89 protein-coding genes, 1 tRNA gene and 6 pseudogenes (2 of these 96 only partly in view) are annotated in these 115,343 nt (G+C 70.7%); 53 read left to right on the forward strand and 43 right to left on the reverse strand.

All coding sequences use genetic code 11. The features are described 5' to 3' along the window. Window positions 1–503: the 5' portion of a hypothetical protein gene (locus tag BN940_RS01530; protein WP_043679403.1), read on the reverse strand. The gene continues 40 nt to the left of window position 1, outside the view; only the first 503 of its 543 coding nucleotides appear in the window; the start codon lies at window positions 501–503; the stop codon falls past the left edge of the window. 37 nt (window positions 504–540) lie between these two features. On the opposite strand from BN940_RS01530, the gene rpoN reads away from it, so the two are divergent. The 3 genes from rpoN to BN940_RS01545 all read left to right on the forward strand — a co-directional run bounded on the left by rpoN (window position 541) and on the right by BN940_RS01545 (window position 4,869). Further along, complete coding sequence (rpoN, locus tag BN940_RS01535) at window positions 541–1,893, forward strand: RNA polymerase factor sigma-54 (protein ID WP_043679406.1); 1,353 nt, start codon at window positions 541–543, stop codon at window positions 1,891–1,893. Between the two features lie 62 nt (window positions 1,894–1,955). Beyond that, complete coding sequence (locus BN940_RS01540; RefSeq protein WP_052355515.1) at window positions 1,956–3,350, forward strand: DUF2868 domain-containing protein; 1,395 nt, start codon at window positions 1,956–1,958, stop codon at window positions 3,348–3,350. Next, window positions 3,343–4,869, forward strand: a complete 1,527-nt coding sequence (locus BN940_RS01545) for a GTPase/DUF3482 domain-containing protein (protein WP_043679409.1) — start codon at window positions 3,343–3,345, stop codon at window positions 4,867–4,869. Before BN940_RS01540 ends, BN940_RS01545 begins: the two co-directional genes overlap by 8 nt. Window positions 4,870–4,965: 96 nt before the next feature. On the opposite strand, the gene BN940_RS01550 is transcribed toward BN940_RS01545, so the two are convergent. Together BN940_RS01550 and BN940_RS01555 are read right to left on the reverse strand one after the other, a co-directional pair. Then, window positions 4,966–6,063, reverse strand: a complete 1,098-nt coding sequence (locus BN940_RS01550; protein ID WP_162177834.1) for a TPM domain-containing protein — start codon at window positions 6,061–6,063, stop codon at window positions 4,966–4,968. Between the two features lie 55 nt (window positions 6,064–6,118). Then, on the reverse strand, window positions 6,119–6,733 hold the full coding sequence (locus BN940_RS01555) for a LemA family protein (protein WP_043679412.1): 615 nt from the start codon (window positions 6,731–6,733) through the stop codon (window positions 6,119–6,121). Between the two features lie 310 nt (window positions 6,734–7,043). On the opposite strand from BN940_RS01555, the gene BN940_RS01560 reads away from it, so the two are divergent. The 4 genes from BN940_RS01560 (at window position 7,044) to BN940_RS01575 (ending at window position 11,598) form a co-directional block, all read left to right on the forward strand. Continuing rightward, on the forward strand, window positions 7,044–8,513 hold the full coding sequence (locus tag BN940_RS01560; RefSeq protein WP_043679415.1) for a DEAD/DEAH box helicase: 1,470 nt from the start codon (window positions 7,044–7,046) through the stop codon (window positions 8,511–8,513). Between the two features lie 46 nt (window positions 8,514–8,559). After that, window positions 8,560–9,192: a LysE family transporter gene (locus BN940_RS01565; protein WP_043679418.1), complete on the forward strand. Its 633-nt coding sequence runs from the start codon at window positions 8,560–8,562 to the stop codon at window positions 9,190–9,192. Between the two features lie 36 nt (window positions 9,193–9,228). After that, window positions 9,229–10,827: a peptide chain release factor 3 gene (locus BN940_RS01570; protein WP_043679421.1), complete on the forward strand. Its 1,599-nt coding sequence runs from the start codon at window positions 9,229–9,231 to the stop codon at window positions 10,825–10,827. A 141-nt stretch (window positions 10,828–10,968) separates the two neighbouring features. Beyond that, complete coding sequence (locus BN940_RS01575; protein WP_043679424.1) at window positions 10,969–11,598, forward strand: hypothetical protein; 630 nt, start codon at window positions 10,969–10,971, stop codon at window positions 11,596–11,598. A gap of 60 nt (window positions 11,599–11,658) precedes the next feature. On the opposite strand, the gene bfr is transcribed toward BN940_RS01575, so the two are convergent. After that, window positions 11,659–12,123, reverse strand: a complete 465-nt coding sequence (gene bfr / locus BN940_RS01580) for a bacterioferritin (RefSeq protein WP_043679427.1) — start codon at window positions 12,121–12,123, stop codon at window positions 11,659–11,661. A 126-nt stretch (window positions 12,124–12,249) separates the two neighbouring features. Next, window positions 12,250–12,501, reverse strand: a complete 252-nt coding sequence (locus BN940_RS01585) for a (2Fe-2S)-binding protein (protein WP_043679430.1) — start codon at window positions 12,499–12,501, stop codon at window positions 12,250–12,252. 192 nt (window positions 12,502–12,693) lie between these two features. Between BN940_RS01585 and cobN the strand changes: the two genes are divergently transcribed. The 3 genes from cobN (at window position 12,694) to BN940_RS01600 (ending at window position 17,765) form a co-directional block, all read left to right on the forward strand. Then, complete coding sequence (cobN, locus tag BN940_RS01590; protein ID WP_242404245.1) at window positions 12,694–16,707, forward strand: cobaltochelatase subunit CobN; 4,014 nt, start codon at window positions 12,694–12,696, stop codon at window positions 16,705–16,707. 117 nt (window positions 16,708–16,824) lie between these two features. After that, window positions 16,825–17,427 carry a MotA/TolQ/ExbB proton channel family protein gene (locus tag BN940_RS01595; protein WP_084330442.1) on the forward strand — a complete coding sequence of 201 codons (603 nt, stop codon included), beginning with the start codon at window positions 16,825–16,827 and terminating at the stop codon, window positions 17,425–17,427. Beyond that, a complete protein-coding gene (locus BN940_RS01600) occupies window positions 17,424–17,765 on the forward strand; it encodes a DUF2149 domain-containing protein (protein ID WP_043679433.1) in 342 nt (113 codons plus the stop codon). Before BN940_RS01595 ends, BN940_RS01600 begins: the two co-directional genes overlap by 4 nt. A gap of 78 nt (window positions 17,766–17,843) precedes the next feature. On the opposite strand, the gene BN940_RS01605 is transcribed toward BN940_RS01600, so the two are convergent. The 4 genes from BN940_RS01605 to BN940_RS01620 form a co-directional block, all read right to left on the reverse strand. Continuing rightward, complete coding sequence (locus BN940_RS01605) at window positions 17,844–18,257, reverse strand: DUF1850 domain-containing protein (protein WP_043679436.1); 414 nt, start codon at window positions 18,255–18,257, stop codon at window positions 17,844–17,846. Then, window positions 18,257–20,275: a TRAP transporter permease gene (locus BN940_RS01610; RefSeq protein WP_043679439.1), complete on the reverse strand. Its 2,019-nt coding sequence runs from the start codon at window positions 20,273–20,275 to the stop codon at window positions 18,257–18,259. Before BN940_RS01610 ends, BN940_RS01605 begins: the two co-directional genes overlap by 1 nt. 119 nt (window positions 20,276–20,394) lie before the next feature. After that, window positions 20,395–21,354: a TAXI family TRAP transporter solute-binding subunit gene (locus BN940_RS01615; RefSeq protein WP_043679442.1), complete on the reverse strand. Its 960-nt coding sequence runs from the start codon at window positions 21,352–21,354 to the stop codon at window positions 20,395–20,397. A 172-nt stretch (window positions 21,355–21,526) separates the two neighbouring features. Further along, complete coding sequence (locus BN940_RS01620; protein WP_043679445.1) at window positions 21,527–21,925, reverse strand: RidA family protein; 399 nt, start codon at window positions 21,923–21,925, stop codon at window positions 21,527–21,529. 112 nt (window positions 21,926–22,037) lie between these two features. On the opposite strand from BN940_RS01620, the gene BN940_RS01625 reads away from it, so the two are divergent. From BN940_RS01625 to thpR, 11 genes are all read left to right on the forward strand, one after another. Then, a complete protein-coding gene (locus BN940_RS01625) occupies window positions 22,038–23,621 on the forward strand; it encodes an ABC transporter substrate-binding protein (protein ID WP_043679448.1) in 1,584 nt (527 codons plus the stop codon). 10 nt (window positions 23,622–23,631) lie between these two features. Then, window positions 23,632–24,588, forward strand: a complete 957-nt coding sequence (locus tag BN940_RS01630) for an ABC transporter permease (protein WP_043679451.1) — start codon at window positions 23,632–23,634, stop codon at window positions 24,586–24,588. 95 nt (window positions 24,589–24,683) lie between these two features. Continuing rightward, window positions 24,684–25,496, forward strand: a complete 813-nt coding sequence (locus tag BN940_RS01635) for an ABC transporter permease (protein ID WP_043685459.1) — start codon at window positions 24,684–24,686, stop codon at window positions 25,494–25,496. Then, entirely contained in the window at window positions 25,493–26,569 is a 1,077-nt protein-coding gene (locus BN940_RS01640) for an ABC transporter ATP-binding protein (RefSeq protein WP_043679454.1), read from the forward strand. Before BN940_RS01635 ends, BN940_RS01640 begins: the two co-directional genes overlap by 4 nt. A gap of 53 nt (window positions 26,570–26,622) precedes the next feature. Beyond that, entirely contained in the window at window positions 26,623–27,612 is a 990-nt protein-coding gene (locus BN940_RS01645; protein WP_052355516.1) for an ABC transporter ATP-binding protein, read from the forward strand. A gap of 17 nt (window positions 27,613–27,629) precedes the next feature. Continuing rightward, window positions 27,630–28,919, forward strand: coding sequence for an amino acid deaminase (locus tag BN940_RS01650; RefSeq protein WP_242404246.1), 1,290 nt, complete (start codon window positions 27,630–27,632; stop codon window positions 28,917–28,919). A gap of 11 nt (window positions 28,920–28,930) precedes the next feature. Then, complete coding sequence (locus tag BN940_RS01655) at window positions 28,931–29,818, forward strand: MurR/RpiR family transcriptional regulator (protein WP_043679460.1); 888 nt, start codon at window positions 28,931–28,933, stop codon at window positions 29,816–29,818. A gap of 6 nt (window positions 29,819–29,824) precedes the next feature. Further along, on the forward strand, window positions 29,825–31,324 hold the full coding sequence (locus BN940_RS01660; RefSeq protein WP_043679463.1) for an N-acyl-D-amino-acid deacylase family protein: 1,500 nt from the start codon (window positions 29,825–29,827) through the stop codon (window positions 31,322–31,324). 90 nt (window positions 31,325–31,414) lie between these two features. Next, window positions 31,415–32,863 (forward strand): chloride channel protein, encoded by a 1,449-nt coding sequence (locus tag BN940_RS01665; RefSeq protein ID WP_198408284.1) that lies wholly within the window; start codon window positions 31,415–31,417, stop codon window positions 32,861–32,863. Continuing rightward, the gene (locus tag BN940_RS01670; RefSeq protein ID WP_148304860.1) at window positions 32,850–34,835 is read left to right on the forward strand and encodes a cation:proton antiporter; all 1,986 of its coding nucleotides are present in this window, start codon (window positions 32,850–32,852) and stop codon (window positions 34,833–34,835) included. Before BN940_RS01665 ends, BN940_RS01670 begins: the two co-directional genes overlap by 14 nt. Continuing rightward, complete coding sequence (gene thpR, locus BN940_RS01675) at window positions 34,832–35,449, forward strand: RNA 2',3'-cyclic phosphodiesterase (RefSeq protein ID WP_084330445.1); 618 nt, start codon at window positions 34,832–34,834, stop codon at window positions 35,447–35,449. The genes BN940_RS01670 and thpR overlap by 4 nt, the downstream gene beginning before the upstream one ends. Before the next feature lie 244 nt (window positions 35,450–35,693). Here thpR and BN940_RS18170 read toward each other — a convergent pair. From BN940_RS18170 to petA, 10 genes and pseudogenes are all read right to left on the reverse strand, one after another. Continuing rightward, window positions 35,694–35,927, reverse strand: a pseudogene (locus BN940_RS18170) (DUF1016 domain-containing protein); the annotation flags it as partial. Window positions 35,928–36,435: 508 nt separating this feature from the next. Beyond that, window positions 36,436–37,398, reverse strand: a pseudogene (locus BN940_RS01685) (PDDEXK nuclease domain-containing protein); the annotation flags it as partial. Further along, a pseudogene (locus tag BN940_RS18175) lies at window positions 37,395–38,033 on the reverse strand (tyrosine-type recombinase/integrase); the annotation flags it as partial. The pseudogenes BN940_RS18175 and BN940_RS01685, both read right to left, overlap by 4 nt. A gap of 175 nt (window positions 38,034–38,208) precedes the next feature. Then, on the reverse strand, window positions 38,209–39,261 hold the full coding sequence (locus BN940_RS01695) for a cytochrome-c peroxidase (RefSeq protein ID WP_043679469.1): 1,053 nt from the start codon (window positions 39,259–39,261) through the stop codon (window positions 38,209–38,211). A 157-nt stretch (window positions 39,262–39,418) separates the two neighbouring features. Further along, window positions 39,419–39,494 (reverse strand) — tRNA-Thr (locus BN940_RS01700). A gap of 43 nt (window positions 39,495–39,537) precedes the next feature. Beyond that, window positions 39,538–39,972: a ClpXP protease specificity-enhancing factor gene (locus BN940_RS01705; protein WP_043679472.1), complete on the reverse strand. Its 435-nt coding sequence runs from the start codon at window positions 39,970–39,972 to the stop codon at window positions 39,538–39,540. 2 nt (window positions 39,973–39,974) lie between these two features. Next, the gene (locus tag BN940_RS01710) at window positions 39,975–40,583 is read right to left on the reverse strand and encodes a glutathione S-transferase N-terminal domain-containing protein (protein WP_043679474.1); all 609 of its coding nucleotides are present in this window, start codon (window positions 40,581–40,583) and stop codon (window positions 39,975–39,977) included. A gap of 161 nt (window positions 40,584–40,744) precedes the next feature. Continuing rightward, entirely contained in the window at window positions 40,745–41,593 is an 849-nt protein-coding gene (locus BN940_RS01715) for a cytochrome c1 (RefSeq protein ID WP_043679477.1), read from the reverse strand. A 31-nt stretch (window positions 41,594–41,624) separates the two neighbouring features. Further along, the gene (locus BN940_RS01720) at window positions 41,625–43,010 is read right to left on the reverse strand and encodes a cytochrome b (RefSeq protein WP_043679480.1); all 1,386 of its coding nucleotides are present in this window, start codon (window positions 43,008–43,010) and stop codon (window positions 41,625–41,627) included. 48 nt (window positions 43,011–43,058) lie between these two features. Beyond that, on the reverse strand, window positions 43,059–43,703 hold the full coding sequence (petA, locus tag BN940_RS01725) for a ubiquinol-cytochrome c reductase iron-sulfur subunit (RefSeq protein WP_043679482.1): 645 nt from the start codon (window positions 43,701–43,703) through the stop codon (window positions 43,059–43,061). A 150-nt stretch (window positions 43,704–43,853) separates the two neighbouring features. Between petA and mscL the strand changes: the two genes are divergently transcribed. Next, complete coding sequence (gene mscL, locus BN940_RS01730; protein WP_043679485.1) at window positions 43,854–44,303, forward strand: large conductance mechanosensitive channel protein MscL; 450 nt, start codon at window positions 43,854–43,856, stop codon at window positions 44,301–44,303. Window positions 44,304–44,369: 66 nt separating this feature from the next. On the opposite strand, the gene BN940_RS01735 is transcribed toward mscL, so the two are convergent. Beyond that, a complete protein-coding gene (locus BN940_RS01735; RefSeq protein ID WP_043679496.1) occupies window positions 44,370–45,149 on the reverse strand; it encodes a Nif3-like dinuclear metal center hexameric protein in 780 nt (259 codons plus the stop codon). 158 nt (window positions 45,150–45,307) lie between these two features. Between BN940_RS01735 and BN940_RS01740 the strand changes: the two are divergent. Continuing rightward, window positions 45,308–46,473: pseudogene (locus BN940_RS01740) on the forward strand (trypsin-like peptidase domain-containing protein). A gap of 247 nt (window positions 46,474–46,720) precedes the next feature. Next, window positions 46,721–48,202 carry a GGDEF domain-containing protein gene (locus BN940_RS01745; protein WP_206778295.1) on the forward strand — a complete coding sequence of 494 codons (1,482 nt, stop codon included), beginning with the start codon at window positions 46,721–46,723 and terminating at the stop codon, window positions 48,200–48,202. A 28-nt stretch (window positions 48,203–48,230) separates the two neighbouring features. Here BN940_RS01745 and hemB read toward each other — a convergent pair whose 3' ends face one another. Together hemB and yihA are read right to left on the reverse strand one after the other, a co-directional pair. Continuing rightward, complete coding sequence (hemB, locus tag BN940_RS01750; RefSeq protein ID WP_043679502.1) at window positions 48,231–49,247, reverse strand: porphobilinogen synthase; 1,017 nt, start codon at window positions 49,245–49,247, stop codon at window positions 48,231–48,233. 70 nt (window positions 49,248–49,317) lie between these two features. Then, the gene (gene yihA, locus BN940_RS01755) at window positions 49,318–49,941 is read right to left on the reverse strand and encodes a ribosome biogenesis GTP-binding protein YihA/YsxC (protein WP_043679505.1); all 624 of its coding nucleotides are present in this window, start codon (window positions 49,939–49,941) and stop codon (window positions 49,318–49,320) included. 153 nt (window positions 49,942–50,094) lie between these two features. Here yihA and BN940_RS01760 point away from each other — a divergent pair, with 153 nt between their 5' ends. The 3 genes from BN940_RS01760 (at window position 50,095) to ccsB (ending at window position 54,486) form a co-directional block, all read left to right on the forward strand. After that, window positions 50,095–50,784 (forward strand): c-type cytochrome, encoded by a 690-nt coding sequence (locus tag BN940_RS01760; protein ID WP_043679508.1) that lies wholly within the window; start codon window positions 50,095–50,097, stop codon window positions 50,782–50,784. Between the two features lie 284 nt (window positions 50,785–51,068). Continuing rightward, complete coding sequence (locus BN940_RS01765) at window positions 51,069–53,135, forward strand: cytochrome c biogenesis protein ResB (RefSeq protein WP_043679511.1); 2,067 nt, start codon at window positions 51,069–51,071, stop codon at window positions 53,133–53,135. A gap of 40 nt (window positions 53,136–53,175) precedes the next feature. Next, window positions 53,176–54,486 carry a c-type cytochrome biogenesis protein CcsB gene (ccsB, locus tag BN940_RS01770; protein ID WP_409360352.1) on the forward strand — a complete coding sequence of 437 codons (1,311 nt, stop codon included), beginning with the start codon at window positions 53,176–53,178 and terminating at the stop codon, window positions 54,484–54,486. A 57-nt stretch (window positions 54,487–54,543) separates the two neighbouring features. On the opposite strand, the gene BN940_RS01775 is transcribed toward ccsB, so the two are convergent. From BN940_RS01775 to BN940_RS19595, 3 genes and pseudogenes are all read right to left on the reverse strand, one after another. Continuing rightward, a complete protein-coding gene (locus BN940_RS01775; protein ID WP_052355519.1) occupies window positions 54,544–57,471 on the reverse strand; it encodes a putative bifunctional diguanylate cyclase/phosphodiesterase in 2,928 nt (975 codons plus the stop codon). Between the two features lie 84 nt (window positions 57,472–57,555). Further along, window positions 57,556–59,079, reverse strand: coding sequence for a diaminopimelate decarboxylase (gene lysA, locus BN940_RS19590; protein ID WP_084330447.1), 1,524 nt, complete (start codon window positions 59,077–59,079; stop codon window positions 57,556–57,558). Window positions 59,080–59,163: 84 nt separating this feature from the next. Continuing rightward, a pseudogene (locus BN940_RS19595) lies at window positions 59,164–61,491 on the reverse strand (penicillin-binding protein 1A); the annotation flags it as partial. A 148-nt stretch (window positions 61,492–61,639) separates the two neighbouring features. Here BN940_RS19595 and BN940_RS01785 point away from each other — a divergent pair. The 4 genes from BN940_RS01785 (at window position 61,640) to BN940_RS01800 (ending at window position 66,095) form a co-directional block, all read left to right on the forward strand. Then, entirely contained in the window at window positions 61,640–62,248 is a 609-nt protein-coding gene (locus BN940_RS01785) for a shikimate kinase (RefSeq protein WP_052356014.1), read from the forward strand. Window positions 62,249–62,254: 6 nt separating this feature from the next. After that, window positions 62,255–63,352, forward strand: coding sequence for a 3-dehydroquinate synthase (gene aroB / locus BN940_RS01790; RefSeq protein WP_043679517.1), 1,098 nt, complete (start codon window positions 62,255–62,257; stop codon window positions 63,350–63,352). A gap of 28 nt (window positions 63,353–63,380) precedes the next feature. Beyond that, window positions 63,381–64,517 (forward strand): deoxyguanosinetriphosphate triphosphohydrolase, encoded by a 1,137-nt coding sequence (locus tag BN940_RS01795; RefSeq protein WP_043679520.1) that lies wholly within the window; start codon window positions 63,381–63,383, stop codon window positions 64,515–64,517. A 117-nt stretch (window positions 64,518–64,634) separates the two neighbouring features. Next, a complete protein-coding gene (locus tag BN940_RS01800) occupies window positions 64,635–66,095 on the forward strand; it encodes a CoA transferase (protein ID WP_043679523.1) in 1,461 nt (486 codons plus the stop codon). 67 nt (window positions 66,096–66,162) lie between these two features. Here the strand turns inward: BN940_RS01800 and BN940_RS01805 are convergent, their stop codons facing one another. From BN940_RS01805 to BN940_RS01825, 5 genes are all read right to left on the reverse strand, one after another. Then, window positions 66,163–67,716 (reverse strand): tripartite tricarboxylate transporter permease, encoded by a 1,554-nt coding sequence (locus tag BN940_RS01805; RefSeq protein WP_043679527.1) that lies wholly within the window; start codon window positions 67,714–67,716, stop codon window positions 66,163–66,165. Beyond that, on the reverse strand, window positions 67,713–68,150 hold the full coding sequence (locus tag BN940_RS01810; protein WP_043679529.1) for a tripartite tricarboxylate transporter TctB family protein: 438 nt from the start codon (window positions 68,148–68,150) through the stop codon (window positions 67,713–67,715). Before BN940_RS01810 ends, BN940_RS01805 begins: the two co-directional genes overlap by 4 nt. A gap of 102 nt (window positions 68,151–68,252) precedes the next feature. Continuing rightward, window positions 68,253–69,230 carry a Bug family tripartite tricarboxylate transporter substrate binding protein gene (locus BN940_RS01815; protein WP_043679532.1) on the reverse strand — a complete coding sequence of 326 codons (978 nt, stop codon included), beginning with the start codon at window positions 69,228–69,230 and terminating at the stop codon, window positions 68,253–68,255. Between the two features lie 89 nt (window positions 69,231–69,319). Continuing rightward, window positions 69,320–70,750: a sensor histidine kinase gene (locus BN940_RS01820; RefSeq protein WP_043679535.1), complete on the reverse strand. Its 1,431-nt coding sequence runs from the start codon at window positions 70,748–70,750 to the stop codon at window positions 69,320–69,322. After that, on the reverse strand, window positions 70,734–71,417 hold the full coding sequence (locus tag BN940_RS01825; protein WP_043685484.1) for a response regulator: 684 nt from the start codon (window positions 71,415–71,417) through the stop codon (window positions 70,734–70,736). Before BN940_RS01825 ends, BN940_RS01820 begins: the two co-directional genes overlap by 17 nt. A gap of 176 nt (window positions 71,418–71,593) precedes the next feature. Here BN940_RS01825 and BN940_RS17780 point away from each other — a divergent pair, with 176 nt between their 5' ends. Further along, entirely contained in the window at window positions 71,594–74,314 is a 2,721-nt protein-coding gene (locus BN940_RS17780; protein ID WP_052355522.1) for a diguanylate cyclase, read from the forward strand. A 60-nt stretch (window positions 74,315–74,374) separates the two neighbouring features. Here the strand turns inward: BN940_RS17780 and uvrA are convergent, their stop codons facing one another. Next, window positions 74,375–77,395 (reverse strand): excinuclease ABC subunit UvrA, encoded by a 3,021-nt coding sequence (gene uvrA, locus BN940_RS19600; protein ID WP_043679538.1) that lies wholly within the window; start codon window positions 77,393–77,395, stop codon window positions 74,375–74,377. A 77-nt stretch (window positions 77,396–77,472) separates the two neighbouring features. Here uvrA and BN940_RS01840 point away from each other — a divergent pair, with 77 nt between their 5' ends. The 4 genes from BN940_RS01840 to BN940_RS01855 all read left to right on the forward strand — a co-directional run bounded on the left by BN940_RS01840 (window position 77,473) and on the right by BN940_RS01855 (window position 81,641). Beyond that, the gene (locus BN940_RS01840; RefSeq protein ID WP_043685489.1) at window positions 77,473–78,669 is read left to right on the forward strand and encodes an MFS transporter; all 1,197 of its coding nucleotides are present in this window, start codon (window positions 77,473–77,475) and stop codon (window positions 78,667–78,669) included. Between the two features lie 227 nt (window positions 78,670–78,896). Then, a complete protein-coding gene (gene ssb / locus BN940_RS01845; protein ID WP_043679541.1) occupies window positions 78,897–79,382 on the forward strand; it encodes a single-stranded DNA-binding protein in 486 nt (161 codons plus the stop codon). Between the two features lie 39 nt (window positions 79,383–79,421). After that, window positions 79,422–80,333 (forward strand): patatin-like phospholipase family protein, encoded by a 912-nt coding sequence (locus BN940_RS01850; protein ID WP_043679544.1) that lies wholly within the window; start codon window positions 79,422–79,424, stop codon window positions 80,331–80,333. A gap of 186 nt (window positions 80,334–80,519) precedes the next feature. Continuing rightward, on the forward strand, window positions 80,520–81,641 hold the full coding sequence (locus BN940_RS01855) for a hypothetical protein (RefSeq protein WP_084330449.1): 1,122 nt from the start codon (window positions 80,520–80,522) through the stop codon (window positions 81,639–81,641). 120 nt (window positions 81,642–81,761) lie between these two features. On the opposite strand, the gene BN940_RS01860 is transcribed toward BN940_RS01855, so the two are convergent. Together BN940_RS01860 and BN940_RS01865 are read right to left on the reverse strand one after the other, a co-directional pair. Further along, complete coding sequence (locus BN940_RS01860) at window positions 81,762–82,349, reverse strand: cyanophycin metabolism-associated DUF1854 family protein (protein ID WP_084330450.1); 588 nt, start codon at window positions 82,347–82,349, stop codon at window positions 81,762–81,764. Continuing rightward, window positions 82,339–84,588 carry a cyanophycin metabolism-associated ABC transporter gene (locus BN940_RS01865; RefSeq protein ID WP_084330451.1) on the reverse strand — a complete coding sequence of 750 codons (2,250 nt, stop codon included), beginning with the start codon at window positions 84,586–84,588 and terminating at the stop codon, window positions 82,339–82,341. Before BN940_RS01865 ends, BN940_RS01860 begins: the two co-directional genes overlap by 11 nt. A gap of 345 nt (window positions 84,589–84,933) precedes the next feature. Here BN940_RS01865 and BN940_RS01870 point away from each other — a divergent pair. The 13 genes and pseudogenes from BN940_RS01870 to BN940_RS01930 form a co-directional block, all read left to right on the forward strand. Beyond that, a pseudogene (locus BN940_RS01870) lies at window positions 84,934–87,165 on the forward strand (cyanophycin synthetase); the annotation flags it as partial. Window positions 87,166–87,269: 104 nt separating this feature from the next. Beyond that, window positions 87,270–89,903 (forward strand): cyanophycin synthetase, encoded by a 2,634-nt coding sequence (cphA, locus tag BN940_RS01875; protein WP_084330452.1) that lies wholly within the window; start codon window positions 87,270–87,272, stop codon window positions 89,901–89,903. Window positions 89,904–90,012: 109 nt separating this feature from the next. Then, entirely contained in the window at window positions 90,013–90,834 is an 822-nt protein-coding gene (locus BN940_RS01880; protein WP_420864859.1) for a peptidoglycan DD-metalloendopeptidase family protein, read from the forward strand. A 177-nt stretch (window positions 90,835–91,011) separates the two neighbouring features. Continuing rightward, window positions 91,012–92,220 carry an aminotransferase-like domain-containing protein gene (locus BN940_RS01885; protein WP_043679547.1) on the forward strand — a complete coding sequence of 403 codons (1,209 nt, stop codon included), beginning with the start codon at window positions 91,012–91,014 and terminating at the stop codon, window positions 92,218–92,220. Continuing rightward, a complete protein-coding gene (ubiA, locus tag BN940_RS01890; protein ID WP_043679550.1) occupies window positions 92,217–93,170 on the forward strand; it encodes a 4-hydroxybenzoate octaprenyltransferase in 954 nt (317 codons plus the stop codon). Before BN940_RS01885 ends, ubiA begins: the two co-directional genes overlap by 4 nt. A gap of 91 nt (window positions 93,171–93,261) precedes the next feature. After that, complete coding sequence (locus tag BN940_RS01895) at window positions 93,262–94,875, forward strand: GMC family oxidoreductase (protein WP_043679553.1); 1,614 nt, start codon at window positions 93,262–93,264, stop codon at window positions 94,873–94,875. 33 nt (window positions 94,876–94,908) lie between these two features. Next, a complete protein-coding gene (locus tag BN940_RS01900; RefSeq protein WP_043679556.1) occupies window positions 94,909–96,186 on the forward strand; it encodes a putative Na+/H+ antiporter in 1,278 nt (425 codons plus the stop codon). 130 nt (window positions 96,187–96,316) lie between these two features. Then, on the forward strand, window positions 96,317–96,604 hold the full coding sequence (locus BN940_RS01905; protein WP_043679559.1) for an FmdB family zinc ribbon protein: 288 nt from the start codon (window positions 96,317–96,319) through the stop codon (window positions 96,602–96,604). A 12-nt stretch (window positions 96,605–96,616) separates the two neighbouring features. Then, window positions 96,617–97,267 carry a DUF502 domain-containing protein gene (locus BN940_RS01910; protein ID WP_043679561.1) on the forward strand — a complete coding sequence of 217 codons (651 nt, stop codon included), beginning with the start codon at window positions 96,617–96,619 and terminating at the stop codon, window positions 97,265–97,267. Window positions 97,268–97,298: 31 nt separating this feature from the next. Then, window positions 97,299–99,092, forward strand: a complete 1,794-nt coding sequence (gene aspS, locus BN940_RS01915) for an aspartate--tRNA ligase (RefSeq protein WP_043679564.1) — start codon at window positions 97,299–97,301, stop codon at window positions 99,090–99,092. 16 nt (window positions 99,093–99,108) lie between these two features. Next, the gene (locus BN940_RS01920) at window positions 99,109–99,960 is read left to right on the forward strand and encodes an endonuclease/exonuclease/phosphatase family protein (protein ID WP_043679569.1); all 852 of its coding nucleotides are present in this window, start codon (window positions 99,109–99,111) and stop codon (window positions 99,958–99,960) included. 181 nt (window positions 99,961–100,141) lie between these two features. Then, window positions 100,142–101,047, forward strand: coding sequence for an RNA polymerase sigma factor RpoH (gene rpoH / locus BN940_RS01925; protein ID WP_043679571.1), 906 nt, complete (start codon window positions 100,142–100,144; stop codon window positions 101,045–101,047). Between the two features lie 367 nt (window positions 101,048–101,414). Continuing rightward, window positions 101,415–104,015, forward strand: coding sequence for a cation:proton antiporter (locus BN940_RS01930; protein WP_043679575.1), 2,601 nt, complete (start codon window positions 101,415–101,417; stop codon window positions 104,013–104,015). A 2-nt stretch (window positions 104,016–104,017) separates the two neighbouring features. Here the strand turns inward: BN940_RS01930 and BN940_RS01935 are convergent, their stop codons facing one another. From BN940_RS01935 to BN940_RS01955, 5 genes are all read right to left on the reverse strand, one after another. Beyond that, entirely contained in the window at window positions 104,018–104,632 is a 615-nt protein-coding gene (locus BN940_RS01935) for an SCO family protein (RefSeq protein ID WP_043685509.1), read from the reverse strand. Window positions 104,633–104,715: 83 nt separating this feature from the next. Next, window positions 104,716–105,621, reverse strand: coding sequence for a heme o synthase (gene cyoE, locus BN940_RS01940; RefSeq protein ID WP_043679577.1), 906 nt, complete (start codon window positions 105,619–105,621; stop codon window positions 104,716–104,718). 45 nt (window positions 105,622–105,666) lie between these two features. Then, window positions 105,667–106,782, reverse strand: a complete 1,116-nt coding sequence (locus tag BN940_RS01945) for a COX15/CtaA family protein (RefSeq protein ID WP_084330453.1) — start codon at window positions 106,780–106,782, stop codon at window positions 105,667–105,669. Next, window positions 106,782–107,393, reverse strand: coding sequence for an SCO family protein (locus BN940_RS01950; protein ID WP_043679578.1), 612 nt, complete (start codon window positions 107,391–107,393; stop codon window positions 106,782–106,784). Before BN940_RS01950 ends, BN940_RS01945 begins: the two co-directional genes overlap by 1 nt. Next, complete coding sequence (locus tag BN940_RS01955) at window positions 107,390–108,169, reverse strand: SURF1 family protein (RefSeq protein WP_052355525.1); 780 nt, start codon at window positions 108,167–108,169, stop codon at window positions 107,390–107,392. The genes BN940_RS01950 and BN940_RS01955 overlap by 4 nt, the downstream gene beginning before the upstream one ends. A gap of 35 nt (window positions 108,170–108,204) precedes the next feature. On the opposite strand from BN940_RS01955, the gene BN940_RS01960 reads away from it, so the two are divergent. Next, entirely contained in the window at window positions 108,205–108,411 is a 207-nt protein-coding gene (locus BN940_RS01960) for a twin transmembrane helix small protein (RefSeq protein WP_043679581.1), read from the forward strand. Window positions 108,412–108,534: 123 nt separating this feature from the next. Here the strand turns inward: BN940_RS01960 and BN940_RS01965 are convergent, their stop codons facing one another. The 5 genes from BN940_RS01965 to coxB all read right to left on the reverse strand — a co-directional run bounded on the left by BN940_RS01965 (window position 108,535) and on the right by coxB (window position 112,608). Next, the gene (locus tag BN940_RS01965; protein ID WP_043679584.1) at window positions 108,535–109,410 is read right to left on the reverse strand and encodes a cytochrome c oxidase subunit 3; all 876 of its coding nucleotides are present in this window, start codon (window positions 109,408–109,410) and stop codon (window positions 108,535–108,537) included. A 28-nt stretch (window positions 109,411–109,438) separates the two neighbouring features. Beyond that, complete coding sequence (locus BN940_RS01970) at window positions 109,439–109,633, reverse strand: DUF2970 domain-containing protein (RefSeq protein WP_043679586.1); 195 nt, start codon at window positions 109,631–109,633, stop codon at window positions 109,439–109,441. After that, complete coding sequence (locus BN940_RS19605) at window positions 109,630–109,746, reverse strand: cytochrome oxidase small assembly protein (protein WP_043679589.1); 117 nt, start codon at window positions 109,744–109,746, stop codon at window positions 109,630–109,632. Before BN940_RS19605 ends, BN940_RS01970 begins: the two co-directional genes overlap by 4 nt. 11 nt (window positions 109,747–109,757) lie before the next feature. Further along, window positions 109,758–111,368, reverse strand: a complete 1,611-nt coding sequence (gene ctaD / locus BN940_RS01980; protein WP_043679592.1) for a cytochrome c oxidase subunit I — start codon at window positions 111,366–111,368, stop codon at window positions 109,758–109,760. A gap of 79 nt (window positions 111,369–111,447) precedes the next feature. Further along, window positions 111,448–112,608 carry a cytochrome c oxidase subunit II gene (coxB, locus tag BN940_RS01985; RefSeq protein ID WP_043679595.1) on the reverse strand — a complete coding sequence of 387 codons (1,161 nt, stop codon included), beginning with the start codon at window positions 112,606–112,608 and terminating at the stop codon, window positions 111,448–111,450. A 507-nt stretch (window positions 112,609–113,115) separates the two neighbouring features. On the opposite strand from coxB, the gene BN940_RS01990 reads away from it, so the two are divergent. The 3 genes from BN940_RS01990 to glmU form a co-directional block, all read left to right on the forward strand. After that, entirely contained in the window at window positions 113,116–113,988 is an 873-nt protein-coding gene (locus tag BN940_RS01990) for an NUDIX hydrolase (protein WP_242404248.1), read from the forward strand. 38 nt (window positions 113,989–114,026) lie between these two features. Beyond that, window positions 114,027–114,632, forward strand: a complete 606-nt coding sequence (locus BN940_RS19175; protein ID WP_043679601.1) for a PhaM family polyhydroxyalkanoate granule multifunctional regulatory protein — start codon at window positions 114,027–114,029, stop codon at window positions 114,630–114,632. Window positions 114,633–114,757: 125 nt separating this feature from the next. Continuing rightward, window positions 114,758–115,343 carry the start of a bifunctional UDP-N-acetylglucosamine diphosphorylase/glucosamine-1-phosphate N-acetyltransferase GlmU gene (glmU, locus tag BN940_RS02000; RefSeq protein ID WP_043679604.1) on the forward strand. It continues 782 nt past the right edge of the window, so 586 of the gene's 1,368 nt are visible here — the first part of the coding sequence; its start codon is at window positions 114,758–114,760; its stop codon lies off the right edge, out of view.

Here is a 115,343-nt window from a genome sequence, read left to right on the forward strand (position 1 = left end):
TCGGCCGCGCGGTGCAGGCGGGCGGCGCGGCCGGCGGACAGTTCGTCGCGCGCCAGCATCAGGTCGCCCACGCGCAGGGGTTCGTCGCGCGTCTGCCAGGCCCACAGCAGGACGTCGAGCGTGGCGCCGGAGAGCTGGTCGGCCAGCTGCTGGAAGGAGGCGGAATCGACGGGCCGCAGGCGGGCGCGCGCCAGGATGGCGCGCACGGCCAGCCAGGTCAGGTAGGCCAGCAGCAGCGAGCCGAGCGTGGCCAGCGCGCCCCAGAAGTAGGGGTTGTAGCGCTGCAGCAGGGCGGTGGCTTCCGCCCCCATGATGTGGTTTCCGGCATAATCGATGCCGTTGCCGAAGGCCAGCAGCCGGTTCAGCACGTCATACCAGATCAGGACGACCGCCACGACCAGGGCGGCCGCGAGGATCCTGGACGTGGCGGTGAGCTTGAGCAGGACCTTGCGCAGCAGGCTGTGGTCCCGGCGGCTGGAGGATTCGTTTCGTTCCGGTTTCATGAGTCGTATTTTAGATTGAACATGCGTTAGATTGAACATGCGCGCGCAACCCTCCCTGGAGCTGGGCCAGCATCAGCATTTGACGCTGACGCCACAGTTGCGCCAGGCGCTGGCCCTGCTGCAATGCTCGTCCCAGGAACTGGACCAGGAGATCGCCCAGGCGCTGGCCGACAATCCGCTGCTGGAGGCCGTCGCGCCGGAGCCCGAATCGGCGGCCCAGGCCGAGCGGCTGGACCGTCTGTGGTCGCAGCCCGCGCGCGCCGCCCTGCCCGACGATCCGCTGGAGCCGAGCCAGCCGCCCAGCCTGATCGATCACCTGCTGCAGCAGCTGCACGCCACCCGCGCCACCGAACGCGACCGTCTGCTGGTGGTGCGGCTGATGGGCGAGCTCGACGAACGCGGCTACCTGGAATTCGATCCGGCGGCGCTGAACGCCGGCCTGCCGCCGGAACTGGCGGTCGAGGACGAGGAATGGCGCGCGGCGCTGTTCCTGCTGCAGTCCTTCGATCCCGCGGGGGTGGGCGCGCGCGATCTGCCCGAATGCCTGCGGCTGCAGCTGCGCGCCCGCGCCGACGAGTGGCCCGCGGACGTGCTGGCCTGCGCCCGCCGCCTGACGGACCACCTGGAAGACCTGGGCGCGGGCCGCTGGGGGCGGCTGTGCGAGGCGCTGGGCTGCGACCGCGCGCTGCTGGACGCCGCCCACCGGGCGCTGCGGCGCCTGGACCCCCGGCCGGCCGGCGCCTGGCAGACCGATCCCGTCCACTACATCGTGCCCGACGTGCTGTTCCATCGCGCGGCGGACGGCTGGCGGGTCAGCCTCAATCCCGCCATCGAGCCGCGTCTGCGCCTGAATCCCGAGCTGGCGGACGCCCTGGCGGGCCAGGACCTGTCGCCCGAACTGCGCGACCGGGTGCGCCAGGCGCGCAGCCTGATCCACAACCTGGACCAGCGCCGCCAGACGATCCTGCGCGTGGCCGAAACCATCGCGCGGCATCAGCGGGCGTTCCTGGAGTCCGGGGTCGCGGCGCTGCGGCCGCTCACGCTGCGGGAAGTCGCCCAGGCGCTGGAACTCCATGAATCCACCATTTCCCGCGCCACGCGGCTGAAATACGCGCAGACGCCCTGGGGCGTGCACGAGCTGAAGTTCTTCTTCGGCACGGGGGTGCAGACCCGCTCGGGCGAGGACACCTCGGCGCTGGCCGTGCAGGCGCTGATGCGCGCGATGCTGGAATCCGAGCCGGCGGGCAAGCCCCTGTCCGACATGCGGCTGGCGCAGATGCTGGCCGAGCAGGACGTGGTGATCGCGCGCCGGACCGTGGCCAAGTACCGCGAGGCCATGGGCGTGCCGCCGGCCAGCGTGCGCAAGGCGCGCGGGCCCGCGGACGCCTGAAGCGGGCCCGCCGGGATCCGGTAAAACTCGGTATCATCCTCTTTTCACCCACCCGCTTCCCCATGTGGAACCGCCCCGCCGCCGCCGATGCCCGCGCCGCCAGTCCGCTGCTCCAGCACTGGCAGGCCGAAGCCATTCGCCTGCGGGAGGCCCATTGGGGGCCGCTGGAAGACCGCGCCGCCTGCCAGGCCGCCCTGCGCCGGCCGCCCGACCTGCAGGAGCGCATCCTGGCGCGGGCCGCCTGGCTGGTCGAACACGGCGAACTGCATGACCGCCTGGTCCAGTGGGCCGTCGGCGCCCGCTGGGCGCTGGCCGCCCTGTGGCTGTGCGCCTGCCTGGCGGGCATCGGCACGGCCGCCGCCGTCCTGGGCCAGGGCCAGGTCAATCTGGCGCTGGCGCTGCTCGGACTGCTGGGCCTGCATGCGCTCACCTTCCTGATCTGGCTGGCCGGCTGGCTGCCGGGGCTGCCCGATTCGACCGCCCTGTCGCGCCTGTGGCTCTGGCTGACGCGGCGCCTGGTCCGGGGCCCGGACGCCGCCCTGGCGGCCCAGGCCTTCCTGTCCCTGCTGGGGCGGGCGCGGGCCTGGAAGACCGCCATCGGGCTGATCAGCCACGGGGCCTGGACGGCCGCCTTCCTGGGGGCGGTGCCCACGCTGATCGTGCTGCTGAGTACGCGCCGCTACACCTTCCATTGGGAAACCACCCTGCTGTCGCCCGAAGCCTTCGTCGGCGCGACCCGCGCACTGGGCCATCTGCCCGGCCTGCTGGGCTTCCCGGCGCCGGACGACGTCCAGATCGCCGCCAGCCTGGGTGCGCAGCCGCTGGCCGCGGGCGTCCAGGCCGACTGGTCCCTGTGGCTGATCGGCTGCATCGTCGTCTGGGGGCTGCTGCCGCGGCTGCTGGCGCTGTCCGCCTGCATCCTGCTCCTGCGGCGGCGCCGCGCCCGGCTGGCGGTGGACCCGAGCCTGCCGGGCTGGCTGGACCTGCGCGAGCGCCTGCTGCCCACTCATGCCAGCCTGGGCATCGACCGTCCCGCCCCGGCTGCGGCCACGGCGGCTTCTCCCGCGGCGCCGGCCGCCGCCGAGGACGGCCGGGCGGCGGTGCTGGCCTACGAGCTGGGGCCCGATCTCGCCTGGCCGCCGGCAGGCCTGCCGGCCGGCGTGGCCGATCTCGGCCGCTGCGACAGCCGCGAGGACCGCGCCCGCATCCGCGCGCTGCTGCGCGCTCCGCCCGCGCACCTGCTGTTCGTCTGCGACGCGCGCCTGACCCCGGACCGGGGCGCCGCCGCCTGGCTCGACGAACTGCGCCGGTCCTGCCCCGATCTGCGCGCCCTGTGCCTGGGCGGCACGCCGCAGCGCGTGCAGGCCTGGCAGGACACCCTGACGCAACAGTCCGTTCCCCGGATCCCCAGCCTGAACGGCTGGCTCGAATACATCGGAAGCCCCCGCCATGACTGACGCCTCGAACCCCATCGACCTGGCGGTTGTCGGCCATACCAATACCGGCAAGACCTCGCTGCTGCGCACGCTGCTGCGCGACGAGTCCTTCGGCGAGGTCGCGGACCGCCCCGGCACCACCCGCCACGTCGAAAGCGCCCAGCTGCTGACCGAGACCGGCCAGGCCATCCTGGTGCTGCGCGACACGCCGGGCCTGGAGGACGCCATGGGCGTGCTGGACTACCTGGACCAGCTGTCCCCGCCCCAGGAAAGGCACGACGGCCCCGAGCGCATCCGGCGGCTGCTCGACAGCCCGGAGGCCGCCGGCCGCTTCGAGCAGGAATGCCGGGTCCTCGCCACGGTGCTGGAAACCGACGCCGCCCTGTACGTGATCGACACCCGCGATCCGGTCCTGCCCAAGCACCGCGACGAGCTCATGCTGCTGGCCGCCTGCGGCCGCCCCATCCTGCCGGTGCTGAACTTCACCCGCACGGCGCTGTCGGACACGACCGCCTGGCGCGACGCGCTGGCCCGCCTGGGGCTGCACGCCACGGTGGATTTCGACACGGTGGCGCCCGCGCTGGACGGCGAGGGCCAGCTGCTGGACCGCCTGGCCCTGATGCTGGACCAGCATGCGGCCGCCCTGCAGACCCTGCGCGCGGACCTGGACCAGCAGCGCCTGCGCCGGCTGCAGGACGCCACGCGCCTGATCGCCGAGCTGCTGGTGGACGCCGCCGCCCTGCGGCTGCCGTGTTCCCAGGACCCGACCGACATGGCGGCCATCACGCTGGGGCTGCGCAAGCGCACCCGCGACCGGGAACAGGATTGCGTGCACGCCCTGCTGAAGCGCTACCGGTTCAGCAAGGCGACCTTTCCCCATCACCCCCTGCCGCTGGAAGGCGAGCGCTGGGGCATGGACCTGTTCAACCCCCAGGCCCTGCGCACCTTCGGCATCCAGGTGGGCAAGGGCATGGCCACCGGCGCGATGGCCGGGGCCACCATCGACGTGCTGACCGGGGGCCTGAGCCTGGGGGCCGCCGCGCTGCTGGGGGCCGCCATCGGCGGCGCGTGGCAGGGCGCCAGCCAGTGGGGCAAGCGCCTGGTGGGCCGGCTGGCGGGCAATACGGAAATGACGGTGGACGATCCGGTGCTGCACCTGCTGGGGCTGCGCCAGCTGGCCCTGGTGCGGGCGCTGGAATGCCGGGGGCACGCCGCCATGCGGCCCATCGACGGCGACCTGCTGGCGCGGCAGGCGCCGCCCGAGCCCGCCGCCGCGGCCGAAGCGGCGGCGGATGCCGGCGCGGGTGCTGGTGCTGGTACGGGTGCTGGTACGGGTACGGGCGTCCCGGCCGCGCCGGAAGACGCGGCGGCCGCGGCGGTGCCCGAGCCCCTGCGCCGCCTGCCGCCCGACGTGCAGCGCATGCTGGACGAGGTGCGCGGCCATCCGGAATGGTCCTCGATCGGCGAGGAGCCCGCGCCCGACGCCCGGCGCGAGGCGCTGGTGGGCGCCATGGCGCAGGCGCTGTTCGCCGCCCTGTAGCGCAGGCCCGGCGGCCGCCGCGGGGCGGGTCGGACGCGCGCCGCGGCGGCCCGCGGTCCCGTCCCGCCGGCTGTCAGCTGCCGGCTGCCACGCCGCTTACCAACTGCCGGACGCGCCGCCGCCGCCCCCGCGTCCGCCGCCTCCGCCGCCGCCCGAGGAGCCGCCGCCGAATCCGCCTCCGCCGCCGAATCCGCCGCCCCCACCAAAGCCGCCGCCGAAACCGCCCCCGCCGCCGCGGCCGCCGCCGCGGCCGCCGCCCCGGCCGCCGCCCCGGCCGCCGCGGCCGCGCGCGAGCCGGTCGGGGATGTGCAGGACCCGGCCCAGGATGCCCAGCGCCAGCCCCGCCAGCGCGCCGAGGGCGGTCCACAGCAGGCTTTCGGTGAGCACGAACACGAAGCCGCCCAGCAGCAGGGCGCCGATCGGGGGCGTCATCACCAGGGCGAAGAACGTCAGGGGCAGGAACATCACGCGCTCGTCGAGCCCGCCGTCCTCGGAGGATTCGGGGGGCGGCAGGGGCTCGCCCGCGATCAGGCCGGACAGGGCCGAGACGCCGGCCTCCAGGCCGCCGAAGACGTCGCCCTCGGCCAGGCGCGGCGTGATGCGTTCGCGGATGATGCGCCCGGCGTCCACGTCGGTGACGGCGCCTTCGAGCCCGTAGCCGACCTCGATGCGCAGGCGGCGGTCCCGCACGGCCACCAGCAGCAGCACGCCGTCGTCGATGCCCTTGCGCCCCACGGCCCACTGGTCGAAGACCCGCCGCGCGTACTGCTCGATCGACTCGTCGCCGGTGGTGGGCACCAGCAGCACGAAGAGCTGGGAGCCGTGCGCCTTTTCCAGCGCCCGGACCTGCGCGGCGAGCGTGCGGACCTGTTCGGCCGTCAGCGCGCCGGCCTGGTCCATGACCGGCCCGGTCCAGGCCGGGACGGCGGCCGGGCCCCCAGTGGCCGGGGAGGCCGGTGCAGCGGTCCGCGCGGTCCGGTCCGGCGCGGCGGCCGCGGCGGCGGGGGCGGTTTCGGCGGCGGCTCCTCGGGCGGCGGCGGAGGCGGCGGGTGCGGCAGTGGGCGCGGGTGCCGAGGCGGCCGCGGTGCCGGCGGCCGAGGCCGGGCTGCCCGCCCCGGCCATGCCGGCCAGCAGCCCCAGCGCCAGCAGGCCGCCCGCGAGCCGGCGGCGCAATGCCGGACGGCCCGGCATCATGGCGCCCCCGCGGCGCCGCGCGCCCGGGAGGCGCGGCGGAAGCGGCCCGGCGCGCTCATTTGCCCTGTCCCTGGGGCAGGTCGAACTTGACCTCGGGGTCGCGCATGACCGCGTCGGCCTTGTCCAGGCCGTACTGGGCCTTGGGCTGGTAGCCGAACACGCGCGCCGTGATCAGCGTGGGGAACTGGCGGATCGTGAGGTTGTAGGACTGCACCGCGCCGACGTAGCGTTCGCGCGCCACCGCGATGCGGTTTTCCGTGCCTTCGAGCTGCGTCATCAGGTCGCGGAACAGGCCGTCGCTTTTCAGCTGGGGATAGTTTTCCGACACCGCCAGCAGGCGCGACAGGCTGGAGGACAGGGCGCCCTGCGCCTGCTCGAAGCGCGCCATCAGGGCCGGGTCGTCGAGGTCGTCCACGCCGATGCGGATCTGGCCGACCCGGGCGCGCGCGTCCGTGACCTGCTGCAGCACGGTGCGCTCGTTCACCATGTAGGCGTTGACCGAGGACACCAGCTTGGGCACCAGGTCGGCGCGGCGTTCGTACTGGTTCAGGACCTGGGACCAGGCCGCCTTGACCTGCTCGTCCTGGCGCTGGATTTCGTTGTAGCCGCAGCCCGAGAGCAGCAGCGTCAGGGCTGCCAGCGCAGCCAGGTTCAGATAACGTCGGAGCATCCGGGCCTCTCGTGTGGCGCCCCGGCCGGGGCGGATGGCTTCATTTTACGGGCGGCCGGGCGCCACGGCCGGGGCGGACCGGAGATTTCTTTCGCCGCGGGACCGTGGTCAGGACGCCACGGCACGGCCGCGCGCGGCGGGAGTCACGCTATAATCGTCAGCTTCGCGCGGCCTACCAGTCGCCGCGCGGCATCCCCGGCCCCGGCGGGCGTTTCGCGCGGCGGCGGCATCTCCCCTGACACTTCTTCATACGTCGGCCTCGATTGGTATCACTCGACTCGAGCGATAGGCGGTCGCTGGAGTCATTTTCTTGGATACTTCGATTACCTTTGCCTCGCTCGGCCTGGCGGAACCCCTGCTGCGCGCCGTCCACGACGCGGGCTACACCCACCCCACGCCAATCCAGGCCCAGGCCATCCCGCGCGTGCTGGAAGGCGGCGACCTGCTGGCCGCCGCGCAGACCGGCACGGGCAAGACCGCCGGCTTCACGCTGCCGATCCTGCACTACCTGCTGAGCCATCCCGCCGCCGCCCAGCGCCCGGGCCGGCCCCGCGTGCTGGTCCTGACCCCGACGCGCGAACTGACTGCCCAGGTCGAGGAATCCGTGCGCCTGTACGGCAAGCACACGGCCGTGCGCTCGATGGTGATGTTCGGCGGGGTCAACATCAATCCCCAGATCGCGGCCCTGAAAAAGCCGCTGGACATCCTGGTGGCCACGCCGGGCCGCCTGCTGGACCACGCCCAGCAGAAGACGCTGGACCTGTCCGGCGTCGAGATCCTGGTGCTGGACGAGGCCGACCGCATGCTGGACATGGGCTTCATCCACGACATCCGCCGCGTGTTGAAGCTGCTCCCGGCCAAGCGCCAGAACCTGCTGTTCTCCGCCACCTTCTCCGACGAGATCCGCGGCCTGGCCCAGGGCATCCTGCGCAATCCCGGCGAAGTCTCCGTCGCCCGGCGCAACACCGCCTCCGAGCTGGTCAGCCAGCGCGTGGTGATGACCGAGCAGGCGCACAAGCGCGACCTGCTCAGCCACATCATCCGCGAGAGCGGCTGGCACCAGGTGCTGGTGTTCACGCGCACCAAGCACGGTGCCAACCGCCTGGCCGAAAAGCTGTCGAAGGACGGCCTGACCGCCGCCGCCATCCACGGCAACAAGAGCCAGGCCGCGCGCACCAAGGCGCTGGCCGGCTTCAAGGACGGCAAGGTGGCCGTGCTGGTGGCCACCGACATCGCCGCCCGCGGCCTGGACATCGACCAGCTGCCGCAGGTCGTCAATTTCGAGCTGCCCAACGTGCCCGAGGACTACGTGCACCGCATCGGCCGCACCGGCCGCGCCGGCAGCACCGGCTCCGCCCTGTCGCTGGTGGATTCGTCCGAGATCAAGCTGCTGCGCGCCATCGAGCGCCTGATCAAGCAGACCATCGAACCGATCACCGTGGAAGGCTGGAACCCGGCCATGGCGACCGCCGATTCCGCGCCCGACGCCCGGGAAAAGCGCGCCCTCGCGCGCCTTCAGAGCGAAGGCTTCGGCGGCCGCAGCGACGGCGGCCGGCGCGGCGACGGCGGGCGGCGCGAATCGTCCGGCCGCGACGGCCGCAGGCCCGCCCCGGCCGCGGCGGCGACCGAGCGGCGCTCCGGCCCGGACGCCCGCCGCACCGGCGGCGGCCGCGCCCCGGGCGGCCGGCCGGCCCGCGAAGGCGGCGCGCCCCAGGCCCCGCGCCGCGAGGCGCGTCCGGCCTCGTCCGGGCGTCCCGCGCTGCTGCACAAGGCCGACTGATCCGGGCCGCCGGCGCACCGGCGCACCGAAGCACTGGAGACCCCGCATGGCCCTGTCCACCTGGTTGGCTTTCTTCGCGGCAGCCTGGGCGATTTCGTTCTCGCCCGGCCCCGGCGCCATCTGCGCCATGGCCTCGGGGCTGAAGTACGGTTTCCGCCACGGCGCCTGGACCATCTTCGGCCTGCAGGCCGGCATCGTCTGCCAGCTGGTCATCGTGGCGCTGGGCGTGGGCGCCCTGCTGGCCACGTCCGAGCTGGCCTTCACGGTCGTCAAGTGGATCGGCGCCGTCTACCTGGTGTACCTGGGGGTGCGGCAGTTCCGCACCGACGCGGCGCCGGTGGCGGTCGAGGCGCGCCCGCCCAAAAGCGCGCACCCGGTGCGCGACCAGATCCTGCGCGGCTACCTGGTGAACATCACCAACCCCAAGGGCACCATGTTCCTGCTGGCCGTGGTGCCGCAGTTCCTGGACCTGGGCCGGCCGCTGCCGCTGCAGTATTTCCTGATCGGCGCCACGCTGTGCTTCACCGACCTGGTGGCCATGAGTTGCTATACTTCGCTGGCTTCGCGGATCCTCCGGATGCTGCGCAAGCCGGGCCACATCCGCTGGCTGAACCGAGGGTTCGGTTCGATGTTCATCCTGGCCGGCACCGTCCTGGCCTCCTTCAGCCACAAGCACTGAAGTGCTTCACGCACCGAAGCCCCACCCGAACTTTCCATGAGCCTGACCGAAGAAGTCGCCCGCCGACGCACTTTCGCCATCATTTCCCACCCCGACGCCGGGAAGACGACCCTGACCGAAAAGCTGCTGCTGTTCGCGGGCGCCATCCAGATCGCCGGCAGCGTCAAGGCACGCAAGGCCAGCCGCCATGCGGCGTCCGACTGGATGGAGATCGAAAAGCAGCGCGGCATTTCTGTGGCGTCCTCGGTGATGCAGATGGAATACCGCGACTGCGTCATCAACCTGCTGGACACCCCGGGCCACCAGGACTTCTCGGAAGACACCTACCGGGTGCTGACCGCCGTGGACGCCGCGCTGATGGTGATCGACGCGGCCAACGGCGTCGAGCCCCAGACCATCCGCCTGCTGCAGGTCTGCCGCGCGCGCAACACGCCCATCATCACCTTCATCAACAAGCTCGACCGCGAGGTGCGCGAGCCGCTGGACCTGCTCTCCGAGATCGAGGGCCACCTGGGCATGGACGCGATCCCGTTTTCCTGGCCGGTGGGCATGGGGCGCCACTTCGGCGGGGTGTTCGACCTGCGCCACGACCGGATGCGGGTCTTCCGCCCGGGCTCGGAGCGCCACCGCGACGACGACGAGACCATCGAAGGGCTGGACAATCCGGAACTGGCGGCGCGCTTCGGCGACGCCCACGCCAAGGCCGCCGAGGAAATCGAGCTGATCACCGGCGCCATGCCGGCCTTCGACCCCGAAGCCTTCCTGGCGGGCCGCCAGACGCCCGTGTTCTTCGGTTCGGCGATCAACAACTTCGGCGTGCGCGAGGTCCTGGACGCCCTGGTGGAACTGGCGCCCGCGCCCGGTCCGCGCGCCGCGCTGGAGCGCAGCGTGCTGCCGGCCGAGCCCAAGTTCACCGGCGTGGTGTTCAAGGTCCAGGCCAACATGGACCCGGCGCACCGCGACCGCGTGGCCTTCGTGCGCGTCAGTTCGGGCAAGTTCGAGCGCGGCATGCGCCTGAAGGTCGCCCGCAACGGCAAGGAAATCCGCCCCAACAACGTCGTGTCCTTCCTGTCGCAGCGGCGCGAGATCGTCGAGGAAGCCTACGCCGGGGACATCATCGGCATCCCCAACCACGGCATCCTGCAGCTGGGCGACGTGCTGACCGAAGGCGAATCGCTGACCTTCACGGGCCTGCCGTTCTTCGCGCCGGAACTGTTCCAGGCGGTCGAGGTCAAGGATCCCCTGCGCACCAAGCAGCTGCGCACCGGCCTGACGCAGCTGGGCGAGGAAGGCGCCATCCAGGTGTTCCGCCCCGAGGCCGCCGGCGGCGCGCTGCTGCTGGGGGCGGTGGGCCAGCTCCAGTTCGAGGTGGTCGCCCACCGCCTGAAGACCGAATACGGCGTGGACGCCCGCCTGATGCCCTCGCGCTACAGCCTGGCGCGCTGGATCACCAGCCCCGATCCCAAGGCGCTGAAGAAATTCATGGACGCCAACGCCGCCAACATCGCCCACGACGTGGTGGACGCGGTCGCCTTCCTGGCCAGCTCGCCCGCCCAGCTGCGGGTCGCGCAGGAGCGCTATCCGGACATCGAATTCCACACCATGCGCGAGCATGCGGGGCGGGTTTTTGCATAGCCTTCCCGCCGCCGGGACGCTCCGGGGAGGACGGCGCCTCCAGGGGGCGCGGTCCCCGGCGGGGACGCGAGGGGCCCCCGGCCACTCCGATCGCATCCTATACAATGCAGAAATCGCATTGATCGACGAGGCGATCCGTCCATGTCCTGGCGTCTGATTTTCGCTTTTCTGCTGCTGGCTGCGGGCGCGTCCGCCTGGGGCGGCCTGCAGCTGGGCGACTGGCTGATCGCTCACGGACCGGCCCAGATCCAGATTCCCAAGCCGCATCCCGAGCTGGACCAGACCGCCGTGCTGGACGCCAACGGCAAGCCCTACGTCGCCTCCGCCCCGCAGGTGCTGCCCGACGGCCGCCTGGGGGTGCCCGAACTGGCGCCGCCCGTCGACTGGAAGGTGCAGCCGGACTCCCTGATGGACGACGGCCGGCCGATCGCCCTGGCGACCACCACGATTTCCATGGACGAGGCCATCGCCCTGGCCTCCCAGAACCAGCTGGGCGACGGCCTGCAGGGCATCGCGCAGTTCGGCGGCCTGGGCGCCAGCCAGGTGGTGCAGCCCATCGACGTCACCACGCCGCCGCCTCCGCCGCCGGCCCAGGCCGCCGCGGCCGACGGCCAGTGGCAGGCCGCCTTCCAGGCCGAACTCAAGGCCTGCGAGGCGCTGGGCTTCTTTTCGCGGCCTTCGTGCGCCTGGGCGGCGCGCAACAAATACTGCGAGCCCCACGACGCCTGGGGCCGCGTCGCCGACTGCCCGGCGAAGAAATCGGGTTTCTGAACGCAGCCGGGGCGCGGCCCGGACCCGCCCCGCAGCGGCCCCATGGGGCCGCCGTGACCATCACATCTGCGATTGCAGGTAGTTCTGCAGGCCGAGCTGCTCGACCAGGCCGATCTGCGTCTCCAGCCAGTCGATGTGTTCCTCGGTGTCGTTCAGGATGGTCAGGAACAGGTCCCGCGAGGCGAAGTCCTGCACGGATTCACAGTAGGCCATGGCTTCCTTGACCGTGGCCTGGGCGGCGGTTTCGAGTTTCAGGTCGCAGGCCAGGATCTCGGGCACGTTCTCGCCCACCAGCAGCTTGTGCAGGTCCTGCAGATTGGGCAGGCCTTCGAGCATGAAGATGCGTTCGATCAGCAGGTCGGCGTGCTTCATCTCGCCGATGGATTCCTTGTATTCGTGTTCGCCCAGCGCCTCGAAGCCCCAGTGGCGCAGCATGCGCGCGTGCAGGAAATACTGGTTGATGGCCGAAAGCTCGTTTTTCAGCTGCTGGTTCAGATAGCGGATGACGGTTTTGTCGCCTTTCATGGCCTGTGCCTCCTTGGTGCGCGGCCCGGCCGGAATCGGACAGGTCGAAATGACAAGGCTAGCACGACCCGCGCGCCCGGGAAACCGGGGGCGGGAAAGGACGGCGCGGTCCGGAGAGGGACGGCTTCAGGCGACGCGGCGGACGGCGGTGCGCGACAGGACGGTGACTTCGACCTGCCCGATCAGCCCGGCCGCGGCGGGGCCCACGTCGGCCGCGTAGCGGCCGCCGGGCAGATATTCCGTCGCGGTCTCGGCGCAATGGCCGCAGCAGGTCGCCACGCCCAGCTGGGCCTGGAGATCGCCCAGATCCGACGCGCCTTGTGCGATGGCGTCCTGGACCTGGCGCTCGCTGATCGCGTTGCATACACAAATATACATGCGAATTATTATCATCCTTTTTATTTGGGATGGCAAGCCCCGCGCGCGGCGTTCCGGCGGTCCTTTGCGTCCGGACAATCCCGGATGTTCGCCCGGATGTCCGCCCCTTGCCGATTGCCGAAATATTGATTGATAATGGTTCTCATTAATAATAGAATCCTCCGCTGATCCGATCCGGAGGAGGAAAATCCCGTGAGATGCAGGCTGTGGAGCGTGTGGGGTTGGCTGTGCCTGAGCCTGCTGTGGGCAGCGGGCTCCGCCCAGGCCGCGTCCGTCCTGTTCCTGGCGACGGGCAACGTCGCGCCGGGGAAATTCCGCACGCTGGCGGAAATCGCGCGGCCGCACGGCGTGACCGTCGAGTCGCGCTTCATGAAGGACATCCCCGAGGGCGCGGACGAGGGCCTGTTCAAGGACTACGACGCGGTCTTCATCGACACCTACCTGCAGGACGCCATGCGCGGCCGGCTGGCGGGCGCGCTGCCGGGCGCGCGGCTGCCCATCGCCTGGCTGTGGGACCAGCGGCCCGACTCGCTCAACATGCCGGCGCCGCTGGCCCGGCGGCTGGCCGTGTACTACTCCAACGGCGGGCGGGCGAATTTCGACCATTTCTTCGCCACGGTGGCCGCCTGGCTGGCGGGCCGGCCGACCGACGGCATCGCCGACCCGGTCGTCTTCCCCACCGCCGCGCTGTACCACCCTGACGCGCCGGATCCCTTCTTCACCGATCCGCTCGCCTACCTGCGCTGGAAGGGGCTGAGCGACGCGCAGATCCACGATCCGGCGCGCCGGCCGCCGGTCGTGGCCATCGCCTTCCACGAGCAGGCCGTCTCGTCGCTGCAGACCCGGCTGATCGACGCGCTGATCCGGCGGGTCGAGTCGCGCGGCGCGATCCCCATGGCCTACTACCATCCGGTGACCGACGACGGGGTGATCGAGCGGCTGCTGAGCGACCAGGGGCGGGCGCTGGCGGACACGGCGATCAGCACGCGCATCATGCTGGAGCCCAACGCGCCGCGCCGCGCCTTCGAGACGCTGGGAATCCCCGTGATCCAGGCGATGCCCTACCGCCAGGGCGGCGAGGCCAAGTGGCGCGCCGATCCGCAGGGCGTGGCGCTCATCGACGTGCCGTTCTACCTGTCCCAGGCGGAATACGCGGGGATCACCGACATCCAGGTGGCCTCGGCCATGGACGAGGCCGAGCAGCAGCTCGTGCCCATCGAGGCGCAGCTCGACACCGTGGTGGGCAAGGCCCTGCGGCTGGCGGCGCTGCGGCGCATGCCGAACGCCGACAAGCGCCTGACGGTGTTCTTCTGGAACTACCCCGCGGGGGAAAAGAACCTGTCGGCCTCGTTTCTGAACGTGCCCGAAAGCCTGTCGGCCACGCTGGCGGCACTGAAGGACGCGGGCTACGACACCTCGGCGCCCGCCCAGGAGGCGCTGCTGCCCCAACTGCAGCGCCTGCTGGAGCCCTACTACCGCGAAGGCCGGCTGGAAGGCCTGCTGGCCGAGGGCCTGGCCGAGCGGCTGCCCCTGGCCGACTATCGCGCCTGGCTGGAGACGCTGCCGCCGGCGGTGCGCGCGGCGCTGGATGCGCAATGGGGGCCGCCGGAGTCTTCCGGCATGGTGCTGCGCGAGGGCGGCACGGCCTACTTCGTGGTGCCCCGCCTGATGCTGGGCAAGGTCGCGGTCCTGCCGCAGCCGCCGCGCGGCGAGCGCTCCAGCGACCGGGAACGGGAGCTCTACCACTCCACGACGTCCCTGCCTTCGCATTTCTACCTGGCCGCCTACCTGTGGGCGCGGACCCGCCAGGCGAGCGACGCCTTCGTGCATTTCGGCACGCACGGCTCGCAGGAATGGCTGCCCGGCAAGGAACGCGGCCTGTCGGCGACGGAGGACTATCCGATGCTGACGCTGGGCGACGTGCCGGTGGTGTATCCCTACATCGCCGACAACATCGGCGAGGCCCTGCACGCCCGCCGGCGCGGCCGCGCGGTCATCGTCAGCCACCAGACGCCGCCGTTCCGGCCGGCCGGCATGCACGACGAGCTGACGGCCATGCACGACCTGCTGCACCAGTGGCTGAACCAGGACGAGGGCGCCGTGCGCGAGCGGATCCGCGCCGACCTGATCGGGAAGGTGCGCCAGGCGCACATCGAGCGCGACATGGGCTGGACCGGGGACCGGGTGGAGCGGGAATTCCCGGCCTTCCTCGACGCCCTGCGCGCGCACCTGCACGAACTGGCGCGGACCGCGCAGCCGCTGGGCCTGCACGCGCTGGGCCGCGCGCCCCAGGAGGCCCACCGCCTGTCCACGGTCCTGATGATGCTGGGCCAGCCGTTCTGGGACGCCGCCGCGGCCCGGGCCGGCGCGGCGCCCAAGGACCTGGACGAGGCGCTGGCCGTCGATTACGAAAAACTGGCGCAATCGGCGCCCTACGCGCTGCTGCGCGCCGCGCTGGTGGAAGGGCGGATGCCGGAGGACGCCTCGCCCGAGCTGCGCGCCCAGCTGGAGCAGGGGCGCGCCTGGTACGAGGCCATCGGCGCCCAGGGCGAGCTGCCGGGGCTGCTGGCCGCGCTGGCCGGGCGCTACGTGTCCACTTCCTACGGCGGCGATCCGATCAAGAATCCGGAGGCCTATCCCACGGGCCGCAATCTGTACGGCTTCGATCCCTCGCGTGTGCCCACGCCGCAGGCCTGGGAGGCCGGCAAGGAGGCCGCCGAGAACCTGATCGCGGCCCACCGGCAGCAGACCGGCGCGGCGCCGAAGAAGATCACCTTCTCGCTGTGGTCGGTGGAGACCATGCGCCACCAGGGCCTGCTGGAAGCCCAGGCCCTGTGGCTGATGGGCGTGGAGCCGGTCTGGGACAAGGGCGGGCGTGTCACCGACGTGCGGCTGGTGCCGCGCGAGACCCTGGGCCGCCCGCGCGTGGACGTGGTGCTGTCGGCCACCGGCCTGTACCGGGATCATTTCCCCAACGCCATGAAGCAGCTCGCGCGCGCCGTGCAGCTGGCCGCCCAGGCCGGCGGCGAACCCGACAACGCCGTGGCGGCCAACACCGGGCGCATCCAGGCGCAGCTGCAGGCCGGCGGGGTGCCCGAGGCGGCGGCCCGCGCGGCGGCCGAGACGCGGCTGTTTTCCTCGGCTTCCGGGCAGTACGCGACCGGCCTGGACGAGGCCGCGCTGGCGACCGACACCTGGGAGGGCAAGGAAGAAGGCGACCGCAAGCTCGCCGACCTGTACCTGTCGAAGATGCAGTACGCCTACGGCCCGGACGCCGCCACCTGGGGCCAGGCGGGCGCGGCGGGCAACGCCGCCGTCAACCTTTACGCCGAGCAGCTGCGCGGCACCGAGGGCGCGGTGCTGTCGCGGTCCTCGAACACCTACGGGATGCTGACCACGGACGATCCCTTCCAGTATCTGGGCGGGATCGGCCTGGCGGTGCGGCGCCTGGACGGCGCGCCGCCGCAGCTCTACATCTCCAACCTGCGCGGCGGCGGCGCGGGGCGGGTGGAAGGCGCGGCGCAATTCCTCGCCAAGGAGCTGGCCACGCGCCAGTTCCATCCCGGCTACATCAAGGGGCTGATGGCCGAAGGCTATTCCGGCACGCTGCAGGTGCTGGACGCGACCAACAACCTGTGGGGCTGGACGGCGGTGGCGCGCGAGGTGGTGCGCGACGACCAGTGGGAGCAGATGGCCGACGTCTACGTGCGCGACAAATACGACCTGGGCCTGAAGGCCTGGTTCGAGAAGGAGAACCCGCACGCCCTGGCCCAGACCATCGAGCGGATGATCGAGGCGGCGCGCCAGGGCTACTGGCAGGCCGAGCCGGGGACGCTCGAATTGCTGAAGGAACGCTACCGCGATCTGGCCGCGCGTTTCGACGTGCGCAGCGACAACGCCCGGTTCCTGGAATACGTGGCCGACGGCCAGGCGGCCGACACCGCCTTCGCCGCGCCGCCCGAGGCGCCCCCGCAGCCGGCGGCCCCGCCCGCCGCGCAGGAGGCCCCGCAGGCGCCGACCGAGCGCGTCGAGGGCATGAAGCTGGAACGCACGCCCGACGCCGCGGACCAGTCCGTCGCCGACCGCGCCCTGGATCTGGCGCGCCTGGCGCTCGCCGCCCTGCTGCTGGCCGTCCTGGGCGCCGGGGCGCTGCGCCAGGCGCGCCGGCCCGCGGGCCCGGGCCGCATGCCGGCCCATCCGTCCTAACCGTGTTCCCGCGTCCCGGATCGCCCGGCTCCGGCTGGATCCGGCCGAAGCCGGCCGCCGCTCCCGGCCGAGGCACCGGAGGCGGCGTCCCCCCATCCATTTCGAGGAAACCCACCCATGAGCCACTTGCTTGAAACCCTGATGTACCAGATCGGCCAGATCTTTCTGATCCCGACCCTGGTGATCATCGCCCTGCTGTTCCTCTACGCCCTCCAGGCGCTGGGCGGCTTCCTGGTCTGCTGGTGGCAGCGGCGCGGCCGCGCGCCGGGCCGCGAGACGCACGACCTGCGCTGCTTCGACCTGCTGCGCTGGGCCGCCGCGCACCCCGCCGCCCAGGGCGACGAGTGGGACGTGGCCGCGCACCGGCTGCTGGAGGTGCCGCGCATCGTGTCCCGCGTGGCGCCCATGATGGGCCTGGTGGCGACCATGATTCCGATGGGGCCCGCCCTGCGCGGCCTGGGCGACGGCGATCTCTCGGCCATGTCGGGCAGCCTGTCGGTGGCGTTCTCCGCCGTGATCGTGGCCCTGATCACGGCCTCGATCACGTTCTGGATCGTGTCGGTGCGCCGCCGCTGGCTGGCCGAGGAACTGGCCTGGCTGCAGTCGCGCGCGCCGCTGTCCGCCTCCGCCTCCGCGCCCACGCCGGGCCCGGCCGGACCCGCGGCCCGGGAGGAGCGGGAATGGGACGAGACCCCGGCGGCGGGCAGGGCGGTCGCATGAAGTTCCTGGCGGAAACCGAGGCCGACGACCCCATCCTCTCGGTCGTCAACCTGATCGACATCTTCCTGGTGGTGATCGCGGCGCTGCTGATCGGCATGGCCAGCAATCCGGTCATGCAGGCCATGACGCGGCAGGACGTGACGGTGGTCACGGATGCCGGCAAGCCGACCATGGAGATGATCGTCAAGCAGGGCGAGCGCATCGAGCGCTTCAAGTCCACCGGCCAGGCGGGCCAGGGCGAGGGCACCAAGGCCGGCGTGGCCTACCGCATGAAGGACGGCAGCGTGGTCTACGTGCCCGAGTCCGGGGACCGGGCCGCGGACCAGGGCGGAAAATGAGGCCGGGAACGCGAACTGGAACGGACCGGTGCCGGGCCGGCGGCTGACGACGCGCGCGGCGCCCGCGCCGGCGCGGGACTAGGGCGCGCGGCAGGGCCGCAGCAGCGTCACGTCGCCGTCGGTCGGCATGAGGCCCCGCATGGGCTGGCAGCGCCCACCGGCGCACCAGTCGTAGTCGGCGGTGTAGGGCGAGCGCGACAGGCGCAGTTCGTCCAGCGGGCCGGTACGGGGCTGGTAGACGTACCAGCCGTCGGGGCGCAGCGTGGCGTCGGGCGGCGGCTCCATGCCCGCGCCGGAGCCCAGGATGCGCGCCTGGCCGGGGACCAGGACCGGGCGGCCGTCCGGACCGGACCGGACCGTGTAGTCCTCTTCCCAGCGGATCTTCTCGATCGAGTGGGTCCAGGCCAGCGTGAAGGCGCGCACCGGCACGAAGCGCGGCGGCACCCCGGGCGCCGCCGCCAGGCTCAGGCAGACCCCCAGGGCGCCCAGCATCAGGCCGCCGTCTGCGCCGCGCGGGCGCGGCGGGTGCGCGCCACGTGCCAGGCCAGGAACAGCGCCGTGGCCGCGAAGCCGATGTCGTCGGTGAGCGGGATGGCCGCCACCAGCAGGATGGCCGCCGCGATGGCGTAGAGCCGCTCGAACCAGCTGATCGGCGTGAGCAGGAAGCCGGTGATGCCGGCCGCCCACAGCGTGATGGCGACCAGCGCCTTGAAGACGATGTAGGCCACGTCCAGCGTGCCGCCGCCCTGCAGCATCAGGGCCGGCGAATAGACCGCCATGTAGGGGACCACGAAGCCCGCCACGGCCACGCGCAGCGCCTGGATGCTGATCTTCAGGCCGTTTTCCCGCGCGATGGGCGCGGCGGCGAAGGCCGCCAGCGCCACCGGCGGGGTCAGGTCGGCCATGATGCCGAAATAGAACACGAACATGTGCGAGATGATCAGCGGCACGCCCAGCTTCAGCAGGATGGGCGCGGCCAGCGAACTGGTGATGATGTAGTTCGGGATCGTCGGGATGCCCATGCCCAGCACCAGGCAGGTGATCATGGTGAGGAACAGCGCCAGGAACAGGCTGTCCTCGCCGATGGCGATCACCTGGCCGCCGAATTCGGCGGCCACGCCGGTGAGGTTGATGATGCCGATGATGACGCCCACCAGCGCGCAGGCCGCCGCGACCGACAGGGCGTTGCGCGCGCCCTCGGCCAGGGAATCGAGCGCCAGCCGCAGCGTGTCGCGCCCGTGCCTGCGCGCCAGCAGCGCCAGGCCCAGAATGGCGATGATGACGAAGAAGTCCGTGACGCCGAACTGGATGAAGCCCGCGCAGGCGATGCCCAGCAGCAGCCAGAAGACGTAGCGCAGGACGGGTTGCGAGGCCCCCTGGATGACGGCGGCGCCGAAGATCAGGATCACCGTCAGGCCCAGGCCGATGGTGCCGGAGAACAGCGGCGTGTAGCCGGAGAACAGCAGCGCCACCAGGCCGATCAGGGGCAGCAGCAGATACCAGCGCGCGCGCACGGCCTTCCAGGGGTCGGGGCAGTCTTCCTTGGCCAGGCCGTGCAGGCCGCGCCGGCCGGCCTCCAGGTGGACGGAGATGAAGGCGGTGGTGAAGTACAGGATGGCCGGGATGAGGGCGGCCTTGACCACTTCCACGTAGGGGATGTTGAGCGTCTCGGCCATGATGAAAGCCACCGCCCCCATCACCGGCGGCATGATCTGCCCGCCCATGCTGGAGGTGGCTTCGACCCCGCCGGCGAAGGCGGGGGAATAGCCGAAGCGCTTCATCAGCGGGATGGTGAACTGGCCGGTGGTGACGACGTTGGCCACGCCCGAGCCATTGATGGTGCCCATCAGGCCGGAACTGACCACGGAGACCTTGGCCGGCCCGCCGCGCGTGTGGCCGACCATGCCCATGGAGAAGTCGCTGAACAGCTGGATCATGCCCGCCTGTTCCAGGAACGCGCCGAACAGGATGAACAGATAGATGTAGGTGGAGGACACGTAGGTGGGCGTGCCGTAGATGCCTTCGACGCCGAAGCCCAGGGTGCTGACGATCTGGTCGAAGCCGTAGCCCCGGTGCACGAAGGGGCCGGGCATGTACTGGCCGAACAGGCCGTAGGCCAGGAACAGGCCGCAGATGATGGGCAGGGCCCAGCCCATCATGCGGCGGGTGGCCTCGAAGACCAGCAGGATGGTGAGGATGCCCACCACCATGTCGGCGTCGGTCATCTGGCCGGCGCGCGCCGTCAGGTCGGACTCGAAGACCCAGTGGTACAGGCTGAGGGCGAAGCCCAGGATGCCCAGGCCCCAGCCCAGCGCCCCGCGGGCGCGGCCGCCGCCGGAATACAGGGAAAAGATCATCAGCAGCACGAAGCCGACGTGGACCGCCCGGACCACCTGGCTGGACAGGGGGCTGTAGGCGGCGGTCCAGATCTGGAAGCAGGAAAAGACGACGGCGATCCAGAAGATGGCGCGCGGCAGGGGCTGCGCGGCGATGTCGTGGGGAGAGCTCATGAGCGGGGATCCGGAGACTGAAAAGGCGGTTCAGACGCAGGTCGGAACCGCCCCGGGGAAGGGAAGGGCGCATCGCGCCCGCGGGCGGGCCCGGCGGCGGCGCGGCGCCCGTGCGCAGATCATTTGATCAGGCCGACTTCCTTGTAGTAGCGCTCTGCGCCCGGGTGCAGCGGCACCGGCATGCCTTTCAGGGCGTTGTCGCGCTGGATGGTCTTGGCGGCGTTGTGGGCGGATTTCAGGGTGTCGAGCTGCTCGTAGAACACCTTCGTCATCTGGTAGACCAGGTCGTCGGGCACCGTCGAGGCGGTCACCAGGAAGTTCGGCACCGCCGCCGTGGGCGTGTCTTCGGTCTGGCCCTCATAGGTGCCGGCCGGGATGGTGGCCGGCTGGTAGGCCGCGTTGCCGATCTTGGCGATGACGTCGGCCGGGATGGGCACGACCACGATCTTCACCGAGGTCGCCAGGTCGCGGATGGAGGACACGCCCAGGCCGGCCGACTGCAGGGTCACGTCCAGCTGGCGGTTCTTCATCAGCTCGACCGATTCGCCGAAGGGCAGGTATTCGACCTTGGAGAAGTCGCCGTAGCTCAGGCCGGCGGCCTTGAGGACGGCGCGGGCGTTGAGTTCCGTGCCGGAGCGGGCGGCGCCCACGGAGATGCGCTTGCCTTTGAGGTCGGCCAGGGTCTTGATGCCGGAATCGCCGTTGGCGACGATCTGGATGTAGTTGTTGTAGGTGGCCGTCATGCCGCGCAGGTTCTTCAGCGGCGCCTTGAAGCCGGCCTCGGCGTTGCCGGTGTAGGCGTCGGACACGGTGTCGGCCAGCGCGAACGCGAGTTCGCCGCGGCCGGCCTGCAGCAGGTTCATGTTTTCGGCCGAGGCCTTGGAGACCTGGGCGGTGGATTTGGCGTCGGGGATGTGCTTGTTGTAGATCTGGGACAGGGCCACGCCCAGGGGATAGTAGACGCCGCTCTGGCCGCCGGTCAGGATGTTGATGAACTGGGTGCCTGCCTGAGCGGGAGCGGCGGCGATGGCGGCGGTGACCGCCACGGCGCACGCGGCCAGCCATTTGTTGATGGGCATGGTGGATTCCTCTTCAGTTGCGATGGGGTGCGAACCTGCATGGTAGCAAGGGTCGCCGCGCGCTCCACTCCGTAATCACCCTAAAAACGACCGGGGTTTCCGGTGCCGCGGAACGCGGATTTTCCCCGGATCGCCCGGCCCGCCGGGAGGAGGACGGCGGGCCGGGCCGGGCTCAGGCAGCCGCCAGCGGCCGGTATGCCGTCACGTCCATCTCGACCCGGGCGTCGATCATCAGGCGCGACTCGACGGTGGAGCGGGCCGGCCGGTGCGCGCCGAAGCATTCCATGTAGACGCGGTTGAAGGCGCCGAAGTCGCGCGCGTCGTCCAGCCAGACGCCGACCTTGCACACGTCGTCCAGCGTGCAGCCGGCCAGGGTCAGGGCGCGGCGCAGATTCTCGAAGACCTGGCGGGTCTGGGCCTCGATGCCGCCCGCCACCAGTTCGCCGCGCTCGTCGACCGGCACCTGGCCCGAGACGAAGACGAAATCCCCGGCGCGCACGGCGGGGGAGAAGGGGCGGACCTGGCGGTCGGAAGCCTGGGGCTGACCGCCGAGCAGTTGCACGGAAGGCATGGTGTCTCCTATGTAATAAATTTACAGGGAAAACCCTGAACATAGATTCGTTGACAGGGATTCAGGCTGAAAATAGCATGTAAATGTAATTTTATTACTAACGGGGAGACACATGCAATCACGTACTTTTCCGGCCCGGACCTGTTCCGGCCAGCCTTCCGACCCCCGGCGGCGCCAGGTGCTGCTGGCTGGCGCCCTCGGCCTGCCGGCCCTGGGCCTGATGGGCGGCCGGGCCTTCGCCGCGGCCGGCCAGTCGGTCGCCCTGGCCATGATCGGCGAGCCGCAGACGCTCGATCCCATGCTCACCACCGCCGACCTGGTGGGCACCCTCATGCAGCACGTCTACGAACCCCTGTACACCTTCGATTCGCACTGGCGCATCGTGCCGATGCTGGCGGCGGGCATGCCTACGATGCAGGACGGCGGCCGCCGGGTCGATATCCCGGTCCGCCAGGGGGTGGCGTTCCACGACGGCCAGCCGATGAAGATGAGCGACGTGGTGGCCTCGCTGAAGCGCTGGATGGCGGTGTCGCCGCGCGGCAAGTCCGTGGCGGCCGAGGTCGAGGCCGTCGAGGCCGCGTCCGACACCGTCCTGACGCTGCGGATGAAGGCGCCCTACGCGCCGCTGCCGGCCCAGCTCGCGCTGCCCACCAGCATGGCCGCCATCATGCCCGAGCGCACCATCGCCGCGCAGATGACGGAATTCGTCGGCACCGGCCCGTACCGCCTGAAGGAACGCCGCCCGGACCAGTACACCCTGCTGGAAAAATTCGACCGGTACGCCGCGCGCACCGAGGCGCCCGACGGCTACGGCGGCCGCCGCATCGCCCACATCCGCGAACTGCGCTTCATCCCCGTGCCGGACGCCAACACGCGGGTCGAGGGCGTGCTCTCGGGCCAGTTCGCCTACGCCGACCTGCTGCCCGTGGACGCCGCCGGCCGGCTGGAAAAGGGCGGCGACCAGGTCGTGCCCCTGATCGGCAAGAACTTCGGCTTTCCCTATCTGGTGTTCAACACCAAGGGCACGCTGGCCACGGCCGCGCTGCGCCAGGCCGCCCAGGCCGCCATCGGCGCCGAGGAACTGATGGCCGCCGCCTTCGGCGACCCCAAGTTCTTCAGCATCGGCGCCAATTTCTTCCCGCAGGGCACGCCGTACTATTCGCTGGCCGGCGCGCAGCATTACAACGTCAACGACCCCAAGCTCGCCGCCGATCTGGCGAAGAAGGCCGGCTACGCGGGCAAGCCGATCCGCATCCTGGCCAGCCGCCAGTACGAATTCCACTACAACCTGGCGCTGGTGCTGGCGGAGCAGTTCAAGCGCGCCGGGCTGGAGACCGACCTGCAGGTGGTGGACTGGGCCACGCTGCTGCAGCGCCGCAACGATCCCGCGCTCTGGGACATCTACATCACGCACTCCGGCCTGTTCCCGGAGCCCATGCTGTCGCCGCCGCAACTGGGCGCGAACGCGCCGGGCTGGTGGGAAAGCCCGGAAAAGAAGGCCGCGCTCGACGCCTTCAACCAGGAAGTCGATCTGGCCAGGCGCGGGCCGCTGTGGGGCGCGGTGCAGGCGCTGATCTACGAGCAGGTGCCCTTCATCGAGCTGGGCAAGTTCAACAGCCTGTCGGCGCGCTCCGCCCGGCTGCAGGGCTACACGCCCAGCGCCTGGCCCGCCTTCTGGAACGTGAAGCTGGCCTGACGGGGACACGATGCGCGCGGCTCTGAAGGTCCTCGCCTCCCGGCTGCTGGGAGGCTGCGTGGTGCTGCTGATCGTGGCGGTGATGGTGTTCTCGCTGGTGCACCTGGCCTCCGGCGATCCGATCGCCGTGCTGCTGGGCGACCAGGCCACCGCCGCCGACATCGCCCAGGTCCGCGCGCAGTACGGCCTGGACCGCCCCCTGGCGACGCAGTTCTTCCTCTGGATGGGGCAGGTCGTGCAGGGCAACCTGGGCATGTCGATCTTCATGCAGCAGCCGGTGGCCGAGGTGCTCTGGAGCCGCGCCGAGCCCACCCTGATGCTGGCGACGCTGTCGGTGCTGATCGCCACCCTGATCGGCGTGCCCTGCGGGGTGCTGGCGGCGGTCTGGCGCGGCTCGCGCACCGACCAGGCGCTCAGCGCCGTGGCCATGTGCGCGGCCAGCGTGCCCAGCTTCTGGATGGGGCTGATCCTGATCCGCATCTTCGCCGTGCAGCTGGGCTGGCTGCCCGCCTCGGGCTACGGGCCGCCCGACGCGGGCCTGCTGGAAAAGCTGCGCCACATGATCCTGCCCTCGGCGGTGCTGGGCATCCTGAATTCCGCCCTCATCATCCGCTTCACCCGCGCGTCGATGCTCGACACGCTGGGCGAGGACTACGTGCGCACGGCGCGGGCCAAGGGCCTGTCCGAGCCGGCCGTGATCGTGCGCCACGTGCTCAGGAACGCCCTGATCCCCATCGTCACGGTCATCGGCCTGACCATGGCCCTGATGATCGGCGGCACCGTGGTCACCGAGACCGTGTTCAACCTGCCCGGGGTGGGCGGGCTGGTGGTGCGCGCCGTGCTGCGGCGCGACTATCCGGTCATCCAGGGCACGCTGCTGGTGGTCGCCTTCATCTACGTGCTCATCAATTTCATGATCGATTTCCTCTACACCGTGATCGACCCGCGCATCCGGGAGGCGCGGTGAGCGCCCGGCCCGCGGCCGGCGGCGCCGGCGCCCGCGCGGCGTGGGCCGGATCGACGGCGCGCGCCGCCCATCCCTGGCGGGTCTTCGCGCGCCGCCTGTTCGCCCGCCGCGTGGTGGCCCTGGCGGCGCTGGCGCTGCTCGCCGTCGTGGCGCTGGCGCTGGCCGTCTCCTGGGTCTCGGTGGTGGACCCGAACGCCATCGCCATCGCCCGGCGCCTGCGCGCGCCGTCCTGGGAATTCTGGGGCGGCACCGATCACCTGGGGCGCGACGTCATGCTGCGCGTGGCCTACGGCGGGCGCTATTCGCTGATGATCGGCTTTGCCACGGCCATCGGCGCGGTCGTGCTCGGCACCCTGCTGGGCATGCTGGCCGGCTATTTCCGCTGGCTCGACGGGCCGGTCATGCGCGTGGTCGACGCCATGATGGCCTTCCCGGACATCCTGCTGGGCATCGCCCTGGTCGCCATCCTGGGGCCCTCGCTGTGGAACGTGGTGCTGGCCCTGGTCATCGTCTACACTCCGCGCGTGGCCCGGGTGGCGCGCGCATCCACCCTGGTGCTGCGCGACCTGCTGTACGTGGACGCCGCCCGCGCCCTGGGCACGCCCACCTGGCGCATCCTGTGGATGCACGTGCTGCCCGGGCTGGTGTCGCCGGTGCTGGTGCAGCTCACCTTCATCTTCGCCTACGCCATCCTCGCCGAGGCCGGCCTGTCGTTCCTGGGCGTGGGGGTGCCGCCGGCGATCCCCACCTGGGGCACCATGATCGCCGGCAGCCTGAGCTACATGGACAAGGCGTTCTGGACCATCGTCTATCCCGGCCTGGCCATCGTCCTCACCTCGCTGTCGCTGCAGATCGTGGGCGACGGCATCCGCGATTCCCTGGACCCCAAGCTGAGGAAGAACACATGAGCAGCGCACATGCGCCGGCCGCCGCCCCCGCCTCCGCCGGGACCCCGCGGCTGCGGGTGGAGAACCTGTCCACCTCCTTCATGACCGAGCGGGGGCGCGTCCAGAGCGTGGCCGACGTGTCCTTCACCGTGCCGGTGGGCCGCACCCTGGCCCTGGTGGGCGAATCGGGCTCGGGCAAGTCCGTCAGCAACCTCAGCCTGATGAACCTGCACGCGCGCAGCGCGCAGCCGCGCATCGGCGGCAGCGCGCGCTTCCTGCGCCGCAACGGCGAGACGGTCGAGCTGATCGGCCTGGCCGAGCCGGTGTTCCGCACGCTGCGCGGCAACGAGATCGCCATGGTGTTCCAGGAGCCCATGACCAGCCTGAATCCGCTGCTCGCCGTGGGCGAGCAGATCGCCGAATCCGTGCGCCTGCACCAGGGGCTGGGCCGCGCCGCCGCCCTGGCCCAGGCGCAGCGCATGCTGGAGCTGGTCGAGATCCCGGCGGCGGCGCGGCGCCTGCACGAATATCCGCACCAGCTCTCCGGCGGCATGCGCCAGCGCGTGATGATCGCCATCGCCATGGCCTGTTCGCCGACGCTGCTGATCGCCGACGAGCCCACCACCGCGCTGGACGTGACGATCCAGGCGCAGATCCTGGCGCTGATCGGGCGCCTGCAGAAGGAAACCGGCATGAGCGTGCTGTTCGTGACGCACAACCTGGGCGTGGTGGCGCAGTACGCCGACGAGATCGCCGTCATGTACGCCGGCCGCATCGTCGAGCGCGGCGACGTGCGCCGCCTGTTCGACCGGCCCGCGCATCCCTACACCCGCGCCCTGCTGAACTGCCTGCCCGCCATGGCGCGTCGGCGCGGCGCTGTCCGCGCCGACGGCCGCCCGCGCCTGGCCGCCATCGAGGGCCAGGTCTCCAGCCCCTTCGACATGCCGCCGGGCTGCGCCTTCCGGCCGCGCTGCCCGCTGGCCGTGCCGGCCTGCGACCTGGCCGTGCCGCCGATGGTCCGGATCGACGAGCGCCAGGAGGCGCGCTGCATCCGCATCGGGGAGATCGAGCGCATCGGGGAGATCGAGCCATGAGCCGCGCCGCCTCGGTCGCATCCGCAGCCCCTGACGCCTCCGCTGCGTCCGCCATGCCGGTCGCATCCGCCGCTTCTTCCGCCGCCCCCGGTCCGCTGGTCGAGATCGCCGGACTGTGCAAGCAGTTCGGCCCGCCGTCCGCGCCGGTGCGCGCCGTGGTGGACGTGGGTTTCACCATCGCGCGCGGCGAGACCGTCGGCCTGGTGGGCGAATCCGGTTCGGGCAAGACCACCATCGGCCGCATGCTGACGCGCCTGACCGAGCCCAGCGCAGGCCGCGTGCTGTATCGCGGCGGCGACGCGCCGGTGGACCTGGCCGCCATCAGCCTGCGCCGGTACCGGCCGCTGCGCGCCCGCATCCAGATGATCTTCCAGGACCCCTATGCCAGCCTGAACCCGCGCCTGCGCATCCGCCAGATCATCGGCGAGGCCCTGGACACCCACGGCCTGCACCAGGGGGCCGCGCGGCTGCCGCGCATCCACGCGCTGCTGCGCCAGGTCGGCCTGGACGAGGACCACGCCGAACGCTATCCGCACGAGTTCTCCGGCGGCCAGCGCCAGCGCATCGGCATCGCCCGCGCCCTGGCGGTCGAGCCGGAGTTCATCGTCGCCGACGAGCCGCTCTCGGCGCTGGACGTGTCGATCCAGGCGCAGGTCATCAACCTGCTGTCGGACCTGCGCGACCGGCTGGGCCTGACCCTGCTGTTCATTTCCCACGATCTGGATGTGGTGGAATACTTGTGCGACCGGGTGGTGGTGCTGTACCTGGGCCGGGTGGTCGAGATCGCCCCCACGCGGGCGCTGTACGACCGGCCCCGCCACCCCTACACCCGTGCGCTGCTGGCGGCCTCGCCCACGCCGGACCCTGCCCTGCGGCGCGAGATCCCGCTGCTGGAAGGCGATCTGCCCAGCCCCGCCAACCCCCCCTCGGGCTGCGTGTTCCGCACCCGCTGTCCGCTGGCCGAAGCGCGCTGCGCGAGCCACGACATGACCCCGCGGCCGCTGGGCGACGGCCGCTGGAGCGCCTGCTGGCGCGACGAATGACCCCGACAGGAAACACGATGGACGACCACGACATGAACGAATTGAACGCCCGCCTGGACGCCCGCCGCAAGGGCTACCCGCCCGCCGCCGCGCCCTGCGCGCCCGGGCGGATCGGCGAGCGCGGCTGGAACCTGTACCGCGACGACCTGTCCTATCCGGTGGCGGTGCTCGATGCCGGCGCGCTGGAGCACAATCTGCGCTGGATGCAGGCCTTCGCCGAGGCGCGCGGCGTGGTCCTGGCGCCGCACGGCAAGACCACCATGTCGCCGGAAATCTTCCGCCGCCAGCTGCGCGCGGGCGCCTGGGGGCTGACCTTCGCCACGGTGTGCCAGGCGGGCGTGGGCGTCCGCGCGGGCGCGCGCCGCATCGTCATCGCCAACCAGGTCGTGGCCGACGCCGACCTGGACGGCCTGGCGGCCCTGCTGGCCGCCCACGACGGCCTGCGCATCTGGTTCCTGGTCGATTCCGAGGCCCAGGCGGGCGTGATCGAGGACTGGGGGCGGCGCCGCGGCCGCGCCGCCCCCCTGGACTGCCTGCTGGAGATCGGCGTCCCGGGCCAGCGCACCGGCTGCCGCACGGCCGGGCAGGCCCTGGCGCTGGCGCGCCGCATCCGCGCCAGCGGCGCCCTGCGGCTGGGCGGCATCGAATGCTACGAGGGTGGCCTGGCCCGCGGCGACCTGCGCCGCGACGAGGCCGACGTGGCGGCCTTCCTGGAGCGGGTGGGCGCCATCGCGCGGGACTGCGACCGCGAAGGGCTGTTCGAGGACGCGGAGATCCTGCTGAGCGCGGGCGGCTCGGCGGTCTTCGACGTGGTGGCGCCCGCGCTGCGCGCCGGGCTGTCGCGGCCGGTGCGCGGCGTGCTGCGCTCCGGCTGCTACATCGCCCACGACCACGATTTCTACGCGGGCATGCTGCGCAACGTCGAGGCGCGCCTGGGCCTGGAGACGGGCGGCAGCCTGCGCCCCGCCCTGTCGGTCTGGACGATGGTGCAGTCCGTGCCGGAGCCGGGGCTGGCGCTGCTCGGCTGCGGCAAGCGCGACATTTCCCACGACCTGTCGCTGCCCCAGCCGGTCGGCCACGCGCCGCGCGGCGCGCTGGAGCGCCGGCCGGCGCCGCCGTCCTGGAAGCTGACGGCCCTGAACGACCATCACGCCTACCTGCGCTTCGATCCCGGCCAGGCGCCCGCCGTGGGCGACCGCGTGATCCTGGGCATTTCCCATCCCTGCACGACCTTCGACAAATGGACCTGGATGCCGCTGGCGGACGACCGCGGCGGCGTCGTGGGCGCCGTGACGATCCATTTCTGAGGAGGCCGGACATGAACGACTGGTCTGGAGAAGAAAGCCTGCAGCAGCGGCTGCGCGCCGAGCTGCCGGCCCTGCCCAAGGCCCAGCAGCGGGTGGTGACGGTGCTGCTGGCCGATCCGGGCTCGCGGGTCAACCAGACGGTGGAATCCATCGCCGCCCAGGCGGAAGTCTCCATGCCCTCGGTGGTGCGTACCTGCCGGCGCTTCGGCTTCGACAGCGTGCGCGAATTCATGCTGGCGCTCGCCCAGGACCTGGCGCTGTCGCCGCACCACCTGCACCGCAACGTCTCGCTCAGCGACGAAGGCCCCGACGTGGCGCGCAAGATCATCCAGGGCGCCATCTCCTCGCTGGCGTCGCTGCAGCGCCGCCTGGACACCGAGGTGCTGGACCGGGTGGCGCGCCGCCTGGTCGAGGCCTCCCGGGTGGATGCGTATTCCGTGGGCGCGACCTCGGGCTTCATGGCCCAGGAACTGCAGGCCCGCCTGTTCCGCCTGGGCATTCGCGCGCACGCCTTCAGCGACCCGCACCAGCAGCTGATCTCGGCCAGCTCCCTGGATGCCGCGGGGGTGGCCTTCGTCATTTCGCACGTGGGCAGCATGCCGTTCGCGCTGGAGGCCGCCCGCCTGGCGCGCAGCCGCGGGGCCACCGTGGTGGCGCTGACGCAGCCGCGCACGCCGCTGGCCCAGTGCGCCGACCTGTGCCTGGCGGTGTCCGTGCCGCAGGACACGACCATGCGGGTGGGCACCGAGGCCTACCTGGCCCACCTGCTGGTGATCGAGATCCTGATGGTGCGCGTGGCGCAGGCGCTGGGCCCCGAGACCCTCGAAAAACTCCGGCAGTTCAAGCGCGTGCTGGAGCAGCACGGCGTCGACAGCTCCGTCTACACCGGCCTTTACTGAGATTTCATGGAAGAAGCGCCCCTCACCGTACTGTGCAATGGCCGGGTCCACGACGGCTCCGCCGCCCCGCTGCGCGCGGCCGACGTCTGGCTGCGGGACGACCGGATCGTCGCCGTCCGCGCGGCCGGCGATCCGCTGCCGGCCTCCCCGGCCGCGTGCGCCGCGGCCCGGCGGGTGGACTGCGCCGGGCGGGTCGTGGCGCCGGGTTTCATCGACGTCCATACGCACGACGACGCCATCGTGCTGGAGCAGCCCGACATGCTGCCCAAGCTGTCCCAGGGCATCACCACCGTGATCGGCGGGAACTGCGGCATTTCCCTGGTGCCGCTGGTCACGGACGAGCCCGCCGCGCCGCTGTCGCTGCTGGGCCGGCGCCAGTTCCGCTTCCCGGACGTGGCCTCCTACCGGGCGGCGGTGGACGCCGTCCGCCCGGCGGTCAACGTGGCGCTGCTGGTCGGCCACACGGCCCTGCGCATGCGGACCATGGCCGCGCTGGACCGGCCCGCCGACGACGGCGAACTGGAGCGCATGGCCGCGCTCCTGGACCAGGCGATGCGCGACGGCGCCGTGGGCCTGTCCTCGGGCGTGTTCTACGCCCCCGCCTACGCCGCCGACGTGCGCGAGCTGGCCGCGCTGGTGCGCGTGGTCGCGCCCTACGGCGGGGTCTACGCCACGCACATCCGCGACGAGCTGAAGGGCATCCTGGAGGCCATCGACGAGGCCGCCCTCACGGCGCGCGAGGGCGGCGCCTTCCTGGTGCTGTCGCACCACAAGTGCGCCGGGCCGATGAACTGGGGGCGCACCGGCCAGACCCTGGGCCGCATCGAGGCCCTGGCCCGGCGCCAGCCCATCGGGCTGGACGTCTACCCCTACACGGCCGGCTCGACCGTGCTGCGCGAGGACCTGGTGGACGGGGTGATCGACATCCTCATCACCGGCAGCGTGCCGCACCCCGGCATGGCGGGCCGCCACCTGGCCGACATCGCCGCCGAATGGGGCGTGTCCCAGGTCGAGGCCTGCCGCCGCCTGCAGCCGGGCGGCGCCTGCTATTTCCAGATGCGGCAGGACGACGTGGACCGCATCGTCAGCCACCCCCTGGCCATGATCGGCTCGGACGGCCTGCCGCACGACGAGCGGCCGCACCCGCGCCTGTGGGGGGCGTTCCCCCGCGTGCTGGACCAGTACTGGCGCGAAAAGGGCCTGCTGCCGCTGGAGCAGGCGCTGCACAAGATGACGGGCCTGTCCGCCGGCCGCTTCCACCTGGAGGGCCGGGGCCGCCTGCGGCCCGGCGGCTACGCCGACATCGTCGTGCTGGACCCGGCGCGTGTGCGCGACCGGGCCACCTACGCCGAACCGGCCCGCTTCAGCGAGGGCATCGAGCAGGTCTGGGTCAACGGCCGCCTCAGCTATACTGCCCGGGACCAGGCCTGCATCGGACGCGCCGGGCGCTTCGTGCCGCGCGCGGCGGACGCTTCCTCGCCCGCCGTTCCGCCGGCCGCGTCCTGAAGAGGGGCCTGCCGCTCCGTCCGTCCGTCCGGTGCGTGTGCGTGCGCCGGCCCGGCGGGGCGCCCGCGGCCTCCACGCGCCGTCCGCCCCATGAAACTGCCCTCCGCACCCCGTATCGATCTGCTGGAACCCGCCGTGATGCTGGCGACGGTGCTGCAATGGCTGGTCCTGGCCTCCCTGACGGGGCTGGTGGTCGGCTGCGGCACCAGCCTGTTCCTGCACGCGCTGTTCTTCTCGACCGGCCGCACCCAGTCCATGCCGCTGTGGGCCTACTGGGGCCTGCTGCCCCTGGCGGGGCTGGCCAACGGCCTGCTGATGGAGTACGCGCGCCGCCGCGTGGAAGCGTCGGGCCTGAAGGATTCCATCTTCGCCGCCGTGCACGAGCAGGGCGGCCGCATGCCCTGGCGCACGCTGTGGGTCAAGCCGGTGGCGGCCGTCATCACCCTGGCCAGCGGCGGCTCGGCCGGCAAGGAAGGCCCCTGCTCCCACCTGGGCGCCTCGCTGGGCGCGGCGGTCGGCCGGATGTTCCGGCTCAACGCCGAGCTGCGCCAGCGCATCGTGGCCTGCGGCGTGAGCGCCGGCTTCGCCAGCGTGTTCGGCACGCCCATCGCCGGCGCCCTGTACGGCGTGGAGATGCTGATCATCGGCCGCATCCGCCACGATTTCCTGTTTCCCGCGCTGATCGCGGGGGTGACCTCGTACCAGGTCAGCAAGGCCCTGGGCATTCCCTACGAGCACTATGCCATCGACGTGCTGCCGGTGTTTTCCGAGCCGCTGTTCCTGCGCACCCTCCTGGTCGGCATGCTGTGCGGACTGGTGGCGCGCGTGTTCGTGGACCTGATCTACGCCGTGCGCAACGCCTGCCACCGGCTGCAGGCCCGATGGAACGTGTGGCCGCCGCTGATGCCGCTGGGCGGCGGCCTGGCGCTGGCGCTGCTGGTTTCTCTCGCCATCCCGACGGACTACCTGGGCCTGAGCCTGCCGCTCATGGACCGCGCCCTGGCGGGCGAGGCCATGCCCTATGCGGGCTTCCTGTGGAAGACGATCCTGGTAGCGGTGACGCTGGGCTCGGGCTTCTATGGCGGCATCGTCACGCCCCAGTTCGTCATCGGCGCCGTGGCGGGCAATGCCTTCGCGCACCTGTTCGGCATCAGCCCCTCCCTGGGCGCCGCCGTGGGGCTGGTATCGGTGGTGGCCGCCGCGTCGAACACGCCGCTGGCCGCCATCCTGATGGGGGTGGAGCTGTTCGGCGGCGCGGTCGGCACGCTGTATGCGGCCGGCTCGGCCATCGCCGCCTACCTGATCATCGGCCACCGCAGCGTCTATCCGGACCAGCGCCTGGGGTACGCCAAGTCGTCCTGGATGCGGGTGCGGCCCGACATCCCGGTCGGCCAGGAAAAGACCCACCTGTCCTACGGCCTGCTCAAGAGCTGGCGCCAGATGCGGATGCGGGGATGGCGGCTCTGGCCGGGCGCGGACCGGCGCGCGGGCGGCGGGCGAAGCGCCGACGGAGGAGGCCGGAACGATGCGCAATCCTGAACTGATGCTGGCCGGGATCGGCCTCGTGGCCATGGGCGCCCAGTGGCTGGCCTGGCGCCTGCGGGTGCCGGCGATCCTGTTCCTGCTGCTGGCGGGCATCGCCGTGGGGCCGCTGGCCGGCTGGCTCGATCCCGACGCCCTGTTCGGCGAGCTGCTGTTCCCGCTCGTGTCGCTGTCGGTGGCCGTGATCCTGTTCGAGGGCAGCCTGACGCTGGAATTCCACCAGACGCGCGGACTGGAACGGGTGGTGCGGCGGCTGGTGACGGGCGGCACCCTGATTGCCTGGGCGGTGGCGGCCGTGGCGGTGCACGTCTTCCTCGACTTTCCCTGGGACCTGGCGGTGCTGTTCGGCGCGATCACGGCCGTCACGGGGCCGACCGTCATTGCGCCGCTGCTCAAGACCGTGCGCCCCGTGGCGCCGGTGGCCCATGCCCTGCGCTGGGAAGGCATCCTGATCGACCCCATCGGCGCGCTGCTGGCCGTGGTGGCCTACGACCTGATGGTGGCCCTGCGCATGACCCACGAATGGAGCCATGCCCTGTGGGCCTTCGGCGCCACGCTGGCGACGGGGCTGTGCGTCGGCGCGGCGGCGGGCTGGCTGCTGGGCACGCTGCTGCGGCGCGGCTGGGTGCCCGATTCCCTGCTCAATCTGTCGGTGCTGGCGCTGGTGTTCGCCGCCTTCGCCCTGTCCAACGCGGCGCAGCACGAATCCGGCCTGCTGGCCGTGACCATCATGGGCATCTGGCTGGCGAACCGGCCGGGCGTGCCGGTGCGCGACATCCTGGAATTCAAGGAAACCCTCAGCCAGATCCTGCTCTCGGCCCTGTTCATCCTGCTGGCGGCGCGCGTGGCGCCCGGCCAGATCTTCGGCCTGGGCTGGCCCGCCCTGGCCGTGCTGGCGGTGATGCTGTGGGTGGGGCGGCCGCTGAAGGTGCTGTTCTCCACCTGGGGCTCGGGGCTGAACTGGCGCGAGCGCGGCCTGCTGGCCTGGATCGCGCCGCGCGGCATCGTGGCGGCGGCGGTGTCCGCGCTGTTCGCCCTGCGCCTGGAGAAGATGGACGTGCCCCACGCCGACCGGCTGCTGCCGATGACCTTCCTGCTGATCATCGGCACGGTGATCTGGCAGAGCCTGACGGCGCGGCCCATGGCGCGCCTGCTGAAGGCGGCCGAGCCGGACCGGGTGGGCTTCCTGATCGCGGGCGCCAATCCCGTGGCCCGGGCCATCGGCCAGGCGCTGCACGAGCAGGGCGTGCCGGTGCGGCTGTGCGACAGCGACTGGTACAGCCTGTCGCTCGCCCGCATGATGGGCCTGCCCACCTACCACGGCAGCCCGGTGTCCGAGCATGCCCAGCGCAACCTGGACACCACCGGCCTGGGGCGCCTGCTGGCCCTGGGGGTGCGCGACGACGTCAACCAGCTCATCACGGCGCGCGCCCGCGACGAGTTCGGCAAGCGCAAGGTCTTCAGCCTGCCGCGCTCGCAGGACGCCGGCCAGGCCGAGAAGCACCTGCTGGACGCGGCCTATCGCGGCCGCACGCTGTTCGCCCCTGAACTCGGCTACTGGAAGCTGTCCGCCCTGCTGGCGGCCGGCGCCCGGGTCAAGGCCACGCGCCTGTCGGACAGCTTCGATTTCGCGCAGTATCTCGCCGCCCGGCCCGACCATCCCGTGATCCCGCTGTTCGCCCTGAATCCCAAGGGCTACGCGCTGCCTTTCACCCTGGACGAGACGCTGCAGCCCGGCGCGGGCTGGACGATCATCGGGCTGCACGAGGACGAGCCGAATGGGGTCAATGGTGCGAACGGCGGCGGTGGCGGCGTGGCTGGCGTCGCTAGCGCGAATGGCGCGAATGGCACGAATGGTGCGAATGGCACGAATGGTGCGAATGGCACGAATGATGCGAAGGACGGGGGCGGCGCGGAAGGCTCCGCCGGCGCGCGGACGCCGGGCATGCCCGGGGCGGACGGATCATGACGGCCCGCCCGGCCGGATCGCCGCGCCCGGACGCGGCGCGCGCGGCGGGCGGCGAGGGCGCCCCGGGCCGACGCGTGTTCTTCGCCCTGTGGCCCGACGCCGAGGCCGTCGAAATCTTGTCGGGCTGGGCGCGCCAGGCCCATGCGGCGTTCGGCGGGCGCATCATGCGGCCCGAGACCCTGCACCTGACCCTGGCCTTCCTGGGCACGGTGCCCCTCGACCGGATTGCGGACCTGACGGCCCTGCTGGAAGAAGCCCGCCCGATCGGCGGCACGCTGCGCCTGGACCGCTACGGCCGCTTCCACGGCCCGAAGATCGTCTGGGCCGGCCCGTCGGCGACGCCGCCCTGGCTGGACGCGCTGCACGGCTGGCTGTGGCGGGCGCTGGCGCGCCGGGGCTTCGCGCGGCCGGACGAGCCGTTCCGCCCGCACGTGTCGCTGCTGCGCCGCGCGGAGCCGGGCGAGCTGGACACGCTGCCCGCGCCCGCGCCCCTGGACTGGACGCCGCGCCGCTGCGTGCTGGCGGCCTCGGCGCCGAGTCCGGCGGGGTCCTTCTACGAGATCCTGGCCGAACGTGTATTGACCCGGCGGAACCCGCACGGTTCAGGCGGCTAATGCAAATGCCTCAGCCGGGGTTTTCATCTTCAGCGCCTGGTGCGGGGGGGCGGTGCTTGTAAAAGCCGGTCCAGTCGCCCATCGCGCGGCTGGCATGCGGCAGCGATTCAAATCGGTGCCGGTGGGCACCTTGTTCTTTCAACGTCCGGGCGACACGTTCGGCCATGCCGCTTTGCTGCGGACAGTCCTTGACCGCCGCCGGCGAAGTGAACGATGCACCACGCTGCATCTTGTGTTCGATGGCCTGGCGCACGCTCCAGCCGCCGCGCAGCGCCTCGGTCTCGTAGAGCTGGCGGGTCTGGACATCCTTGACCGACAGCAGCCGGACATAGGCCGACCACGGCAGGGTGAAGGCCTGGGCCAGTTCGGAGAGATCGAATTTCCGAGACACTGTCTGGGAATTCTCGATGAGCAGTCCGTCTCCAGATTTCCGGGACAGTGTCTCGGAGCGACCAATCTCCCAATAGCTGGCCGTCATCAGCGCGTTGACGCTGCGTGCCGACGTGCGGCACGCCGGCAGCTTCGGGACGTGACGGCACGGATTCGTCCCGTCGGGGCGCAGTCCCCACACTTCGGCCAGGTTGAGCATCTTGCGCAGCGAAGCTCTTCGGCAACAGCCAGAAAGCATCCGAGATGCCCAAGGTCCACCAGTTTTGCCTTCCGTTAAAACGCCGCCCGACGCTATCAAGTCCACTCGATGATCATGAGATGGCGCTGAGGAGTTGTTCCGTTTTTTCCCAAAGATTGCGAGCCTTTTCCGAATCGAGCGCATAGCTTCTCACTCCATCGGCAAATGGATTTGGCGTGTCGTCAATGAATGCAACACTGCAATCTTCAAGATAGCGGCCGCCAATCGCTTCCCGATCAGCTACAACGGCTGCCCAAACTGAGGTTGCTGCCGCTTGAGTGGCTTCTTTCAGCTCGGCTGGGGGCAGATTTGCCTCCGCACGCGCTTTGCCAACGGCCTCGAAGAGTGGCTTGTCGTCCTTGAGGGACAACGCTCTGCGAGATTCGAGCAGCCGCCGCGTGTTCTCCAGTTCCTTTTGCAGCAATTCGGCATCTGGCAGCACGGTGCGATAGTTCGCCGCCATCACCTTGTTCGGCAGACCATCCAGTGCATACCGCGCCAGGGCATGGCCCTTGTCAGCGCACAGGATCAGGCCCACTGGCGGATTCTCGTCCGGGTAGGCCCAATGCTCCTTGGCATAGTTGCAGTACATATGCATCTGCCCCACGTCGGCATGGGTCAGGCTGCCCAGCTTCAGGTCGAGGAACTCCAGCACATACGGGTCTTTGATCGCGTCATTGGGCGTGACGACATCCTCGGGCTTGGCCACCGAACCCTTGACCAGCATCGCCGCCTTGTCCTTGGACAAGGCCGTGCGCTCGTAGAACTGGCTGCCGATCTGCCGGTCGAGCTGGCGCACGCTCCAGCCGCCGCGCAACGCCTCGGCCTCGTAGAACCGACGGGCATGGTCATCCTTGACCGACAGCAGCCGAACGTAAGCCGACCACGGCAGCGAGAAAACCTGAGCCAGTTCGGGCAGACTCAATTTCCCAGACACTGTCTGGGATTTCTCTGCAGACGGCTCGTTTCCCAATTTCCCAGACAGTGTCTGGGAAATCTCGGGTTGGGGATAGGCGAGGAAGAAACGCCGCATGCTTTCCAGGTTGTTGACGCCGAACCCACGCCCGAACCGGGCCGTCAGATCGGCGGACAGGCGCTCCATCAACTGCTCGCCGTAACCGGCCCGCCGCTTGCCTTTCTGCTCGGCTTCGACGATCCGGCGGCCAATCTCCCAATAGCTGGCCGCCATCAGCGCATTGACACTGCGCGCCGCTGCCTGGCGCGCCGCATCCAGCAGTTCCACGATGCCGCCGTGGATGCCGGCATAGCCAGCCGGTAAGGCGGTGCGCTTCCCCGCTGTCGTAGGTGTCTTCCTTGTCATGCTGTCATCTCCATAGAACGGGATGCCCCGGTAATCGCCAGCCGCCGATTCGCCACCAGCTCGGCCGCATCCCGCACCGGCTTGTCCTCGGTATGAACATAGTGCATAAACATCGCCACGGTCTTGTGACCTGTGAGCTTTATGTCCACCTTGGTCGGCACACCAGAGTTGGCGATGTCGGTCATCGCCGCGATGGCGGATGCCGTGCGTGCCAACGTGCGGCACGCCGGCGGCCTTGAGCACGCGCGTCCAGCCGCCGTAGTGTTCGCCGTGGGTCATGTGCCGGGTCGGCCTTCCGCCTCCAGCGTCTCCAACTGGCGGAAGATCCGCACCAGTTCATCGTCCACGATCAGCCGGGTTTCCTTGCCAGGCGGGTACATTGGGACGTGGCGGCACGGATTCGTGCCGTCAGGGCGCAGCCCCCATACTTCGGCCAGGTTGAACATCTTGCGCAGCACGCCGAAAGTGCGGTTCGCCTCGGCCTGCTTGTAGGCCAGCTTCTTCATCAGCGCTGCCACATCGGGGCGCTTCACGTATTGCGCCCTCATCCGGCCCATGATCGGGATGATGCAGCGGTCAATCACGCCCTGATAGCCGCGTTGCGTGCTGGGCTTGTTGCGCTGCTTGGCGTAGTCCAGCGAATTGCGGTACTGGAGTCATCGTGAAACAAAAAACCGCCTGGCACCGCAGTACGGCGCCAGGCGGACGAGGAATGGCGGACCGCGGCGGGGCGGTCCGCCCTGCGCGGGCCCGTCCCGCAGGCGCAAAGGGAGTTGCCGCCTGAAGGACCGGCCCGCGCCGGCGGACGGGCTACTTCTGCGGCCGGGGCGTGGCGGCCGTGCTCGGCGGCAGGATGGGGTAGACGACCTGGGGCTGCTCGCCGGTCAGGGTGTGCAGGAAGCGGGTGATGGCCTTGACCTCGCCCTCATTCAGCTCCTGGCCCAGCTGGCTGGAGCCCATGATGGCCACGGCCTGCTCCAGCGACCAGACGTCGCCGCTGTGGAAGTAGGGCGCGGTCAGGGCGATGTTGCGCAGCGGCCCCGCGCGGAACACGTATTCGTCGCTGGCGGTGTGGGTCACGGTGAAGCGGCCCTTGTCGTCCGGCGGCAGGATTTCCGCGCCGGGCTTCTTCACCACCCCGAAGGGGAAGTACCCCTGGCCGCCGACGTTGATGCCCTGGTGGCAGGCCACGCAGCCCTTGCTCATGAACAGGTCCAGCCCCTTGAGCTCGATCTCGTCCAGGCTGTCGGCGCCGGCCAGGAACTGGTCGAACTTGGAGTTGGGCGTGAGCAGCGTGCTCTCGAACGCCTCGATGGCATGGGCCATGTTCTCGAAATTGACCGGATCCTTGTCCTTCGGATAGGCCTTCTGGAACAGGGCGACGTATTCGGGCAGGCTCTTGAGGGTTTCCTCGACCTGGGAGGGCGTGTTGTTCATCTCGACGCTCGCCTGCACGGGGCCCTTGGCCTGCTCCTTCAGGTCGGCGGCGCGACCATCCCAGAACTGGGCGCCGTTGAACAGCGCGTTGAGCACGGTCGGCGAATTGCGCGGCCCGTGCTGCCAGCCGTGGCCGATGGAGGTCTGGATGTTGTCGGCCCCGCCGGTGCCGACGCTGTGACAGGTGTTGCAGCTGATGATGTGGCTGCGCGACAGGCGCGGCTCGAAGAACAGCCAGCGGCCCAGCTCGATGCTGTCGGCGGAGATGTTGCGTTCCTTGATCACGGACTCGGGCGTGGGGATCGGCTGGAAGAACTGCCGCGCGGTCTCCCGCACCGCGTCGGCGGCGGGCGCGCCCGCGGCCAGGGCGGCGGATCCGCTCAGCGCGAGGCCGGCCGCCAGGAGGAGGGTGGTGTGCTTCTTCATGGTGTTCCCCTTGTGGAGTTGGAGTGGTTATATCCACAATGAAAACATGGTCATTGATTTCCCGTCTTGATGAGGGTCAAGCGCCCACCGGGACTGTCGGTTTTCCGCCATGGCAAAAACGCCACCCGTTTCGGGGCGGCGTCCGGGCGGATCGCATTGGTGCCGGCTAGAGGAATCGAACCCCCGACCTTCTCATTACAAGTGAGCTGCTCTACCAACTGAGCTAAGCCGGCCAAGGACCGTCATTCTACAGGACGATGTACGGGACGGGCCGCCTCATTTGACGACTTTCAGGTGGGACGGCTTGGGGGCGTCGGGGCCGTCGTCCGGCGGCGTCGGGGCGCCCGGCGCGGGCGGCTGGGGGCCCGGCTGGTCGTCGCCGCCCGGGTAGGGGCGCGAGGCCACGACCTCGAAGCCCATGCCGGCGCCGGTCTCGCGGGCGTACACCGCCGAGACGGCCGCCACGGGGATGAACAGGTGCTCCACCGCGCCGTTGAAGCGGGATTCGAATTCGATGTAGTCGTTGCCCAGCGTCAGGCGGTTGGTGGCCAGGTGGCTGATGTTCAGCGTGATCTGGCCGTCATGGACGTGGGCGAGCGGCACCACGGTGTTCTCGTCGACGGTGACCACCAGGTAGGGCGTGTAGCCATTGTCCGTGCACCATTCGTGCAGTGCGCGGATGAGGTACGGTTTGGTCGAGGATTCCTGCATGTTCAGCGGCGCATGACCTTTTCGGAGGGGGTGAGGGCCTCGATGTAGGCGGGGCGCGAAAACAGGCGCTCGGCGTACTTCTGGATCGGGGCGGCGCTCTTGGGCAGTTCGATGCCGTAATGGCCCAGGCGCCACAGCAGCGGGGCCACGGCCACGTCCAGCATGGAGAATTCCTCGCCCAGCATGTACTTGTTCTTTACCAGCAGGGGGGCGAGCTGGGCGAGGCGGTCGCGGATGTTGGCGCGGGCCGCGTCGCGGATCTTTTCGTCGGTGACGCCGCGGTTTTCCAGCGTGGACACGTGGACGAACAGTTCCTTTTCGAAGTTGTACAGGAACAGGCGGGTGCGCGCCCGCATGATCGGGTCGGCCGGCATCAGCTGCGGGTGCGGGAAGCGCTCGTCGATGTATTCGTTGATGATGTTCGACTCGTACAGGACCAGGTCGCGCTCGACCAGGATGGGCACCTGGCCGTAGGGATTCATCACCGCGATGTCTTCGGGCTTGTTGTACAGGTCGATGTCGCGGATTTCGAAATCCATGCCCTTTTCGAACAGCACGAAGCGGCAGCGTTGCGAAAAGGGGCAGGTCGTCCCGGAATAGAGCACCATCATGTCGTGGGTTCCAATACAAAAAAAGACGGAAAACGCGCGCGCGCCGGAAAACGCAAGCCAGGCGTGGCAACGCCTGGCTGGCATCCTGGCTCGCGCGGCCGGAGGGTCATGCGCCCCGCGGGGCGCGGCCGATCCGGGGATCTTCTGAAATCAGACGATCCTTAGCGGACGTGCTTCCAGTATGCCGCATTCATGCGGATGGCGACAAACAGGAACAGGAACAGGAACAGCATGACCCACACGCCGATCTGCTTGCGCAGGAGCTGGCCGGGTTCCGCCATCCAGCCCAGGAAGTTGCTCAGGTCGGCGACGTCGCTCTCGAACTTGCTGAAGGTCTTGGCATCGGCGGAGTCGAAGCGCGTGACGCGGGTGGCTTCGCCGGTGTAGTCCTTCAGGACTTCGGTCTTGACGGTCGGGATGCCGGCGGCATCGTAGACCGTGGTGGTGCGCTGCCACTGTTCGTTGCCCTGGGCGTCGGCGACCTGGTGGACTTCGATGTCCGTGAAGCTGCGCGGGCCTTCGAGCTGCCAGAGCGCGTTGGGCATGCCCACGCTGGGGAAGACGACGTTGTTCCAGCCGGTCTTCTTGGTGGAGTCGCGGTAGAAGGTGCGCAGGTAGGTGTAGATGTAGTCCACGCCGGAGGGGCCGAAGTTGGTGCTCTTGGCGCGGGCGATCACGGACAGGTCGGGCGGCGCGGCGCCGAACCACTTTTTCGCGTCCTCGGGCGTCATGGCGATCGTCATCAGGTCGCCGACCTTCTCGCGGGTGAAGAGCAGGTTCTTCTTGATGTCGTCCTCGGACAGGCCCAGGTCCATGAGCTTGTTGTAGCGCATGGCATTGGCGCTGTGGCAGTTCAGACAGTAGTTGACGAACAGCTTGGCGCCGTTTTGCAGGGCGGCCAGTTCGGTGATGCGGTCGGGGGTGCGATCCAGGTGTGCGCCGCCCTCGGAGGCGAGGGCCAGCGTGCAGGTCAAAGACAGGGCCAGGGCACCGAGCAGTTTTTTCAGCATGATCTTTCCGTGACAGTCAGGGGTTCGGCCTTCAGTGGGCCCGGAAGGTGACGCGGTCGGGAACCGGCTTGAAGGTGCCCAGACGGCTCCAGACGGGCATCGCCAGGAAGAACGCCAGATAGATGACCGTGCCGATCTGCCCCATCAGGGTGGCGGAGGGCGAGACCGGCTGCGTGCCCAGCCAGCCCAGGATCAGGAAATCGACGATGAAGATCGCGTACAGGACCTTGTGCCAGTTGGGACGGTAGCGGATCGACTTGACCGGGGACTGGTCCAGCCACGGCAGGAAGAACAGGATGACGACGGCGCCGCCCATGGACACCACGCCCCAGAACTTGGCGTCCAGGACCTTCATGAGGATGGCGACCAGGATCAGGATGCCGGGCACGGCCAGGCGCCAGATGCCCGAGAGCCGGCCCTTGGCGAACAGCACCACGGCGGCCAGCAGGGCGCCGGCGGCCATCACCCAGGTGAAGTCGCTGGTGGTGGCGCGCAGCATGGTGTAGAACGGCGTGAAGTACCAGACCGGGGCGATGTGCGGCGGGGTCTTCAGCGGGTCGGCCGGGATGAAGTTGTTGTATTCCAGGAAGTAGCCGCCCATTTCGGGGCCGAAGAAGATGATCGCGGCGAACACGATCAGGAAGCCCGCCACGCCGACCACGTCGTGCACCGAGTAGTAGGGGTGGAAGGGGATGCCGTCCATGGGGCGGCCGTACTTGTCCTTCGGACCCTTCTTGATCTCGACGCCGTCGGGGTTGTTCGAGCCCACTTCGTGCAGGGCGATGATGTGCGCCACGACCAGGCCGATCAGCACCAGCGGGATGGCGATCACGTGGAAGGCGAAGAAGCGGTTCAGGGTGGCGTCGGACACGACGTAGTCGCCGCGGATGAACAGGGAGAGGTCGGGGCCGATGAAGGGGATGGCCGAGAACAGGTTCACGATCACCTGGGCGCCCCAGTAGGACATCTGGCCCCAGGGCAGCAGGTAGCCGAAGAAGGCCTCGCCCATCAGGCACAGGAAGATGGCCACGCCGAAGATCCAGACCAGCTCGCGCGGCTTGCGGTAGGAGCCGTAGAACAGGCCGCGCAGCATGTGCAGGTAGACCACGACGAAGAACATCGAGGCGCCGGTGGAGTGCATGTAGCGGATGAACCAGCCGCCCGGCACTTCGCGCATGATGTATTCGACGGACTCGAAGGCGAAGCGCGCATCGGGCTTGTAGTTCATCACCAGGAAGATCCCGGTGACGACCTGGATCACCAGCACCAGCAGCGCCAGCGAGCCGAAGAAATACCAGAAGTTGAAGTTTTTCGGAGCATAGTACTCGGACATGTGCTCCTTGAACATTTTGGTGAGCGGGAAGCGGTTGTCCACCCAGCCCAGCAACCCGGTCGTCTCGACGTTTTTATCGGCCATGGAAGGCTCCTAGATTCAATATCGCAAAAGGATGAACGGGGGCGTCCATCAGGCCTTGTTGTCTTCGTCGACGCCGATGGTGATGCGGCTGCCGTCGGCGGAGAAGACGTAGGGCGGGATTTCGAGATTGTCAGGGGCGGGCTTGTTGGCGAACACCCGGCCGGCCAGATCGAAGGTGGAGCCGTGGCACGGGCAGAACCAGCCGCCCGGCCAGTCGCTGGGCAGCCCCGGCTGGGCGCCGGTCTGGAAGTGGGCGGTGGGCGAGCAGCCCAGGTGGGTGCAGATGCCGATGCAGACGAAGTATTCGGGCTTGCGCGAGCGGTATTCGTTTTTCGCCCATTCCGGCGTGAAGCCGGGGCGGTCGGACTGGGGATCGGCGAGCTCGGCGTCGTGCTTGGGCAGGGCTTCGATTTCGGCCTTGGTGCGGCGCACGATCCAGACCGGCTTGCCGCGCCATTCGACGGTCATCATCTGGCCTTCGGCCAGGCCGGAGATGTCGGCCTCGACCGGCGCGCCGGCCGCCTTGGCCTTTTCGGACGGGGCGAACGAGCCGACGAACGGCACCGCCGTGGCGACGCCCGCCACTCCGCCAAGGGTACAGGCCGATGCGACCCAGAAGCGGCGCGAAGGATCGGGGGGCAGGTTCGGGTCGACTGCGCCCTGCTCGTCGGACTGTGTCGGATGCTGACTCATTCTGTTATCCCTGGTTGCCGCCCTGGGGGCGGAGCGTTTTGAACGTGATCTGCCTGTGCGTGGAGCCGCGAAAAGGTCGCCCCACAAGGGTCTTCAACCGCGTATTATAGCGTTACGCCCAGTGGGGTAAATGGATGGAGGACGAGCGAAATGAGCGCAGCCGGGGGTTTCATCAAAGAATTCCGTGAATTCGCCATCAAGGGCAACATGATGGACCTGGCGATCGGGGTCATCATCGGCGGCGCCTTCGGCAAGATCATCGATTCGATCGTCAACGACCTGTTCATGCCGCTCATCAATTTCATCCTCGGCGGCAGCGTCAATTTCGACAACCTTTTCTGGGTGCTGCGCCTGCCCGAAGGCTATGCCGGCGCCATGACGATGGCCGACCTGACCAAGGCGGGCGCGGTGGTGTTCGCCTGGGGCCATTTCCTCACCATCTTCGTCAATTTCCTGCTGCTGGCCCTGGTGGTGTTCATGCTGGTGAAGCTGGTGAACAACGCCCGCCGCCGCTTCGAGGCCGAGCCGGCCCCCGAGGCCGCGGCGCCCCCCGAAGACATCCTCCTGCTGCGCGAGATCCGCGACGCCCTGAAAAAATAGGAAGCACAGGCCGTGCGTGCGCGGGCCGCGCGCCCGGCCGCGGCCCCCGGGGGCCCGGCCGCCGCGCTAGACGGGATTGTCGATGTCCACGAATTCGCAGGGCACGCCGAAGCGGGCCTCGATGGCCTTGCCCAGGGCCTGCACGCCGTAGCGCTCGGTGGCGTGGTGGCCGGCGCTGATGTAGGCCGCGCCCGTCTCGCGCGCCAGGTGCACGGTGGGCTCGGAGATCTCCCCGCTCACGTAGCAGTCCGCGCCCGCCGCCAGGGCGGCGTCCATCATGCCCTGGGCTGCGCCGGTGCACCAGGCCAGCCGCCGTGCCGGCTGCGCCGGGTCGCCGATCACCAGGGGCTCGCGCGCCAGCCGGCGGGCGATGTCGGCCGCCAGCGCGCCCACCGTCGTCTCGCGGGCGGGCGCGCCCAGCCAGACCAGGCCGTCCGGGCCGCAGCGCCGCGGGGCGCCGTCCGGGCCGGTGTCCGGGATCCAGTCCATGACGCGCGCCAGCTGGGCGTTGTTGCCCCATTCGGGGTGGGCGTCCAGCGGCAGGTGGTAGGCGAACAGATTGATCTCGCGCGCCATCAGGGCCGCCAGGCGGCGGTGCTTGGGGCCGCGGATGCAGGGGTCCTCGTTCTTCCAGAACCAGCCATGGTGCACGAGGATGGCGTCCGCATCGCGTGCGGCGGCGGCCTCGATCAGGGCCTGCGAGGCCGTCACGCCGGTGACGATGCGGCGGATCGCGCCGCGCCCCTGGACCTGCAGGCCGTTCGGGCAATAATCACGGAAGCGTTCCGGCTGCAACGCCTCGTTCAGCCAGTCCGCCAGTTCCTGCCGGGAGATTTCGGTAACCATGGGATGTTGTCCTTCAGCGCGTCTTTCCGTCTGTGCCGCATGGGCGGATCCGGCCGCGGGCCGGCCCGTGCGGATCGTCCTGCGTCCGGCCCATCCGGGCGGCGCCGGGGCCGCGCCGGGGAGCGCACGCGCGGGACGTATCGGATGATGTCATGTTCATGCGACGATTGTGGCTGATTTTCGCCCAGACCGTGACGGTCTGCCTGGCCATCCTCTTTCTGGTGGCCACCCTGCGGCCGCAGTGGCTGCCGGGCGGCGCGCCCGAGCCCGGCCCCGCGCCCGGCGCGCCGGCGGCGCCCCGGGCCCCCTCGGCCCCGCTCCGGGCGCGGCCCCGTTCAGCTACGCGGACGCCGTGGCGCGGGCCGCGCCGTCGGTGGTCAACATCTACACCGCCAAGCACGTGGACGTGCCGCTGGTGCCGCTGCCGGCCGATCCCGGCCTGGAACGGTTCCTGCGCGGCCTGCCGGGGTTCACGCGGCGGGAATCGGCCACCAGCCTGGGTTCGGGCGTGATCGTGCGGGCCGATGGCACGATCCTGACCAACTACCACGTGATCGAGGCGGCCGACGCGATCGAGGTGCGCCTGCGCGACGGCCGCCAGGCGGCGGCGAAGCTGGTCGGCGCGGATCCTGAAAGCGACCTGGCGGTGCTGAAGATCGGCCTGCCCGACCTGCCCGCGATCGCCTTCGATCCCGCGCCCTCGGTGCGCGTGGGCGACGTGGTGCTGGCGATCGGCAATCCGTTCGGCGTGGGCCAGACCACCACCCAGGGCATCGTCTCCGCCGTGGGCCGCAACCGCCTGGGGCTGAACACCTACGAGGACTTCATCCAGACCGACGCGGCCATCAACCCGGGCAATTCGGGCGGCGCGCTGATCGACGCGCGCGGGGAACTGGTCGGGATCAACACGGCGATCTATTCCGAGACCGGCGGCTCGCTGGGGATCGGCTTCGCCATCCCGGCGGCGGCCGCGCACCACATCCTGGACGAGATCCTGACCTACGGCCGCGTGCGGCGCGGCTGGCTGGGCCTGGAGCCGCAGGACATCACGCCCGACCTGGCGCAGGCCTTCCGCCTGAAGGACACGCGCGGCGCGATCGTCGCCCGCGTCCTGCCGGGCGGGCCGGCGGCGGGCGCCGGCGTGCGGGTGGGCGACGTCATCCGCACGCTGGACGGCCGGGCGGTGGAAGACGCCTACGACCTGGTCAACCGCCTGGCCTCGCTGCGGGCGGGCGGCACCGCCCGCCTGGGCGTATGGCGCGCCGGCAGGAACGTGACGCTGGAGGTGCCCGTGGGCGAGCGCCCGACGGTGCGGCGGCGCTGAGCCGCGGCGGCCGCGATGGGGAAGGCCGCGGCGCGGAAGGCCGCGGTGCGGCAAGCTGAGGGGCGGCAAGCCGGCAGAAATGAAAGGAATGCAACGAGCATTTCCGATCTGGATCATTTTATTACATTCGTGCTATCCTGGGCGCCCCCGGCTTTCAGGACCGCCAGGGCGTGCAGGCGGACGGAGGGCGCCGCGCGGGTGGGCGGCGGATTTCCTCCGGAGACATCAGGAAAAGAATGCGCTGATCATGAATCAGGCGGTTGGCCTCGGGACACACCTCACGCGTATGATCGCCCGCGCGGCCTGGCCGGCCGCCGCGGCGTTTCCGCTGGTGTTCGCCGCTCTGTGGACGTGGCCGGTGTTCGGCAGCCTGGCGCTGTGGCCGGTCGACGCGATCCTGGCCGGGGCGCTGCTGCGTTCCCGCATGCGCGTGCCCTCCCTCGCCTGGCCCCTGCTGGGCGCGGCCCTGGTGCTGGCCCGGCTGGCCTGGGGTCAGGCCGCGGCGCCCGCCGCGGCGCAGGGTCTGGCCGATCTGTCGGGCCTGTTCGTCGTCTGGCTCGTCCTGTCCCGCTTCCTGCCCCAGGACAGCCTGCGCACGCCCGGCGCCATCGTCCGGATCCTGCTGGCCGGCCTGGCGGGCGCCATCGTCCTCTCGGCGGTGGCCCGCGGCCTGGGCTACCTGCAGACGGGCGGCATCCCGGGCAGCGCGGATGCCCTCAGCGGCCTGCTGGGGCGCTGGCTGGGCTATTGCGTCTTCCTGCCACCGGTGCTGCTGCTGCCCCGGCCCGGATTCCTCCGCGGCGAGCGCCGCCGCGCGGGCCGCGGCCTGCTGCGGCTGCTGGCGGCCCGGGCGGTCTGGCTGCCGCCGCTGGCGTGGCTGGCCAGCCTGGCGCTGTGCCTGGCGCTGGGCGGCGCCGGCTCCCTGGTGTTCCCGCTGGCCTCGCTGATGTATTGCGCCCACGCCTGCTCGCAGCGGATGGTGGCCTGGCTGGTCCTGCTGACGGTGCTCGGCATCGTGTCCGGCATCGGCGCCGGCTGGCCGGGGCCACCCGCCGGCGGCTCGCTGACGGGCATGTCCGGCTGGGCGCTGGTCTCCCTGCAACTGGGCCTGCTGCTGGTGGTGGCCGCGCCGCTGCTGATGTCCAGCGCCCTGGCGGCCCGCAGCGACCTGATCGTGTCCCTCAACCGCGCGCTGGACCACGACGAGATGACGCAGGCCCTGTCGCGGCCGGCCTTCATGCGCGGCGCTCAGGAATACCTCCGGCAGATCCCGCCGTTCCTGCACGGCAACGGCCTGATGATGCTGGACATCGACCATTTCAAGCAGCTGAACGACACCCACGGCCACGCGGCGGGCGACAACGTGCTGCAGGAATTCTCCCGCACGATCCGCGGCGCCATCCGCCCCCAGGACCTGTTCGGGCGGCTGGGCGGGGAGGAATTCGGCCTGATCCTGCCGGGCTGCTCCCTGGAGGACGCCGTCGAGACGGCCCGGCGCCTGCGCGCCTGCGTGGAAGGCATCAGCCTGTACTACGACAGCGACGAGCCGCTGCGCATCACGGTCAGCATCGGCATCGTGCACGATTCCCAGAGCCCGCGCGCGGACCTGGACGAGCTGCTGCGGCACGCCGACCAGGCCCTGTACCGGGCCAAGCGCGGCGGCCGCAACCGCGTCTGCCTGTACGGAACGTCGGAGCGGGACTGCCTGGCGTGCGCCGCCGAAGCCTGAACGGCAAGGGTCGAACGGCGCGCCGGCCTCAGCCCCGCGCGCGCAGGATCTTCGCCGCGGCGATGGCGAAGTACGTCAGGATGCCGTCGCCGCCGGCGCGCTTGAAGGCCAGCAGCGATTCCATCATCACCTTGTCGTGGTCCAGCCAGCCGTTGGCGGCTGCGGCCTTGATCATGGCGTATTCGCCGCTGACCTGGTAGGCGTAGGTCGGCATGCCGAAGGCGTCCTTGACCTCGCGCAGCACGTCCAGGTAGGGCAGGCCGGGCTTGACCATCACCATGTCGGCGCCTTCGCGGATGTCGGCGGCGACTTCGCGCAGGGCCTCCAGGCGGTTGGCCGGGTCCATCTGGTAGGTGGCCTTGTTGGACGCCCCCAGGTTGGCGGCCGAGCCCACCGCGTCGCGGAAAGGCCCGTAGAAGGCGCTGGCGTACTTGGCCGAGTAGGCCATGATGCGGGTGTGGATGCGGTCCTGGGCGTCCAGCGCCTGGCGCACGGCGCCGATGCGCCCGTCCATCATGTCGCTGGGGGCGACGATGTCCGCGCCCGCCTGGGCGTGGGTCAGGGCCTGGCGCACCAGCATGGCCACCGTGGGCTCGTTCAGCAGCTGGCCGTCGTCGTCGATCAGGCCGTCCTGGCCGTGGCTGGTGTAGGGGTCCAGCGCCACGTCGGTGAGCACGCCCAGTTCGGGGAACTTCGATTTCAGCAGGGCCACGGTGCGCGGGATCAGGCCGTTCGGGTTGGCGGCCTCCTGGCCGTCGGGCGTCTTCAGGGACGGGTCGATGTGCGGGAACAGGGCCAGCACGGGGATGCCCAGCTCCAGGCACTGCTCGGCCGTGCGCAGCAGGACGTCGGGGGACTGCCGCGCCACGTCCGGCATCGAGGCCACCGGATCGTGCACGTCGCGGCCCTCGCAGACGAACACCGGATAGATCAGGTCGTCGGCCGACAGGCGCGTCTCGCGCACCAGGCGGCGGGAAAAGTCGTCGCGCCGGTTGCGGCGCAGGCGCATGGCGGGAAAATCGGCGGGGGGCAGGAAGGCGGTCATGCGGGACTCCGGAAAACACCCGCCGCGCGCGGCGGGACGATGAAGGGGGCGTGGGAGGATGCCCGCGCGCTCAGGGCACGGCCTGGGGCGAGATCCAGTTTTCGATGTGGGCGGCGGCCTCGTCCAGGCCGATGCGGTGGGTGGCGGAAAAGGGCAGCGCGGTCAGCGTGCCGATGTCCGCCAGGTCCTTGCGCGCGCGCGCGGCGGCCTGGATGCGCTGGCCGTAGGGCAGCTTGTCGGCCTTGGTCAGCAGGGCCAGGGTGGGCAGGCCGCGCAGGGCGATCCAGCGGGCCAGGCGCCGGTCCAGGTCGGTGACGCCGCGGCGGATGTCGATCAGCAGCACCACGCCCGCCAGGCTGGCGCGCTCGTGCAGGTAGCCGCCCAGGACCTCGGCCCATTCGTCGCGCGCCGCGCGGTCCACGGCGGCGTAGCCGTAGCCGGGCAGGTCCACCAGGAAGCCCAGCCAGGCGTCCGGCGCGAGCGGATCGGGGATGCCGAACAGGTTGATCAGGCGGGTGCGGCCGGGCGTCTTGCTGGAAAAGGCGAGCCGGCGCTGGTTGGTCAGGACGTTGATGGCCGAGGACTTGCCCGAGTTGGAGCGGCCGACGAAACAGACTTCGGCGGTGGTCGGGGCGGGCAGCTGGTCCAGCCGGGCGGCGGACACCGTGAACCGGGCGCGATGGAGGAGAGACACGGGGGGCGGGCTCGACAGGAGAGGGGGGTGAAGCCTATTGTATAATTTCATATTGAATGTTGCGCCGCGCATCGCGTGTCCCGGGCGGATACGGTGTCGGCCTTGTCAGGCGCCGGATCCCGGCGTCGTGAACGAATCACCACCGAGGATCTCATGAAGCGTGCGCTTTCCAGTGTGTTCATGGCCGGCAGCCTGATTCTCGCCGGCGCCCTGCCCGGCTTCGCCCAAGCCCAGGACGCGCAAAAACCCGATGCCAAGGCCGGCGAGCAGCTGTTCCTGAATGGCGACATGTCGCGCGGCGTGCTGGCCTGTGTCACCTGTCACGGCGAAGGCGGCAACAGCACCATCCCCATGAATCCCAACCTGGCCGCGATGCCGCACGAATACATCGCCAAGCAGCTGCGCGATTTCGTGCCGCAGGGCGACAAGCGCGCGGTGCGCACGGGCGCCGACGGCGCGCCGTCCATCATGTCCACCATCGCCCCCACCCTGACGCCCCAGGACATCCAGAACGTCGCGCTGTACCTGTCGCAGCAGAAGATGGACTGGGACAAGGCCGGCACGGCCACGCACGAAGCCACCATGGAACGCGGCCAGACCATCTGGCGCGCCGGCATCGCCGACCGCAAGGTGCCGGCCTGTGCCGCATGCCACTCGCCCAACGGCGCCGGCCTGCCGGCCGAATTCCCGCGCCTGGCCGGCCAGCACCCCGAATACCTGCTGGACCAGCTCAAGCTCTTCCGCTCGGGCGACCGGGCCAACGACATCATGCACGACATCGCCGACCGCATGAACGACAAGGACCTGGCCGCCGTGGCCGACTACGCGGCGGGCCTGCGCTAGGGCGGCGGGCGGATTTCCCGGTCGCGCGCAGGGTCTTGGAGGGATCCCGGCGCGTACCGGTGTATCGTTGAAACTTAAAAGACTTGAATCGAGGGGGGCACGCGCGAGCGCACCCCCTGTTTTTTTACCGCCGGGCCGCCCCAAGGTAAAAAGCGCCCCCCTGGGGGGATGAGCCAGGACACGAACAAGTCCCTTCGGACCGTTTCGAGCCTGGCGAATCCCCGCGGCATGCATGCTGCGAGGTGGACGCGAGCCGAAGGCGCGGCGTGGGGCATTTAATTTTCATGAGTCGAGCCGCCGTGGCGCCTTCCCCCTCTTCCCGCCCCCTGGGCGCCGATGTCGTCGAGCTCCTGGGCTCGATGCGCTTCGCCATCAGCCTGCTGGTGTTCATCTGCGTGGCCAGCCTGATCGGCACCGTGCTGCCGCAGAACCAGTCGGCCAATGCCTACGTCGACCAGTTCGGGCCCTTCTGGTTCGCGGTCTTCGACCAGTTCTCCATCTGGCACGTCTACAACAGCGTGTGGTTCCTGCTCATCATGGCCTTCCTGGTGGTCTCGACCACCCTGTGCGTGCTGCGCAACGCGCCCAAGATGCTGCGCGACATGCGCTCGTTCCGGGAATACGTGCGCGGCTCCAGCCTCAGGGCCTTCCACCACCGCGTCGAGCTCTCCAGCGACCTGCCGCCGGAACGCGCCTGCGCCGAAGTGGGCGCGCTGCTGCGGGCCCAGGGCTTCCGCTACCGGGTGCGCGAGGACGGCGACAGCCGCATGGTGGCGGCGAAGAAGGGCGCGGCCAACCGCCTGGGCTACATCTTCGCGCACGTGGCCATCGTCGTGATCTGCCTGGGCGGGCTGCTCGACAGCGAGCTGCCGGTGCGGCTGCAGACCTGGCTGTTCGACAAGCAGCCCGTGACCGGCAACATGCTGATCTCCGAGGTGCCCGAGTCCGGGCGGCTGTCGGCGCGCAATCCCAGCTTCCGGGCCAATATGCTGGTGCCCGACGGCAAGCAGAGCAGCGTCGGCATCGTGGCGGCGGGCCAGGGCGTGCTGCTGCAGCCCCTGCCCTTCACGCTGAAGCTCAACAAATTCCACATCGACTACTACGACACCGGCATGCCCAGCGATTTCCGCAGCGACGTGACGGTGACCGACCTGGCGACCGGCGAGTCCTTCGACCGCACGATCCAGGTGAACGAACCGCTGCACTATCGCGGCGTCACGGTCTACCAGTCCAGTTTCGACGACGGCGGCAGCACCCTGCAGCTCAAGGCCTGGCCGCTGCGGGGCGGCGGCGCGCAGCCGGTGGAAGTCGCCGGCACGGTCGGGCGCGAAGGCAGGCTGCCCGCCAGCCTGGGCGGGCTGGTGGTGGACTACACCGGCCTGCGCGTCATCAACGTCGAGAACATGGGCGACGGCCAGGGGCCGCAGCCGACCGACGTGGTCGAGCACGTGGCCGCCGTGACCGGCAGCGCGGCCCGGCCGCGCAACGACGGCCTGCGCAACGTCGGGCCCAGCGTGCAGTACCGGCTGATCGGCGCCGACGGCCAGGCGCACGAGTTCAACCAGTACCTGCTGCCGGTGATGATCGAGGACGTCCCGATGTTCCTGCTGGGGGTGCGCGACAGCGCCTCGCAGCCCTACCGCTACCTGCGCGTGCCGGCCGACGGCCAGGGGACGATGGCGGAATTCATGCGGCTGCGCGCCGCGCTGGACGACGCCGGCCTGCGCGACCAGGCCGCCCGGCGCTTCGCGGAGCGCAACGCGCCCGCCGGCGAGCAGCGCGAGCTGATGTTCCAGGCCGCGCGCGGGGCGCTGCGCACCTTCGCGCGCGACGGCTTCAACGGCATCATCGACGCCGCGCCGCCCGACCAGCGGGAAAAGATCCTGAACTTCGCCGTGCCCATGATCCAGCTCAGCCTGACCGAACTGCGCGACCTGGCGCGGGCCGGCGCGGGCGAGCCGGCGCTCGATCCGCAGGGCCCGGACGCGGAGCGCGACCGCCAGTGGATGCGCCAGGCCGTACTGGCGCTGGCGACGCTGCCGGATTATCCTGCCTCTGTGGCCCTGCAGCTCACCGGCTTCGAGCAGGTGCAGGCGAGCGTCTTCCAGGTGGCCCGCAGCCCCGGCAAGACCATCGTCTACATCGGCTGCCTGCTGCTGGTGCTCGGGGTGTTCTCGATGTTCTACATCCGCGAACGCCGCGTCTGGGTGTGGATCCGGCCGCAGGACGGGGGCAGCGCCTGGCTGGCCGCCATGACCACCCAGCGGCGCACCCTGGATTTCAATCACGAATACGAACGGCTGCGGGATGCCCTGCGCCGCTTGTCCGGAGGACCCGATCATGACGTCTGATTCCATCGCCGCGCGCGCCGCGGCCGCCTGGCCCCATGACATGAACGCCAGCGGCGACCGCCGCGGCCGCCGGGGCCGGCCCGACTGGACCGATTTCGCCTTCTTCCTGCTGCTGGCCGTCGGCGCCGGCCACGTGCTGACGGAATACGGCACGTTCATGGACTACTACGAAAAGCTGATCCTGATCGGCGCGGTCGGCCTGTTCAGCTGGATGGGCTGGCTGTGGCGGCCGCTGCGCACCCTGATGGTGGCCAGCGGCCTGACGGCGCTGCTGGCGATCTGGCTCTACAGCCCCACGGGCGCGCTGCTGCAGGGCGACCTGTCGCGCGCCGAGAGCACCTTCCTGCTGAAATACCTGATCTCCTCGCAGTCGGCCATCCTGTGGATGTGCGCCCTGTTCGCCCTGGCGACGGTCTGTTACTGGATCGGCTTCGCCAGCCGCACGGCGGCCTGGGTGGGCACCCTCCTCACCTGGGCGGCGGTCTACGCCGGCGTGACCGGGCTGCTGGTGCGCTGGCGCGAAGGCCACCTGCTGGGGCCGGACATCGGCCACATCCCCGTCAGCAACCTCTACGAGGTCTTCGTCCTGCTGTGCCTGGTCACGGCGCTGTTCTACCTGTACTACGAGCGCCGCTACGCCACGCGCGCGCTGGGCGGCTTCGTGCTGCTGGTCATCAGCTCGCTGGTGGTGTTCCTGCTGTGGTATTCCTTCACCCGCGACGCCTACCAGATCCAGCCCCTGGTCCCGGCCCTGAAGAGCTGGTGGATGAAGCTGCACGTCCCCGCGAACTTCATCGGCTACGGCACCTTCAGCCTGGCGGCCATGGTGGGCTTCGCCTACCTGGTCAAGTCGCATGGCGAGACCCGCAGCTGGAAGCCGCTGGTGCCGGTGTTCGTCCTGGGGGCGGTCCTGTGCGCCGAGCCGCTGATCTTCGGCTCGCGCGAGCTGTCGGCCACCTGGATGCTGTATTTCGGCATCGGCGCGCTGGTCGTGGGCACGATCCTGGCGTTCCGCGCGCCGATCGCCCGGCGGCTGCCGTCGCTGGAGATCCTCGACGACATCATGTATCGCGCCATCGCGGTGGGCTTCGCCTTCTTCACGGTGGCCACGATCCTGGGGGCGCTGTGGGCGGCCGACGCCTGGGGCACCTACTGGCAGTGGGACCCCAAGGAAACCTGGGCGCTGATCGTCTGGCTGAACTACGCCGCCTGGCTGCACATGCGCCTGATGAAGGGCCTGCGCGGCGCCATGTCGGCCTACTGGGCGCTGTCGGGCCTGCTGGTGACCAGCTTCGCCTTCCTGGGCGTCAACATGTTCCTGTCGGGCCTGCACTCGTACGGCGAACTCTGATCCGCGGGCCCCGCTCCGGGGGCTCCGTTCCGCCGCGGGCCGTCCCGCCGGCGCGCCCTACGTCAGGCGCCGCCCGCTGATTTCCTCGATGTAGGCGCGGGCGGCCGGGTCCCCCACCAGCGGCAGGATGTTGTCGCAGGCAAGCAGGTCCAGCGGCGGCCGCGAGCCCGAGATCACGTAGCCCTGGACGTAGTCCACGCCCATGTCGGTGAGCGCGCGCAGGGTGGCGACGTCCTCGACCCATTCGGCGATGCATTCCATGCCCAGGTTGTGGGCCAGGTCCACGATGCTGTTGACGATGGCGATGTTGGCCTCGCTGGCGAGCATGTCGCGGATCAGGGTGCCGTCGATCTTGATCATGTCGGCCGGCAGTTCCTTCAGGTAGGAAAACGAGGTGTAGCCGGCGCCGAAGTCGTCCAGGGCCACGCGCGCGCCCATGCGCTGCAGGCGCCGCATGAACTGGCGGGTGCGCTCCAGGTCCTGCAGGGCCACGCCCTCGGTGATTTCCACGCACAGGCGGCGGGTGAACTGCGGCTGCTGGTTGAGGATGCCGAACAGGACGTTGATGAAGCGGTCGTCGTTGAGCGACACCCCGCTGAGGTTGACGTTGACCTGGCGGGTCTGGCCGAGCTTGAGGTGGTGCCTGGACATCCACTCCAGCAGCGTCGTGAAGACCCATTTGTCGATGGCGGTGATCATGCCGCTGTCTTCCGCCGCCTGGATGATCTTGCCGGTCTGGAGCGGCCGCGCGCCGGTGTTGCGCACCCGCAGCAGCGCCTCGAAGTTGAGCGTCTTCAGGGGATGGCGCAGCGACATGATGGGCTGCATCTCCAGGAAGATGTCCTCGGACGTGCCGGTGCTTTCCAGCTGCTCGAACAGGTGCATCTCGTCGATGTGGTCGAACAGCTCGCGGGCGTTCTCCTCGTACAGGACGACGTCCTGGTGCTGCTTGCGGGCGTCGCGGCAGGCGCGGCTGGCGGCGGCGATGGCGTCCTTGGGGGTCATGTTGCGGTCGATGTCGATCAGCCCCATGGCGCTCTTGAGCTGGAAGGCCCGTTCGCCGACGTACAGCGCCGAGCCGTTCAGGCTCTCGATCATGTCCTGGGCCGCGCGGCGGGCCTCGCCGGCCCGCATGCCGGGGAACAGGATGATGAACTCGTCATTGCCGATGCGGCCCAGCGGCTGTTCGTCGGACAGCGAGTATTTCAGCCGTTCGCAGACCATCTGCAGCAGCGTGTCGCCGGTGGAATGGCCGAACAGGTCGTTGACGCGCTTGAGGTGGTCCAGGTCGAGGAAGGCCAGGGCGCAGGGCGTGTTGGTCTGCTGCAGGTTCTCGATCGCCTTCTGCATGGTCTTCTCGATCCCGCGGCGGTTGAGCGTGTCGGTCAGGGGATCGTTGTCGGCCATCAGGCGCAGCTTGCGGATGGTCTCGGTGCGGGCGCTGATGTCCTGCAGGGAGCCTTCGACGCGGCTGCCCACCAGCGTGGCGCGCAGCAGGAAGTTGCGCGCCGGCGCGTCGCGCGCGGCCTGGATGCGCTGGATCTCGGTGTCGCGGCCCTGCTCCGTGGCCACGGAGATCGCCAGCCAGTCCACCTTGGGGAAGAAGTCGCTCCAGGCGAGCGCGTGCAGGTCCGAATCGGGCGCGATGTCGAGGATCTCGCGCGCGTTCGGATTGAGGTGCTCGAAATGCCGGGTGGCCCCCAGCGTGAACAGGCCCAGCGGCGTGAGCGTGTCGCGGGCGATCAGGTCGTTGCGCTGGCGCAGGCGCAGCTGGCGCTCCTCGCGCATCTTGTCGGCCGCGGCCAGGGCGATCAGCAGGTTGCACAGCAGCAGCGCGACCGTGCCCGGGAAGGGGGCGATCAGGCTCGCGCGCCCCAGGCCGATCAGGACCAGGCCGGTCAGCAGGATCACCAGGGCCAGGCAGACGCCGATGGTGTGCCAGAGCTGCGAGCGCGTGTTGAAGCGGAACAGGCCGTGGACCAGCGTGACCGTGACCAGGGCCGAGGCCAGCCAGGCGGTGAGGAAGGTCGTGAGCTGGAACCAGTCGTGGGGCAGCGCGAGCAGCGCCAGCAGCAGGCAGACCGCGCTCCAGCGGGCGACCAGGCGCAGGCGGCGCACCGTGATGGCGTCCAGGCTGGGCCGGAACAGGGTGACGAACAGGTGGATCGTCAGGGCGTAGTAGAGCAGGACGGTCAGCTTGCGCACCCAGACCAGCGGATCGGGGGGGATGATCTGGCCCAGGAACTGGTGGTCCCAGCCCAGCGCCCAGGCGCCCAGGCGCAGGTTGCAGAGGATCCAGCAGGCCAGGACCATGTAGGGCTGCTCGCGCATGGTCAGGGCGATGATGACCAGGAAGGCCGCCAGCGTCAGCAGGCCGCCTTCCAGCAGGCCGGCGGCCTGGGCGGTGTGCGCCGTGGTCTCGGACAGCGTGTGGCCCTGCCATTGCTCGATGGAGAGCCGGGTGGGGAAGGACAGCACCAGCCGGCACAGGGCCTGGCCGGCCGCCGCGGCCGGCAGCCGCATCTGCTGTCCCAGCAGCCCGTCCCGGACCTCGATCTCCGCCAGGGGCGATCCGGCGCCGTCGTCGGCTTCGTCCCGGGCCAGCCAGCATTCGGGCGGGGCGGCCGTGTGCACCGGCAGCAGCAGGGCGAGCCCCGCGGACGCGTCGGCGTCGCGGCCGTCCGGCAGGTCGGCCAGCAGCCAGATCGGCCCGTCCGGCGCGGCCTCGGCGAGCCGGGTGGGGCGCGTGCGCAGCCGGGCCAGCGCCTGTGCCGGGTCGAGCGCGGTGTCGGCGTGCAGGAAGCGGGCCGTCAGCGGCTGGCCGGCGGAATCCGTATAGCGCGGCTGCAACAGCAGCAGGGCGGCGATCAGCCCCAGGATGATCAGGACCGGGGTCCCGGCGTACAGCAGGAACGACCAGACGCGGCCGGCGGCGGAGCGGGCGGGAGGGGTGGACGGGCTGGAAGGGAGCGTCTTGATCGCCATGAAGCAAAGGGATGGATAACGGTCCGGTTTCAGCAATGCGCACGCCGGGGCTATGGGCGATTGACGTCCGGAAGGAGCGGAAGTTTAGGGTCGGTGGGGAATGCGCTCCTGGGCGTACAGTTCCTGGATGGTTTCGCGGGGGCGGACGAGCCACGAATCCTGGCCGTCCACCAGGACTTCCGCGGCCCGCGGCCGCGTGTTGTACTGGCTGGACATGGAGAAGGCGTAGGCGCCGGCGGACTGGATGGCCAGCAGGTCGCCCTGTTCGATGGGCAGCGCGCGGCCGCGCGCCAGCCAGTCGCCGCTTTCGCAGATCGGCCCGACCACGTCGTAGGTCTCGACCGGGGTGCCGGCGCGCGGCGCCACCGGCACGACGCCGTGCCAGGCCTCGTACAGGGCGGGGCGCATCAGGTCGTTCATGGCGGCGTCCACGATGGCGAAATTGCGCGCCTCGGTCCGCTTGAGGTATTCGACCCGGGTCAGCAGCACGCCGGCGTTGCCGACCAGGGAGCGGCCCGGCTCCAGGATGAGCTGCAGGTGGTCCAGCCCGCGGGCCGCCAGCGCGGCGAAGACCGGCTCCAGCAGTTCGGCCGGGTCGGGCGGGGTCTCGTCGACGTAGCGGATGCCCAGGCCGCCGCCCAGGTCCAGGTGCTGCAGGGCGATGCCATCGGCCGCCAGGGCGTCGATCAGGTCCAGCAGCTTGTCGAGCGCGTCCAGGTAGGGGGCGATCTGGGTGATCTGGGAGCCGATGTGGCAATCCACCCCGACGATCTCCAGCCCCGGATGCTGCAGCGCCTGGCGGTACAGCTCGGGCGCCTGGCGGATGTCCACGCCGAACTTGTTTTCCTTCAGGCCGGTGGAGATGTAGGGATGGGTGCGCGCGTCGACGTCGGGGTTGACGCGCAGGGACACCGGCGCGCGCACGCCCAGTTCCTGGGCGATGTCGGCCAGGCGTTCGAGCTCGGCGGCCGACTCGACGTTGAAGCACTTGATCCCCGCGGCCAGCGCCTTGCGGATCTCCCAGCCCTGCTTGCCCACGCCGGAGAACACCACGCGCTCCGGGCTGGCGCCCGCCGCCAGGATGCGTTCGAGCTCGCCGCCCGAGACGATGTCGAAGCCGGCGCCCAGGCGCTGGAATTCGTGCAGGATGGCCAGGTTGGAATTGGCCTTGACGCCGTAGCAGATCAGCGCGTCGTGCCCGGCGATGGCGCGCTCGTAGCGGTACCAGGCGGCGCGCAGCGCGGCGCGGGAATAGACGTACAGGGGAGTGCCGTAGCGGTCGGCGAGTTCGGGCAGCGGGATGTCTTCGGCATGCAGGATGCCACCCCGGAGAGGGAAGGGGGAATCGGCGGTCATGAAGGTCAGGGCTGCGAGGCGGGGCTTGGGTGGTCCGGCGCGGACGCCGGCGCGATGGAGGGCGGGGCCGCCAGCGCGGCGTCGGCCGGCGGCGGTTCGGGCAGGCGCAGGTCGCCTTTCATGCCGCAGCCGGCCAGCGCGAGGGCCAGGCCGGCACCGGCCAGGAGGCGGACAGCGTTCGGGAGCAGGGACGAGGTCTTCATCAGAAAGGCACGCGGACGGGTTGGGGGATGGCGCCGCCGGAATCGGCATCGGAGGATTCGCCGTGCAGCTGATCGAGCAGCGTGCCGATGCCGTCCAGGCCGCCGGCGGGGCGCCCGGGGCGCCGGGCACCGGGTCGCCCGGCGCGGGCAGGCCGACGCGGGCGATGGCCGTGCCCGGCGGGAATTCGGAAAAATAGAAGTCGCCGTCGATGCGCGTCAGGCCGCTGGGCACGGGGCCGGGCGGGATTTCCGGCTGGCCCGCCAGGGCGGCGCGCATGTAGTCCACCCAGATGGGCAGGGCGGCGCCCCCGCCGGTCTCGCCCTGGCCCATGGATTTCGGCTGGTCGAAGCCCATCCAGGCCACGGCGACCAGTTTCGGCGTGAAGCCGGCGAACCAGGCGTCCTGGGAGTCGTTGGTGGTGCCGGTCTTGCCGCCGATGTCGTTGCGCTTGAGCTCGCGGTGCGCGCGGGCGCCGGTGCCGTAGGTGGCCACGCCGCGCAGCATGTCGTCCATGACGTAGGCCGTGCGCGGATCGATCACGCGCGCCAGGGTGTCGCCGGCCACGGTGGGCCGCGAGCGCATGATGACCTTGCCGCTGCTGTCGGTGACGTAGTCGATCAGGTAGGGCGGCACGCGGTAGCCGCCGTTGGCGAAGACCGCGTAGCCGCCGGCCAGCTGCAGCGGCGTCACGCTGCCGGCGCCCAGGGCCAGCGGCAGCACGGCCGGCTGGCGCGAGCGGTCGAAGCCGAAGCGGGTGACGTAGTCCTGCACGTACTGGGGACCCACGGCCTGCATGATGCGGATCGAGACCATGTTCTTGGACTTGTACAGGCCCTGGCGCATGGTCAGCATGGGCTCGTAGGAGCGGCCGTAGTTCTTGGGGTTCCAGGCCTTGGAGCCGGTCTGCTCCGCCGTCAGGGAGAAGGGTTCGTCAGAAATCTGCGTGGCCGGCGTCAGGCCGCGTTCCAGGGCGGAGGCGTAGATGAAGGGCTTGAAGGACGAGCCCGGCTGGCGCCAGGCCTGGGTGACGCGGTTGAACTTGCCCTCGTCGAAGTCGAAGCCGCCCACCATGGCCTGGATGGCGCCGTCCTGGGCGCTCAGCGAGACCAGGGCGGCCTGGATGGCGGGCTTGTTGATGAGTTCCCAGTATTCGGGCGTCTGGTGCACGTAGACGACCGAGCCGCGCTGGATGCGCACGGATTCCTTGGCGTTGGGGGCCAGGCCGCGCGCCACGACGCGCAGGGCGCGCTTGTCGGTGATGTCGATGATCTGGCTGGCGCTGCGCGCGACCCGGACCTCGGTGGGGCTGGCCGACAGGACGATGCCGATGAGCAGGTCGCCGTTGTCGGGATGCTTTTCCTGCTGCTCGTCGATCAGGTCGTTGAGCGCCTCGGGATCGGATTCGATGCCCTTGGGCAGGTCGATGTTTTCCTCGGGGCCGGTGTAGGGCGCGCGGCGGGTGTAGTCCAGGATGCCTTCGCGCACCGCCTGGTAGGCGGCTTCCTGGCCCTTGGAGTCGATGGTGGTGTAGACGTTGAAGCCGCGCGAGTAGATGTCGTCCTGGTAGACGCCGTAGAGCAGCTGGCGGGCCAGTTCGGCCGGGTAGTCGCCGTGGATGCCGTAGCGCCCGCCCGGGGTGTTGGCCGCCGAGCGGATCACGATGGGCTGCTCCACGGCGCGCTGGTATTCGGCGTCGGTCAGGTAGCCCAGGCTGCGCATGCGGCTGAGCACGTAGGCCTGGCGCGCCTTGGCGCGCTCGAAGTTGGAGATCGGGTTGAAGCGCGACGGGGCCTTGGGGATGCCGGCCAGCATGGCGGCCTCGGCCGGGGTGATCTCGGCGAGCGGCTTGCCGAAATAGGTGCGGCTGGCCGCGGCGAAGCCGTAGGCGCGGTGGCCCAGGAAGATCTGGTTCATGTAGAGATCGAGGATCTGGTCCTTGGTGAGGGTGGCCTCGATCTTGAAGGTGAGCAGCAGCTCGTAGAATTTGCGCGTGTAGGTCTTTTCCGACGACAGGTAGAAATTGCGCGCCACCTGCATGGTGATGGTGCTGGCGCCCTGCGTCTTGGACATGTGGATGGTGTTGGCCAGGGCGGCGCGCAGCACGCCCGCCCAGTCGATGCCGCCGTGCTGGTAGAAGCGGTCGTCCTCGGCCGCGAGGATGGCGGACTTCATGACGTCCGGGATCTCGTCGAAGCGCAGGACGTTGCGGCGTTCCTCGCCGAATTCGCCGATCAGGACCTTGTCGGCGGTGTAGATGCGCAGCGGCACGCGCGGCCGGTAGTCGATCATCGCCGTCAGGTCCGGCAGATTCGGCCAGGCCAGCGCCAGCGCCAGACTCATGAGCAGCGCCCCGCACAGGCCCAGGCCGGCGAAAAGCACGATCGCCTTGAGGACCAACCGCGTGAACCAGGAGCGGGCCGCCGGGGCCTTCTGCTTGGAGGAGGTATTGGTGGGTTTCATCAGAGGCGATTGTAAGCCCTGCCCGAATGGGGCCCGGAGGCGGGGGCGGAGTCTGTGTAACAGGATGATGCGCGCAGGCGAAGCCGGCCGGGACGCCGGCTGATGCGATAATACACGCAAACGAACAGCCCGATGCCCCGCCATGACGATGGAATGCGCCACCGATTCGACCCGGATCTCCCCCGCGGAGCGGGACGGCGCGCGGCCGATTTTCCTGGTCGGCATGATGGGGGTGGGCAAGACCACGATCGGCCGCCAGCTGGCGGCGGCGCTGGGGCGCGAATTCGTCGATCTGGACCACGCCATCGAGGCGCGCTGCGGGGTGCGCATCGCCACCATCTTCGACATCGAGGGCGAGGCGGGCTTCCGCCGCCGCGAGACCGCCGCGCTGGATGAATACACGCGCCGGCCCGGCCTGGTCGTGGCGACGGGCGGGGGCGCCGTGCTGGCCGAGGAAAACCGCCGCATGCTGAGCGAGCGCGGCTGCGTCGTCTACCTGCGGGCCGGGGCCGACGAACTCTACCGGCGCGTGGCGCGGGACCGCAACCGGCCGCTGCTGCGCACCGACGATCCGCGCCAGCGCATCGCCGATCTGCTGGCGCAGCGCGAGCCGCTGTACGAAAGCGTGGCCGAGGTCACGCTGGACACGGGCGAGCAGCCCGTCGCCCAGGTGCTGCGCAGCCTGCTGCCGCTGCTGCCGGCCCGGCCCTCCGTCCAGGCCCACACCCCTCCCGTCCAGGTCCACACCACTCAATAGGAAGCCATGCACACGGTCGAAGCCACGCACACGGTCCAGGTCGAGACGCCCGGCGGGCGCTATCCCATCCACATCGGCGCGGGCCGGCTGGACGCCGTCGCGGACAGCATTCCGGCCGACGCCACGGCCATCGCCGTGGTCACCAACACCACGGTGGGCGCGCTCTACGGCGCGCGGCTGCGCGCGGCCCTGGAAGCCACCGGCAAGCCGCTGCTGACCATCGAGCTGCCCGACGGCGAGCAGTACAAGACCTGGGAATCCCTGGACCGCATCTTCGACGCGCTGCTGGCGGCGGCCCTGGACCGCAAGGCCGTGCTGGTGGCCCTGGGCGGCGGCGTGGTGGGCGACGTCTGCGGCTTCGCGGCCTCGTGCTACATGCGCGGCATCCGTTTCGTGCAGGTGCCCACCACGCTGCTGGCGCAGGTGGATTCCTCGGTGGGCGGCAAGACGGCCATCAACCATCCGCGCGGCAAGAACATGATCGGGGCGTTCTACCAGCCCCTGGCCGTGGAGATCGATCCGGGCGTGCTGGCGACGCTGCCCGCGCGGGAAATCTCCGCCGGCCTGGCCGAGATCGTCAAGTACGGCATGATCGCCGACGCCGAATTCTTCGACTGGTGCGAATCCCACGTCGACGCCCTGCGCGCGCTCGACGGCGAGGCCATCCGGCACGCCGTGCGCCGCTCCTGCGAGCTCAAGGCCTGGGTCGTGTCCCAGGACGAACGTGAATCCGGCCTGCGCGCCATCCTCAATTTCGGCCACACCTTCGGCCACGCCATCGAATCCGGCCTGGGCTACGGCCACTGGCTGCACGGCGAGGCCGTGGGCTGCGGCATGGTCATGGCGGCGGAACTGTCCGCGCGGGTCGCCGGGCTGGACGCGGCGGCCGTGGACCGCATCCGCGCGCTGGTGCGGGCCATCGGCTGCCCGGTCGATCCCCCCGGCCTGGGCGCCGCCCGCTGGCTGGACCTGATGCGGGTGGACAAGAAGAACGAAGGCCGGCGGATCCGCTACGTGCTGCTGCCGGCCCTGGGGCGGGCCGAGGTCCGGGCGGTGGACGACGACACGGTCCGCCCGCTGCTGCCGGGCGCCGCGCAATCCTAGGCCCCCGATCGAAAGGAGTCGAGCAGGCATGAACCATCGGATCGATCCGGCTCCCTACGCCTGCCACCCGGACGCTTCCCGGGGACGCCGCCATCCCGAGCCGCCGCCCGCCGGCCGCACCGCCTTCCAGCGCGACCGCGACCGCATCATCCACTGCTCGGCCTTCCGCCGGCTGGAATACAAGACCCAGGTCTTCCTCAACCACGAGGGCGACCTGTTCCGCACCCGCCTGACGCACAGCATCGAGGTCGCGCAGATCGCGCGCACGCTGGCGCGCAACCTGGGCGTGAACGAGGACCTGACCGAGGCCATCGCGCTCGCCCACGACCTGGGCCACACGCCCTTCGGCCACGCCGGCCAGGACGAGCTCAACGCCTGCCTGCGCGAGTTCGCGCCCGAGGCCGGCGGCTTCGAGCACAATCTCCAGAGCCTGCGGGTGGTCGACGAGCTGGAAGAACGCTACGCGGCCTTCAACGGCCTGAACCTCTGCTTCGAGACCCGCGAGGGCATCCTCAAGCACTGCTCGCGCGCCCACGCGCGGCGGCTGGGCGACGTCGGCGCGCGTTTCCTGGACGGCACCCAGCCGTCCCTGGAGGCCCAGCTCACCAACCTGGCCGACGAGATCGCCTACAACAACCACGACGTGGACGACGGCCTGCGCTCGGGGCTGATCACGCTGCCGCAGCTGCTGCACCTGGACATCTTCGCCGCGCACCACGAACAGGTCCTGCGCCGCTACCCGGACGCCGAGCCCAAGCGCCTGGTGTCCGAGGTCATCCGCGCCATGATCAACACCCTGGTGCTGGACCTGACGCGCACCACGGCGGACCGCATCGCCCGGCTGCGGCCGCGGTCCGCGGACGATGTCCGGGCCGGCCCGCCTCTGGCGGCCTTCTCCGACGAGATCCGCGCCCAGGCCGACGCCCTCAAGCAGTTCCTGCTGCAGAACCTGTACCGGCACTTCCAGGTCATGCGCATGACGGGCAAGGCCCGGCGCGTGGTGCGCGAACTGTTCCGGGCGTTCCTGGACGATCCCCGGCTGCTGGCCGACGAATACCGGCGCGACGACCCGCTGGACCAGGCGCGGGCGATCGCGGACTACATCGCCGGCATGACCGACCGCTACGCGATCCGCGAACACCGGGCGATTTACAGAATGGATTAGCCTGGACACGGGTCAGTCCCCCGCGGACTGAGCCGTGCCTGGCGAATCCGGGCGGTCTGCAGGCCGCGCGGTGGAGGGCTGCCGCGGTTGGAGATGCTCGCGCATGGAGGACGAATCATGGACGTCGAATCCTCGGATCACATCGGCATGCTGCGGCAGATGCTGGCCGCGCTGGACGCGGACGCGGACGCGCCGCCCGGGGCGCTGCGCGTGGAAGGCCGGGCGGGGCTGGCCTCGCGCTATCCGGTCAGCGGCCTGGCCTGCGCCGCCATCGGCTCGGCCGCGCTGATGCTGGCGCGCTGGGCGCGGCCCGGCGACCCGCCCTCCGTGCTGCTCGACCGGGCGCTGGCCTCCTGGTGGTTCGGCTACAGCATCCGGCCGCAGGGCTGGAAGCGGCCCGACGTGCGCGACGCCGTCACGGGCGACTACGCGGCCCGGGACGGCTGGATCCGCCTGCATGCCAACGCGGCCCACCATCGCCATCGCGCGCTGGCGGCGCTGGGGCTGCCCGACGACGCCGCGCGCGCGGCCGTCGCCGAGCGCATCCGGGGCGAATCCGCCGAGGCGCTGGAGGCCGCCATCGTGGAGCGGGGCGGCTGCGCGGCCGCCCTGCGCCCGCCCGCCGCCTGGCGCGACCATCCGCAGGGCCGCGCCGTCGCGGCCGAGCCGCTGGTCCACCGCCTGCCCGGATCGGCCGCGGCGCCGGACGGCGGCGGGGTGAACGGCGGGGGGGCGGCCGGCGGCGGCATGGCCTCGGGTGAAACGACCTTCGGCGGGATGCACGCTCCCGATCCGCGGCGGCCGCTGGCGGGCATCCGCGTGCTGGACCTGACCCGCGTGCTGGCCGGCCCCGCCGCCACGCGCTTCCTTGCCGCCTACGGCGCCCAGGTCCTGCGCCTGGACCCGGCGGACTGGGACGAGCCGGGCATGATCCCCGAAGTCACCGTGGGCAAGCGCTGCGCCTTCCTGGACCTGCGCAGCCCCGCGGGGCAGGACCGGTTCCGGCGGCTGCTGGCCGGCGCCGACGTGCTGGTCCACGGCTACCGGCCCGGCGCCCTGGACGCGCTGGGGCTGGACGCCGAGACCCGCCAGGCCCTCCGGCCCGGCCTGGTGGATGTCTGCCTGGACGCCTGGGGCTGGACCGGCCCCTGGCGCGGGCGCCGGGGATTCGACAGCCTGGTGCAGATGAGCGCCGGCATCGCCTGGGCGGGCGAGGACGCCGCGCCCGACCCCCTGCCGGTGCAGGCGCTGGACCAGTCGGCGGGCTACCTGATGGCGGCCTGCGCGCTGCGCGGCCTGGCGCTGCGCCGGGAAACCGGCCGGGGCGGCGGCTGGCGCGTGTCGCTGGCGCGGATGGCGCGGCTGCTGCAGGAAGCGGCCGACGCCGCGCCCGGCGCGCCGGCTCAGGATGCGCCCGCCCTGGGGCCGGCGCCCGACGCGGCCTACGACCCGGCGATCGAGCCGACCGGCTGGGGCCCCGCCCAAAGACTGCGGGCGCCCTGCCGGGTGGCGGGCGCCCGCTGGGGCTGGGACCTGCCGGCGGGACCGCTGCGCAGCGGCCCGCCCGACTGGTGGTGATCGGCCCGGGGCGGCCGGGACGGGCGGCGATCGGGTGGCCACGTGGCCGGACGGCCGCCCGGCCCGCTCAATCGTCGGAGGCGACGAGCTCGGCGCCGACGGCCTCGCCCCGCTGGCGCCGCCTGGCGCGGCGGCGGCGCATCACCGGCGGGACGACGACGATCAGCAGCGAGACGATCCACAGGCCCAGGGCGATCGGGCTGTCCCACAGGATGTGCAGTTCGCCGTTGGTGATGGACAGCGCGCGGCGCAGGTTCTGCTCCATCATGTCGCCCAGCACCACCCCCAGCACCATCGGCGCCATGGGCACGCCGGCCTTGCGCAGCAGGTAGCCCACCACGCCCAGGAAGGCGGCCATGGTCAGGTCGAAGGTGCCGGCGTTGATCGCGTACACCCCGATGTAGCTGATGCACAGGATGCCGGGCACCAGCAGCCAGTTGGGCAGCGACAGGACCTTCGAGAAGACCCGCACCATGGGGATGTTCATCAGGAACAGCAGCACGTTGGCGATGAACAGCGAGGCGACCAGGCCCCAGACCAGTTCCGGCTTGGTGTCGAACAGCACCGGGCCGGGGGTGATGTTGTAGAGGGTCAGCGCGCCCATCATCACCGCCGTGGTGCCGGAGCCGGGCACGCCCAGGGTCAGCATGGGCACGAAGGAGCCGACGGCCGACGCCGTGGAGGCGGCTTCCGGCGCGGTCACACCGCGCAGGTCGCCCTCGCCGAAGCAGGCGTTGGGGTCGCGGCCTTCCTGGTAGCGCTTTTCGTTGGAGTAGGCCACGGCGGACGCCACGCTGGCGCCCGCGCCGGGCAGCACGCCGATGAAGAAGCCCAGCAGCGAGCCGCGCAGCACGGTCCATTTGGTGAACAGCAGCTCTTTCAGGTTGAACAGCTTGCGCTCGTTGGGCGGGACCTCCGGCGCCTCGCCGCGGATGGTGGATTCCAGCAGTTCCAGCAGCTCGGCGATGGCGAACAGCGCGATCACCACGACCACGAAGTCGATGCCGTCGAACAGGTGCACGGAGTCGAAGGTGTAGCGGTAGACCCCCGAATTGGCATCCACGCCCACCGTGGCGATGGCCAGGCCCAGCATGGCCGACAGCGTGCCCTTGACGGGCTGGTTGCCCAGCAGGCTGGTCAGGCAGCAGAAGGCGAAGACGATCAGGACGAAGTATTCGGCCGGGCCGAAGGCCAGCGCCCAGCTCGCCAGCAGGGGGGCCAGCAGGATCACGCCGATCGTGGAGATCAGCGCGCCGCAGAAGGCCGACCAGCCCGACAGCGACAGGGCGACGTTGGACAGGCCCTTGCGCGCCAGCGGATAGCCGTCCAGCGTGGTCATGATGGCGCTGGCTTCGCCCGGCACGTTGATCAGGATGGCGCTGATGCGCCCGCCGTATTCGGCACCCACGTACACGGCCGCCAGCAGGATCAGCGCGGTCTCGGGCGGCAGGCTGAGCGCGTAGGCGATGGGGATGAGCATGGCCACGCCGTTGATCGGCCCCAGGCCCGGCAGCACGCCGACCAGGGTGCCCAGGAAGGCGCCCAGGGCGGCGACCAGCAGGTTCATCCAGGAAAAGGCGACATCGAAGCCGATGCTCAGATGGTCGAGGATCTGGCTCATGACAGGAACTCCAGAAGGCCCAGGGGCAGCACGACGTCCAGCGCCCGGTCGAACAGCAGGAAGAACAGCACGCTCATCACGACGCCGCCGATGATCATCTTGCCCCAGCCGCCGCCGAACAGGCGGCCGATCAGGACGGTGACGATGGCGGTGGCGATGATGAAGCCGAGCCGCTCGAACAGCAGGGCGTAGCCGAAGACGTAGACCACCATCAGCAGCAGGCGCGGCCAGTCGATGTGGGGCGCCTGCTTCGTGCTGCGCCAGTTCTTGAACAGCAGCCAGGCGCCGCACAGCGCGACGATCAGCGCGATGAGCAGCGGGAAGGCGCGCGGCCCCACGGGCTCGTAGGAAAAGGGCGCCTGCAGGTCGTGGCCGAACCACGCCATCAGGGCGGCGAAGACGAGGGCGGAGACGCCCAATAGACGATCACTCATGGCGAAGTCCGGGTGTGGGCCCGGGCGCATGCGGCCGGGGAGGCCTGGCCGCGCGCGCCCGGAGGCGGGATGAAGGAATCAGCGGATCAGCGGGTCGGCCGGTCAGCGGATCAGGCCGAATTCGTTGGCCAGCTTGGCATAGGCTTCCACCTGCTGCTTGACGTAGGCGTCGAGATCGGCGCCGGTCTTCTTGAAGGGGAACAGGCCCTGCTTGTCGCGCAGCGCGGCGTAGCCCGGGTCGTCCAGGGTCTTGTCGAAGGCCTGCACCCACCATTGGTAGTCGGCGTCGGACACCTTGGGGCCGAGGTAGAAGCCGCGGATGATGGGCCACTGGATGTCGAAGCCTTCTTCCTGGGCGGTGGGCACGGAGGACAGCTTGCCCGGCAGGCGTTCGTTGTTGAAGACGGCCAGGACGCGGATCGGGGCGCCGCCTTCGAGCATGGTGAAGGCCTCGGCCGCGTCGCCCATGTAGGCCTGGATGTGGCCGCCGCGCAGGGCGGTGATCGCGTCGCCGCCGCCCTCGAAGGCCACGAAGCGCATCTTGCGGTAGTCCACGCCCGCCGCGCGCGCCGTCAGGGCCGCCTTCATCCAGTCCTGGCTGCCGACGGTGCCGCCGGCGCCCAGGACGATCTTGCTGGGGTCTTCCTTGAAGGCCGCCATCAGCTCCTTCAGGTTCTTGTAGGGCGAATCGTTGCGCACCACCGCCACGCCGAAGTCGGCGCCCACGGCGGCCAGCCAGCGCACGTCGTTGACGTTGTAGCGGCCGAACTTCTTCTGCGCGAGGTTAAGCAGCGAGCCGCCGGAAAAGGCCACGATGGAATTGGCATCGTCCGGCTTCTGGGCGATCACGTGGTTGTAGGCCACGGCGCCGATGCCGCCGGGCATGTAGACGATGCGCATCGGGTCGGCCAGGGCGCCGGAGGCCTTCAGGCCTTCCTGGGCCAGGCGGCAGGTCAGGTCGAAGCCGCCGCCGGGGTTGGCCGGCGCGATGCATTCGGGCTTGGTCGGGGCCGCCTGGGCGGCCAGGCCCAGGGAGAGCAGGACGCCGCCCAGCAGCAGCGACAGGGAACGGGATTTCATGGGAAGTCTCCTCGAATGGGGAAATCGCGCCGGAGAAGGAACGGGGCGCGTTGGCGACACCATAGGTCGGCCCGGCTTTCCGCTAGCTTTCAAAAAGACGAATTCCCGGGTAAACCCTGATCGATGGGGAAGACCAGCGAGACCTGGACGCCCGGATCGGCGGGCTCGATGCGCAGGGCGCCGCCGTGCCGCCGCATGATGGTGTGGACGATGGCCAGGCCCAGGCCCGCGCCGTGGCTGCGCTTGCCCGCCCGGCCCCGGCGGAAGCGCCGGCCCGCCTTGCGGATGTCGGCTTCGGTCATGCCCGGGCCGGTGTCGCGCACGCCCAGGACGATGCCGGCGGGCGTGCGCTCGATGCGCAGGGTGATGGCGCCGCCCTCGGGCGTGTACTTGATGGCGTTGTCCATCAGGTTGACGAGCGCCTCGCGCAGCAGCCATTCGATCCCCGGCACGACGGCGCCGAGTTCGCCGCCCTCCATGCCGATGGTCTGCCGCTTCTGGCGCGCCAGGCCGTAGAGCTGGCGGATGACGTCCTGGGCTAGCGGCGTGAGCGCCACGGAGCCCGGCGGGCTGGCGCGGGTGTCGGCTCCCCGGGCGCGGGCGAGCGCTAGCATCTGCGCGGCGGTGCGCTGCGCCTGGTCCAGGCCGCCGCGCATGGCCAGCAGGGCGGCGCGCGCCTCGGCGGGATCGGATTCGCGCAGGGCGTAGTCCAGCTGGGTGCGCAGGACGGCCAGGGGCGTGCGCAGCTGGTGCGAGGCGTCGTCCAGGAACTGGCGCTGCCGGCGCGCCTGGCGGGCATGGCGGGCGACGTGCTGGTTGACGGCGTCCACCAGCGGCTGGACCTCGCGCGGGAGTTCCGGCGCGGCGATCGGGCTGAGGTCGTCGGGCGCCCGCCCTTTCAGTTCGCGGTACAGGCGCGTGAGCGGCCGCAGGCCGATCAGCACGCCGACGACGATCAGGCCGGTGGAGGCCAGCACCTCGATCAGGTCGCGCACGATGTTGCGCACCATCATGTCGCGGATCACCCGGTCCCGGCCGCCGCGGTCCTCGCCCACCATGACGATGATCCGGCCGTCCTTCTGCCCGTAGAGCGGCGGCGACATGGGCCGGGCCAGGGCGGCGATGCGGATGGAGGCGCCCAGGTAGTCGCGGTCGTAGAACACCGGCGCGTTCGAGGGCAGGCGCGCGTCGGGCAGCGGCAGGTCCTGGTTGCCGATGTCGGCCAGGCCGTCCTCGGTCAGGATCCGGTAGTAGACCGAGTCGTTGGCGGTCAGCTCGAAGAATTCGAGCATCAGGTAGGGCAGTTCCACGGACAGGCCGCCGCTGCCGGTGGAGATGTTGTGGTCGATGGCGCGCAGGGCGCCCGCCAGGGAGCGGTCGTAGGCCAGATCGACCTGCTGGTGCAGCTGGCGGCTGGAGAGCCACAGGGCCAGGCTCAGGACCGCGATCTGCGCCGGCACCAGGACCCACAGCAGCAGGGACCGGAGGCTGCCGGGCCGGCGCTCAGCCCGGCGCGTCATGCATCGGCTCCAGGCAGTAGCCCATGCCGCGCAGCGTGACGATCTGCACGCCGGCGCCGGCCAGCTTCTTGCGCAGCCGGTGGATCAGCACTTCGATGGCCTCCGGATTGATCGCCGTGTCCTCGGGGCTGATGCGCTCCAGGATCTGCTGCTTGGCGACCGGCTCCCCCGACTTCTGCATCAGGACCTTGAGGGCCGCGTATTCCCGCGGCGACAGGTTCAGCGGCTCGTCGCGGTGCAGGAAGCGCTGGCTGCCGATGTCCAGCACCAGGTCGCCCAGCACCCAGCGGGGGTGCTCGCGGCCGCGGCTGCGCCGGATCAGGGCGTTGAGCCGGGCTTCGAGTTCTTCAATGGCGAAGGGTTTGTGCATGAAGTCGTCGGCGCCTTCGTGCAGCGTGCCGATGCGCTCGGACAGCGAATCGCGCGCCGTCAGCACCAGCACCGGACAGCGGTCGTCGCGCCCGCGCAGGCGGCGCAGGAAGGCGTGGCCGTCCATGCCGGGCAGCCCCAGGTCGAGGATGATGGCGTCGAACTCCTCGACCGCCAGGCGGCGTTCGGCCAGTTCCGCGTCGTCGGCCCAGTCGACCATGAACCCGCCGTGGCGGGCCAGGCCGCGGGCCAGCCACGCGGCCAGTTCGGATTCGTCTTCGATCAGCAGGATGCGCATGCCGTCCATCATAGAGTCGGACGCGCGGGTTGCCCAGTCCGCGCAACGGGACGCGGGCGGCGCGGCCCGCGCGGCGTGGCGGCCACACCCGGCCGGATTTCCTGTTTCCTGGTGGCGCGAAATGTATGCAGATGAGAAACTGCCGGAAACAGGGCTTGGGCACCGGAGGTTCGAGGGTGAAGCGCACGCTGTCCGTCGTGATCCTGCTGTTGCTTCTGGGCGTCGCGGCCGCGCTGGGCACGGAGTTCTATGACCGTTCCCGCAGCGAGGCGCGCATCATGGCCAGCGTCCGCCAGCAGTTCGATGAACGCGCCGCGCGCCTGCGGGACGACCTGCGCGCCCTGCAGGACCTGAACGGCCGCCTGGCCGCCGCGCTCGCGGCCGCGCCCGGCGGCGAAGCGGGGCCGTTCGGTTCGATCGCGCCCGGCATGGCGCGGGCCCGGCCCGACATCCGCAGCATCGTCTTCGTCCACAAGCTGCGGATCGAGCAGGTCTACCCGATCGCCGGCAACGAGCCCGTCATCGGCCTGGACTACGGCCTGCGGCCCCAGTTCATGGCCAAGATCGCGTACATGATCCGGCATCGCGTGCCCGTGATCGACGGCTCCACCCGCCTGGTGCAGACGGGCCGCACGGGCCTGATCTTCCGCGTGCCGATCTTCGATGCGCCGGCCGGCGCCGACGGCGGCTATCGCGGCATGACGGCCCTGACGGTCGATCTGGAAAACACCCTGCGGCGCGCCGGGCTGATCGGCCCGGACGCCGTCTTCGACGTGGCGATCCGCAGCCGCGAGGAGGACCGGCCCGCCTACGGCCTGTTCGGCGAGCCCGGGCTGTTCGACCGGCCGCACGTCCAGGTTTCGATCGTCTTGCCGGACGCCACCTGGGAATTGGCCGCCGTCCCCAAGGACGGGCTGGCCTACGACCCCGCGCGCGCCTGGCTGATCCGGGGGATGGGGGCCAGCGTCACGCTGGCCCTGCTGCTGGCGGTGCTGTATCGCCGCGGCGTGTGGTGGTCCCGCTCCGGCGGGATCGCTTCGCGCGACGGGCTGGCGTCCCTGCGCACGCTGCTGCTGATCGCCACGCTGGCGCCCATGCCGCTGATGGTCGGCCTGGCGGGCTGGCTGGTGTTCACGGCCTCGATCCAGGCGGTCGAGGACCTCGAACGGCAGCAGGTCGATGAACTGGCCGACCAGCTCAGGGACAAGGTCGTCGATTTCTTCGAGGTGCCGCGCGCGGCCGCGACCTTCAACGCCGGCCAGTTCAAGAGCGGGCTGGTCGGCCTGGACCGGCGCGACGACCTGCTGCGCGGCTTCCTGCTGCAATTGCGCCAGCAGCCCCTGTTGACGCTGCTGTCCGTCGGCATGGCCGATGGCGGCTACCTGGCGGCGGGCCGTCCGCCGGTGGGCGACGAGCGGGGCCTGCGCATCCTGCGGGCCGACCGGAGCGACGGCGGCGTGCTGCGCATCGACCGGGTCGACGACGACAATCGGCCCAGCACGTCGGCGGGCACCGGCAATCCGCGCTACGACGCCCGGACCCGCCCCTGGTTCGAGACCGCCTTGCAGGCCCGCAGCCTGCGCTGGTATCCGGCCTACCGCTATGCCATCCACGACCCGGGCGGCCTGTTCGAGGACATGGGCATGGGCATGTCGGTCGCCCTGCGCGACGAGGCCGGCCGCCTCGTCGGCGTCCTGACGGCCGATGTGGCGCTGTCGCAGATCAGCCGCTTCCTGCGCGCGGAAATGGTCCGCATCGGCGGCATCGCCTTCCTGGCCGAATCCGGCGGGGCGCTGCTCGCCAGCTCCGGCGGCGAACCGATCTACCACCTGGAAGACGGGCAGGTCCGCCGGGTGCTGGCGGATCAGAGCGAGTCGCCCGAAATCCGCCTGCTGGGCGCACGCATCCTGCATTCGGAGCGGGTCATGGGCCGGCAGTCCCTGGAAGTCGAAGGCCGCCGGTACCTGGCCCGCTGGCAGGCGATCCAGCTGCCCGACGGCCCCATGCTGACCATCGCCCTGGCGCTGCCGGAAAGCCGCTACGCCGAGCCGGCCGAACGGGCCTTGAACCGCATCGGCCTGCTGATCCTGGGCTTCTGGGTGTTCGGTGTGGCGGCCGCGCTGCTGGTGGCCTGGTGGCTGTCGCGCCCCCTGCTGTCGCTGAGCCGCTGGGCGGAAGAGCTTGCCGGGGGCGGCGGGCAGTCCAGCCCTTCGGTCCGCAGCCCGGTGCGCGAGATCGTCGTCCTGGCCCATGCGCTGGATCGCATGGCCGAACGGCAGCGCAGCCATGCCCGGGAACTCGAGCGCCAGGTGGCCGAACGCACGCAGGCGCTCGTCGAGGCCAACCAGCGCCTGGTCGGCCTGTCGCTCACCGACGGCCTGACGGGGCTGGCGAACCGCCGCCATTTCGACGAGGTGCTGGCGCAGGAGGGCGACCGGTCCCGCCGCGACCGGCGGCCGATGAGCCTGCTGATGCTGGATGTGGACTGGTTCAAGTATTACAACGACCAGTTCGGGCACCCGGCCGGCGACGTCGTGCTGTGCCAGGTGGCCCGGGTCCTGCTCGAGTCCGTGCGCCGTCCGGGCGACCTGGCGGCGCGCTACGGCGGCGAGGAGTTCGCCGTGATCCTGCCGGGCCTGGACGTCCGCGCGGCGCAGGCGATGGCCGAGCGCATCCGGGCCCGGGTCGAGGCGCTGGGCATCGTGCATTCGCACGGCCTGTCGGGCCGGGTCACGATCAGCATCGGCGTGGCGCAGATGGACCTGGACGACGCCCATGGGGCCGAGACCCTGGTGGGCCAGGCCGACGCGGCGCTCTATCGGGCCAAGGCCGGCGGGCGCAACCGCGTCGAGACCGCCCGCCCGGACGCGGGGCCGGGAGAGCCGGCCGCATCCTGAATCAGGCTGAAGCCGGCCGCGTCCCGGATCGAGCCAGGCTCGGCAGAGTCCAGGCCGGGCTCAGGCCGTGCGCGCCAGCACGTCCGCGAGCCACCGGCCGGTGTGGCTGCCGGGCGTGGCGGCGACGGTTTCCGGCGTGCCCTGGGCGACGATCCGGCCGCCGCCCGCGCCGCCTTCGGGGCCCAGGTCCACGACCCAGTCGGCGGTCTTGATCACGTCCAGATTGTGTTCGATCACCAGTACGGTGCTGCCCGCGTCCACCAGGCGCCGCAGCACGTCGAGCAGCACCTCGATGTCGTGGAAGTGCAGGCCGGTGGTGGGCTCGTCCAGCACGTACAGGGTGCGCTCCGAGCCGCGCCGGGACAGCTCCTGGGACAGCTTGATGCGCTGCGCCTCGCCGCCGGACAGGGTGGTGGCGCTCTGGCCCAGGCGGATGTAGGACAGGCCGACGTCCATCAGGGTCTGCAGCTTGCGGGCCACGGCGGGCACCGCCTCGAACAGCTCCAGGGCCTGGGCCACCGTCAGGTCCAGCACCTCGCTGATGGTCAGGCCGCGGTAGCGGATGTCCAGGGTCTCGCGGTTGTAGCGGCGGCCCTCGCAGACCTCGCAGGGCACGTACATGTCGGGCAGGAAGTGCATTTCCACCCGCACCACGCCGTCGCCCTGGCAGGCCTCGCAGCGTCCGCCCTTGACGTTGAAGGAGAAGCGCCCCGGGTCGTAGCCGCGCAGGCGGGCCTCGGGCACGCCCGCGTACAGCTCGCGGATCGGCGTGAACAGGCCCGTGTAGGTCGCCGGGTTGCTGCGCGGCGTGCGGCCGATGGGGTTCTGGTCGACGCTGATGATCTTGTCGAAGGCCTCCAGGCCCTCGATGCGCTCGTGCGGGGCGGGATCGGTCTGGGCGCGGTTCAGCGCCTGGGCGAGCGCGGCCACCAGGGTGTCGTTGATCAGGGTGGACTTGCCCGACCCCGACACGCCCGTGACGCAGGTCAGGCGGCCCACCGGGATGGCCAGGTCCACCGACTGCAGGTTGTGGCCGCGGCAGCCCAGGGCGCGCAGCCAGGCCTGGTCCGGCCCGACCGGGCGGCGCGGCGGGATGGCGATCCGCCGGGCGCCCGACAGGTACTGGCCGGTCAGCGACTGGGGCTGGGCCATGATCTGCTCGGGGGTGCCCTGGGCGATCACGCAGCCGCCCTGCTCGCCCGCGCCCGGGCCCATGTCCAGCACGTGGTCGGCGGCGCGGATCATGTCCTCGTCGTGCTCGACCACGATCACGCTGTTGCCCAGGTCGCGCAGCTGCCGCAGGGTGTCGATCAGGCGGTGGTTGTCGCGCTGGTGCAGGCCGATGGACGGCTCGTCGAGCACGTACATGACGCCGGTCAGGCCCGAGCCGATCTGGCTCGCCAGGCGGATGCGCTGCGCCTCGCCGCCGGACAGGGTGTCGGCGCCCCGGTCCAGGGACAGGTAGCCCAGGCCCACGTTGACCAGGAAGTCCAGCCGCGCGCGGATCTCGTGGATGATGCGGTCGGCGACCTCGCGCCGCGCGCCCTCCGGCGACCAGTCGAGGAACCACTGCCGGCAGTCGGCCAGCGACAGGGATTCGATTTCATACAGGGCGCGGCCGCGCCGCTCGCCGGGGCCGGGATCCGGGGGAACCTCTGAACCAGTCACCGCGTCGCGTGCATCTGCGGATCCGGGCGGTCTGCTGCGTTGCTCATCCTCTCGATAGCTGCGGCTATCGCCGCGGTTCGCGCCTTGCATCCCATCCCCACCCACAGCGCCCGCTTTCCGCTCGACTTGTTCAGAGGTTCCCGGGCCGATGAGGACGTTGCGGGCCTCGGAGCACAGGCGGGCGCCCCGGCATTCCGGGCAGAGGATCAGATGGCGCAGGCGGCCGAGTTCCTCGCGCACGGCGCTGGAATGCGTTTCGCGCCAGCGCCGCTCCAGATTGGGGATGACGCCCTCGAAGGCGTGCCGCCGCAAGGTGGGTACGCCGCCTTCGCCAAGGTACTGGAAGGCGATCTCCTGGCTGCCCGAGCCGTGCAGGATGCGGTCGCGCACGGCCGGGTCCAGCGCCTGGAAGGGCGTGTCGAGGTCGAAGCCGTAGTGCTGCGCCAGGCTGGCCATCATGGCGTAGCTGAAGGCGTTGCGGCGGTCCCAGCCGTGGATGGCGCCCGCGGCCAGGCTCAGTTCGGGGAAGGCCACGACGCGCGCCGGGTCGAAGGTCTCCACCTGGCCCAGGCCGTTGCAGGTCGGACAGGCGCCGGCCGGGTTGTTGAAGCTGAACAGGCGCGGCTCCAGCGCGCCCATGCCGCGCGCGCAGACCGGACAGGCGTAGGCGGCGGAGAAGGCCTGCTCCCGCCCGGTGTCCAGGTCCAGCGCCAGGGCGCGGCCCTGCGCCAGGCCCAGCGCGGTCTCGAAGCTCTCGGCCAGCCGCTGGCGGCTGTCGGGGCGCGCGCGCAGCCGGTCCACGACCACGTCCAGGTCCCAGGGGCCGTCGGGCGCCGCCGGCGGCGCGCCGCCGTCCAGCGCCTGGATGGCGCCGTTGACGCGCACCCGCACGAAGCCCAGCGCCTGCAGGCGGCGGCATTCGGCCGCCAGGTCGTCGCGCCGGCCGCGGGCCACCGGCGCCAGGATGGCCACGCGGCTGTCCTCGGGGCGGGCGAGGACCTGGTCCACCATCTGGCTGACGCTCTGCGCCCGCAGCGGCAGGCCGTGTTCGGGACAGTAGGGGGTGCCGACCCGGGCGTAGAGCAGGCGCAGGTAGTCGTGGATCTCGGTGACCGTGCCCACGGTCGAGCGCGGATTGTGGCCGGCGGTCTTCTGCTCGATGGCGATGGCGGGCGACAGGCCGGTGATGACGTCCACGTCGGGCTTGTCCATCATCTGCAGGAACTGCCGCGCGTAGGCCGACAGGCTCTCGACGTAGCGGCGCTGGCCCTCGGCGTACAGGGTGTCGAAGGCGAGGGACGATTTCCCCGACCCGGACAGGCCGGTGAGCACGACCAGTTTCCGCCGGGGCAGATCGACCGAGACGTTCTTCAGATTGTGGGTGCGCGCGCCGCGGATGCAGATGGCGTCCATGCCGGTGGGGGGGTTCAGGTTTTTCAAAGGCCAACTTGATACTATAACGCGCAGCTTCCATTCTTTTGGCCCGCCCCATGTCCGCATCCCCTCGTTCGCGCTCGCCCATGCTCCGGCTGACCCCTCTGGAACGGCGCAGCAGCATCGCCCTGGCCACGCTGTTCGCCGCCCGGATGCTGGGCCTGTTCCTGTTGACGCCGATCTTCGCCGTGGCGGCGCGCACCCTGGCCGGGGGCGACGACCCGGTGCGGGTGGGGCTGGCCCTGGGCGCGTACGGCCTGACCCAGGCGGTCATGCAGATTCCGCTGGGCATGGCGTCCGACCGCTACGGACGCCGCCCCGTGATCGTGTTCGGCATGCTGCTGTTCGTGGCGGGCGGGGTGATCTGCGCCCTGACCAACGACGTGGACTGGGTGACGGTCGGGCGCGTGATCCAGGGGATCGGGGCGGTGTCGGCCGCCATCACGGCCTGGATCGCGGATGCCACCCGCCCCGAGGTCCGCACGCGCGCCATGGCCATGGTGGGCGGCTCCATCGGGGTGTCCTTCGCCCTGTCGCTGGTGCTCTCGCCCATGCTGGTGGGCGCCTTCGGCCTGTCGGGGCTGTTCTGGGCCATCAGCCTGCTGGGCTTCGTCTGCCTGCTGATCGCCATGTTCTTCGTGCCCGACGTGCCGCGCTCCGAAGCCGACATCGTCCAGGCCACGGCGCACGACGTGCTGGGCCACCGCGACCTGCTGCGGCTGAATTTCGGCGTGTTCTGCCTGCACTTCATCCTGATGTCCCTGTTCATGGTGGCGCCCGGCCTGCTGGGCCGCCTGGGGGGCTACGATTCCGCCACCCTGTGGCAGGTCTACCTGCCGGTCATCCTGGCGTCCTTCGTCCTGATGGTGCCGGCCGTCTTCTACACCGAGACGCGCAAGGCCCACAAGCCCGCGCTCGAATGGGCGGTGCTGGGCCTGGCCGTGGTGCTGGGCGCGCTGCCCTGGCTGACCGATTCCTTCTGGCTGGTGGTGTTGGCCTTCGTCGCCTTCTTCGTGGCCTTCAACATCCTCGAGGCCCTGCAGCCCTCGCTGGTGTCGCGCGTGGCGCCGCCCGCCTACAAGGGCCTGGCGCTGGGGTTCTACAACACCGCCCAGTCCCTGGGGGTGTTCGCCGGCGGCGTGCTGGGCGGCATCCTGGCGCGCAGCGGCGGCGCGTCCATGGTGTTCTGGGCCGGCGCCATGCTGGCGGCCGTCTGGCTGTACACGGCGCGGGGGTTCAAGGAAGCGCACTGATCCGGCGGCGGGGCCCGTCGCGTCGCCCGCCTTGCGGCAGGCGCGCCATCGCGTCGGATTGCGCTCCGGCTGGCGCATGCGTCCGATCCGGGATGCCGGGACAGGGATGGCTTGTTGGGGTAATCCCGCGTGGGCGATAATGATCATTTGATGCATTTCGATGCGCCCGGGGCGATCCGCGTCCCCGATAATGGCAGCCACATCGTTCAACTACAGGATTTTCCGCCATGGCCTCCGTCAACAAAGTCATTCTCGTCGGCAATCTGGGGCGCGACCCCGAAGTGCGCTACAGCCCGGACGGCGCCGCCATCTGCAACGTCTCCATCGCCACCACCTCCCAATGGAAGGACAAGGCCACCGGCGAGCGCCGCGAGGAAACCGAATGGCACCGGGTGGTGTTCTACAACCGCCTGGCCGAGATCGCCGGCGAATACCTGAAGAAGGGCCGCTCGGTCTACGTCGAGGGCCGCCTGAAGACCCGCAAGTGGCAGGACAAGGAAACCGGCGCCGACCGCTACAGCACGGAAATCGTCGCCGACCAGATGCAGATGCTGGGCGGGCGCGAGGGCGGCGGCGAAATGGGCGGCGGCGACGCGGGCGGCTTCTCCCAGCCGCCGGCCCGGCGCGCGCCGCAGCAGCAGCCCCGCCCCGCCGCCCCGGCGGCGGCCCCGGCCAGCAACCTGGCGGACATGGACGACGACATTCCGTTCTAGACGCGGATCGTTCCCGCGCGGCGACGACGAGGACCAGCCATGCGCGCATCCCAGCCGAGGATCGGACTGGCCCTGGGCAGCGGCTCGGCGCGCGGCTGGTCGCACATCGGCGTCATCCGCAGCCTGGAAGCCGCCGGCATCGCGCCGGACATCGTGTGCGGGACCTCGATCGGCGCGCTGGTCGGCGCGGCCTACGCCGACGGGCAGCTGGAAAAGTTCGAGACCTGGGTGCGCAGCCTGACCTGGCAGGCCGTGGTGGGCCTGCTGGATTTCACCATCAACGGCGGGCTGATCCATGGCGAGAAGCTGTTTTCCTTTCTTCGCTCGCACCTGGACGACAAGACGATAGCCAGCCTGCCCAAGGCCTACGGGGCGGTCGCCACCGAGCTGGCCTCGGGGCGGGAAATCTGGCTGCGCGAGGGCTCCGTCATCGACGCCGTGCGCGCCTCCGCCGCCTTGCCGGGCCTGTTCACGCCCGCGCGGCGCGAGGGCCGCCTGCTGGTGGACGGCGCGCTGGTGAATCCAGTGCCCGTGTCCCTGTGCCGCGCGATGGGGGCCGACATCGTCATCGCGGTGGACCTGAATTCGGATCTGATCGGCCGGCACCTCAAGCCGGACGACGCGCCCGAGCCCTCCGGGGCGGCGGCGCCCGGCGCGCTCGCCTCGGTGCTGAGCCGGCTGCCGCTGGGGTTCGGGGCGGCCCGGGGCGGGGCGCCGGAGGCGGCGGGCATGCCGTCGATCTTCGACGTGCTGAGCATGAGCCTGAACATCATGCAGGTGCGCATCACGCGCAGCCGCCTCGCGGGGGAGCCCGCGGACGTGATGATCCGGCCCCGGCTGGCGGATTTCGCCCTGATGGACTATCACCGCGCGTCGATCGCCATCGACGAGGGCGAGCGGGCGGCGCGGCGGGCGCTGCCGGAACTGCGGGAGGCGATCGGCCGGCCCTAGCGCTCAGGCCCGGTGGATCGCGGCCAGGTCGAGCAAGGCGCGCCGCGCCGCGTCGGCCGTTTCGCCGCGCTGCAGCGCCTGCGCCACGGCCGCGCCGCCCCGGCAAGGCGGTATCCATAGGTTACAGCCGTGCCGGCCGCTTCTCTTTAGCATGGTGGTTTTCTTTTTCGAGCGAAGGCGTCCGCCGTGAATGCGATTGCTGGTGTGCGTGTCCGCGGGCCCCTGGCGGGCGCCGGTACCGAGGGCCTGCCGGCCTGGCTGTCCGACGGGCGCTGGGCCGCCGCCGTCGAGGAAAGGCGCGGGATCGACGCCCTGGGCGCCTACCGGGATCTGCGCCTGGCGCGGGATGCGGCCGCCCGCTGGGCGCCGGACGGCGACACGGCGGACCTCGCGCGGACCCTGGCGCTGCAGCCGGACGCGCACACGGCGGACCTGGAAAAGGAGATCTTCGTCGCCCTGCTGCTGTCGCCGGTGCGCTTCGACTTTCCCAGCGCGGGCGAACTGGCCGCGGCCGTGCGCGTGCGCCGCCGCATCGTGCAGGCCGCCCGGCGCACGGTGCTGGCCTTCGACACCGAGCAGGCCGAGCGCCCCGAGTGCTGGTCCTGGACCGAGGAGACCGGCTTCATCCTGAGGCCCGGCCACGAGCTGATTCCCTCGCTCGAACGCACGCTCTGGCCGGACCTGTCGGGCCGGCTCTTTTCCTTTTCGTGCTACCGGGCGACGGAATACGTGCTGCTGCTGGCGCTGGCCCAGGAACTGGCCGAGAGCCACCCGGCCGCCCTGGCCGCGCTGCAGCGCCAGTGGCGCACGCGCGCGATCCAGTCGGGCGCCTTCCACGACGTGTTCCTGCGGGAATACGGGTCGCTGCGGGCCCCGCTGCCGCCCCGCTATTACGTCCCGGGCGACCGGCTGTGGTTCCGCAATCCGGACGCCGCCTCGGCCGAGGTCGAAGGCTACGAAGGCTCCTGGGTGTTCTACCTGGGATCGGGGCGCTTCACGAATTTCTGGAAGCCCGGCCAGCCCTATACGCTGGTGTCGAAATGCGTGGAGCTCTACCACTGGCGCGACGGCCTGCGGCGGGACGGCGGCCGCGCATGGATGGACGAGTCCGTGGTCGAGGCCCGCGTGGCCGAGTCCCTGGCCGACCCGGCGGCGACGTCCCGCATCCTGGCGCGCATGATGCGCCTGCGCGATCCGGGCGGCGTGTATGCCGAGGGCGGCTGCATCGACGCCTCACGCGAGGCGCTGCGCAGCCTGCTGCCCGGCACCTGGGACCTGGGCCTGCCGAGCCTGGCGGCCACGGCCTGAAGGGCGGTCCGCGCCGGCCCGCGCCCGGCCGGCCGGAAGCTCCGGCTGAAAGCCCCGGCCGGAAAACCAGGCCGCGGAACCCCGGCCGCGGAACTGACGGAACTGCCGGAACTGCCGGAATTACAGGAAGTGATCCAGGATGCGGCGGCTGGCCTTGTCCAGCGCCGCCGTGTCGCGCACCAGGAACTGCACGCCATGGGCGTCGGTGATCAGCAGCGACGAGGCCGGCAGGCGGCGGATGTCCTCCTCGGCCTTCAGGGTCAGGCGGGCCGGTCCCCGGTCCGTGTCCACCTCCCAGTGGCTGGGCGTGGCCCAGGTCGAGGCGTGGCGGATGCGCAGGATCTCCGGCCTGAATTCGCGCTGGGACAGTTCCTCGTCCAGCAGGCGGCGCGTCTCGATGGGCAGTGCGTCCAGGCGCTCGATCCAGGCCAGCTCCAGGCCCTGGGCGCCGATCAGGGCGATGTCCTCGTCGGGCGCGGTGATGGGAAAGCCGCGGACCGGCGTCACCGGCGCGTCGGGCTGGCCGGGGCGCGACAACATCAGCCGGCCGAAGGCGTCGCGCGCCAGCGACCAGTCCGGCCGGCCGGGCGCCCGGCCGCCGGCGTGCTCGGCCGTCCGGTCGGCCGTCCGGCCGTCCGCCCGCAGGGAGGGCGCGGAGCCGGCGCCGGCATGCGCCGGTGCGGGATCCGGTGCGGGATCAGGACGCATCCAGGGCCTCCTCGGTGGCGTCGTCGGCTTCTTCCCAGCCGGGCTCGGCGGGGGACTGGCCCTGCTGCTGGGCGCGGTGGAGCCGGGCGTAGGCGCCGTCGCGCGCCAGCAGTTCCTCGTGGCGGCCGATCTCCACGATCCGCCCGCGGTCCATGACCACCAGGCGGTCGGCCTGGCGCAGCGTGCTCAGGCGGTGGGCGATGGAGATCGTCGTGCGGCCGCGCACCAGGTTGTCCAGCGCCTTCTGGATCTCGTTTTCCGTGGTGGTGTCCACCGACGAGGTGGCCTCGTCCAGGATCAGGATGGGCGGGTCGATCAGCAGCGCGCGGGCGATGGAGATGCGCTGGCGTTCCCCGCCGGACAGGGCCTGGCCGCGTTCGCCGACCAGGGCGTCGTAGCCGTGCGGCAGGCGCAGGATGAATTCGTGGGCGTGGGCGGCGCGGGCGGCGGCGACGATCTCCGCGCGGCTGGCGTCCGGGCGCCCGTAGGCGATGTTTTCCGCCACCGTGCCGTAGAACAGGAAGGGCTCCTGCAGCACCAGGCCGATGCGGCGGCGGTAGTCGGCGATGGCGTAGCGGCGGATGTCCGTGCCGTCCAGGCGGATCGCCCCGCCGGACACGTCGTAGAAGCGGCAGATCAGGTTGACCAGGGTGCTCTTGCCCGAGCCGCTGTGGCCCACCAGGCCGACCATCTCGCCCGGGGCGATGTCCAGGCTCAGGTCGTGGATCACCGTGCGGCTGCCGTAGCGGAAGCTGACGTGGCTGAGCTCGATGCGGCCGGCGACGTGCTCGGCGCGGTGGGGCACGGCGGGCTCCGGCACGCTGGAGACGTGGTCGAGGATGTCGAAGATGCGCTTGGCGCCCGCCGCGGCCCGCTGGGTGGTCGAGACGATGCGGCTCATGGAGTCCAGGCGCACGTAGAAGCGGCTGATGTAGGCCAGGAACGCGGTCAGCACGCCGACGGTGATCGAGCCGCGCGACACCAGCCAGATGCCGAAGACCCACACCACCAGCAGGCCCAGTTCGGTCAGCAGCGTGATGGTGGGCGTGAACAGCGACCAGAGGGCGTTGACGCGGTCGTTGATCGCCAGGTTGCGGTCGTTGGCCTCGCGGAAGCGCGCGACTTCCCGGCGTTCCTGGGCGAAGGCCTTGACCACGCGGATGCCGGGGATGGTGTCGGCCAGCACGTTGGTGATGTCCGACCAGACGCGGTCGGCCTTCTCGAAGCCGTGGCGCAGGCGGTCGCGCACCCAGTGGATCATCCAGAGGATCAGCGGCAGCGGCGCCAGGGTCGCCAGCGCCAGCAGCGGATCGATCGTCAGCAGCACGGCCGCCGTCATCACGATCATCAGCACGTCGGTGACGAAGTCCAGCAGGTGCAGCGACAGGAACAGGCAGATGCGGTCGGATTCCGAGCCGATGCGCGCGATCAGGTCGCCGGTGCGCTTGCCGCCGAAGTACTGCAGCGACAGCTGCTGCAGGTGCTGGTAGGTGGCGGTGCGCAGGTCGGCGCCGATGCGCTCGCTGACCCAGGCGAGGATGGCGCTGCGCGCCCAGCCCAGCCCCCAGGCGAGGATCGAGGACGCCAGCAGGCCGCCCAGATAGAGCGCCACCAGGGGATAGTCGATCGGCACGCCGTTCTGGAACGGGATCAGCACGTCGTCCATCAGCGGCATGGTGAGGTAGGGCGGGACCAGCGAGGCCGCCGTGGCCGCCAGGGTGAGGGCCAGACCGGCGGCGAGCTGCCGGCCGTAGGGGCGGGCGAAGCGCCACAGGCGGAACAGGGAACTGGCGCGCGGGGCGGTCGGCGCCGGTTCGGCGGCGGGCGCGTCGGCGGGCGCGCCCGAGCGCGCCGGCTCGCGCAGGGCCTGCCAGGCGGCCGCCAGGCGCTGGGCTTCGGGTTGGCGCGCCAGCGTGTAGCGCCAGCGCGACAGCCGGGCATGGGCGTCCACCAGTTCCAGGGTGCCCACCCCGGCGTGGTCCTGCAGCCGCGCCTCCAGGTCGGGGCGCAGCGGCCAGGACCGGCTGTCCTGGGCGTCCGTCCCGCAGCCGAGCCAGCGGCGGTCGGTGAGGACGACCAGCCCGTCGCCGTAGCGCAGCTGGGCGTCCAGGTCGGTGCGCAGCCAGCCCAGGACGCGCTCGCCGGCGGCGAGCTGGGCGGCCAGGGCGGCGCGCCACGGCTCGGGCAGGCCCGGCGGGCACGGATCGGCCGGCGTGGAATCGGAGGCAAGGCCCTGCATGAACGAGGATGGTCGGGAAGGGGGAAAAAGTGCGGATCGGGGGGGCGGGATCGGGGCGGTGTTCAGGGTCCTGTCAGGGCCGTATTCAGGGGCCTGTAAGCGCGATTTCAGGAGGTTGTCAGCGCGGGAAATCGCGTCACAATTTTCAACGTTTTTTTCGTGCCGCGCAATAACGGCGCGATTAATATGTGTGCCGATGTTTTTCAGCGGCCCCCGAAAAATGCCCCTGCGCTGCGCCTTCGGCTTGCTGCCTCCCCACGGGGGGCGCTGTTTGCCTTGGAGCGGCCCGGCGGCAAAAAATGCGGCCGTTTTCGCCGGTCCCGGCACCTGACGCATGGTTCGATCATGAACGGTAGAAATATTGAGTTTCTCAATATGGTGCATTTGCGGGGGCCGAACATCTGGGCCTACCGGCCCGTCATCGAGGCGCTGGTGGACATCCACGATCTCGAGGACTGCCCGTCCAATCTCATCCCCGGTTTCTACGAACGCCTGAGCGCCTGGCTGCCGACCCTGGTCGAGCACCGCTGCAGCGTGGGCGAGCGCGGCGGCTTCCTCAAGCGGGTGCGCGAGGGCACCTGGCCGGCCCACATCCTGGAGCACGTCACGCTGGAACTGCAGAGCCTGGCCGGCATGCCGGGCGGGCTGGGGCGCGCGCGGGAAACGCCGCTGCGCGGCGTCTACAAGGTGATCGTGCGCGCCTGGCACGAGCCGCTGACGCGCGAGGCGCTGCACGCGGCGCGCGACCTGGTGATGGCCGCCATCGAGGACCGGCCCTTCGACGTGGCCGGGGCGGTCGAGCGGCTGAAGGACCTGGCCGAATCCCTGAGCCTGGGACCCAGCACGGCGTGCATCGTGGACGCGGCCGACGACCGCGACATCCCGGCGATCCGCCTGAGCGACGCCAATCTGCTGCAGCTGGGCTACGGCGCCCGCCAGCGGCGCATCTGGACGGCGGAGACCAGCCGCACCAGCGCCATCGCCGAAGGCATCTCGCGCGACAAGGACCTGACCCGCCGGCTGCTGCAGGCCTGCGGCGTGCCGGTGCCCGAGGGCCGCCTGGTGGACAGCGCCGCCGACGCCTGGACGGTGGCGCAGGAGCTGGGCCTGCCGGTGGTGGTCAAGCCCTCGGACGGCAACCACGGGCGCGGCGTCTTCACCTGCCTGAACACGCGCGAGCAGATCGAGGCCGCCTATGCCGTGGCGGTGGACGAGGGCAGCGGCGTCATGGTCGAGCGCTTCATCCACGGCGACGAGCACCGCCTGCTGGTGGTGGGCGGCCGCGTGGTGGCCGCCGCGCGCGGCGAGGCCGCGATGGTGGTGGGCGACGGCACGTCCACCGTGCTGCAGCTGATCGAGAGCCAGCTCAATTCCGACCCGCGCCGCGGCCGCGACGAGGACCATCCCCTGAACTTCATCCGCCTGGACTCGGCGGCCCGGCTGGAGCTGGAGCGCCAGGGCCTGCACGGCGACGCCGTGCCCGAGCGCGGCCGCGCGGTGCTCGTGCAGCGCAGCGGCAACGTGTCCATCGACGTCACCGACGAGGTGCATCCCGACGTGGCCGGGCAGGTGGCGCTGGCCGCCCGCGTGGTCGGGCTGGACATCGCCGGGGTGGACCTGGTGGCGCGCGACATTTCCCGGCCCCTGGCCGGGCAGCAGGCGGCCATCGTCGAGGTCAACGCCGGCCCCGGCCTGCTGATGCACCTGAAGCCGGCCGTGGGCACGCCCCGGCCGGTGGGCCGCGCCATCATCGACGATCTGTTTCCCGCGCCCGAGGACGGGCGCATCCCGGTGATCGGGATCAGCGGCAGCCGGCCCACCGCGCCGGTCGCGCACCTGGTCGCGCACCTGCTGCGCCTGACCGGCCGGGTGGTCGGCCTGGCTTCGTCCGAGGGGCTGTTCATGGGCGCGACCCGGGTGACGGCGCGGGATTCCGCCCACTGGGAGGCCGCGCGCCGCGTCCTGCTGAACCGCGCGGTCGAATACGCCGTGATCGAGAACGGCGGCCGCGCCATCCTGGGCGAGGGCCTGGCCTACGACCGCTGCCAGGTCGGCGTGGTCACCGGCATCGATCCGGCCGCGACCTGGCCCGAGTTCTACATGGAGACGCCGGATCAGCTCGCGCGGATCTTCCGCACCCAGGTGGACGTCGTCCTGCCGGCCGGCGCGGCCGTCCTGAACGCGGACGACCCCCTCGCGGCGGAACTGGCGCCGCTGTGCGACGGCGCCGTGCTGTTCTATGGCCTGGACCCCGACGGGGAGGCCCTGCGCGCCCACGTGGAGCGCGGCGGCCGCGCCGTGTCCGTGTACGGGGGCATGGCGGTGCTGTCCGAGGGCGGCGTCCAGATCCCGGTGATCAGCCTGGATGAGATCGGACATGCCATGGTCCCCGCGGGCCATGGCATGCCTATCGAATCGGAGCGGCATGCAGGCCGCGAGGTGGAGAGCTGCGATCGCTGGAGATATGCCGTGCCTGCCGAAGCCGGGGATCTTTCCGCCATGCTCGCGGCCGTGGCCGTGGCCTGGGCGCTGGGGCTGGCCGTCGAGCGCATGCGCATCGGCCTGCGCACCTGGAACGCCCGCCGCATGCCGGACGAACCCCCGCTCGCCGCCTGATTCCTGTCAGGTCCGGCGGGTTGGCCGCCGGGCCCGCCCCCACTCCTCCAAGGACATTGGTCATCATGGAAGTCTCCCGAGTCCGGGCCCTGCGCGGGCCCAACCTGTGGTCGCGCCAGACCGCGATCGAAGCCGTCGTCGCCTGCTCCGAAAGCGAGTGCGCGATCGGCGACATGGAGGCGTTCGAGACACGCCTGCGCGCGCGCTTTCCGGACATCGACCTGCCGGGGCCCCCGAGCCTGGAGGGCACCCATTCGCTGGCCCACCTCCTGGCGGTCGCCGCCTTGCGGCTGCAGGCCCAGGCGGGCTGCCCGGTGGCCTTCTGCCGCACCGCCCCGACCCCGGAGGCGGGCGTCTACCAGGTGGTGATCGAGTACGTCGAGGAAGCCGTCGGCCGCCTGGCGTTCGACCAGGCGCTGGCGCTGTGCATGGCCACGCTGCGCGACGAGCCCTTCGACCTCGCGCCGGCGATCGCCGGGCTGAAGGCCCTGTACGAGGACCTGCGGCTGGGCCCCAGCACCGGCGCCATCGTGCAGGCGGCCGTGCGCCGGGGCATCCCGTACCGCCGGCTGACCGAGGGCAGCCTGGTGCAGTTCGGCTGGGGGCGCCGCCAGCGCCGCATCCAGGCGGCCGAGACCGACGCCAGCGGCGCCATCGCCGAGGCCATCGCCCAGGACAAGGCCCTGACCAAGGCGCTGCTCGCCTCGGCCGGCGTCTGCGTGCCGCAGGGCCGCTGCGTGGAGGACGCCGAGGACGCCTGGGCCGCCGCCTGCGAGATCGGCGGCCCGGTCGTGGTCAAGCCGCTGGACGGCAACCAGGGCAAGGGCGTGGCGGTGAACGTGCAGGGGCGCGAGCCGGTGATGGCCGCCTATGCCGTGGCCCGCGCGCATGGCTCGGGCGTGCTGGTGGAGCGCTATTTCCCCGGCCACGACTTCCGCCTGCTGGTGGTGGGCGACCGCCTGGTCGCGGCGGCGCGGCGCGATCCGCCCCAGGTGGTGGGCGACGGCCGCCGCACCATCGCCGAACTGGTCGAGCAGGTCAACCAGGACCCGCTGCGCGGCGAGGGCCACGGCACCTCGCTCACGCGCATCCGGCTCGACGAGATCGCCCTGAACACCCTGGCCTCGCAGGGCTTCGACCCCGGCTCGGTGCCGGCGCCCGGCGTCTGCGTGGTGCTGCGCAACAACGCCAACCTGAGCACGGGCGGGACCGCCACGGACGTGACCGACCACGTGCACCCGGAGCTGGCCGCCAGCGCCGTGATGGCGGCGCGCATGGTGGGCCTGGACGTCTGCGGCATCGATCTGGTGAGCCGGGACGTCTACCAGCCGCTGGCGCCGGAGACCGGCTGCGTCGTCGAGGTCAACGCGGCGCCCGGCCTGCGCATGCACCTGAGCCCGTCCTTCGGCACCGGGCGCGACGTGGGCAGCGCCATCATCGACATGCTGTTCCCCGCCGGCGAAAACGGCCGGGTGCCGGTGGCGGCGGTGACCGGCACCAACGGCAAGACCACCACCGTGCGCCTGCTCGCGCACCTGTGCGCCCAGTCCGGCGCCTGCGTGGGCATGACCAACTCCGACGGCGTCTACGTCGGCAGCCGGCGCATCGACACGGGCGACTGCAGCGGACCGCGCAGCGCGCGCAACGTGCTGCTGCATCCGGACGTGGACATGGCGGTCTTCGAGACCGCGCGCGGCGGCATCCTGCGCGAGGGCCTGGGTTTCGACCGCTGCGACGTGGCCGTGGTGACCAACATCGGGATCGGCGACCACCTGGGGCTGAACTACATCAGCACCGTCGAGGAACTGGCCACCGTCAAGCGCGTCATCGTCGAGAACGTGGCGCCGGCCGGCATGGCCGTCCTCAATGCCCAGGATCCCATCGTCGCCCGCATGGCCGCCGGCTGCCCGGGCGCGGTCACCTTCTTCGCCCGCGACGGCCGCCACCCGGTGATCGAGACCCACCGGGCGCAGGGCGGCCGGGTGGCGTTCGTGGACCAGGGCGACCTGGTGTTCGCGGAAGCCTGCGCCGAGACGCGCATCGAGCTGGCCGCCGTGCCCCTGACCCATGGCGGGCGCATCGGCTTCCAGGTCGAGAACGCCCTGGCGGCCGCCGCCGCGGCCTGGGCGCTGGGGGTGGACTGGGTGCGCATCCAGGCGGGGCTGGCCTCCTTCGTCAACGACGCCGGCACGGTGCCCGGCCGCTTCAACGTGTTCGACCATCGGGGCGCCACGCTGATCGCCGACTACGGCCACAACCCGGACGCGATCCTGGCGCTGGCCGAGGCCGTCGAGACCCTGCCCGCGCGGCGCCGCACCGTGGTCATCAGCGGGGCGGGGGACCGGCGCGACCAGGACATCCGCCGCCAGACGGAGATCCTGGGCGACGTGTTCGACACGATCGTCCTGTACCAGGACCAGTGCCAGCGCGGCCGCGGCGACGGCGAGGTCCTGGCCCTGCTGCGCGAGGGCCTGGGCGCGGCCCGGCGCATGAGCCGCCTGGAGGAGGTCCACGGCGAATTCCTGGCCATCGACGCCGCGCTGGAGAGCCTGGAGCCCGGCGACCTGTGCCTGATCCTGATCGACCAGGTCGAGGAGGCCCTGGCCCACATCGCCCGGCGGATCGGCTCGCCGGACGAGGCGATGGCTACAATCATCCCCGTCAAGGAAGGGGTGTTGCGAGCGCATGCATATCAGTAGTTTCGGGAGCCTCGGGAGTTTCGGGAGCCTCGGGAATTTCGGGAGCCTCGGGAATTTCAGGCGCCTCGGGCATGTCGCCCGTCCGGGCCTGCGCCGCCTGGCCGGCGGCCTGGTGCTGCTGGGCGCGGCCCTGGCGGCCGCGCCCGCCGGCGCGCGGGGCTATATCGGCCGCACGCTCGACGCGCCCGTGCCGGGCGGCGTGGCGGTGGTGCCCCTGGGCACCGGCGGCCAGGCGCCGCGGGCCAGCTACGAGGGCCGGCGCGTCCTGGTGGTGCGCGACAGCGACGGCGCCTGGATCGCCCTGGTGGGCATCCCCCTGGGTACCCGGCCGGGGCGCCAGTCCCTGCAGGTGCAGGGCGGCCCGGCGGCCGCGTTCGAGGTCCGCGCCAAGCAATACGCGGCCCAGCACATCACGCTGAAGAACCGCCGGCAGGTCACGCCCGATCCCGACGACCTCAAGCGGATCGAGCGCGAGCTCGACCTGCAGATGGCCGCCTATCGCACGTACCGGGACGGCGTCGTGCCGAGCAACGTCGTGCTGGACCGCCCCGTCGGCGGGCGCCTGTCCAGCCCGTTCGGCCTGCGGCGCTTCTTCAACGGCGAGGAGCGCAACCCGCACTCGGGCCTGGATTTCGCCGTGCCGGCGGGCACGCCCGTCAAGGCGCCGGCCGCCGGGCGGGTGACGCTGGTGGGGGATTATTTCTTCAACGGCAGGACCGTGTTCATCGACCACGGGCAGGGCTTCATCAGCATGTTCTGCCACCTGTCGGTCATCGGCGTGAAGGTGGGCGACGAAGTCGCGCGCGGCGCCGTGGTGGGCAAGGTGGGCGCGACCGGCCGCGCCACCGGGCCGCACCTGCACTGGAACGTCAGCCTGAACGACGCGCGGGTGGACCCCGCCATTTTCATCGGGGCGGCGCGGCGGCCGTAGGCGGCGCGCCGCCGGGCGGGCCCTTGGGCGGGCGGTCTGGTACTGCTGCCCATGGCCGCCGGCGCGCGCTTGCTTTAATATAGACGGCTTCACCCGCGCCGACCGCCCGAAGATCCGGGCCGGCCGGCGATTTCCAATCGACCGGCCCACAAGGCAGGCCCCCATTCGGAATCAAACATGGACACGTCCGTTTCCCGCACGCTTTTCTCCCAACGCGCCAACCGGCTCACCAGTTCGGCCATCCGCGAAATCCTCAAGATCACCGAACGGCCCGAGGTCATCTCGTTCGCCGGCGGCCTGCCGTCGCCCGAAGGATTTCCCATCGCCGAACTGCGCGCGGCCTTCGACAAGGTGCTGGCCACGCAGGGCGCCACGGCGCTGCAGTACGGCCGCACCGAGGGCTACACGCCGCTGCGCGAGTGGGTGGCCCAGGACCTGTCCCGCCCGGGGCTGGACATCGATCCCGAGGAAGTCCTGATCGTGTCGGGCTCGCAGCAGGCGCTGGACATGCTTGGCAAGCTGTTCATCGACCAGGGCTCGCCCGTGCTGGTCGAGGCCCCCAGCTATCTCGGCGCCCTGCAGTCGTTCTCCCAGTTCCAGCCGGAATACCGGGCCGTGCCCACCGACGAGCGCGGCCTGGTGCCCGAAGCCCTCGACGACGATCTCGTCCGCGATGCGCGCTTCATCTACGTGCTGCCCAATTTCCAGAATCCCACCGGCCTGACGCTGGACCGCGCGCGCCGCCAGGCCCTGGTCGAGCGCTGCGCCCGCCTGGACCTGCCCATCATCGAGGACGATCCCTACGGCGAACTGCGCTACGCCGGCGACCCCCAGCCCGGCCTGCTCGAACTGGGCCGCCCGGCGGGTGCCACCGTGATCCGCCTGGGCACCTTCTCCAAGGTCCTGGCGCCCGGCATGCGGCTGGGCTACGTCGTGGCGCCGCGCCCCATCATCTCCAAGCTCGTGCAGATCAAGCAGGCCACCGACCTGCACACCGCGACGGTCACCCAGATGGCGGTGCACGAGGCCGTGCGCGGCGGCTTCCTGCGCGAACACCTGCCCAAAGTGCGCGAGCTCTACCGCCGCCAGTGCGGCTACATGCTCGACGCCCTGCAGGCCCATTTCCCGTCCGACGCGCGCTGGACGCGCCCGGAAGGCGGCATGTTCATCTGGGTCACGCTGCGCCCGTCCATCGACACCGCGCAGCTGCTGCAGGCGGCGATCCAGCGCAACGTCGCCTTCGTGCCGGGCGCGCCGTTCTACGCCGGGGCCGGCGCGCCGGCGAACACCCTGCGCCTGAGCTTCGTCACCGTGCCCGAGGACCGCATCCGCGCCGGCGTGCGCACGCTGGGCGAGCTCATCGGTCCGGCGCCCGAGCACGCATGACGGCGGACGGCTCCTCCTCGCGCCCGGAGCGGGCCGCCCCCGATCTGTCGGACATGCGCTTCGACGACTGGGTGGCCCGCTGGCTGCCCGCGTCCTGGGGACCCTACGCGCGCCTGTGCCGGCTGGACCGGCCCGTCGGCACCTGGCTGACCCTGCTGCCGGCGCTGGCCGCGCTGGTCCAGGCGGCCGACGGCATGCCCACCCTGTGGCGCATCGCGGTGTTCTCCCTGGGGGCGCTGCTGATGCGCGGCGTGGGCTGCACCTTCAACGACATCTTCGACCGGGATTTCGACCACCGCGTCGAACGCACGCGCTTCCGCCCCCTGACCAGCGGCCAGCTCACGCTGCGGGCGGCGCTGTGGTTCGCCGTGGCGCAGCTGCTGGTCAGCGCCACGCTGCTGCTGGCCATCAACGCCACCAGCCGCTGGCTGGCGCTGGCGCTGCTGCCGCTGGTGGTGATCTATCCCCTGTGCAAGCGCTACACCTACTGGCCGCAGGCCGTGCTGGGGGCGGCCTTCAACTGGGGCATGCTGATGGCCTGGTCCGACACGCGCGACGCGGTGCCCTGGTACGCCGTGGCCATGTGGCTGGGGGCGGTGCTGTGGCAGATCGGCTACGACGCCATCTATGCCTACATCGACCTGCGCGACGACCGCATGCTGGGCCTGAAGTCGGTCGCCATGCGCTTCGGCGACCAGGGCCGGGCCTGGATCGGCGGCATGTACGCCGCCACGGCGGTCCTGTGGACCGCGTCGGGCTGGGGCATGGGCATGGACTGGCCCTACTACCTGGGCATGGCCGTCATCGCCGGCCACTTCGCCTGGCAGGTGCGCGTCTTCGACGTGCGCCACCCGGAACGCGGCCTGCGCCTGTTCCGCTCCAACATGCAGGTCGGCGTGCTGCTGATCGCCGCCGCCCTGGCCGGCACGGTCCTGCGTCCCTGGCTGTAGGCCGTCTGGCGCCGCAGCGGCGTTGCGGCTAGACTGGTTTCCATTAGTAAACAACGGAGCCGCTTCCAGGCGCCGCAGGAGACCGCACGCCATGACCGCAGGAACGACGGACGCCGCCGCGCTGGAATTCGATTACGTCATCGTGGGGGCCGGCTCGGCCGGCTGCCTGCTGGCCAACCGCCTGTCGCGCGAGCACCGCGTCCTGCTGCTCGAAGCGGGCGGCGCCGACGACTGGCGCTGGATCCACATCCCGGTCGGCTACCTGTACTGCATCGGCAATCCGCGCACCGACTGGTGCTACCACACCCTGCCGGATCCGGGCCTGAACTACCGCTCGCTGGGCTATCCGCGCGGCCGGGTGCTGGGCGGCTCGTCCTCGATCAACGGCATGCTCTACGTGCGCGGCCAGGCCGCCGACTACGACGGCTGGGCGGCGCTGGGCAATCCGGGCTGGTCCTGGGCCGACGTGCTGCCGCTGTTCAAGGACGTCGAGGACCATCACGCCGGGGCCAGCGAATTCCACGGCGCCTCGGGCACCTGGCGGGTCGAGCCGCAGCGCCTGCGCTGGGACGTGCTCGACGCCTTCCGCGAGGCGGCGGCCCAGGCGGGCATCGAGCGCACCGACGACTTCAACCGCGGCGACAACGCCGGCTGCAACTACTTCGAGGTCAACCAGCGCCGCGGCGTGCGCTGGAACGCGGCCAAGGCCTTCCTGCGCCCCGTCATGCACCGCGACACGCTGCGCGTGATGACCGGCGTGCGGGTGGAGCGCATCCGCTTCTCCGGGCGCCGCGCCACCGGGGTCGATTGCGTGGGCGAGGGCGGCCGGCTGCGGGCCGTGGCGCGGCGGGAGCTCATCCTCGCGGCGGGCGCCATCGGCTCGCCCCAGCTGCTCCAGGTCTCCGGCGTCGGCTCGGCCGAACGCCTGCGCAAGCTGGGCGTGCCGGTGGTGCTGGACCTGCCCGGCGTGGGGGAAAACCTCCAGGACCATCTCCAGCTGCGCATGATCTACCGTCTGCGGGGCGCCCGCACCCTCAACACCCTGGTGAATTCCTGGCACGGCAAGGCCTGGATGGGCCTGCAGTACGGCCTGTTCCGCAGCGGGCCGCTGTCCATGGCGCCCTCGCAGCTGGGGGCCTTCGCGCGCTCGGATCCGTCGCGCCCGCGCCCCAATCTGGAATACCACGTCCAGCCCCTGTCGCTGGACAAGTTCGGCGATCCGCTGCACGACTTCCCGGCCCTGACGGCCTCGGTCTGCAACCTGCAGCCCGGCAGCCGGGGCTACGTGCGCATCGTCTCGCCCAATGCCGCCGACGCGCCGGACATCCTCTGCAACTACCTGCAGACCCCGGAGGACCGCGCCGTGGCGGCCGACGCCCTGCGCCTGACGCGGCGCATCATGGCCCAGCCGGCGATGGCGCGCTACCAGCCCCGCGAATACCTGCCGGGCGACGCCGTCCAGAGCCAGGAAGCGCTGGAGGCCGCCGCGGGCGACATCGGCACCACCATCTTCCATCCGGTGGGCACATGTAAAATGGGCGTCGATCCGTTGGCCGTGGTGGATCCGGAGCTGCGTGTCCGGGGGCTGGAAAGCCTGCGGGTGATCGACGCGTCCATCATGCCGGTCATCACCTCGGGCAACACCAACTCGCCGACGATCATGATTGCCGAAAAGGGCGCGCGCCTGATCCTGGGCGACGCCTGAATCCCTCTTCAGCCTCTCACACAGGACCCGGACATGGTCAGTCACACCGAGGTCGTGGCAAGCATTCTGTTTGCCATCGCCATCATCCACACGTTCTCCGTACCCGTCTTCGCCCGGCTGGCCAACAAGAGCGGGCCGCACGCCGGGCTGTGGCACCTGCTGTCCGAGGTCGAGGCGGTGTTCGGCGTCTGGGCCTGTGCGCTGTTCGTGTGGATGGGGCTGACCCTGGGGGTGCAGGGCGCGGTCGAATACCTCGACACGCGCAATTTCACCGAGCCGGCCTTCGTCTTCGTGATCATGGTGGTGGCGGCCAGCCGGCCGATCATCGAACTGGTCCGCCTGCTGGTCGACGCGGTGTCGCGCCTGCTGCCGGTGGCCGGCGAACTGTCGCGCTTCTTCGTCATCATGACCCTGGTGCCGCTGGCCGGCTCGCTGATCACGGAGCCGGCCGCCATGACCCTGGCCGCCCTGCTGCTGCGCCAGGCCTATTTCCGCCGGCCCGGCCAGGACGGCTTCAAGTACCTGACCGTCGGCGTGCTGTTCGTCAACGTGTCCATCGGCGGGGTGCTGACGGCCTACGCCGCGCCGCCGGTGCTGATGGTGGCCCATACCTTCGGCTGGGACACGGCCTTCATGGCGACCCATTTCGGCTGGCGCGCGGCGCTCGCCGTGCTGATCAACGGCCTGGTTCTGACGCTGATCTGCCGGCCCTTCCTGCTCAACGGCAGCATCGGCGTCCAGGACGACGAGGACGAGCGCCGGCCGCCGGTGTCCCCGGTGGTGATGGCCGTGCACGTGCTGTTCCTGCTGGGCGTCGTCCTGGCCTCGCACCACATGCAGATCTTCATGGCCCTGCTGGTGCTGTTCATCGGCTACGCCCACGCCTACAAGCGGCACCAGTCGCCGCTGCTGCTGCGCGAGGGCCTGATGGTCGGCTTCTTCCTCGCCGGCTTGGTGGTGCTGGGCGGCCTGCAGCAGTGGTGGCTGCAGGACCTGCTGGGCGGCCTGTCGCCCTACGTCCTGTACCTGGGGGCCACGGCCCTGACGGCGGTCACCGACAACGCCGCCCTGACCTATCTGGGCTCGCTGGTCGAGGGCACCGGCGATCTGTGGCGCTACATGCTGGTGGCCGGCGCCGTGACGGGCGGCGGCCTGACCGTGATCGCCAACGCGCCCAACCCGGCCGGCTTCTCCATCCTGAAAGGCTGCTTCGGCGACGGCTCGATTTCGCCGCTGAAGCTGCTGGGGGCGGCCGCCGTGCCCACGCTGGTCGCGGCCGCGATGTTCATGCTGCCCAATTCGTTCGGCTGACGCGTGCGGACACGGCCGCGCAAGGCCCGTTCCGCCGCCGAGCCGCCCCGGGGCGAAACGCGCCCCCCGCGGGGGGCCTTGCGCTAAAAGGATTAAAATCCAGGCCGTCGATCATTTCGGAATCATCGCTGTGCCTATCTACGCCTATCGTTGCAGCCGCTGCGGCCATGAGCAGGACGTGCTGCGGAAAATCTCCGATCCCCCGCTGAAGACCTGTCCGGCCTGCGGCGAGGACGCCTACGAAAAACAGGTGACCGCGGCCGGCTTCCGCCTCAAGGGCACCGGCTGGTACGCCACCGATTTCCGCGGCGGCGGCAAACCCGCGCCCAAATCCGCCGATGCGGCGGGCGGCGCCGCGCCGGCAGCGGCCGCGGCCCCCGCCTCCGGCGGCACCCCGCCCGCCTCGACGTCGGGCTGATTCCGGGAATCCATGCGCTTTCTCAAACGCTACTTCATCACCGGCCTGCTGATCTGGCTGCCGCTGGTGGCCACGGTCTGGGTGCTGACCATCCTGATCGGCACCCTCATGTCCCTGGTGCCTTCGTTCCTCTCGCCCGAGGCCCTGTTCGGGGTGGCGATCCCGGGGTTCGAGCTGGTCCTGGTCCTGGCCGTGATCCTGCTCACGGGGCTGTTCTGCGCCAATTTCATCGGCCGCGCCATCCTGTCGCGCTGGGAATCCCTGCTGGGGCGCATCCCCCTGGTGCGCTCCATTTATAATTCGGTCAAGCAGGTCAGCGACACCGTGTTCGCGCCCAACGGCCAGGCCTTCCACGAGGCCGTGCTGGTGCAGTATCCGCGCCAGGGCGCCTGGACCATCGGCTTCCTGACCGGCACTCCCTGCACCGAGATCGCCGCGCTGCTGGACGGCGATTTCGTCAGCGTCTACGTGCCCACGACGCCCAATCCGACGTCGGGCTTCTTCCTGATGATGCCGCGCGCCGATGTCCAGGTGCTCGACATGTCGGTGGAAACGGCACTGAAATACATCGTGTCCATGGGGGTGGTGGCGCCGCCCGGCCTGCCGCCCCAGACACAGATGGACCTGCCGGCCGTGGAATCCCCCGACGGACAGGCCCATTGAAACTCGAACAATTCCTCTGACGGAGCCATTCTTGAACCGCACTTGCTACACCGGCGAGGTGTCCAAAGCCCACCTCGACCAGACCGTGACCCTGTTCGGCTGGGTGCATCGCCGCCGCGACCATGGCGGCGTGATCTTCATCGACCTGCGCGACCGCGCGGGCCTGGCCCAGGTGGTGGTGGACCCGGACAACGAGGCCGCGTTCGAGACCGCCGAACGGATCCGCAACGAATACTGCCTGCGGATCACCGGCCTGGTGCGCCTGCGCCCCGCCGGCACCACCAATCCCGACCTGCTCTCGGGCGAGGTCGAGATCCTCTGCCGCGAGATCGAGATCCTCAACGCCTCCGTCACGCCGCCGTTCCAGCTCGACGACGACAACCTGTCCGAGACCACGCGCCTGACGCACCGGGTGCTGGACCTGCGCCGCCCGCAGATGCAGCGCAACCTGATGCTGCGCTACCGCGTGTCCTTGGTGGCGCGCAACTACCTCGACGCGCTGGGCTTCATCGACATCGAGACCCCGATGCTCACGCGCAGCACGCCGGAAGGCGCGCGCGACTACCTGGTGCCCTCGCGCGTGAATCCGGGCGAATTCTTCGCGCTGCCCCAGTCGCCGCAACTGTTCAAGCAGATGCTGATGGTGTCCGGCTTCGACCGCTACTACCAGATCACCAAGTGCTTCCGCGACGAGGACCTGCGCGCCGACCGCCAGCCGGAATTCACCCAGATCGATTGCGAGACCTCCTTCCTCGACGAAGTCCAGATCCGCGAGATCTTCGAGGGCATGGTGCGCGAGATCTACCGCCAGGTGCTCGACGTGGCCCTGCCCGATCCCTTCCCCGTCATGGGCTGGGAAGAAGCCATGCGCCGCTTCGGCTCGGACAAGCCCGACCTGCGCGTGAAGCTGGAATTCACCGACGTGGCCGACCTGATGCGCGACGTGGGCTTCAAGGTCTTCGCCGGCCCGGCCAACGACCCGGCCTGCCGCGTGGTGGCCCTGCGCGTGCCCGGCGGCGCCAGCATGCCGCGCAGCGAGATCGACGCCTACACCCAGTTCGTCGGCATCTACGGCGCGCGCGGCCTGGCCTACATCAAGGTCAACGACGCCGCCTCGATTCCCGACGGCCTGCAGTCGCCCATCGTCAAGAACATCCATGCGGACGCCCTGCGCGCCCTGATCGAGCGCACCGGCGCGCAGAGCGGCGACCTGATCTTCTTCGGCGCCGACCGCGCCAAGGTCGTCGCCGACGCCATCGGCGCCCTGCGCGTGAAGATCGGCCAGAGCGAGTTCGGCCGCGCCAACGGGCTGTTCGAGCCGGGCTGGAAGCCGCTGTGGGTGGTGGACTTCCCCATGTTCGAGTACGACGAGGGCGAAGGCCGCTACACCGCCGCGCACCACCCCTTCACCTGCCCCAAGCCGGGCCACGAGGACCTGCTGGAGACCGATCCGGGCAAGGCCCTGGCGCGCGCCTACGACATGGTCATGAACGGCTGGGAAGTCGGCGGCGGCTCCGAGCGCATCCACCGCGCCGACGTCCAGCGCAAGGTCTTCAAGGCCCTGAAGATCGACGAGGAAGAAGCCCGCCTGAAGTTCGGCTTCCTGCTCGACGCCCTGCAATATGGCGCGCCGCCGCACGGCGGCCTGGCCTTCGGCCTGGACCGTCTGGTGACGCTGATGGCGGGCGCGGAATCCATCCGCGACGTGATCGCCTTCCCCAAGACGCAGCGCGCCCAGTGCCTGCTGACGCAGGCGCCGTCGGCCGTGGACGAAAAGCAGCTGCGCGAGCTGCACATCCGCCTGCGCCAGACGGAAGCCAAGTAGGGCGGGGAGACCGGCCATGCCCGTGCTGCGGGTCGTCAGCTACAACATCCACAAGGGCCGCTCGGCCACGGGTGGGCGGGAATCGCTGGCCGACCTGCGGCTGGGCCTGTACGGCCTGCGGCCCGACCTGCTGTTCCTGCAGGAAGTGCAGGGCCGCAACCAGGTGCGCGGCAGCCTGGACGCGCAGCACGAGTCCCTGGCGGCGGCCCTGCACATGCAGGCCGCCTACGGCTGCAACGCCGTGCGCCACGCCACCGACCACGGCAACGCGCTGCTGTCGCGCTATCCCATCCTGTACTACGAGAACCAGGACGTCTCCGACCACCGCCTGGAGCAGCGCGGCCTGCTGCACGGCGTGGTGCGGGTCGGCGACGTGCCGGTGCATTGCCTGGTGGTGCACCTCGGGCTGCTGGCGGGCGGGCGCTCGCGCCAGATTCAGGCGCTGGCCGATCGCATCCAGCGCCTGGTGCCCGCGCACGAGCCGCTGCTGATCGCCGGCGACTTCAACGACTGGACCAACCGCCTGGCGCCGCTGTTCGTCGAGCAGCTCGGCCTGGTCGAGGTCTTCGCCGCCGCGCCGCAGGGATCGGACGAGATCTACCGCCTGCGCCGCACCGTCTCGCGCCTGCGCGAGCGCCTGGCCTGGCTGCCGGGCCAGGGGCTGCGCCAGGTGCCCGAGCTGTCCATGAACGGCAATGCGCGCCTGACCCCGCCGCCACGGACCTTCCCGTCCGTGTTCCCCTGGCTGCGGCTGGACCGCATCTACCAGCGCGGCTTCGCCGTGCGCCGCGCGCGGGTGCTGCACGGCTCGCCCTGGAAGAAATTGTCGGACCACGCGCCGCTGGTGGCGGACCTGGAGCTGCCCTGAGGGGAGTGGCGGACTGCGATCGGCGGGACATCGGGATCCGGCCAGGATCCGGCGAACCGGGGGAACTTTCCCGCCGGGGGACGGCCAAAGATTCCTGACCTTGAAATTCGTTACCTTGAAATTAGCACTCTTCTCCGGGGAGTGCTAACATGAATTCCTCCAGCACGAGGACCTTGTCACCATGACCCTCTCTTCGTCCGCCCTGTCGCTCGCGCCGTCCCAGCTCTCGCTGGCGATCTCCAATCCCGGCGCGCTCGGCACCATCGATGCCTACATCAACGCCGTCAACCGGCTGCCGATGCTGTCCGCCGACCAGGAAGCCGACCTGGGCCGCCGCCTGCGCGACCACAACGACCTGGACGCCGCGCGCGACCTGGTCCTGTCGCACCTGCGTCTGGTGGTCTCCATCGCCCGGCAGTACCTGGGCTACGGCCTGGCGCACGCGGATCTGATCCAGGAAGGCAACATCGGCCTGATGAAGGCCGTGCGCCGCTTCGATCCCGACCGCGGAGTGCGCCTGGTGTCCTTCGCCGTGCACTGGATCCGCGCCGAGATCCACGAATACGTGGTGCGCAACTGGCGCCTGGTCAAGATCGCCACCACCAAGGCGCAGCGCAAGCTGTTCTTCAACCTGCGCCGCATGCGGCCCGACGGCCGCAGCCTGGGGCCGGAGCAGGTCGCCGACATCGCGCGCGAGCTCGACGTGCGCCCCGAGGACGTCGCCGAAATGGAAGTCCGCCTCTCGGGCGGCGACTGCGCCCTGGACGCCCCGGCCGACGAGGAAGACCGCTACGCGCCGTCCGACTGGCTGGCCGACGAGGCCCAGCAGCCCGACCGGGTGCTGGCGCGCCGCGGCATGGACGCGCTGCAGGGCGAGGGCCTGGAACACGCCCTCTCGTCCCTGGACGCGCGCTCCCAGCACATCGTGCGCGCCCGCTGGCTGGCCGACGACGGCGGCGCCACGCTGCACGAGCTGGCCGACGAATACGGCATCTCCGCCGAACGGGTCCGCCAGATCGAATCGGCCGCCCTGAAGAAACTGCGCATCGCCCTGAGCGACCGCCAGGCGGACTTCGAGGCCGCCTGAGCCTTTTCCTCCGTCCGGGCCGTCCTTCCGGGCGGACATCCGTTTTCGCCCGGCGCGCGGAATCGGCCGTCCGCCGGGCACCATCCGGCGCGCTTTCCCCGCCCGGGCCCGAAACACTCTTTTGCATCTTCCCCGCCCCGGCCGTGAACTTTCCGCGCCGCGGGCGGACCAATCCTCCATGAACGCGCGCCGGCCACGCCGGCCCCACCGTTCTGTCGTCCGCTTCTGCTTCTCCTCTTCCCCTCCCTATCGAAGCGGATGTTCCCGGGATGCCGCCAGGCATCCCTTTTTTTATCGTCATTTCCAGGGAACCGGCCGCGCGGGCCTGTAACATACCCACTGGATGGTTTGAGCGCATTCCTTCATCATGAAAATCGGCCTGCTGGTATTCGGCCTGGCGGGGCTTCTGGCCCTGGTGTCCTTCATGCCCCCCCTGGCGGGCCGTCTGCGCCTGCCTTATTCCGTGCTGCTGGCCATCGTCGGCTTCATCCTGGGCGTCATCATCCACGTGCACGGCTGGGCGCCGGGCGTCGTGGCCGACTTCCTGGATACGCTGCAGCACTTCGAGATCTCCTCCGAGACCTTTCTGTTCGTCTTCCTGCCCGTGCTGCTGTTCGAGACGGCGCTGGCGACGAACCTGCGGCGGCTGCTGGACGACATCAGCCCCATCCTGGTGATGGCCATCGTGGCCGTCGTGGTCTGCACCGTGGCGGTCGGCTTCTCGCTGGCGGCGATTTCCACCTACGGGCTGGTGGTCTGCCTGATGCTGGGCGCCATCGTCGCCACCACCGATCCGGTGGCGGTCGTGGGCATCTTCCGCGAGGTCGGCGCGCCGCGCCGCCTCACCAACCTGGTCGAGGGCGAGGCGCTGTTCAACGACGCGGCCTCCATCGCCCTGTACTCGGTGCTGCTCAGCGTGCTGTTCGGCGGCACCGCGCCCGCCGTGACGGAGATCTTCCGCGGCTTCATGGTCAGCTTCCTGGGCGGCGGCCTGGCCGGCCTGGTCATGGGGCGGGCGGCCATCGAGCTGTTCCGCTGGCTGCGCGGCTGGCCCGCGGCCGAAGTCACCCTGACCGTGGCGCTGGCCTACCTGACCTTCTTCATCGCGGAGCACTACCTGGGGGTGTCGGGGGTGGTGGCCACCGTGATCGCCGGCCTGGTGGTGGGCTCCGGCGGCCGCACGCGCATGTCGCCCACCACCTTCGAGCAGCTCGAAGGCGCCTGGGCGCAGTTCGGCTTCTGGGCCAATTCCCTGATCTTCCTCTTCGCCGCCATGCTGATCCCGCGCATGATGGCGGAAATCACCTGGATGGAAGTCCTGCTGATCCTGGTCGTGTTCATCGTCACGCTGTGCGCGCGCGCGGTGATCATCTACGGCCTGCTGCCCCTGCTGGGGCGGCTGCGGCTCAGCACCGAGGTGAGCCCGTCCTACCGGGCCGTGATGCTGCTGGGCGGCCTGCGCGGGGCCGTGTCCCTGGCGCTGGCGCTGGCCGTCACCGAGCAGCCGGCCGTGCCCCACGAGGCGCGGCAGTTCATCGCCGTGGCCACGACCGGCTTCGTGCTCATGACCCTGTTCATCAACGGCCTGACGCTGCGGCCGCTGATCCACCGGCTGGGGCTGAACCAGCTCTCGCCCGTGGACCGGACCCTGCGCGACCAGGCCCAGGTGGTGGAACTCGAAGCCCTGCGCCTGAAGATCGACGACATCGCCCACAACGAGCACATCGGCAGCGAGGTGCTGGAGCGCCTGCACGCGGTGTTCGACGCCAGCCAGGCCAGCATGGACGCCACGCAGGTGCATCAGCTGTCGCGCGACCAGAAGGTCGCCGTCGGCATGGGCATGCTGGCGGGCCGCGAGGAAGAGATGTTCTTCGAGACCCTCAAGGCCCAGGTGGTGGACTGGCGCACGGCCGAATCGCTGCTGGCGCGCGCCGAGCGGCTGGGGGACGCGGTGCGCTCGGGCGGCCTGCGCGGCTTCGAGGCGGCGATCGACGGCGACCTGCGCTATTCGCATGGGCTGCGGCTGGCGCTGCGCCTGCACCACCTGACCGGCTGGCAGGGCTGGCTGGTGCGCGAGCTGGCCCAGCGGTTCACCAACCTGATGTGCAAGTGGTCCGTGGCGCGGCGCCTGATCCAGTTCGCCCGCACCGACGTGCAGCCGCTGCTGGGGGCGGAGGTCACGGAAATCATCGTGGCCGCCCACCAGCGCCGCCTGACGCTGCTGGAAGGCGCGCTGCAGGCCCTGGCGCTGCAGTACCCCAACTACGCCCAGTATCTCCAGGAAGCCTATCTCGCGCGCATGGCGCGCGCCATGGAGCGCATCCGCTACCGCGACATGCTGGCGCACAACCTCATCAGCGGGGAAACCTATTCCGACCTGATCCAGCAGGCGGATGCGCGCTGGGGGAAGCTGGAAAAGAGCGGCGTGCTGGACATCACCATGAGCGCGGCGGCGCTGGTGCAGCGGGTGTCGCTGTTCGAGGGCATGGACGAGCGCACCATGGCGGCCATCCGCCGCGTGCTCAAGCCCCGCCTGGTCGTGCCGGGCCAGGAAATCCCCACCCGCTTCGGGCGCAGCCGCGCCATGTATTTCGTCGCCTCGGGGGCGGTGGTGCTGGACCTGCCGGACGGCACCACGGCCGAACTGGGCAGCGGCCAGATCTTCGGGGAAATGGCGCTGGTCATGGACCAGGACTTCCAGGCGCGGGCGCGGTCGCTGGGCTACAGCCGCCTGCTGATGCTCCAGGAACGCGACTTCAAGCGCCTGCAGCAGCAGTATCCGATGCTGCGCGAGAAGATCGAGCAGATCGTGCGCCAGCGCCTGCGGGCGGTGGAGGTCTGGCAGCAGTTCGAGTCCGGCGAGCGCCAGCACGAGCCCCTGCCCGATCTTGCCCGGATCGCGGCGGCCGATGCGGCGCTGGCTGGCGCGGCGCAGGCGCCGGCCGACGCGCCGCCCACGGCGGCCTGAGCCTACAGCAGCAGCTTGATGTCGTGGGCCATGTCCTCGGGCGTCAGGGACGGCCCGAGCAGGGCGCGGGCCTCGCCCTCGCGGTCCATCAGGTAGAAGGCCGACGAGTGGTTCATGGCGTAGTGCTCGGGCGTCGGCCCGGGCTCCTTGGCGTAGAAGGCCTTGAAGGAGCGCGCGGTCTTGTCCAGCTGTTCCGGGGTGCCGGTCAGGCCGACGAAGGACGGATCGAAGGCCTGCACGTAGGCGCCCAGGATTTCAGGCGTGTCGCGCGCCGGATCCACCGAGACCATGATGACGCGTACCTCGCCGGCCTTGTCGCCCAGCAGCTGCAGGGCCTGGGCGGCCTGCGCCATGGCGGTGGGGCAGACGTCGGGGCATTGCGTGTAGCCGAAGAACACCAGCAGGACCTTGCCCCGGAAGTCGGCCAGCGTGCGCCGCTGGCCGGTGGTGTCGATCATGTCCAGGTCGCGCCCCAGCTGGGAGCCGGTGATGTCGTTGCCCTCGAAGGGCAGCGGCTCGGCCTTGGAGGAGCAGCCGGGCAGGGCCAGGGCGAGGGGCAGGGAGGAGAGCGCGGCGGCCAGCAGCCTGCGGCGCGGAAGCGAGAACGGCATGTCCATCATCCAGGTCGGTGAATCGGCCGGGGCGGCGCCGCGGCGCGCGCCCGGGTCGGGGTTCCGCCGGGTCGGCCGGGAGGACTCGTTCAGAGGCTTTCCAGAACCAGGCCGACCCAGTGATCCAGCAGCAGCGCGGCGAACAGCAGCGCCAGATACAGGATCGAATAATGGAACAGTTTACGCGCCCTGGCGTCGGAGTAGTTTCGATATAGCGCAAGGGATTGCCACACGAAGCGGCCGCTGAGCAGGCAGGCGGCGGCGAGGTAGGCCGGACCGCTCATGCGCACGACGTAGGGCATCACGGATGCCGCGAACAGCGCGATGCTGTAGAGCAGGATGTGCAGCTGGGTGAAGTTCTGCCCGTGCGTGACCGGCAGCATGGGCAGGCCGGATTTCTCGTAGTCGTGGTGGCGGTACAGGGCCAGCGCCCAGAAGTGGGGCGGCGTCCAGATGAAGATGATCAGCACCAGCAGCCAGGCCTCGGCCGGCACGGCGTCGGCCATGGCGGCCCAGCCCAGGGCCGGCGGCATCGCGCCCGAGAGGCCGCCGATGACGATGTTCTGCGGCGTGAGGGGCTTGAGGATGGCGGTGTAGATCAGGGCGTAGCCGACGAAGCTGGCGAAGGTCAGCCACATGGTCAGCGCATTGACCTGGGTGTACAGGATCCACATGCCGGCGCCGCCCAGGATCCCGGCCATCAGCAGGACCTGGTGGCTGCCGATCTGGCCGGAGGCCGTGCCGCGCCATGCCGTGCGCAGCATGCGCGCGTCGGTCTCGCGCTCGACCAGGCAGTTGATGGAGAAGGCGGCCGCCGACAGCAGCCAGATGCCCACCGTGGCATTCAGCGCCAGCCAGGGATCGGGCAGGCCCGGCGTGGCCACGAACATGCCGATCACGGCGCAGAACACGGCCAGCTGCGTGACGCGCGGCTTGGTCAGCGCCAGGTACTGGCGCAGCAGGGAAGGGGGGCGGCGGGCGGCGGCGGTGGTCATGCTAGGCATTCTAGGCGCTTCCGGCGGCTTCGGGGCGCCCGGCGGCTAATGGGTTTCCCTGCCTTCCGGCGCTTCCGCGCGGCTGCGGGCGCCCGCGCGCGACAGGCGCCACAGCAGCGTGACGCCCACCAGGACCAGGCCGGCGGCGCCGCCGTTGTGCATCACGGCGATCAGCAGCGGCCATTGGAAGAAGATCGTGGTCAGGCCCGTCAGCATCTGCAGGGCCAGCAGCGCCAGCAGCAGGCGCGCCGGGCCGGCCAGGCCGGGCGTGCGGCGCCAGCGCCAGGCCAGCACGCCCAGCAGGGCCATGACAAGGAAGGCGAAGTTGCGGTGCGTCCAGTGGATGGCGGTGAGCGCGTCCTGGGAGATGAGTTCGCCGGACGAGAGCTGCCCCAGCCCGCGCAGCAGGGCGTAGCCCTCGCCGAAGTCCATGGGCGGCAGCCAGGCGCCGTGGCAGGTGGGGAAGTCCATGCAGGCCAGCGCCGCGTAGTTGGTGCTGACCCAGCCGCCCAGCGCCACCTGCAGGAACAGCACGGCCAGCCCCAGGATCATCCAGGCGCGCCCCGCGCCCGGATCGGCGGGGACGGGGGCGTGGGCCTTTTCCCGGGCGGCCAGCCAGGTCATCAGGGCCAGCAGGCTCATGCCCAGCACCAGGTGCGTGGTCACCACCAGCGGCATCAGCCGGTGGGTGACGGTCCAGGCGCCGAAGGCGCCCTGGACGCACACCATGACCAGCGTCCAGCCGGCCAGCGCCGGGCTGCGGCCGGGCAGGCCGCGCAGGCGCCAGGCGCACACGGCGATGGCGATGATGAGCAGGCCCAGGAGGGCGCCCGCGTAGCGGTGGATCATCTCGATCCAGGCCTTGAAGGCGCTGACCGGGCCGTAGGGCATGGCCTCCAGGGCGGCGCGGATGTGGTCGCCGGCGCCCAGGGGGCTGAGATGGCCGTAGCAGCCCGGCCAGTCGGGACAGCCCAGGCCGGAATCGGTCAGGCGCACGAAGGCGCCGAACATGATCAGGTCCAGCGTCAGGAACCAGGTCAGGAACACCAGCCTGCGGTAGCGCGCGAGCAGGCGCGGGCGCCGCCCCGGGCCGTCGGCCGTGCGCCGCGGCGCGGCGGGCGCCGGGGAAGCGGGGGAGAGGGGGGAGGTCGTGGGGTCCATCAGCCGATCCGGGAGTTCCTCAGCAGCGTGCGGATGTCGTCGCGCACGGCCTCGGGCTGCTGCGCGTCGGGGAAGCGCATCATCAGGTGGCCCAGGGGATCGACGATCCACAGCCCCTGCGCCAGGGCAGCGGCGGGATCCGCCGCCTCGGGCGCCAGCCAGGCCGCCAGCCGGGCCGGGTCGGCACGCAGGACGTGCGTGCCGGCGTAGGCTTCGCCGACCACGGCGGCGGGGGGCGCGTCGTCGGTGATGAACCAGACGCGTTCCAGCCGGTCGACTTCCTTGCCCTGGCTGGCGTGGGAATTGCGCAGCACGAACAGGCCGCGCACGCAGGATTCCGGGCAGGCGCCGGGGCCCGTGCTGATCAGCAGCCACTGGCCCTTGAGCCGGTTCAGGTCGTAGGGCCGGCCCTGCGCGTCCCGCAGGTCCAGGTCGCCGGGGATGGGGCGCTGCGGCTCGATCAGCTGGCCGTAGTGCGTGCGCGTTCCGGGGCGCAGGCCCAGGGACGGCACGTAGTAGGCCAGCAGCGCGAACACCAGCGGCGCCAGGCTGACCAGCAGGATGGCGATGAGCGGACGGATGGAGCGGCGGCGTGCGGTGGCGGTCGTCATGCGTGCGGAGGAAGTGGGCGGCGGCGCAGGATGCGCCAGGCCGTGATGCCGGCCGCGACCAGCGCGATCGCGGCGAAGCTGAACCATTGTAGGGCGTAGTTGTAGTTCTGGCCGGCCTGCGTCGAGGGGCCGGGCCAGTCCTGGACCAGGCCCGCGTCCCGCGTGGGCGCCTGCTGCAGCACGACCGGCAGCAGGTCCAGGTCGGTGGCCGCCGCCAGCGTGTCCAGCGGCAGGTTCTGCAGGCGCGGCGGCTGTCCGTCGGCCGGAGGGAAGGGCGCGGGCAGGGCCGCGTCGGGCCGGCCGGTCAGGCTGCCCAGGTCGAACAGGCGGGGCACCCGGTGCAGCAGCGTGCCGTGGACCTCGACGGGGCCGGCGGCCGCGCTCAGGTCGGGCAGCGCGGCGGGCGGCAGCGGGCGGGCGACCCAGCCGCGCAGCACCAGCACGGCGGTGCCGGGGCTGCCCTGCAGTTCCAGCGGGGTCGCCACCCACAGGCCGGGCAATCCTTTGAGGTTGCGATTATCAAGGAGTACAGTAAATGGATTCAGCCAGCGGCCGCGGGCGCTGGCCGGATGCCAGTCGGGGCCGTCGCGGTGCTGCGCATCCAGCACCCGGGCCGGCGCCCGGCGGCCCGCCTCGATGGCGGCCAGCAGCGCTTCGCGTTCATGGGCGCGGCGCAGCTGCCACTGGCCGGCTCCGATGCAGGCCGCGCCCAGCAGCGCCAGCAGGACCAGGGCCAGGACGGCCTTCGTGCGGGGTGCGGGTCGCGGCGGGGTCATACGGTGCTTACATCCTGGTGTTGCGGGGAATACCCATGAAAATCGTGATCGTCGTGCTGTTCCTGGGAGTGCTGGTCAGCCTGGGGTCGGCCCTGAAGTATCTCATGCAGGACCGGGGGCGCACGGACCGGATGGCCTGGGCCCTGACGTGGCGGGTGGGATTGTCGATCCTGCTGTTTCTCTTTCTGCTGCTGGCGCATGCCCTGGGCTGGATCAATGCGACGGGGCTGCGGGTGGGATGAACCCGGACGCGGGGCAGTCCCTGCGGACCGCCCCGCGCCGGGTGACTCCGAGCGGCTTGCGAGCCGCGAGGTGAAGAGCGGCTTCGGCTGACGCCGGACCCTGCTTGCTTCCCCGCGGATCGGCTACAGCCAGTACACGAAGATGTACAGGCCCAGCCAGACCACGTCCACGAAGTGCCAGTACCAGGCGGCGCCCTCGAAGCCGAAATGGTGCTCGGCGGTGAAGTGCCCGCGCACCAGCCGCAGCCAGATCACGGTCAGCATGGTGGCGCCCAGGATCACGTGGAAGCCGTGGAAGCCGGTCAGCATGTAGAACAGCGCGCCGTAGGCGCCCGAGGTGAAGCGCAGGTTCAGTTCGGTGTAGGCGTGGTGGTATTCGTAGGCCTGGCAGGCGACGAAGGCGAAGCCCAGGATCACCGTCAGGGCCAGCCAGAAGATCGCCTTGGAGCGGTGCGCCGCGCGCAGGGCGTGGTGGGCGATGGTCAGGGTGACGCCGGAGGACAGCAGCAGCGCGGTGTTGATGGTGGGCAGCCAGAACGGTCCCACGGTCTGGAAGGGCGCGATGGTGCCGGCCGGCCCCTGGTTCGGCCAGGCGCCGCTGAAGCCCGGCCACAGCAGGGTTTGCGTATCCAGCGTGCTCAGCCACGGCGTGGTGACCTCGCGGGTGTACCACAGCGAGCCGAAGAAGGCCGAAAAGAACATGACCTCGGAAAAGATGAACCAGGTCATGCTCCAGCGGTAGGAGTGGTCGATGCGCTGGCTGTTCAGGCCGCCTTCGGATTCGCGGATGGCGTCGCCGAACCAGCCGTAGAGCACCACGAACAGGCTCAGGATGCCGATCAGGCAGAGCCAGGGGCCGATCGCGTAGCTGTTGACCCACAGGGCCGCGCCGACCAGGGTGGCCAGCATGCACAGGCTGGCCCGGATCGGGTGGACCGAATCCGGCGGGACGTAATAGTAGGGGGCCTCGCCGGCGTGGGCCGTGTGGGCGGTGGTCATCGTTGTCTCTCCTCTGGGTCTTCCGTCTTCAGGCCGTCGCCAGGCGCACGGCCCCTATCAGCAGCAATACGAACACCGCCCCGCCGACCAGGCCCGCCGCGATCAGGTGCGAGGGGCGGATGTGCGACAGGTCCTCGTCGTGGCCGGAGCGCTTGCGCAGCCCCAGAAACGCCCAGGCGACCGTGCGCATCGAGCGCAGGAAGGTGTTGCGCGGTTGCGTCATGACACGATCCCGTACAGGTTCGCGCGCACGAAGGTCCAGACCAGGATGGCCACGGCGAACAGGGCCAGGATCCATCCGGTGCGGCGGTTGCGGCGGCGTTGCTCGGGCGTCATGTCGGGGTCTCTCAGCGGCCGGCCTCGAATACCGGCGGCGTGACGAAGGTATGGTGGGGCGCGGGCGAGGGCACCGTCCATTCCAGGCCTTCGGCGCCTTCCCAGGGGTTGGCCGCCACCCGGGCGCCGTTGCCGCGCACCGCCTTGATCACGACGTAGGCGAACAGCAGCTGCGACAGGCCGAACCAGTAGGCGCCGATCGTGGCGATCTGGTGGAAATCGGTGAACTGGGCGGCGTAGTCCGCGTAGCGGCGCGGCATGCCGGCCAGGCCGAGGAAGTGCATCGGGAAGAAAGTGATGTTGAACGAGATCATCGTCATCCAGAAGTGCCACTTGCCCAGGCGCTCGTCGTACATGTGGCCGCACCACTTCGGCAGCCAGTAGTAGGTGGCGCCGAACAGGGCGAACAGCGAGCCGGCCACCAGCACGTAGTGGAAGTGCGCCACCACGTAGTAGGTGTCCTGCACCTGGATGTCGATCGGCGCGACCGCCACCACCAGCCCGGTGAAGCCGCCGATGGTGAACACGAAGATGAAGCCGATGGCCCACAGCATGGGCGTCTCGAAGCTCATGGAGCCGCGCCACATGGTGGCCGTCCAGTTGAAGACCTTGACCCCCGTGGGGATGGAGATCAGCATCGTGCCGTACATGAAGAACAGCTGCGCGGTGACCGGCATGCCGGTGGTGAACATGTGGTGCGCCCACACCAGGAAGGACAGGATGGCGATGGCGCAGATGGCGTACACCATCGATGCGTAGCCGAACAGGCGCTTGCGGGCGAAGGTGGGGATGATCTGCGACACGATGCCGAAGGCCGGCAGGATCATGATGTAGACCTCGGGGTGGCCGAAGAACCAGAACACGTGCTGGTACAGCACCGGGTCGCCGCCGCCCGCCGCGTTGAAGAAGTGCGTGCCGAAGTGGCGGTCGGTGAGCAGCATGGTGACGGCGGCGGCCAGCACCGGCATCACGGCCAGCAGCAGGTAGGCGGTGACCAGCCAGGACCAGCAGAACAGCGGCATCTTCATCAGGCTCATGCCCGGCGCGCGCATGTTCAGGATGGTGACGATGATGTTGATCGCGCCCATGATGGACGACGCGCCCAGGATGTGCACGGCGAAGATGGCGAAGTCCATGCCCGGGCCCATCTGCAGCGACAGCGGCGCGTACATGGTCCAGCCCGAGGCGTTGGCCCCGCCCGGCACGAAGAACGACATCGTCAGCAGGATCGCGCCCACCGGCAGCAGCCAGAAGCTGAAGTTGTTCATGCGCGCGAACGCCATGTCCGAGGCGCCGATCTGCAGCGGGATCATCCAGTTGGCGAAGCCCACGAAGGCGGGCATGATCGCGCCGAAGATCATGATCAGCCCGTGCATGGTGGTGAACTGGTTGAACAGCTCGGGCTGGAAGAACTGGATGCCGGGCTCGAACAGTTCCGTGCGCAGCAGCAGGGCCAGCGTGCCGCCCTCCAGCAGCATGCAGAACGAGAAGATCAGGTACATCGTGCCGATGTCCTTGTGATTCGTTGCGAACACCCAGCGCCGCCAGCCCTGCGGGACGTGGTGGGCGTGTTCGTCATGCCCGGTGTGGGGCGGGATGTGATCGACCGTGACGCTGCTCATGAATGCCTCCTTCCTGGGGCGCGCCGCCTTCCGGGCGGCGCGAGGAAAACTCTGTGAATTCGCCGTTGGGTTGTCCGGATCAGCGCAGCGCCTTGACGTCGGAGGGCTGCACGACGGGGTCGGGGCCCTTGCCGGCGTTGTCCCAGGCGTTGCGCGTGTAGGTGATGACCGCGGCGATCTGGGTGTCGCTGAGCTGGTCGCGGAAGGCGGCCATCGCCGTGCCCGGATGCCCGTTCAGCACCGTCTCGATCTGGCCTTTCATCGGCGCCAGCACGAATTTGACGTCTCCGTTCAGGGCCGGGAAGGTGCCCGGGATGCCCTGGCCGTTGGCCTGGTGGCAGGCCACGCAGGTGGTGGAGAAGACTTCCTTGCCCTTGGCGATCAGCTCGTCCTTGGACCAGGTCTTGTTCGGGTCCTCGGCGGCGGCCGCCATGGCGGTTTTCTGCTGCGCGGCCCACTGGGCGTAGTCTTCCTGGGACTTCACCTCGACCACGATGGGCATGTAGGCGTGGTTCTTGCCGCAGAGTTCGGCGCACTGGCCGCGGTAGATGCCGGGCTTCTCGGCGCGGAACCAGGTGTCGCGCAGGAAGCCGGGGATGGCGTCCTGCTTGACGCCCAGTTCGGGCACCATCCAGGCGTGGATGACGTCGGCGGCCGTCAGCACGACGCGGACCTTCTGGTTGACCGGCACCACCAGGGGATGATCGACTTCCATCAGGTAGGTGTTGCCGATGGGCGCCTTGCCGTCGATCTGGTCCTGCGGCGTGGACAGGTTCGACAGGAAGCGCACCCCCGTCGCCGGGCCGTCGAGGTATTCATACCCCCACTTCCACTGGTAGCCGGTGGCCTTGACGGTGAGGTCGGCGCTGGTGGTGTCCTTCATGGCGACCACGGTGCGGGTGGCCGGGATGGCCATGCCGACGATGATCAGGAAGGGGATCACCGTCCAGGTGAGTTCCAGGCCGAGGTGCTCCTCGAACTTGGCGGCCTTGTGGCCCTTGTCCTTGCGGTGGCGGATGATGGAATACAGCATCACGCCGAACACGCCGATGAAGATCAGCGTACAGATGACCAGCATCATCCAGTGCAGGGAATAGATTTCCCGCGCGATGGGCGTGACCCCGGTGTGGAGGTTCAGCTGGTTGACCGCCGGACCTCCCGGCATGTCCTGAACCTGTGCCCCGGCGACTGTCGCCCACGACAGCGCGACCATGCCCAACGACCCTCTGACCATCTTCATGTTGTCCCTTTGGTTGGCGTGTATTTTTCAGGGTCGGTTGATCTTCGTCAAAGAAAGGCGAGAGAACGAGCCGATCCCGCACACATGGCTGGATCGCCAAGCCGTACAATGCACCGCGGCAAACTGGGTATCCTTATAAGCCTGAAGGGATTATAGCCACTGGCCGGGGCTTGTACAGGCTGGGCCGTGCTCCGCCCGCCGGCTTTTCCGGGTTTCCACCAATCTCCGCCGTGCGAGGATTCGCAGATTCGTCAGGCTTGGAGGCATCTCCAGCCGTGGCATCCCTCCACCTCGCGGCGTGCCGCCGCTCCGATTCACCAGGCATTGGACAGTCCGCAGTGGACTGTCCAACGTCCGGGTTCATCCACCTCGCGGCTTGCACGCCGCTCGGATTCACCAGGCATTGGACAGTCCGCAGTGGACTGTCCAACGTCCGGGTTCATCCACCTCGCGGCTTGCACGCCGCTCGGATTCGTCCGGCACGAGGCAGTCCGCAGGGACTGCCCCGTGTCCGGACTCATCCACTACAATGCGCGGATGGATTCCACTGCAGCGGTCTTCGCCTTGAACGACCTCCAGGCGCGCAATGCGCGCCTGGTCCGCCGCGCCCAGCAGCTCCCGCCCGCGGGCGCCCGGCCGGCCACCATCGCGGGGCGGGTCGGCGGCTGGATCGGTCCGGCCGCGCTGGCGGCCGTCGCGGGCCTGCCCGGCGTGCGGGTCGAGCCCGAAGCCGTGCATTTCACCGCCGCGCCCGCCGCGCGGCTGGGCCTGGACGCCGTGCTGCGCGGCGTGGCGCTCGCCCTGCGGGACGCGGGCTGCATTCGCGCCTGGCGCGACGAACTGCTGGACGTCATGGCCGAAGGCCGCCCGCTGGGGCGCATCGAGCGCGGCGCCGTGCGGCCCCTGGGCCTGCTGACCCAGGCCGTCCACCTGAACGGCTGGTCGCCCGACGGATGCCTGTGGGTGGCGCGCCGCGCCCTCGACAAATCCACCGATCCCGGCCTGTGGGACACCCTGGCGGGCGGCCTGGTCGCCGCCGGCGAGGACCCCGAATCCGCGCTGCTGCGCGAAACCCTCGAAGAAGCCGGCCTGCCGGCCGTGGCCGTGGCGGCGCACGGGCCGCTGCGCATGGTGCTGCGCATGCACCGCCGCCTGGACGACGGCTACCAGGTCGAAAACGTGCTGCTCAGCGATTGCGTGCTGGAGGCGGGCGCCGCGCCCCGGAACCTGGACGGCGAGGTCCTGGAATTCCGCTGCCTGGCGATGCCGGAGCTGTGGGATATGATCACCCATGGCGCCTTCACGCTGGAAGCGGAACTGGCCATCCTGGATTCGCTGCGGCACCGCCTGCGGGCCGCGTCCGGCGGGGCGACCCCCTAATATCAATTCCGGCATGGTGCCGGCGGAGGCAATCCATCATGGCGCAAGAATCCACCAATCCCTTCGTGCTGCCCGGTTTCGGCCAGCAGGGCGAGGCCGCCCGCAATCCGCTGTTCGCCGGCCTGGACATGATGCGCCAGGCCTGGCAGAACATGGCGGGCGCCGGCGGCCTGGACGCCGCTCAGCTGACGCCGATGTCGCTGGAAGACCTCGAACGGCGCATCCGCGAGCTGCAGACGGTGCAGAACTGGCTGCAACTGAACGCCACTATGCTGGCCAACACCATCCAGGGCCTGGAAATCCAGCGCAGCACCCTGAAGACCCTGAAATCCTTCGCCGGCGGCGCCTTCGCGGGCGCGGAGGCGGCGTCCGCCGGCTCCGCCGATGCGGCGGACGCGGCCGGCGCGGCCGGGGCGGAATACGCCCGCGCGGCGGGCGACTGGTGGAACATGGTCCAGCAGCAGTTCGAGCATCTGGCGAGCGCGACCGCCGCCGGCCTGCAGGGCATGGCCGAATCCGCCGAGCAGGCGGCCGCCCCCGCCGCCCAGCGCGCCCCGGCCCGCAAGAAGCCGGCCGCCGCGGCGCGCAAGGCGCCGGCCGGGAAATCCGCGGCCAAGAAGACCGCCCGGCGGACGCGCGCCTAGGACCCGGCCCGCTTCATCCCCCGGACCCGCCCGGCCCGCGCGGCCGGCCCGCCGGCTCCCCGTCCGATTCCGGCTCCGTTTTCATCCCCGTTTCCATCCCTGTCTCCACACCCACGCGTCCTTTCATGCTGAACATCATCATTCTGGCCGCCGGCCTGGGCAAGCGCATGCAGTCCGACCTGCCCAAGGTCCTGCATCCGATCGCCGGCCGGCCCATGCTGGCCCACGTCCTGGATTCGGCGCGCGCCCTCTCGCCCGACCGGATCGTGGTCGTCACCGGCCACGGCGCCGAGCGGGTCCAGGCGGCCTTCGCGGGGCAGGACCTGTGCTTCGCCCTGCAGCAGCCCCAGCTGGGCACCGGCCACGCCGTGATGCAGGCCCTGCCGCAGCTGCTGGAAGGCGGCGCGGACGACGTCAGCCTGGTGCTCTACGGCGACGTGCCGCTGGTGCGCGCGGACACCCTGCGCGCGCTGCTTCAGGCGCGCGGCGAAGGCCTGGCGCTGCTGACCGAGACTCTGGCCGATCCCGCCGGCTACGGGCGCATCGTGCGCGACGGCGAGGGCCGCATCCGCCGCATCGTCGAGCACAAGGACGCCCGCCCCGACGAACTCGCCATCCGCGAGGTCAACACCGGCATCCTGGCCGCGCCCACGGCGGCGCTGCGCGACTGGCTGGGGCGGATCGACAACCGCAACGCCCAGGGCGAATACT

It is taken from the genome of Castellaniella defragrans 65Phen (assembly GCF_000612685.1).
GTDB classification, from domain to species: Bacteria; Pseudomonadota; Gammaproteobacteria; order Burkholderiales; family Burkholderiaceae_B; genus Castellaniella; species Castellaniella defragrans.

Excerpts from the sequence above, each read along its gene's own strand:
- rpoN (WP_043679406.1), top strand. The coding sequence starts at position 541 with ATGCGCGCGCAACCCTCCCTGGAGCTGGGCCAGCATCAGCATTTGACG.
- BN940_RS01540 (WP_052355515.1), top strand. The coding sequence starts at position 1,956 with ATGTGGAACCGCCCCGCCGCCGCCGATGCCCGCGCCGCCAGTCCGCTG.
- BN940_RS01545 (WP_043679409.1), top strand. The coding sequence starts at position 3,343 with ATGACTGACGCCTCGAACCCCATCGACCTGGCGGTTGTCGGCCATACC.
- BN940_RS01550 (WP_162177834.1), bottom strand. The coding sequence starts at position 6,063 with ATGATGCCGGGCCGTCCGGCATTGCGCCGCCGGCTCGCGGGCGGCCTG.
- BN940_RS01555 (WP_043679412.1), bottom strand. The coding sequence starts at position 6,733 with ATGCTCCGACGTTATCTGAACCTGGCTGCGCTGGCAGCCCTGACGCTG.
- BN940_RS01565 (WP_043679418.1), top strand. The coding sequence starts at position 8,560 with ATGGCCCTGTCCACCTGGTTGGCTTTCTTCGCGGCAGCCTGGGCGATT.
- BN940_RS01570 (WP_043679421.1), top strand. The coding sequence starts at position 9,229 with ATGAGCCTGACCGAAGAAGTCGCCCGCCGACGCACTTTCGCCATCATT.
- BN940_RS01575 (WP_043679424.1), top strand. The coding sequence starts at position 10,969 with ATGTCCTGGCGTCTGATTTTCGCTTTTCTGCTGCTGGCTGCGGGCGCG.
- bfr (WP_043679427.1), bottom strand. The coding sequence starts at position 12,123 with ATGAAAGGCGACAAAACCGTCATCCGCTATCTGAACCAGCAGCTGAAA.
- BN940_RS01585 (WP_043679430.1), bottom strand. The coding sequence starts at position 12,501 with ATGTATATTTGTGTATGCAACGCGATCAGCGAGCGCCAGGTCCAGGAC.
- BN940_RS01595 (WP_084330442.1), top strand. The coding sequence starts at position 16,825 with ATGAGCCACTTGCTTGAAACCCTGATGTACCAGATCGGCCAGATCTTT.
- BN940_RS01600 (WP_043679433.1), top strand. The coding sequence starts at position 17,424 with ATGAAGTTCCTGGCGGAAACCGAGGCCGACGACCCCATCCTCTCGGTC.
- BN940_RS01605 (WP_043679436.1), bottom strand. The coding sequence starts at position 18,257 with ATGCTGGGCGCCCTGGGGGTCTGCCTGAGCCTGGCGGCGGCGCCCGGG.
- BN940_RS01610 (WP_043679439.1), bottom strand. The coding sequence starts at position 20,275 with ATGAGCTCTCCCCACGACATCGCCGCGCAGCCCCTGCCGCGCGCCATC.
- BN940_RS01615 (WP_043679442.1), bottom strand. The coding sequence starts at position 21,354 with ATGCCCATCAACAAATGGCTGGCCGCGTGCGCCGTGGCGGTCACCGCC.
- BN940_RS01620 (WP_043679445.1), bottom strand. The coding sequence starts at position 21,925 with ATGCCTTCCGTGCAACTGCTCGGCGGTCAGCCCCAGGCTTCCGACCGC.
- BN940_RS01625 (WP_043679448.1), top strand. The coding sequence starts at position 22,038 with ATGCAATCACGTACTTTTCCGGCCCGGACCTGTTCCGGCCAGCCTTCC.
- BN940_RS01630 (WP_043679451.1), top strand. The coding sequence starts at position 23,632 with ATGCGCGCGGCTCTGAAGGTCCTCGCCTCCCGGCTGCTGGGAGGCTGC.
- BN940_RS01640 (WP_043679454.1), top strand. The coding sequence starts at position 25,493 with ATGAGCAGCGCACATGCGCCGGCCGCCGCCCCCGCCTCCGCCGGGACC.
- BN940_RS01645 (WP_052355516.1), top strand. The coding sequence starts at position 26,623 with ATGCCGGTCGCATCCGCCGCTTCTTCCGCCGCCCCCGGTCCGCTGGTC.
- BN940_RS01650 (WP_242404246.1), top strand. The coding sequence starts at position 27,630 with ATGGACGACCACGACATGAACGAATTGAACGCCCGCCTGGACGCCCGC.
- BN940_RS01655 (WP_043679460.1), top strand. The coding sequence starts at position 28,931 with ATGAACGACTGGTCTGGAGAAGAAAGCCTGCAGCAGCGGCTGCGCGCC.
- BN940_RS01660 (WP_043679463.1), top strand. The coding sequence starts at position 29,825 with ATGGAAGAAGCGCCCCTCACCGTACTGTGCAATGGCCGGGTCCACGAC.
- BN940_RS01665 (WP_198408284.1), top strand. The coding sequence starts at position 31,415 with ATGAAACTGCCCTCCGCACCCCGTATCGATCTGCTGGAACCCGCCGTG.
- BN940_RS01670 (WP_148304860.1), top strand. The coding sequence starts at position 32,850 with ATGCGCAATCCTGAACTGATGCTGGCCGGGATCGGCCTCGTGGCCATG.
- thpR (WP_084330445.1), top strand. The coding sequence starts at position 34,832 with ATGACGGCCCGCCCGGCCGGATCGCCGCGCCCGGACGCGGCGCGCGCG.
- BN940_RS01695 (WP_043679469.1), bottom strand. The coding sequence starts at position 39,261 with ATGAAGAAGCACACCACCCTCCTCCTGGCGGCCGGCCTCGCGCTGAGC.
- BN940_RS01705 (WP_043679472.1), bottom strand. The coding sequence starts at position 39,972 with ATGCAGGAATCCTCGACCAAACCGTACCTCATCCGCGCACTGCACGAA.
- BN940_RS01710 (WP_043679474.1), bottom strand. The coding sequence starts at position 40,583 with ATGATGGTGCTCTATTCCGGGACGACCTGCCCCTTTTCGCAACGCTGC.
- BN940_RS01715 (WP_043679477.1), bottom strand. The coding sequence starts at position 41,593 with ATGCTGAAAAAACTGCTCGGTGCCCTGGCCCTGTCTTTGACCTGCACG.
- BN940_RS01720 (WP_043679480.1), bottom strand. The coding sequence starts at position 43,010 with ATGGCCGATAAAAACGTCGAGACGACCGGGTTGCTGGGCTGGGTGGAC.
- petA (WP_043679482.1), bottom strand. The coding sequence starts at position 43,703 with ATGAGTCAGCATCCGACACAGTCCGACGAGCAGGGCGCAGTCGACCCG.
- mscL (WP_043679485.1), top strand. The coding sequence starts at position 43,854 with ATGAGCGCAGCCGGGGGTTTCATCAAAGAATTCCGTGAATTCGCCATC.
- BN940_RS01735 (WP_043679496.1), bottom strand. The coding sequence starts at position 45,149 with ATGGTTACCGAAATCTCCCGGCAGGAACTGGCGGACTGGCTGAACGAG.
- BN940_RS01745 (WP_206778295.1), top strand. The coding sequence starts at position 46,721 with ATGAATCAGGCGGTTGGCCTCGGGACACACCTCACGCGTATGATCGCC.
- hemB (WP_043679502.1), bottom strand. The coding sequence starts at position 49,247 with ATGACCGCCTTCCTGCCCCCCGCCGATTTTCCCGCCATGCGCCTGCGC.
- BN940_RS01760 (WP_043679508.1), top strand. The coding sequence starts at position 50,095 with ATGAAGCGTGCGCTTTCCAGTGTGTTCATGGCCGGCAGCCTGATTCTC.
- BN940_RS01765 (WP_043679511.1), top strand. The coding sequence starts at position 51,069 with ATGAGTCGAGCCGCCGTGGCGCCTTCCCCCTCTTCCCGCCCCCTGGGC.
- ccsB (WP_409360352.1), top strand. The coding sequence starts at position 53,176 with ATGAACGCCAGCGGCGACCGCCGCGGCCGCCGGGGCCGGCCCGACTGG.
- BN940_RS01775 (WP_052355519.1), bottom strand. The coding sequence starts at position 57,471 with ATGGCGATCAAGACGCTCCCTTCCAGCCCGTCCACCCCTCCCGCCCGC.
- lysA (WP_084330447.1), bottom strand. The coding sequence starts at position 59,079 with ATGCCGATTCCGGCGGCGCCATCCCCCAACCCGTCCGCGTGCCTTTCT.
- BN940_RS01785 (WP_052356014.1), top strand. The coding sequence starts at position 61,640 with ATGGAATGCGCCACCGATTCGACCCGGATCTCCCCCGCGGAGCGGGAC.
- aroB (WP_043679517.1), top strand. The coding sequence starts at position 62,255 with ATGCACACGGTCGAAGCCACGCACACGGTCCAGGTCGAGACGCCCGGC.
- BN940_RS01795 (WP_043679520.1), top strand. The coding sequence starts at position 63,381 with ATGAACCATCGGATCGATCCGGCTCCCTACGCCTGCCACCCGGACGCT.
- BN940_RS01800 (WP_043679523.1), top strand. The coding sequence starts at position 64,635 with ATGGACGTCGAATCCTCGGATCACATCGGCATGCTGCGGCAGATGCTG.
- BN940_RS01805 (WP_043679527.1), bottom strand. The coding sequence starts at position 67,716 with ATGAGCCAGATCCTCGACCATCTGAGCATCGGCTTCGATGTCGCCTTT.
- BN940_RS01810 (WP_043679529.1), bottom strand. The coding sequence starts at position 68,150 with ATGAGTGATCGTCTATTGGGCGTCTCCGCCCTCGTCTTCGCCGCCCTG.
- BN940_RS01815 (WP_043679532.1), bottom strand. The coding sequence starts at position 69,230 with ATGAAATCCCGTTCCCTGTCGCTGCTGCTGGGCGGCGTCCTGCTCTCC.
- BN940_RS01820 (WP_043679535.1), bottom strand. The coding sequence starts at position 70,750 with ATGACGCGCCGGGCTGAGCGCCGGCCCGGCAGCCTCCGGTCCCTGCTG.
- BN940_RS01825 (WP_043685484.1), bottom strand. The coding sequence starts at position 71,417 with ATGCGCATCCTGCTGATCGAAGACGAATCCGAACTGGCCGCGTGGCTG.
- uvrA (WP_043679538.1), bottom strand. The coding sequence starts at position 77,395 with ATGGACGCCATCTGCATCCGCGGCGCGCGCACCCACAATCTGAAGAAC.
- BN940_RS01840 (WP_043685489.1), top strand. The coding sequence starts at position 77,473 with ATGTCCGCATCCCCTCGTTCGCGCTCGCCCATGCTCCGGCTGACCCCT.
- ssb (WP_043679541.1), top strand. The coding sequence starts at position 78,897 with ATGGCCTCCGTCAACAAAGTCATTCTCGTCGGCAATCTGGGGCGCGAC.
- BN940_RS01850 (WP_043679544.1), top strand. The coding sequence starts at position 79,422 with ATGCGCGCATCCCAGCCGAGGATCGGACTGGCCCTGGGCAGCGGCTCG.
- BN940_RS01860 (WP_084330450.1), bottom strand. The coding sequence starts at position 82,349 with ATGCGTCCTGATCCCGCACCGGATCCCGCACCGGCGCATGCCGGCGCC.
- BN940_RS01865 (WP_084330451.1), bottom strand. The coding sequence starts at position 84,588 with ATGCAGGGCCTTGCCTCCGATTCCACGCCGGCCGATCCGTGCCCGCCG.
- cphA (WP_084330452.1), top strand. The coding sequence starts at position 87,270 with ATGGAAGTCTCCCGAGTCCGGGCCCTGCGCGGGCCCAACCTGTGGTCG.
- BN940_RS01885 (WP_043679547.1), top strand. The coding sequence starts at position 91,012 with ATGGACACGTCCGTTTCCCGCACGCTTTTCTCCCAACGCGCCAACCGG.
- ubiA (WP_043679550.1), top strand. The coding sequence starts at position 92,217 with ATGACGGCGGACGGCTCCTCCTCGCGCCCGGAGCGGGCCGCCCCCGAT.
- BN940_RS01895 (WP_043679553.1), top strand. The coding sequence starts at position 93,262 with ATGACCGCAGGAACGACGGACGCCGCCGCGCTGGAATTCGATTACGTC.
- BN940_RS01900 (WP_043679556.1), top strand. The coding sequence starts at position 94,909 with ATGGTCAGTCACACCGAGGTCGTGGCAAGCATTCTGTTTGCCATCGCC.
- BN940_RS01910 (WP_043679561.1), top strand. The coding sequence starts at position 96,617 with ATGCGCTTTCTCAAACGCTACTTCATCACCGGCCTGCTGATCTGGCTG.
- BN940_RS01920 (WP_043679569.1), top strand. The coding sequence starts at position 99,109 with ATGCCCGTGCTGCGGGTCGTCAGCTACAACATCCACAAGGGCCGCTCG.
- rpoH (WP_043679571.1), top strand. The coding sequence starts at position 100,142 with ATGACCCTCTCTTCGTCCGCCCTGTCGCTCGCGCCGTCCCAGCTCTCG.
- BN940_RS01930 (WP_043679575.1), top strand. The coding sequence starts at position 101,415 with ATGAAAATCGGCCTGCTGGTATTCGGCCTGGCGGGGCTTCTGGCCCTG.
- BN940_RS01935 (WP_043685509.1), bottom strand. The coding sequence starts at position 104,632 with ATGGACATGCCGTTCTCGCTTCCGCGCCGCAGGCTGCTGGCCGCCGCG.
- cyoE (WP_043679577.1), bottom strand. The coding sequence starts at position 105,621 with ATGACCACCGCCGCCGCCCGCCGCCCCCCTTCCCTGCTGCGCCAGTAC.
- BN940_RS01945 (WP_084330453.1), bottom strand. The coding sequence starts at position 106,782 with ATGGACCCCACGACCTCCCCCCTCTCCCCCGCTTCCCCGGCGCCCGCC.
- BN940_RS01950 (WP_043679578.1), bottom strand. The coding sequence starts at position 107,393 with ATGACGACCGCCACCGCACGCCGCCGCTCCATCCGTCCGCTCATCGCC.
- BN940_RS01955 (WP_052355525.1), bottom strand. The coding sequence starts at position 108,169 with ATGACCCCGCCGCGACCCGCACCCCGCACGAAGGCCGTCCTGGCCCTG.
- BN940_RS01960 (WP_043679581.1), top strand. The coding sequence starts at position 108,205 with ATGAAAATCGTGATCGTCGTGCTGTTCCTGGGAGTGCTGGTCAGCCTG.
- BN940_RS01965 (WP_043679584.1), bottom strand. The coding sequence starts at position 109,410 with ATGACCACCGCCCACACGGCCCACGCCGGCGAGGCCCCCTACTATTAC.
- BN940_RS01970 (WP_043679586.1), bottom strand. The coding sequence starts at position 109,633 with ATGACGCAACCGCGCAACACCTTCCTGCGCTCGATGCGCACGGTCGCC.
- BN940_RS19605 (WP_043679589.1), bottom strand. The coding sequence starts at position 109,746 with ATGACGCCCGAGCAACGCCGCCGCAACCGCCGCACCGGATGGATCCTG.
- ctaD (WP_043679592.1), bottom strand. The coding sequence starts at position 111,368 with ATGAGCAGCGTCACGGTCGATCACATCCCGCCCCACACCGGGCATGAC.
- coxB (WP_043679595.1), bottom strand. The coding sequence starts at position 112,608 with ATGAAGATGGTCAGAGGGTCGTTGGGCATGGTCGCGCTGTCGTGGGCG.
- BN940_RS19175 (WP_043679601.1), top strand. The coding sequence starts at position 114,027 with ATGGCGCAAGAATCCACCAATCCCTTCGTGCTGCCCGGTTTCGGCCAG.